At 72.1% G+C, this 99345-nt stretch carries 89 protein-coding genes, 2 tRNA genes and 2 pseudogenes (1 of these 93 running past the window's edge); 51 read left to right on the plus strand and 42 right to left on the minus strand.

Annotated features, from left to right (window positions below; genetic code table 11):
* Positions 1–735 carry the 5' portion of a LysR family transcriptional regulator gene (locus HNQ01_RS11765; protein WP_217427523.1) on the minus strand. Its footprint begins 159 nt before the window's first position, so only the first 735 of its 894 coding nucleotides appear in the window; the start codon lies at positions 733–735; the stop codon falls past the left edge of the window.
* A 232-nt stretch (positions 736–967) separates the two neighbouring features.
* On the opposite strand from HNQ01_RS11765, the gene HNQ01_RS11770 reads away from it, so the two are divergent.
* The 8 genes and pseudogenes from HNQ01_RS11770 (at position 968) to HNQ01_RS11805 (ending at position 7572) form a co-directional block, all read left to right on the plus strand.
* Positions 968–1324 (plus strand): DUF4437 domain-containing protein, encoded by a 357-nt coding sequence (locus tag HNQ01_RS11770; RefSeq protein ID WP_217427512.1) that lies wholly within the window; start codon positions 968–970, stop codon positions 1322–1324.
* A 27-nt stretch (positions 1325–1351) separates the two neighbouring features.
* The gene (locus tag HNQ01_RS11775; protein ID WP_173805627.1) at positions 1352–1993 is read left to right on the plus strand and encodes an FMN-dependent NADH-azoreductase; all 642 of its coding nucleotides are present in this window, start codon (positions 1352–1354) and stop codon (positions 1991–1993) included.
* 287 nt (positions 1994–2280) lie between these two features.
* On the plus strand, positions 2281–3957 hold the full coding sequence (gene leuA / locus HNQ01_RS11780; protein WP_173805628.1) for a 2-isopropylmalate synthase: 1677 nt from the start codon (positions 2281–2283) through the stop codon (positions 3955–3957).
* A gap of 62 nt (positions 3958–4019) precedes the next feature.
* A pseudogene (locus tag HNQ01_RS11785) lies at positions 4020–4295 on the plus strand (transposase); the annotation flags it as partial.
* Positions 4296–4637: 342 nt separating this feature from the next.
* Positions 4638–5516 (plus strand): hypothetical protein, encoded by an 879-nt coding sequence (locus tag HNQ01_RS11790; RefSeq protein WP_173805629.1) that lies wholly within the window; start codon positions 4638–4640, stop codon positions 5514–5516.
* Positions 5517–5538: 22 nt separating this feature from the next.
* Entirely contained in the window at positions 5539–6114 is a 576-nt protein-coding gene (locus HNQ01_RS11795; protein ID WP_173805630.1) for a GTP-binding protein, read from the plus strand.
* A 122-nt stretch (positions 6115–6236) separates the two neighbouring features.
* Positions 6237–6596, plus strand: a complete 360-nt coding sequence (locus tag HNQ01_RS11800) for a hypothetical protein (RefSeq protein ID WP_173805631.1) — start codon at positions 6237–6239, stop codon at positions 6594–6596.
* A gap of 49 nt (positions 6597–6645) precedes the next feature.
* Positions 6646–7572, plus strand: a complete 927-nt coding sequence (locus tag HNQ01_RS11805) for a DMT family transporter (protein ID WP_173805632.1) — start codon at positions 6646–6648, stop codon at positions 7570–7572.
* 9 nt (positions 7573–7581) lie between these two features.
* Here the strand turns inward: HNQ01_RS11805 and HNQ01_RS11810 are convergent, their stop codons facing one another.
* Entirely contained in the window at positions 7582–8529 is a 948-nt protein-coding gene (locus HNQ01_RS11810) for a DMT family transporter (protein WP_173805633.1), read from the minus strand.
* A gap of 298 nt (positions 8530–8827) precedes the next feature.
* Here HNQ01_RS11810 and HNQ01_RS11815 point away from each other — a divergent pair, with 298 nt between their 5' ends.
* The 24 genes from HNQ01_RS11815 (at position 8828) to HNQ01_RS11930 (ending at position 33486) form a co-directional block, all read left to right on the plus strand.
* Positions 8828–9547, plus strand: coding sequence for a response regulator transcription factor (locus HNQ01_RS11815; RefSeq protein ID WP_173805634.1), 720 nt, complete (start codon positions 8828–8830; stop codon positions 9545–9547).
* A 25-nt stretch (positions 9548–9572) separates the two neighbouring features.
* A complete protein-coding gene (locus HNQ01_RS11820) occupies positions 9573–11378 on the plus strand; it encodes a hybrid sensor histidine kinase/response regulator (protein ID WP_173805635.1) in 1806 nt (601 codons plus the stop codon).
* A gap of 85 nt (positions 11379–11463) precedes the next feature.
* Positions 11464–12543 (plus strand): type VI secretion system protein TssA, encoded by a 1080-nt coding sequence (gene tssA, locus HNQ01_RS11825; RefSeq protein WP_173805636.1) that lies wholly within the window; start codon positions 11464–11466, stop codon positions 12541–12543.
* A 61-nt stretch (positions 12544–12604) separates the two neighbouring features.
* Positions 12605–13111 (plus strand): type VI secretion system contractile sheath small subunit, encoded by a 507-nt coding sequence (gene tssB, locus HNQ01_RS11830; protein WP_149502765.1) that lies wholly within the window; start codon positions 12605–12607, stop codon positions 13109–13111.
* Positions 13112–13157: 46 nt separating this feature from the next.
* Entirely contained in the window at positions 13158–14657 is a 1500-nt protein-coding gene (tssC, locus tag HNQ01_RS11835; protein WP_173805637.1) for a type VI secretion system contractile sheath large subunit, read from the plus strand.
* Positions 14658–14738: 81 nt separating this feature from the next.
* Complete coding sequence (locus tag HNQ01_RS11840) at positions 14739–15215, plus strand: Hcp family type VI secretion system effector (protein WP_173805638.1); 477 nt, start codon at positions 14739–14741, stop codon at positions 15213–15215.
* A gap of 7 nt (positions 15216–15222) precedes the next feature.
* Complete coding sequence (locus HNQ01_RS11845; protein ID WP_173805639.1) at positions 15223–15696, plus strand: Hcp family type VI secretion system effector; 474 nt, start codon at positions 15223–15225, stop codon at positions 15694–15696.
* Complete coding sequence (locus HNQ01_RS11850; protein ID WP_173805640.1) at positions 15674–16609, plus strand: type VI secretion system accessory protein TagJ; 936 nt, start codon at positions 15674–15676, stop codon at positions 16607–16609. Before HNQ01_RS11845 ends, HNQ01_RS11850 begins: the two co-directional genes overlap by 23 nt.
* A complete protein-coding gene (gene tssE, locus HNQ01_RS11855; protein ID WP_173805641.1) occupies positions 16596–17144 on the plus strand; it encodes a type VI secretion system baseplate subunit TssE in 549 nt (182 codons plus the stop codon). The genes HNQ01_RS11850 and tssE overlap by 14 nt, the downstream gene beginning before the upstream one ends.
* Positions 17144–19027: a type VI secretion system baseplate subunit TssF gene (gene tssF / locus HNQ01_RS11860; RefSeq protein WP_173805642.1), complete on the plus strand. Its 1884-nt coding sequence runs from the start codon at positions 17144–17146 to the stop codon at positions 19025–19027. Before tssE ends, tssF begins: the two co-directional genes overlap by 1 nt.
* Positions 19024–20061, plus strand: a complete 1038-nt coding sequence (tssG, locus tag HNQ01_RS11865; protein ID WP_173805643.1) for a type VI secretion system baseplate subunit TssG — start codon at positions 19024–19026, stop codon at positions 20059–20061. Before tssF ends, tssG begins: the two co-directional genes overlap by 4 nt.
* Positions 20054–22744, plus strand: coding sequence for a type VI secretion system ATPase TssH (gene tssH, locus HNQ01_RS11870; protein ID WP_173805644.1), 2691 nt, complete (start codon positions 20054–20056; stop codon positions 22742–22744). The genes tssG and tssH overlap by 8 nt, the downstream gene beginning before the upstream one ends.
* A gap of 31 nt (positions 22745–22775) precedes the next feature.
* On the plus strand, positions 22776–23264 hold the full coding sequence (locus tag HNQ01_RS11875; protein ID WP_173805645.1) for a M23 family metallopeptidase: 489 nt from the start codon (positions 22776–22778) through the stop codon (positions 23262–23264).
* Positions 23261–23737 (plus strand): hypothetical protein, encoded by a 477-nt coding sequence (locus tag HNQ01_RS11880; protein ID WP_173805646.1) that lies wholly within the window; start codon positions 23261–23263, stop codon positions 23735–23737. The genes HNQ01_RS11875 and HNQ01_RS11880 overlap by 4 nt, the downstream gene beginning before the upstream one ends.
* 65 nt (positions 23738–23802) lie before the next feature.
* On the plus strand, positions 23803–26013 hold the full coding sequence (locus HNQ01_RS11885) for a type VI secretion system Vgr family protein (protein ID WP_173805647.1): 2211 nt from the start codon (positions 23803–23805) through the stop codon (positions 26011–26013).
* A gap of 9 nt (positions 26014–26022) precedes the next feature.
* A complete protein-coding gene (locus HNQ01_RS11890) occupies positions 26023–26508 on the plus strand; it encodes a DUF6484 domain-containing protein (protein ID WP_173805648.1) in 486 nt (161 codons plus the stop codon).
* Between the two features lie 25 nt (positions 26509–26533).
* Complete coding sequence (locus tag HNQ01_RS11895) at positions 26534–27640, plus strand: DUF2169 family type VI secretion system accessory protein (RefSeq protein ID WP_173805649.1); 1107 nt, start codon at positions 26534–26536, stop codon at positions 27638–27640.
* Positions 27637–28674 (plus strand): hypothetical protein, encoded by a 1038-nt coding sequence (locus tag HNQ01_RS11900; protein WP_173805650.1) that lies wholly within the window; start codon positions 27637–27639, stop codon positions 28672–28674. The genes HNQ01_RS11895 and HNQ01_RS11900 overlap by 4 nt, the downstream gene beginning before the upstream one ends.
* Positions 28674–29597, plus strand: a complete 924-nt coding sequence (locus HNQ01_RS22425) for a DUF4150 domain-containing protein (protein ID WP_286180727.1) — start codon at positions 28674–28676, stop codon at positions 29595–29597. The genes HNQ01_RS11900 and HNQ01_RS22425 overlap by 1 nt, the downstream gene beginning before the upstream one ends.
* Positions 29598–29609: 12 nt before the next feature.
* Entirely contained in the window at positions 29610–30482 is an 873-nt protein-coding gene (locus tag HNQ01_RS11910) for a WD40/YVTN/BNR-like repeat-containing protein (protein WP_173805651.1), read from the plus strand.
* A gap of 30 nt (positions 30483–30512) precedes the next feature.
* Entirely contained in the window at positions 30513–31850 is a 1338-nt protein-coding gene (locus HNQ01_RS11915; RefSeq protein WP_173805652.1) for a TIGR02270 family protein, read from the plus strand.
* Positions 31851–31881: 31 nt separating this feature from the next.
* Positions 31882–32034 carry a hypothetical protein gene (locus tag HNQ01_RS11920; protein WP_173805653.1) on the plus strand — a complete coding sequence of 51 codons (153 nt, stop codon included), beginning with the start codon at positions 31882–31884 and terminating at the stop codon, positions 32032–32034.
* 19 nt (positions 32035–32053) lie between these two features.
* Positions 32054–32920 (plus strand): polysaccharide lyase family 7 protein, encoded by an 867-nt coding sequence (locus tag HNQ01_RS11925; RefSeq protein ID WP_173805654.1) that lies wholly within the window; start codon positions 32054–32056, stop codon positions 32918–32920.
* Positions 32917–33486, plus strand: a complete 570-nt coding sequence (locus HNQ01_RS11930) for a hypothetical protein (protein ID WP_173805655.1) — start codon at positions 32917–32919, stop codon at positions 33484–33486. Before HNQ01_RS11925 ends, HNQ01_RS11930 begins: the two co-directional genes overlap by 4 nt.
* Here the strand turns inward: HNQ01_RS11930 and HNQ01_RS11935 are convergent.
* The 6 genes from HNQ01_RS11935 to HNQ01_RS11960 form a co-directional block, all read right to left on the minus strand.
* Complete coding sequence (locus tag HNQ01_RS11935; protein WP_173805656.1) at positions 33474–34499, minus strand: porin; 1026 nt, start codon at positions 34497–34499, stop codon at positions 33474–33476. The two genes, HNQ01_RS11930 and HNQ01_RS11935, sit on opposite strands and share 13 nt — an antisense overlap.
* Before the next feature lie 32 nt (positions 34500–34531).
* Entirely contained in the window at positions 34532–34846 is a 315-nt protein-coding gene (gene mrtJ / locus HNQ01_RS11940) for a JDVT-CTERM system glutamic-type intramembrane protease MrtJ (protein ID WP_173805657.1), read from the minus strand.
* A gap of 3 nt (positions 34847–34849) precedes the next feature.
* Positions 34850–37726, minus strand: a complete 2877-nt coding sequence (locus tag HNQ01_RS11945; RefSeq protein ID WP_173805658.1) for a choice-of-anchor D domain-containing protein — start codon at positions 37724–37726, stop codon at positions 34850–34852.
* A 39-nt stretch (positions 37727–37765) separates the two neighbouring features.
* Positions 37766–38995, minus strand: coding sequence for an OmpA family protein (locus HNQ01_RS11950; protein WP_173805659.1), 1230 nt, complete (start codon positions 38993–38995; stop codon positions 37766–37768).
* Positions 38996–39033: 38 nt separating this feature from the next.
* On the minus strand, positions 39034–41298 hold the full coding sequence (locus tag HNQ01_RS11955; RefSeq protein WP_173805660.1) for a hypothetical protein: 2265 nt from the start codon (positions 41296–41298) through the stop codon (positions 39034–39036).
* Between the two features lie 105 nt (positions 41299–41403).
* Positions 41404–43092 carry a serine/threonine protein kinase gene (locus tag HNQ01_RS11960; protein WP_173805661.1) on the minus strand — a complete coding sequence of 563 codons (1689 nt, stop codon included), beginning with the start codon at positions 43090–43092 and terminating at the stop codon, positions 41404–41406.
* Between the two features lie 176 nt (positions 43093–43268).
* Here HNQ01_RS11960 and HNQ01_RS11965 point away from each other — a divergent pair, with 176 nt between their 5' ends.
* From HNQ01_RS11965 to HNQ01_RS11975, 3 genes are read left to right on the plus strand one after another with little or no spacing between them, the layout of a single operon-like run.
* A complete protein-coding gene (locus HNQ01_RS11965) occupies positions 43269–44192 on the plus strand; it encodes a FecR family protein (protein WP_173805662.1) in 924 nt (307 codons plus the stop codon).
* Entirely contained in the window at positions 44189–45061 is an 873-nt protein-coding gene (locus tag HNQ01_RS11970) for a Tll0287-like domain-containing protein (RefSeq protein WP_173805663.1), read from the plus strand. The genes HNQ01_RS11965 and HNQ01_RS11970 overlap by 4 nt, the downstream gene beginning before the upstream one ends.
* Before the next feature lie 9 nt (positions 45062–45070).
* Positions 45071–46426 (plus strand): serine/threonine-protein kinase, encoded by a 1356-nt coding sequence (locus tag HNQ01_RS11975; RefSeq protein ID WP_173805664.1) that lies wholly within the window; start codon positions 45071–45073, stop codon positions 46424–46426.
* A gap of 11 nt (positions 46427–46437) precedes the next feature.
* On the opposite strand, the gene HNQ01_RS11980 is transcribed toward HNQ01_RS11975, so the two are convergent.
* Complete coding sequence (locus tag HNQ01_RS11980) at positions 46438–48411, minus strand: serine/threonine protein kinase (protein WP_173805535.1); 1974 nt, start codon at positions 48409–48411, stop codon at positions 46438–46440.
* A gap of 196 nt (positions 48412–48607) precedes the next feature.
* Here HNQ01_RS11980 and tagH point away from each other — a divergent pair, with 196 nt between their 5' ends.
* Both tagH and HNQ01_RS11990 read left to right on the plus strand, forming a co-directional pair.
* Positions 48608–50278 carry a type VI secretion system-associated FHA domain protein TagH gene (tagH, locus tag HNQ01_RS11985; RefSeq protein WP_173805665.1) on the plus strand — a complete coding sequence of 557 codons (1671 nt, stop codon included), beginning with the start codon at positions 48608–48610 and terminating at the stop codon, positions 50276–50278.
* Complete coding sequence (locus tag HNQ01_RS11990; protein ID WP_173805666.1) at positions 50275–51030, plus strand: PP2C family protein-serine/threonine phosphatase; 756 nt, start codon at positions 50275–50277, stop codon at positions 51028–51030. Before tagH ends, HNQ01_RS11990 begins: the two co-directional genes overlap by 4 nt.
* A 57-nt stretch (positions 51031–51087) precedes the next feature.
* Here HNQ01_RS11990 and tagF read toward each other — a convergent pair whose 3' ends face one another.
* Genes tagF through tssJ form a run of 5 tightly spaced genes read right to left on the minus strand, consistent with a single transcriptional unit; the run spans position 51088 to position 58637 of the window.
* Positions 51088–51702 carry a type VI secretion system-associated protein TagF gene (gene tagF / locus HNQ01_RS22195; RefSeq protein ID WP_217427514.1) on the minus strand — a complete coding sequence of 205 codons (615 nt, stop codon included), beginning with the start codon at positions 51700–51702 and terminating at the stop codon, positions 51088–51090.
* 3 nt (positions 51703–51705) lie between these two features.
* Positions 51706–55338, minus strand: a complete 3633-nt coding sequence (gene tssM / locus HNQ01_RS12000; protein ID WP_173805667.1) for a type VI secretion system membrane subunit TssM — start codon at positions 55336–55338, stop codon at positions 51706–51708.
* A 10-nt stretch (positions 55339–55348) separates the two neighbouring features.
* The gene (tssL, locus tag HNQ01_RS12005; protein WP_173805668.1) at positions 55349–56677 is read right to left on the minus strand and encodes a type VI secretion system protein TssL, long form; all 1329 of its coding nucleotides are present in this window, start codon (positions 56675–56677) and stop codon (positions 55349–55351) included.
* Positions 56678–56697: 20 nt separating this feature from the next.
* A complete protein-coding gene (gene tssK / locus HNQ01_RS12010) occupies positions 56698–58047 on the minus strand; it encodes a type VI secretion system baseplate subunit TssK (protein ID WP_173805669.1) in 1350 nt (449 codons plus the stop codon).
* A complete protein-coding gene (gene tssJ, locus HNQ01_RS12015) occupies positions 58044–58637 on the minus strand; it encodes a type VI secretion system lipoprotein TssJ (protein WP_173805670.1) in 594 nt (197 codons plus the stop codon). Before tssJ ends, tssK begins: the two co-directional genes overlap by 4 nt.
* A 129-nt stretch (positions 58638–58766) precedes the next feature.
* On the opposite strand from tssJ, the gene HNQ01_RS12020 reads away from it, so the two are divergent.
* Positions 58767–59750 (plus strand): quinone oxidoreductase family protein, encoded by a 984-nt coding sequence (locus HNQ01_RS12020; protein ID WP_173805715.1) that lies wholly within the window; start codon positions 58767–58769, stop codon positions 59748–59750.
* A 36-nt stretch (positions 59751–59786) separates the two neighbouring features.
* On the opposite strand, the gene HNQ01_RS12025 is transcribed toward HNQ01_RS12020, so the two are convergent.
* Both HNQ01_RS12025 and lspA read right to left on the minus strand, forming a co-directional pair.
* A complete protein-coding gene (locus HNQ01_RS12025) occupies positions 59787–60656 on the minus strand; it encodes a DUF2189 domain-containing protein (protein ID WP_173805671.1) in 870 nt (289 codons plus the stop codon).
* Positions 60657–60751: 95 nt separating this feature from the next.
* Complete coding sequence (gene lspA / locus HNQ01_RS12030; RefSeq protein ID WP_173805672.1) at positions 60752–61276, minus strand: signal peptidase II; 525 nt, start codon at positions 61274–61276, stop codon at positions 60752–60754.
* 458 nt (positions 61277–61734) lie between these two features.
* Here lspA and HNQ01_RS12035 point away from each other — a divergent pair, with 458 nt between their 5' ends.
* Both HNQ01_RS12035 and HNQ01_RS12040 read left to right on the plus strand, forming a co-directional pair.
* Entirely contained in the window at positions 61735–63066 is a 1332-nt protein-coding gene (locus HNQ01_RS12035; protein WP_173805673.1) for a hypothetical protein, read from the plus strand.
* Positions 63066–63749 carry a GNAT family N-acetyltransferase gene (locus HNQ01_RS12040; protein WP_173805674.1) on the plus strand — a complete coding sequence of 228 codons (684 nt, stop codon included), beginning with the start codon at positions 63066–63068 and terminating at the stop codon, positions 63747–63749. Before HNQ01_RS12035 ends, HNQ01_RS12040 begins: the two co-directional genes overlap by 1 nt.
* Positions 63750–63799: 50 nt before the next feature.
* On the opposite strand, the gene ileS is transcribed toward HNQ01_RS12040, so the two are convergent.
* The 5 genes from ileS to HNQ01_RS12065 form a co-directional block, all read right to left on the minus strand.
* Entirely contained in the window at positions 63800–66685 is a 2886-nt protein-coding gene (gene ileS, locus HNQ01_RS12045) for an isoleucine--tRNA ligase (protein ID WP_173805675.1), read from the minus strand.
* A gap of 207 nt (positions 66686–66892) precedes the next feature.
* Positions 66893–67915 (minus strand): bifunctional riboflavin kinase/FAD synthetase, encoded by a 1023-nt coding sequence (locus tag HNQ01_RS12050; protein WP_173805676.1) that lies wholly within the window; start codon positions 67913–67915, stop codon positions 66893–66895.
* A 23-nt stretch (positions 67916–67938) separates the two neighbouring features.
* Positions 67939–68667 carry a pseudouridine synthase gene (locus tag HNQ01_RS12055; protein WP_173805677.1) on the minus strand — a complete coding sequence of 243 codons (729 nt, stop codon included), beginning with the start codon at positions 68665–68667 and terminating at the stop codon, positions 67939–67941.
* A 37-nt stretch (positions 68668–68704) separates the two neighbouring features.
* Complete coding sequence (locus HNQ01_RS12060; protein ID WP_173805678.1) at positions 68705–69835, minus strand: acyl-CoA dehydrogenase family protein; 1131 nt, start codon at positions 69833–69835, stop codon at positions 68705–68707.
* 28 nt (positions 69836–69863) lie between these two features.
* The gene (locus HNQ01_RS12065) at positions 69864–71069 is read right to left on the minus strand and encodes an acyl-CoA dehydrogenase family protein (protein ID WP_173805679.1); all 1206 of its coding nucleotides are present in this window, start codon (positions 71067–71069) and stop codon (positions 69864–69866) included.
* 203 nt (positions 71070–71272) lie between these two features.
* Here HNQ01_RS12065 and HNQ01_RS12070 point away from each other — a divergent pair, with 203 nt between their 5' ends.
* Entirely contained in the window at positions 71273–71938 is a 666-nt protein-coding gene (locus tag HNQ01_RS12070) for a hypothetical protein (protein ID WP_173805680.1), read from the plus strand.
* A 33-nt stretch (positions 71939–71971) separates the two neighbouring features.
* Here the strand turns inward: HNQ01_RS12070 and HNQ01_RS12075 are convergent, their stop codons facing one another.
* Positions 71972–72460 (minus strand): YajQ family cyclic di-GMP-binding protein, encoded by a 489-nt coding sequence (locus HNQ01_RS12075; protein ID WP_173805681.1) that lies wholly within the window; start codon positions 72458–72460, stop codon positions 71972–71974.
* Positions 72461–72522: 62 nt separating this feature from the next.
* Between HNQ01_RS12075 and murB the strand changes: the two genes are divergently transcribed.
* Positions 72523–73542, plus strand: a complete 1020-nt coding sequence (murB, locus tag HNQ01_RS12080; protein ID WP_173805682.1) for a UDP-N-acetylmuramate dehydrogenase — start codon at positions 72523–72525, stop codon at positions 73540–73542.
* Positions 73543–73558: 16 nt separating this feature from the next.
* Here murB and HNQ01_RS12085 read toward each other — a convergent pair whose 3' ends face one another.
* On the minus strand, positions 73559–74182 hold the full coding sequence (locus tag HNQ01_RS12085; protein WP_173805683.1) for a septal ring lytic transglycosylase RlpA family protein: 624 nt from the start codon (positions 74180–74182) through the stop codon (positions 73559–73561).
* A gap of 456 nt (positions 74183–74638) precedes the next feature.
* Here HNQ01_RS12085 and HNQ01_RS22430 point away from each other — a divergent pair, with 456 nt between their 5' ends.
* Both HNQ01_RS22430 and HNQ01_RS22435 read left to right on the plus strand, forming a co-directional pair.
* The gene (locus HNQ01_RS22430; RefSeq protein WP_286180731.1) at positions 74639–75241 is read left to right on the plus strand and encodes a PEPxxWA-CTERM sorting domain-containing protein; all 603 of its coding nucleotides are present in this window, start codon (positions 74639–74641) and stop codon (positions 75239–75241) included.
* A 387-nt stretch (positions 75242–75628) separates the two neighbouring features.
* Complete coding sequence (locus tag HNQ01_RS22435; protein WP_286180732.1) at positions 75629–76213, plus strand: PEPxxWA-CTERM sorting domain-containing protein; 585 nt, start codon at positions 75629–75631, stop codon at positions 76211–76213.
* A gap of 82 nt (positions 76214–76295) precedes the next feature.
* Here the strand turns inward: HNQ01_RS22435 and xth are convergent, their stop codons facing one another.
* The gene (gene xth, locus HNQ01_RS12100; protein WP_173805685.1) at positions 76296–77066 is read right to left on the minus strand and encodes an exodeoxyribonuclease III; all 771 of its coding nucleotides are present in this window, start codon (positions 77064–77066) and stop codon (positions 76296–76298) included.
* Positions 77067–77149: 83 nt separating this feature from the next.
* Between xth and HNQ01_RS12105 the strand changes: the two genes are divergently transcribed.
* Positions 77150–77728, plus strand: coding sequence for an NnrU family protein (locus HNQ01_RS12105; RefSeq protein ID WP_173805686.1), 579 nt, complete (start codon positions 77150–77152; stop codon positions 77726–77728).
* A gap of 6 nt (positions 77729–77734) precedes the next feature.
* On the opposite strand, the gene HNQ01_RS12110 is transcribed toward HNQ01_RS12105, so the two are convergent.
* From HNQ01_RS12110 to HNQ01_RS12135, 6 genes are all read right to left on the minus strand, one after another.
* Positions 77735–78250, minus strand: a complete 516-nt coding sequence (locus HNQ01_RS12110; protein WP_173805687.1) for a dihydrofolate reductase — start codon at positions 78248–78250, stop codon at positions 77735–77737.
* Positions 78247–79071 (minus strand): thymidylate synthase, encoded by an 825-nt coding sequence (locus HNQ01_RS12115; protein ID WP_173805688.1) that lies wholly within the window; start codon positions 79069–79071, stop codon positions 78247–78249. Before HNQ01_RS12115 ends, HNQ01_RS12110 begins: the two co-directional genes overlap by 4 nt.
* 88 nt (positions 79072–79159) lie before the next feature.
* Positions 79160–79528, minus strand: a complete 369-nt coding sequence (locus HNQ01_RS12120) for a PilZ domain-containing protein (protein WP_173805689.1) — start codon at positions 79526–79528, stop codon at positions 79160–79162.
* Complete coding sequence (locus tag HNQ01_RS12125; protein ID WP_173805690.1) at positions 79525–81342, minus strand: ABC transporter transmembrane domain-containing protein; 1818 nt, start codon at positions 81340–81342, stop codon at positions 79525–79527. The genes HNQ01_RS12120 and HNQ01_RS12125 overlap by 4 nt, the downstream gene beginning before the upstream one ends.
* A gap of 42 nt (positions 81343–81384) precedes the next feature.
* Positions 81385–82536, minus strand: coding sequence for a lipocalin-like domain-containing protein (locus HNQ01_RS12130; RefSeq protein ID WP_353621691.1), 1152 nt, complete (start codon positions 82534–82536; stop codon positions 81385–81387).
* Complete coding sequence (locus HNQ01_RS12135) at positions 82533–85052, minus strand: FtsX-like permease family protein (RefSeq protein WP_173805691.1); 2520 nt, start codon at positions 85050–85052, stop codon at positions 82533–82535. Before HNQ01_RS12135 ends, HNQ01_RS12130 begins: the two co-directional genes overlap by 4 nt.
* An 89-nt stretch (positions 85053–85141) precedes the next feature.
* On the opposite strand from HNQ01_RS12135, the gene HNQ01_RS12140 reads away from it, so the two are divergent.
* Positions 85142–85987: a GGDEF domain-containing protein gene (locus HNQ01_RS12140; RefSeq protein WP_173805692.1), complete on the plus strand. Its 846-nt coding sequence runs from the start codon at positions 85142–85144 to the stop codon at positions 85985–85987.
* 8 nt (positions 85988–85995) lie between these two features.
* Here the strand turns inward: HNQ01_RS12140 and HNQ01_RS12145 are convergent, their stop codons facing one another.
* Genes HNQ01_RS12145 through HNQ01_RS12160 form a run of 4 tightly spaced genes read right to left on the minus strand, consistent with a single transcriptional unit; the run spans position 85996 to position 89339 of the window.
* Entirely contained in the window at positions 85996–86673 is a 678-nt protein-coding gene (locus HNQ01_RS12145; RefSeq protein ID WP_173805693.1) for an ABC transporter ATP-binding protein, read from the minus strand.
* Positions 86670–87650 carry a tRNA (adenosine(37)-N6)-dimethylallyltransferase MiaA gene (gene miaA / locus HNQ01_RS12150; protein ID WP_173805694.1) on the minus strand — a complete coding sequence of 327 codons (981 nt, stop codon included), beginning with the start codon at positions 87648–87650 and terminating at the stop codon, positions 86670–86672. Before miaA ends, HNQ01_RS12145 begins: the two co-directional genes overlap by 4 nt.
* Positions 87647–88882: a multidrug effflux MFS transporter gene (locus tag HNQ01_RS12155; RefSeq protein WP_173805695.1), complete on the minus strand. Its 1236-nt coding sequence runs from the start codon at positions 88880–88882 to the stop codon at positions 87647–87649. The genes miaA and HNQ01_RS12155 overlap by 4 nt, the downstream gene beginning before the upstream one ends.
* 16 nt (positions 88883–88898) lie before the next feature.
* Positions 88899–89339 (minus strand): DUF1841 family protein, encoded by a 441-nt coding sequence (locus HNQ01_RS12160; RefSeq protein WP_173805696.1) that lies wholly within the window; start codon positions 89337–89339, stop codon positions 88899–88901.
* Between the two features lie 58 nt (positions 89340–89397).
* Here HNQ01_RS12160 and HNQ01_RS12165 point away from each other — a divergent pair, with 58 nt between their 5' ends.
* The 4 genes from HNQ01_RS12165 (at position 89398) to HNQ01_RS12180 (ending at position 93270) form a co-directional block, all read left to right on the plus strand.
* Positions 89398–89991 carry a malonic semialdehyde reductase gene (locus HNQ01_RS12165; RefSeq protein ID WP_173805697.1) on the plus strand — a complete coding sequence of 198 codons (594 nt, stop codon included), beginning with the start codon at positions 89398–89400 and terminating at the stop codon, positions 89989–89991.
* A complete protein-coding gene (locus HNQ01_RS12170) occupies positions 89988–90731 on the plus strand; it encodes a sulfite exporter TauE/SafE family protein (RefSeq protein ID WP_353621692.1) in 744 nt (247 codons plus the stop codon). The genes HNQ01_RS12165 and HNQ01_RS12170 overlap by 4 nt, the downstream gene beginning before the upstream one ends.
* A gap of 102 nt (positions 90732–90833) precedes the next feature.
* Positions 90834–91649, plus strand: a complete 816-nt coding sequence (locus tag HNQ01_RS12175) for an enoyl-CoA hydratase/isomerase family protein (protein WP_173805698.1) — start codon at positions 90834–90836, stop codon at positions 91647–91649.
* A gap of 70 nt (positions 91650–91719) precedes the next feature.
* Complete coding sequence (locus HNQ01_RS12180) at positions 91720–93270, plus strand: malonate--CoA ligase (protein ID WP_173805699.1); 1551 nt, start codon at positions 91720–91722, stop codon at positions 93268–93270.
* A gap of 13 nt (positions 93271–93283) precedes the next feature.
* Here HNQ01_RS12180 and HNQ01_RS12185 read toward each other — a convergent pair whose 3' ends face one another.
* The 4 genes from HNQ01_RS12185 to HNQ01_RS12200 form a co-directional block, all read right to left on the minus strand.
* Complete coding sequence (locus HNQ01_RS12185) at positions 93284–94513, minus strand: lytic murein transglycosylase (RefSeq protein WP_173805700.1); 1230 nt, start codon at positions 94511–94513, stop codon at positions 93284–93286.
* Positions 94510–95535: a tRNA pseudouridine(13) synthase TruD gene (truD, locus tag HNQ01_RS12190; RefSeq protein ID WP_173805701.1), complete on the minus strand. Its 1026-nt coding sequence runs from the start codon at positions 95533–95535 to the stop codon at positions 94510–94512. Before truD ends, HNQ01_RS12185 begins: the two co-directional genes overlap by 4 nt.
* A 98-nt stretch (positions 95536–95633) precedes the next feature.
* Positions 95634–96038 (minus strand): SMU1112c/YaeR family gloxylase I-like metalloprotein, encoded by a 405-nt coding sequence (gloA2, locus tag HNQ01_RS12195; protein ID WP_173805702.1) that lies wholly within the window; start codon positions 96036–96038, stop codon positions 95634–95636.
* A gap of 33 nt (positions 96039–96071) precedes the next feature.
* Positions 96072–96764, minus strand: a complete 693-nt coding sequence (locus HNQ01_RS12200) for a type 1 glutamine amidotransferase domain-containing protein (RefSeq protein ID WP_173805703.1) — start codon at positions 96762–96764, stop codon at positions 96072–96074.
* A 114-nt stretch (positions 96765–96878) separates the two neighbouring features.
* Here HNQ01_RS12200 and HNQ01_RS12205 point away from each other — a divergent pair, with 114 nt between their 5' ends.
* Positions 96879–97808: a LysR family transcriptional regulator gene (locus HNQ01_RS12205; RefSeq protein WP_173805704.1), complete on the plus strand. Its 930-nt coding sequence runs from the start codon at positions 96879–96881 to the stop codon at positions 97806–97808.
* 112 nt (positions 97809–97920) lie between these two features.
* Here HNQ01_RS12205 and HNQ01_RS12210 read toward each other — a convergent pair.
* The 4 genes and pseudogenes from HNQ01_RS12210 to HNQ01_RS12225 all read right to left on the minus strand — a co-directional run.
* A tRNA-Pro gene (locus HNQ01_RS12210) sits at positions 97921–97997 on the minus strand.
* A 37-nt stretch (positions 97998–98034) separates the two neighbouring features.
* Positions 98035–98111, minus strand: a tRNA-Pro gene (locus HNQ01_RS12215).
* 33 nt (positions 98112–98144) lie between these two features.
* Positions 98145–99137 (minus strand): octaprenyl diphosphate synthase, encoded by a 993-nt coding sequence (gene ispB / locus HNQ01_RS12220; RefSeq protein ID WP_434801502.1) that lies wholly within the window; start codon positions 99135–99137, stop codon positions 98145–98147.
* A gap of 124 nt (positions 99138–99261) precedes the next feature.
* Positions 99262–99345, minus strand: a pseudogene (locus tag HNQ01_RS12225) (IS5/IS1182 family transposase); the annotation flags it as partial.

Here is a 99345-nt window from a genome sequence, read left to right on the forward strand (position 1 = left end):
CCCTGCACGCACGGCCGCCTCGGCCTGATACGACGCGACCTGCACCAGACCCAGGCCCGCCACGGCCGCATCCACCGCCGATTCGGGCATGGTGGTGGCAAGACGCACGCCGATCGGGAACATGGCCTCCACGCCGGCGTCGCGGCACAGCCAGGACTTGAACGGCCCCAGGCTGGTCCAGGCGATGCAGGCGTGCGCTGCCAGATCACGCGGGTGGGCCGGCGTGCCGCAGCGCCCGAGATAGTCGGGAGAGGCCAGGATCACCATGCGGATCTCGCCCAGCGTGCGCGCCACCAGGCTGCTGTCCGGCAGCGCGCTGATGCGCACGGCCACGTCGATGTGCTCGTCCAGCAGGTTGACGACGCGATCCACCAGCTGCAGCCGCAGATCGACCCGCGGGTACTCGCGCAGGAAGTCCAGTGCCACGGGCTGCAGGTGCTGGCGTCCGAAGCCGATCGGCGCCGTGATGCTCAGCTCGCCCTTGGGCACGCGGTGCTCCCCGGTGACCACGGCATCGGCCTCGCGCAGATCGTCGAGCAGGCGCTGGCAGGTGCTGAAGTAGGGCTGCGCTGCATCCGTCAGCACGACCTGGCGCGTGGTGCGCTCGAACAGGCGCACACCCAGCGCGGCTTCGAGCTCCGCCACGCGTCGGCTCACCGTGGGGGTCGGCAGGCCGAGTTCGCGCGCTGCGGCACTGAATCCACCTGCGCGGGCGACGGCCACGAAGGCCTGCATCGAATCGAGTTTGTCCACGCCTTCTCGGATTTCGCAACGGTGATGTACGCGCCGGACGGCTTATCGACCGGCGATGCGGCCGGCAGTATGCCTGCACTGCGCAGATCTTTCTTTCTTCCCCGATCTTGGAGCATCCATGAACTTCCGCACCTTTGCCCTTGCTGCTCTCGCACTGGGCGTGGCCTGTGGCGCGGCCCGAGCGCAAGGCCACCAGCCCTCGGTCAGCAAGCCCGTGACTCAACTTCAGTACGGCGGCACCGGTGTCAAGGACGCCAGCGGCAAGGAACTGCTCGCCAGCCCGGCCTATGGCGATCTCGGCAAGGGCCCGCACGGCACCTTCATCCGCATGCCGGCGGGCTTCGTCAGCCACGCGCACATCCACTCCGGCGACTACTGGGGCGTCGTCATCTCGGGCGTGGCCGCCAACGGCACGCCCGGCAGCACCGACGTGCCGCTGCCGGCCGGCTCCTACTGGTTCCAGAAGGGCGGGGAGACGCACGTGACCAAGTGCTTGTCGCCCAACGAATGCCTGTTCTTCATCAGCCAGGGCGGCAAGTTCGACTACGTCGTCGAGTCGATGGCGCACTGACCGATTCCACCGAAGGTGAATTTCCCCATGAAGACACTCCTCTACGTTCAGGGTTCGCCGCGTGGCGAACGCTCCAAGACCGCGCAGGTGGCGCAGGCCTTCCTCGACAGCTACCAGCGCACCCACCCGCAGGCCCGCATCGACGTGCTCGAACTCTGGCAGGCGCCGCTGCCGGAGTTCGATGGTGACCGTGCCGCCGCCAAGATGAGCTTCTTCGGCGACGCGGCGATGAACGACAGGCAGCGCACGGCCTGGGACGAGATCGTCGAGATCGCCGCGCGCTTCAAGGCCGCCGACGACTATCTGTTCACGGTGCCGATGTGGAACGCCGGCATTCCCTACCGGCTCAAGCTCTACATCGACCTGCTGACCCAGCCTGGCCTGCTGTTCGGCTTCGACCCGGACAAGGGTTACAGTGGTCTGCTCGGCGGCAAGCGATCCACGGCCATCTACGCCAGCGGCGTGTACGCCCCGGGGCTGCCGCGCGAGTTCGGCGCCGACTTCCATTCGAGCTACTTCGACGACTGGCTGCGCTTCATCGGCATCGAGGACCGCGTGAGCGTGCGGCTGCAGCCCAACCTGCGCACACCCGACCCCGCCGGGGTCATGGCGGCGGCGCGGGCGGCGGCGGCCCAGGCCGGTCAGCGCCGGTGCCATGGGGGAGGCTGATCCGGCTTGGCATTGACAGTCCCGCTGACCGCCCTCTACATTCAAGGAATGTCCCCGCGCCGCACGCTATCCCTGAACCTAGGTCTGACCCTGGGCCGGGATCTGCTCGTGCGCGCTGCGCCCCCGTTCGCGGGTCGCTGAAACTCCCCCTGATCCCGGCAGCCCACCCGCACTGACGTGCGGCAGGGGAGTGCTCGCGTCCCTGATCCGTGTCGGCTTCGGCATCCCGAAGCCACGGCAGGGACGTGTCGCGTCTGATCCCGACCGAATCCGACCGAGCCGATCCCATGCTGAAGAACCCGTCTTCCAAGTACCGCCCCTTTCCTGCCATCGCCTTGCCTGACCGGCAGTGGCCGTCGCGCACCATCGAGCGCGCGCCGGTGTGGCTGTCCACCGACCTGCGCGACGGCAATCAGGCGCTGTTCGAGCCGATGAATGCCGAGCGCAAGCTGCGGCTGTTCGACCTGCTGGTGCAGGTCGGCCTGAAGGAGATCGAGGTGGGCTTTCCGGCTGCCTCGCAGACCGACTTCGACATCGTGCGCCACCTGATCGAGTCCGGCCGCGTGCCTGACGACGTGACGCTGATGGTCATGACGCAGGCCCGCGAGGACCTGATCGTGCGCACCGTCGAGGCCCTGCGCGGTGCCCGCCGTGCCATCGTGCATGTCTACAACGCCACCGCGCCGTTGTGGCGCCGCACGGTGTTCCGCCTGAGCGAGGACGAGGTCATGGCGCTGGTCGAGCGGCAGGTGCGCTGCCTGCGTCGGCTCACCGACGCCTGCCCCGACACCGAGTGGGTGCTGCAGTACTCGCCCGAGACCTTCTGCATGACCGAGCTGGAGGTGTCGCTGCGCGCCTGCACCACCGCGATGCAGGCCTGGGGCGCCGGGCCGGGCCGGCCGATCATCCTGAACCTGCCGACCACGGTCGAGGTCGCGACGCCCAACGTGTTCGCCGACCAGATCGAATGGATGGACCGGCATCTGCCGCAGCGCGAGCACGTCATCTTGTCGGTGCATCCGCACAACGACCGGGGCACCGGCGTGGCCTGCGCCGAACTGGCCCTGATGGCCGGTGCACAGCGCGTCGAGGGCTGCCTGTTCGGCAACGGCGAACGCAGCGGCAACGTCGATCTGGTGACGCTGGCGCTCAACCTGTACACCCAGGGCGTCGCGCCGGGGCTGGACTTCTCCGACCTCGGCGCGGTGGCGCGCACCGTCGAGGCCTGCACCGCACTGCCGGTGCATCCACGCCATCCCTATGCCGGCGATCTGGTGCACACGGCCTTCTCCGGCTCGCACCAGGACGCCATCCGCAAGGGGCTGGCGGCACGAAGCGAAGGCGGTTTCTGGGAGGTGCCCTATCTGCCGATCGATCCGGCCGACATCGGCCGCACGTTCGACAATGTCATCCGCGTCAACAGCCAGTCCGGCAAGGGCGGCATCGCCTACCTGATGGAGCGGCATTTCGGGCTGGTGATGCCCCGGCGCATGCAGGTCGAGTTCAGTGCCGTGGTGCAGGCCCATGCCGACACCAGCGAGGCCGAGGTCGATGTCGACAGGCTCTGGACCTTGTTCGCCGCCACCTATCTGGCCCCGACCGCCGAGGGCGGGGCGCTGACCTGCCACGGCCACCGCTGCCATGCCATCAATGCAGAGGGAGCAGGAGCCGCCGTGCGCGTCGAGCTGGACCTGACGCACCGGGGCATCCGCACCACGCTGCACGGCACCGGCACCGGCCCGGTGGACGCCACCGTACAGGCCCTCGACCGCCATCTGCGCATCGACCACTTCGAGGAACGCTCCGCAAGCTCAGGCGCCGACGCCTCCGCATGGGCCATCGTCGAGATGGCCTGTCGGGACCAGCCCGGCACCCGATTTGGCGTCGGTCGGCATGCCGACATCGCCACGGCCGGCGTGCTGGCGGTACTGAGTGCAGCCGCGCGCTGGGAACAGGTCAGCTGATGAACCGGCTGCAGCCGGTGAGCGAGTTCCACGGCGTGAGCGCGCTGGAGCGGGCTTTGAAAAATCAGGTTGGCGTCGTGCTGATCGATGGCGGCTACACGGGCCGGCCGTTCGAGCGCGGCGTGCGCGAGATCCTGGGCGAGCAGGTGACGGTGGAGGTGGCCCGGCGCAGCGAACTGCACACCTTTGCGGTCATGCCCCAGCGCTGGATCGTCGAGCGCAGCTTCGCGTGGCTGGAGAAGAACCGGCGCCTGAGGAAGAACTGCGAGCGTTGGCTCAACACCAGCCTGCAGTTCGTCCATCTCGCCTTCCTGGCCTTGCTTCTCCGGAGATCGTGAACACGCTCTCAGGCCCTCTACCGCAACGCTCTTTGCCTTGACCTTCGTGCTCAACTATGCGGGCGTCAAGGAGCAGTGAACGGCCCTGGCCGCCTGGGTATCCTCTCTGGCGGCTTTTTCATTTGCGGAATGGGCCTGTTTTCTGATCGTTCCCTTGTTTGAGAGAGCGTGATCAAAGTCACGCCGAAGAGGCGTTTGACGAGCCAAGAGTCTGGCTAGACTCGTCGAGGCGTTTCCCTGAGCTGGAAGACTGGAAACGCATTATCACAATCCCGGGTGCCGTCTTCGAACAGCATTCACGCTTGTCGGGCAAGATCGACGCTCGTTCCCGATCCTGATTTCATGACGGATTTCTCGCAGTCATCCTCTCGTCCTCGCCTCTTCGTGCGCGCATGGCAGTTGCGTGATGCCGATGCGGGCGCGCTGAAGCTCTTCCTGAATCTGTTGCGTGGCCGGATGCAGGCCGAGTGGGTTTCCGGCGAGGACGGGCCGGTCGACCTGCTGGTCGCGCCAGTGGCGGCGGCGCCGCCGCCAGGTCAGGAAGCCTTGCACCTGCCGGGTCTGGTGCGGCTGTCGGTCGCTGCCGATGCCGCCGAGGCCGCTGCATCGCCACCGCCCGTGCTGTCGCGGCCGTTGCAGTTCGAGGATTTCGCCGCGTTCCTGCGGCAGATCGAGCCGGAACTGATCTCGACGCTGGAATCACGGCGCCCGGCACCTGCTGCTGCACCGACTCTTTCGCTTGAGCCTGCGTCTGCGTCTGCGTCTGCGTCTGCGCCGAAGCCGGTGGCGACACCGAGTCCTGTTTCCGAGCGCGCACCGGCCGCGACGGTCGAGCCGGCGACCGAGTCGCCGGCCGGTGCTCGCGTTGCGGCCCGTCCTCCGCTCGATTTGGCGCCCGGCGCTCGTGTGCGACTGCGACGCTGGCCCGATCCGGTCCAGTTGCAGGGGCGGCGCGGCCATCAACGGCTGGCCAGCCAGATCGCGTCCACTGCGCTCGAGCGCGACGATCTGCTGGCTCTGTCGGGCCTGCCGGCGGTCGAGGTCGATGCCTTCCTGGAGGCGATGCATCGCGCCGAACTGCTCGAGGTGCTGCCGCCGGAGCCTGCGGGTGCTGATCGGGCCGATGCTGGGACGCCTGCCGCGACGGAGGCTGCTCCGGAGCCTGTGCCAGGGAGCCTGTTCGGTCTGATCCGTCGCCGTCTGGGCATCGGCAATTCCTGAGCATGTGTCCCGGTCCAGTCTGATGCGCGACTGCAAGATCGTCTTCACGGGCACGCCTGGCGCCGGCAAGACCACGGCCATCGGCGCGATCAGCGACACGCCGCCCGTGGTCACCGACGTGCCCAACCGCGATCCCTCTCTGGCGAAGGAGCGCACCACCGTCGGCATGGACTACGGCGAGGTGGTGATCGCCGACCTGGTGCGCGTGCGTCTGTTCGGCACGCCTGGGCAGGTTCGATTCGATTTTCTCTGGCCCATCCTCGCCCACAAGGCCATGGGCCTGGTGATTCTGGTCGACAACAGCCGGCCGGATCCACTGGCCGACCTGCGGCTCTACCTCGATGCCTTTGCCGAGCAGCTCGAGCACACCGCCTGTGTCATCGGCATTGGCCGGACCGAGTCCCACGCCACGCCAAGCCTGCAGTTCTTCGTCGACGAGCTGGTGCGGCGGGGGCGGGTGTTCCCGGTGCTGCCGGTCGATGTGCGTGAGCGTGACCAGGTGCTGATGCTGCTCGACTGCGTGCTGGCGCAGGTCGAGGCCCGCAACCGCGCCGGGCTGGGGCTGCCGGGCCTGCGCCGGACCCGCCGCGGCGGATGAGCAGCGCCCGCCAGCGCAGGAGAAATTTCCATTCGAGGTCGCGGGCTGCCTCGCCGCCCATGACCGCCCGACCTGATCCTTGTCCTCAACAATTCCACACTGACCACGGAAGGAAACTCAACATGGCCAACATCAAGCAGAGCCTGGAGCAGCTGATGACCGTCGACGGCGCGATGTGCGCCGCCCTCGTCGACTCGGAGAGCGGCATGATGCTCGGATCGACCGGCTCCGGCGTCGACCTGGAAATCGCCGCCGCCGGCAACACCGAAGTGATGCGTGCCAAGCTGCGCACGATGAAGCAGCTCGGTCTGGACGATCGCATCGACGACATCCTGATCACGCTGGGCAAGCAGTACCACATCATCCGTCCGTGCTCGCGCCAAGAAGGCATGTTCTTCTACTTCGTTCTGGACAAGGGCCGCTCGAATCTGGCGCTTGCCCGCCGCAAGGCCACGGACGTCGACCGCGACCTGCAGTTCTGAGGCACGCCCTGGACGCAGGGGCCCTGCGCGGGTTCTAGAATCCGCGCCGATGAATCCTCTCTCACGGCCCGTGGCGGTGGCGCCCGTCTCCGGTCGTCCCGCCCTGTGGCCCGGTCTGGCCTTCGCGCTGATCGGGTCGATCGCCTTCTCCGGCAAGGCGATCATCGTCAAGCTGGCCTACCGTCACGGCGTCGACGCGGTGACGGTGCTGATGCTGCGCATGCTGTTCGCGCTGCCGCTGTTCCTCGCGCTGGCCTGGTGGTCGGGGCGGGGGCGGCCGGCGCTGACCCGGCGCGACTGGGGCGCGGTGCTCGGCCTGGGCTTCTCGGGCTACTACCTTGCCAGCTTCCTCGACTTTCTCGGCCTGGCCTACATCAGCGCCAGCCTCGAGCGCCTGATCCTCTATCTCAACCCGACGCTGGTGCTGCTGCTGGGCGTGCTGCTGCACGGCCGCAAGGTCAGCGCCCGGCAGCTGCTGGCGCTGGCGGTCAGCTATGGCGGCGTGATGCTGGTCTTCGGCCACGAGCTGAGCGACCTGGGTCCGAACGTCGGGCTGGGCGCGCTGCTGGTCTTCGGCAGCGCGCTGAGCTATGCGGTCTATCTGGTGCAGAGCGGCCAGGAGGTGCAGCGCCTGGGCTCGCTGCGGCTGACCGGGCTGGCGACCACCGTGGCCTGCCTGCTGTGCATCGGCCAGTTCCTTCTGCTGCGCCCGGTGGCGTCGGTGCTGACGGTGCCGGCGCCGGTGCTGTGGCTGTCGCTGCTCAACGCCACCGCCTGCACCTTCGCGCCGGTCATCCTGGTGATGATGGGCATCGAGCGGCTGGGCGCGGCGCTGGCGGCGCAGACCGGCCTGGTCGGGCCGATGAGCACCATCCTGATGGGCATCTTCATTCTAGGCGAGCCGATGACGCCCTGGATCGTCGCCGGCACGGGGCTGGTGCTGGCGGGCGTGGCGCTGCTGGCGCGCTGGCGCTGACGCTGCGCTTCAGCGCTTCGACGACACCACGATGCCGGCGACGATCAGCACGAAGGCCGCCGCGTGGTACAGGTGCGGCGCCTCGCCGAGCAGCGCGGTCGACAGCAGCGCGGCGAACAGCGGCGTCAGGTTGACGAACAGGCCGGCGGTCGTCGGCCCCACCGCGGCCACCGCCCGGCCCCACAGCCCGTAGGCCACCAGCGACGGGCCGACGACGATGTAGGCGATCGCGGCGAACACCGCCAGCGACCACTCGGGCTGGCGCGGCCAGGCCAGCGCCTCCACGCCGGCCGCGCTGCCGGCCCAGACCAGGCCGAAGAGCGTCTGCACCAGCAGGAACTCGTGCCATTCCCAGGTCCGTGGCCGGCCATCCTCGCCCGTGACGCGCGGCCGCGCCTCGCCGCGCATCGACGCGGGCGGGCGCACCAGCAGCCAGCTGTAGCCCGACCAGCTCGCGGCCGCGGCCAGCATGAAGAGATCGCCCTGGACGAAGTGGACCTGCGCCAGCGATCGCGGATCGCCCCGGCCGAGCACTACCGCCACGCCGGCGAGCGACAGCGCCGCGCCGATCATCTGGCCGCGCCGCGGCCGCTCGGCGAAGAAGATCGCGCCGATCAGCAGCATCCACAGCGGCATGCTCGCGGCGATCAGCGTGACGTTGATCGGCGTCGAGGTGGTCAGCGCCACGTACTGCAGCGCGTTGTACGCGCCCACGCCCAGCAGCCCGACCAGCGCCAGATGGCGCCAGCGCGCGGCGATGTCGGCCCGCGCCTGCGGCGTGGCGACGGCTCGCCGGCCGATCACCAGCAGCACCAGCAGCACCAGCGCCCAGCGGATCGCGTTGAGCAGCAGCGGCGGCACATGCGGCACCGTCATCCGGCCCACCACCGCGTTGCCGGCCCACAGCAGCGGCGGCAGCGTCAGCATCAGCACGAGACGGGGGGACAGGGCGGTCATGAGGCGGGGCTCCAGCGTCGGGCCCCGCATCCTAACCGTGGAATCGAACGGTCGTGCGGATTCGGTTCCACGCCGGCAGGCCGACTCCGATTCACAACGCCCCTGCCGGACTAATGTGAAAAAATGCCGTCTCGGCGGGGCGTGCAGACTCACTTTTCATCTGACTGGATGATGTCGCGGAATCATCGGTCCTGCACAGTCCGCCTGGAACGCGTGGCGCACCGGCCGAGCCTGTCTCGACCGCCGGCGCCGCGGGATGTGCATGCAGTCACTTCCAGACCACAGACAAGGATCCCGCATGAACACCATGGAACGGGTCGACACGCCGGCGCTCGGGAGGCGAGTGGCACCGGCAGGCACGGCGCAGGGCGTCCTGCCCGTCGAGCAGGCCGGGCCCCGGCTGCTGCTGATCGACGACTACGAGTTCATCCGCGTCGGCGTGCGCACGATGTGCGCCTGCCTGCACGGCCGGCCGGTCGAGTGGCACGAGGCCGGCACGCTGCAGGACGGCATCGAGATCCACCGCCGCGAGGGGCCCTTCGACGCGGTGCTGCTCGACCTCAACCTGAGCGACTGCAAGGGCCTGCAGGGCCTGCGGCTGTTCATGCAGGCGCATCCGCAGGCGCGGGTGGTGGTCTTCAGCGGCACGGTCGACGAGTTCGTCATCCGCCAGGCCCGGGCGCTGGGCGCGCAGGGCTACATCCGCAAGACCGGCTCGGCGCAGGAGCTGCAGGCGGCGCTGGCCGAGCTGCTGCCGCCGCCGGAGCGCAGCCTGGGCGTGCCGCGGCTGCCGGACCGGCTGTTTCCGCGGCTGCCGGGCTCGTCGATGTACGACCGGATCGCCGAGCTCGGGCCGCGCCACCTCGAGGTGCTCGAACTGGTGCTGTCGGGCTGCACCAACCAGGAGATCAGCAGCTCGACCGCGCTGTCGCTGGGCACGGTCAAGAACTACGTGTCCTCGCTGCTGCTGGCGCTGGACGTGCGCTCGCGCTCGCACCTGATCAGCCTGTTCCGCTGAGCGGCCGCCCGGATCGGCCGCGGTGATGGCCCGGGTCGCGCGTCTGGTCGTCGTCGGTCCCGGCGAGGGGAGCGGCGGCGACGATCCGGCGCAGCAGCGCTCCGAGCGCCGCTCGGTGCAGCGCCGGCTCGACGACGCCGCCTTTGCCGACGCCTTCGAGCGTGCTCCGGGCGTGCTGCTGGTGCTGGCGATGGCGCAGGTGGTCAGCGCGGTCTGGCTCGGGGCGCTGCAGCAGCGCGGCGCGGTGCTGCTGTGCGCGGCGCTGTCGCTGGGCTGGCTGCTGCTGTGCGCGCTGGGCCAGCGCGGGCTGCGCCTGACCACGGACGAGATGCCTCGGCGCGAGGACCTGCGCCATCGACGCCGGCGCTGGCAGCGGCTGATGATGCCGGCGCTGCTGACGCCCTCGGCGGTGCTGGTCGCCGACCTGCTCTCGGCCGGGCGGGTCGAGCTCGAGGCGGTGGTCGTGCTGGTGCTGGTGTGCCTGTATGCCGCCTCGGTCTGGGCGGCGCGGCCGGTGCTGGGCAGCGCCGCGGCGCTGGGCGCGGCCACCTGCGCGCTGGTGTGCGCGGTGCGCGGCGAGTACCGGCTGGCGCTGTCGCTGGCGGCCGCGGCGATGCTGGCGCTGTGGCTGCGTCGCCAGGTCGCGGCGGTCTGGCTGCGCGCGATGCGCGCGCGGCTCGATGCCGACGATCTCGGCGCGGCGCTGGCCCGCGAGCGCGACGCGGCGGTGCGCGCGCAGCATGACGCGCACCGCTTCGTCGCCACCGCCAGCCACGACCTGCGCCAGCCGATGCATGCGCTCGGCCTGTTCGTCTCGTCGCTGGAGCGCCGGCTGCAGGGGGCGCCGGAGGAGTTCATCGTGCGCAACATGGTCCGCTCGATCGAGGCGCTGGACCAGTCCTTCGGCGCGATGCTCGACATCTCGCGGCTCGAGGCCGGCTCGATGGAGGTCAACCTGCAGCATTTCGCGCTGCGCGACGTCTTTCGCCGGCTGCATCTGCATTTCGCCGGGCTGGCCGAGGCGGCGGGGCTGGGCCTGCGCTTCTCGCCGGGCGGCAAGTCGGTGCGCAGCGACCCGCAGCTGCTCGAGCGGGTGCTGGGCAACCTGGTGCAGAACGCGCTGCGCCACACCCGCGAGGGCGGCGTGGTGGTGGTCGCGCGCAGCACCCGCACCCACACGAACATCGAGGTCTGGGACACCGGCAGCGGCATCGCGCCCGAGGAGCTGCCGCGCATCTTCGACGAGTTCTACCAGGTCCGCGAGGGCGCGCGGCGCCGCCAGCGCGGCCTGGGCCTGGGCCTGGCGATCGTGCGCCGGCTGGTGCGGCTGATGGGGCACACGCTGACCGTGGCGTCCTGCCCGGGGCGGGGCACGATGTTCCGCATCGGCATCGCCACCGGCGATCTCGACGAGCTCGAGCGCGCCACCGCCGCAGCCGACACCGTGCCGCTGCCGGTCTTCGAGGCGCGCTCGATCCTGGTCATCGACGACGACGAGGCGATCCGCGAGGGCCTGGGCGCGGTGCTGTCGGAATGGGGCTACGAGGTGCATGCGGCCGCCGGCATCGGCGAGGCGATGCAGCTCGCGCGCGAGAGCGGCGGCGCGATCGACCTGATCCTGTCGGACCTGCATCTGGCCGACGGCGAGGACGGTCTCGACGCGGTCGAGAGCGTGCGCCGGATCTGCGGCCTGCCGGTGCCGGCGCTGGTCATCACCGGCGACACCACCGCCGACGAGATGCGCCGCGTCGGCGAGGCCGGCATGGTGCTGCTGTTCAAGCCGCTGCAGCCGCGGCGGCTGATGGCGGCGCTGCGGCAGATGACGCGCTGAGCGCCGCACGGGCTCGCCGGCTCCGGGCGGGCCGAAGTGACTTTCGGCAGATTTTTGCGGCACCGGCTCTGCCTAGACTGGCTGCATGAGTTCCATCGATGTCGATGCGCTGCTGCTCCCGCTCGAGGCCTCGGCCCCCTGCGGCGAGACCGACCTGGAGTACGACGAGGACTTCCAGGCGCTGGAGCGGGCTGCTGCGGGCCGCCCGGAGCAGCAGTACGGCGACACGCTGATCCCGGCCGAGGATCCGGACTGGGTGGCGATGCGCCAGCATGCGCTGGCCCTGTTCGGACGCGGGCGCGATCTGCGGGTGGCCGTGCGGCTGCTGCGCGCGGCGCTGCGTCTCGACGGATTGGGGGCGTTGGCGCCGGGCCTGCGCCTGGTCGCCGGGCTGCTCGAGCGGCACTGGGACAGCGTCTGGCCGCGGCCCGATCCGGACGAGCCCGACGACCATTTCATGCGCATGAACGCGCTGGCCGAGCTGGCCGACGCGTCGCTGCTGATGGCCGACATCCGCGCCGCGCGGGTGCCCGGCGACCGCACCGGGCTGACCGGCCGCCAGCTCGAGCTCGCCAGCGGCCGGGCGGCCGCGCGCGAGGGCGAGCCGGTGCCGGTGGCGGCCGCGCTGGCGCCGGCGCTGCGTGCGGCCGAGGCGGCGCAGCCGGGCCTGCTGGCCGATCTGGCGACCTTGCCGCAGCCGCTGGAGACGCTGGCGGCGGTGCTGCAGCGCCAGGCCGCCGCGCAGGCGCCGGAGCTGCGGCCGCTGCGCCAGCTGCTGCAGGCACTGGCCGCGACGGTCGCGATGGCGGGTGTCGCGCCGGGGGCGGCGATGGCGCCGCAGGCCGCCGCGACCGCGCCCGATGCGGCCGGGACCGGTGCCGGTGCGGTCGCCGCCTCGCCGGCCGCGCCGACGATGGTCGCGGTGCCGGCGCTGCCGCCGGGCACGATCACCAGCCGCGACGAGGCGCTGCGCCAGCTCGAGCGCGTCTGCGAATGGCTCGAGCGCAACGAGCCCTCGCATCCGGCGCCGCTGCTGATCCGCCGCGCCCAGCGCCTGATGGGCAAGAGCTTCTTCGAGATCGTCAAGGACCTCGCCTCCGACGGCATCGAGTCGGTCGAGCGCATCGCCGGCCTGTCCTACGAGGAGGCCACCGGCGGCGGCTGAGCGCGGCCCCGCCGCGCACGCCCTCCGGCCCTCCGTTCCTTCCCCGCCTTCCTGGAGCCCGATCGCCATGTCCACCAGCAGCCAGAAGTTCATCGCCCGCAACCGCGCGCCGCGCGTGCAGATCGAGTACGACGTCGAGCTCTATGGCGCCGAGAAGAAGATGCAGCTGCCCTTCGTGATGGGCGTGCTCGCCGACCTCTCGGGCAAGCCGGCCGAGCCGCTCGCGCCGGTGGCCGAGCGCAAGTTCGTCGACATCGACGTCGACAACTTCGATGCGCGCATGAAGGCGATGAAGCCGCGGGTCGCCTTCCAGGTGCCCAACACGCTGACCGGCGAGGGCAATCTGTCGATCGACCTGAGCTTCGAGAGCATGGACGACTTCACCCCGGGCGCGATCGCGCGCCGGGTCGACAGCCTGTCGCAGCTGCTGGCCGCGCGCCAGCAGCTCGCCAACCTGATCACCTACATGGACGGCAAGACCGGCGCCGAGGAGCTGATCGCCCGGGTCATCAAGGACCCGGCGCTGCTGCAGTCGCTGGCCGCGGCGCCGCGCCCCGCGGCGGAATGAGGCCGCGACCGCTTCGCTGATCCCGATCCACGCACAGGAGGGCCCGATGGCCGACGCACAGACCCAGACCGCCGCTCCGGCCTTTGCCGGCGTCGACTTCCAGGGCGACGACTTCGCCGCGCTGCTCGAGCGCGAGTTCCGTCCGCGCAGCGACGACCTGCGCTCCGAGGTCGAGCAGGCGGTGCAGACGCTGGCGCAGCAGGCGCTGGCGCAGACCGCGCTGGTCGGCGACGACGTCATGCGCTCGATCGGCGCGATGATCGCCGAGATCGACCGCCGGCTGAGCGCGCAGATCAACCAGATCCTGCACCACGCCGACTTCCAGAAGCTCGAGAGCGCCTGGCGCGGCCTGCACCATCTCGTCAACAACACCGAGACCGACGAGATGCTGAAGATCCGCGTCATGAACGTCTCGAAGACGGATCTGCACAGGACGCTCAAGCGCTACAAGGGCACGGCCTGGGACCAGAGCCCGATCTTCAAGCGCATCTACGAGGAGGAGTACGGCCAGCTCGGCGGCCATCCCTACGGCTGCCTGGTCGGCGACTACACCTTCGACCACTCGCCGCCCGACGTCGAGCTGCTCGGCGAGATCGCGAAGATCTCGGCCGCGGCCCACGCGCCCTTCATCACCGCGCCGGCGCCGTCGCTGCTGCAGATGGATTCCTGGCAGGAGCTGGCCAATCCGCGCGACCTGACCAAGATCTTCACGACGCCGCAGTACGCCGGCTGGCGCTCGCTGCGAGAGTCGGACGACGCGCGCTACATCGGCATGGCGATGCCGCGCTTCCTGGCCCGCCAGCCCTACGGCGCGCGCACCAATCCGGTCGACGACTTCGACTTCGAGGAGGACACCGACGGCGCCGACCACGGCAAGTACGCCTGGGCCAGCGCCGCCTACGCGATGGCGACCAACATCAACCGCTCGTTCAAGCTCTACGGCTGGTGCTCGCGCATTCGCGGCGTGGAGTCCGGCGGCGCGGTCGAGGGCCTGCCGACGCACACCTTCCCGAGCGACGACGGCGGCGTCGACATGAAGTGTCCGACCGAGATCGCCATCAGCGACCGGCGCGAGGCGGAGCTGGCCAAGAACGGCCTGATGCCGCTGGTGCACCGCAAGAACTCCGACTTCGCCGCCTTCATCGGCGCGCAGTCGCTGCAGAAGCCGGCCGAGTACGACGACCCGGACGCCACCGCCAACGCCAACCTCGCCGCGCGGCTGCCCTACCTGTTCGCGACCTGCCGCTTCGCGCACTACCTGAAGTGCATGGTCCGCGACAAGGTCGGCGCCTTCAAGGAGCGCCACGAGATGGAGCGCTGGCTCAACGACTGGATCATGAACTACGTCGACGGCGATCCGGCCAACTCCTCCGAGCACACCAAGGCCGAGAAGCCGCTGGCCGCCGCCCAGGTCGTCGTCGAGGAGATTCCGGGCAATCCCGGCTACTACACCTCCAAGTTCTTCCTGCGCCCGCACTACCAGCTCGAGGGGCTGACGGTGTCGCTGCGCCTGGTCTCCAAGCTGCCGGCGCAGAAGCAGGCCTGAGCCCGAGGCCCACCCCCAACCCGACCCGCGGGGCCCGGCCCCCGCATCCCTCCACACCCACGCAGCCAGAGGAAGCAAGTCATGTCCACCGATACCCACATCAAGTTCGACGGCGTCGAAGGCGAGGCCACCCACAAGGACCACAAGGGCCAGATCGAGGTGCTGTCGTGGAGCTGGGGCGCGGCCAATGCCAGCGCGCTGGCGGGGGGCGGCTCCGGCAAGGGCAAGGGCGAGGGCCACCCCTTCCAGTTCGTGCACCTCTACGACAAGTCCTCGCCGGTGCTGGCCAAGCACTGCGCGCAGGGCAAGCACTTCGCCAGCGTCGTGCTGACCGCGCGCAAGTCCGGCGAGGGCCAGAAGGACTACTTCAAGGTGACGATGAAGGAGGTGCTGATCAACCACATCGCGCCCTCGGGCTCGCAGGGCGGCGACATCACCGAGTCGGTCTCGATGACCTACAAGGACATCGAGTTCTCCTACAAGGCGCAGGACGACAAGGGCGGCCTGAGCGGCGAGGTCAAGTTCGGCTGGAACCTCGCGACCACCGAGACGCGCTGAGGTCGCCATGGCCGCCACGGACACCTATGTCCATCTGCAGACCCGCCGCGCCGGCAAGCTCAAGGGCGAATGCATCGCGCCCGGGCACGAGGACGACATCGCGGTGCGCGGCTGGTCCTGGGGCGTGTCGGCGCAGACCGCGATGGGCTCGGTGCAGGCCACCGCGCGGCGCTCCTACCGCGAGCTCAGCTTCGTCAAGGGCGCCGACACCGCCAGCACCGGACTGCTGAGCGCGCTGGCGACCAACGACGAGGTCAAGGAGCTGAAGCTGACGATGCGCAAGGCCGGCGAGGGCCAGCAGGACTTCCTGCGGCTGACGCTCAAGGGCGCGCGCATCACTTCGGTCGTGCTCGACACCGGCAGCGACGGCGACGTGAGCGAGAGCGTCACCGTGGCCTTCACGAAGGTCGAGCTCGAGTACCTGCCGCAGCAGCGCAGCGGCCAGCGCGGAGCCAGTCATGTCTTCACCGACGAGGTCTGAGGCCCCGGCCGCGGCCGACGACGCGGCGCGCCGGGTCGCCGCCGGCGATCTGGCCGGCGCGCTCGCGAGCCTGCAGCAGCAGGTGCGTCGCCAGCCGGCCGATGCCCGGCTGCGCATCTTCCTGTTCCAGCTGCTGGTGCTGCTGCGCCAGTGGCCGCGCGCGGCCCAGCAGCTGGTGCTGTGCGGCGAGCTCGATGCCGGTGCGCTGGCGATGGTGGCGACCTGCCGCGAGGCGCTGCAGGCCGAGCAGGTGCGCGAGGCGGTGATGAGCGGTCGCACCACGCCGCTGGTCTTCGGCGAGCCGCCGGCCTGGGTCGGCCTGCTGGCCGAGGCGCTGGCGGCCGACGGCCGTGGCGACGTGGCGGTCGCGGCCGTCCTGCGTGCCCGGGCGCTCGAGCAGGCGCCGGCCTGCAGCGGCACGCTCGACGGCCGGCCCTTCGCGTGGCTGGCCGACGCCGATTCGCGCCTGGGGCCGGTGCTGGAGGTGATGATGCGCGGCCGCTACGGCTGGCTGCCGCTGCAGGCGCTGCGCCGGATCGAGATCGACGCGCCCGAGGACCTGCGCGATCTGGTGTGGCTGCCGGCGCGGCTGACCTTCGTGTCCGGCGGCGAGACGGTCGCGCTGCTGCCGGTGCGCTACGCACCCGATGCGGATGCGGACAGCGAGGGCGAGGGCGGCGATCCGGCCGCGCTGCGCGACGCGCGGCGGCTGGCGCGTCGCACCGACTGGATCGCGCTGGCGCCGCAGCACCAGCCCGACCAGTTCCGCGGTCTGGGCCAGCGCCTGCTCTGCACCGAGGCCGAGGAGTGCGGCCTGCTGGAGGTGCGCGAGATCGTGATCGACGCGCCGGCAGGCGAGCGCGAAGGCGAGGGCGAGGGTGGGGACGAGGGCCATGGCGATGCTTCCCGCTGACGGATCCGGCCTGGAGCGGGCGGCCGACCGGCTGCAGCCGGCGCTGCTCGACCGGCTGGTCGACGACGCGCCGCAGCAGCCGCGTGACGCGGCCGACGGTCGCATCGTCGGCCCTGCGCAGCTGCGCCGCGCGGTGCTGCGCGACCTGGGCTGGCTGCTCAATGCCACCTGCCTGCTCGACGATGCGCACAGGCGCCGCTATCCGTGGCTGGCGCAGTCGGTGCTGAACTTCGGGCTGCCGCCGCTGGCCGGCCAGCTGGCCTCGCGCATCGACGTGCCGCTGATGGAGCGCACGCTGCGCCAGGTGCTGCTGAGCTTCGAGCCGCGGCTGGTCGAGGAGACGCTGACGGTGCGTGCGCTCGAGGCGGCCTCGGTGCTGGAGACGCACAACATCATCGAGTTCGAGATCCGCGGCCACCTGTGGGCGCAGCCGGTGCCGCTGGAGCTGCTGCTGCGCACCCGCATGGACCTGGAGGCCGGCCAGATCGAGGTGCGCGAGAGCACGCGCAGCGCGCTGCCGCCCGGGAGGCCCTGATGGATCCGGGCCTGCTGCGCCGCTACAACGAGGAGCTGGCCCATCTGCGCGAGGTCGGCAGCGAGTTCGCGCGGGCCTATCCGAAGATCGCCGGGCGGCTGACGATGAGCGGCCTGGAGGTCGCCGATCCGTATGTCGAGCGGCTGCTCGAGGGCTTCGCCTTCCTGGCCGCGCGGGTCCAGCTGCATGTCGATGCGGAGTACCCGCGCTTCGTGCAGCACCTGCTGGAGGTGGTGCAGCCGGGCTTCGTCGCGCCGGTGCCGAGCATGGCGATCGTGCGCATGCTGCCCGACCTGCTCGATCCGGCGCTGGCGGCCGGACCGGTGGTGCCGCGCGGCAGCGCATTGCTGAGCGAGGAGGTGCGCGGCCAGGCGACCCGCTGCGAGTTCCGCACCGCGCACGAGGTGCAGCTGTGGCCGCTGGAGATCGTCGAGGTGCGCTGCTTCAGCCATGCGGCCGACCTGCCGCTGCACCGGCTGCCGCTTGACCGGCCGGTGCGTGGCGGCCTGCGCATCCGGCTGCGCAGCCACGGCCCGGCGCTGCGCGATCTGCCGATCGAGCGCCTGAGCTTCCATGTCTGCGCGCCCGACGAGACGGCACTGCGGCTGCACGAGCGGGTCTGCGGGCCGGTGCTCGGCAGCTGGGTGGCGCCGCCGGCCGGCCAGGACCCGCGCCGCGGCTGGCGCGATGCCGGCTCGGTGCGGCCGCAGGGCTTCGACGACGACGAGGCGCTGCTGCCCGAGACGCTGCGCGGCTTCTCCGGCCACCGGCTGCTGCAGGAGTTCGCCGCGATGCCGCAGCGGCTGCTGTTCTTCGCGGTCGAGCAGCTGCGCGAGCGCCTCGCGGCGGTCGAAGGCCAGGAGGCCGAGCTGTTCATCCTGTCGGCGCGTGCCGATCCGGGGCTGGAGCCGCTGGTCGACCGCCAGGCGCTGGCGCTGGGCTGCACGCCGGTGATCAACCTGTTCCCGAAGCGGCTCGACCGCATCGCGCTGCTGCCCTCGCGCTGGGAGCATCCGGTCGTGCCGGACCGCACCCGGCCGCTGGACTTCGAGGTCCACACCCTCGACGAGGTGATCGGCCACGGCACCGGCGCGCAGTCGCAGCAGCTCTTCCTGCCGCTCTATGCGGTGCCGCACGCGCTCGAGGGGCGCCACGAGGCCTGGTACACCGTGCGCCGCGAGCCGCGCCAGCTCTCCGAGCGCCAGCGCAGCCAGGGCACGCGCAGTGCCTGGATCGGCACCGAATGCTTCCTGTCGCTGGTCGACGCGGCCCAGGCGCCGTATGCGCAGGACCTGCGCCAGCTCTCGGTGCGGGCCTGGGTCAGCAACCGCGATCTGCCGCTGCTGCTGCCCGGCGCCGGGACCGGGGGCGGCATCACCGGGCTGTGGTCGCTCGACACGCCGGGGCCGGTGCGCCGCATCGAGACGCTGCGCGGGCCGACCCGGCCGGTGCAGCGCCTGCCGCGCGGCGAGGAGGGCTGGTCGCTGGTGCGGCTGCTGGCGCTGAACCATCTGTCGCTGGCCGGCGAGGATCCGGCCCGGGCCGCGGCGACGCTGCGCGCGCTGCTGCGCCTGTTCGGCCCCGACGGCGAGGCCGGCTGGCAGCGCTGGGTCGACGGACTGCTGGGCGTGCAGGCCCGCACCGTCACCCGCCGGCTGCCGCAGGCCGGGCCGCTGACCTTCGGCAGCGGCGCGGAGGTCGTGCTCGAGGTCGACGACAGCGCCTTCCAGGGCGGCAGCGCCTTCCTGTTCGGCAGCGTGCTCGAGCGCTACCTGGCGCGCCATGCGGCGATCAACAGCTTCGTGACGACCCGGCTCCTGTCCTCGCGCCGCGGCGAGATCATGGCCTGGCCGCCGCGCTGCGGCACCGGAGCGCTGCTGTGAAGCCCGATCCCGATCCGGATCCGGCGCTGCAGCCCTGGTCGCACGACTTCTTTGCGCTGCTGCGCCGCATCCAGGCCGAGCGGTCGGATCTGCCGCCGCTGGGCACCGCGCTGCGGCCGGCGGGCGAGCCGCTGCGGCTGGGTCAGGATGTCGAGCTCGACTTCGCGCCGGCGGCGCTGTCGTCGTGGCGGATGAGCGAGCTCACCGGCGTGCCGCGGCTGGGCGTGCGCTTCTTCGGCCTGTTCGGGCCGATGGGGCCGATGCCGCTGCACCTGACCGAGTTCGTGCGCGAGCGCGAGCACCAGGCCGGCGACAGCGCGCCGGCGCGCTTCGCCGACATCTTCCATCACCGCGCGCTGCTGCTGTTCTTCCGCGCCTGGGCCCAGGCCCAGCCGACGGTGCAGCGCGACCGGCCGGGCCAGGATGTCTTCGCGCGCCAGGCGGGTGCGCTCGGCGGGCTGGCGCCGCCCGGCACGCCCTCGGGCGACAGCCTGCCCGACGATCTGCGCCGGCATCTGCTCGGGCACCTGCTGCACGGGCCGCGCCATGCCGAGGGCCTGCGCAAGATGATCGCCGCGCACTTCGGCCTGCCGGTGCGCATCGAGTCGCATGCCGGGCACTGGATGACGCTGCACCCGCAGGACCGCACCCGGCTGCGTCCGCTGGCCGGCGCCGGCTCGCGCAACCGGCTCGGCGTCGATGTCGTCGCCGGCAGCCGGGTCTGGGATCGGCAGTACCGGTTCCGCGTCCATCTGGGTCCGCTGGGCTGGGCCGACTACGAGCGCTTCCTGCCCGGCACGCCGGCGCTGCGTGCGCTGCATGACCTGGTCGCCTGCTTCGTCGGGCCGTCGCTGCGCTGGGAAATCCGTCCGGCGCTGCGCGGCGCCGAGGTGCCGCCGCTGCGGCTGACCGGGCGCGGCGGCCGGCTCGGGCTGAGCACCTGGCTGGGCCGGCGCGGCCCCCATCCGGACCGCGCCGACCTGCGCCTCTCTTCCGATCGACGCCTCTCTCCGGGAGATCCTGTCCATGTCTGAGATCAGCCGTGCCGCGCTGTTCGGCAAGCTCGACCCGCTGGCCTACAAGGCCATCGAGGGCGCGACCGTGTTCTGCAAGCTGCGCGGCAATCCGCATGTGATGCTGGAGCACTGGTTCTCGCAGCTGCTGAACCTGCCCGACAGCGACCTGCACCGCATCCTGCGCCATTTCCAGGTGGACGCCGGGCGGCTGGCCTCGGACCTGGGCAGCGCGCTCGAGCGCCTGCCGCGGGGCGCCAGCACCATTTCCGACATCGAGGAGGCGGTCGGCGACGCGGTCGAGCGCGCCTGGGTCTATGCCTCGCTGAAGTTCGGCGCCACGCAGGTGCGCACCGGCCACCTGCTGTTCGGTCTGCTCAAGACCGAGCGGCTGGCGCGGCGGCTGCAGTCGATCAGCCGGCAGTTCGACCGTGTCGACGTCAACCGCCTCGGCGCCGAGCTGGCGCAGATCGTCGCCGGCTCGCCCGAGGAGGCCGCCAGCACCATCGACACGCCCGACGCCGCCCCCGGCGAGGCCAGCGGCGCGATCGCCCCGGCGGCGATGGGAAAGCAGGAGGCGCTGAAGAAGTTCGCCGTCAGCCTGACCGACAAGGCGCGCGCCGGCGAGCTCGATCCGGTCACCGGCCGCGACGAGGAGATCCGCCAGATCGTCGACATCCTGATGCGCCGGCGCCAGAACAACCCGATCCTGACCGGCGAGGCGGGCGTGGGCAAGACCGCGGTGGTCGAGGGCTTCGCGCAGCGGCTGGTGCAGGGCGACGTGCCGCCGCAGCTGCAGGACGTGGACCTGATGGCGCTCGACATCGGCCTGCTGCAGGCCGGCGCCAGCATGAAGGGCGAGTTCGAGAGCAGGCTGCGCGCGGTGATCGACGAGGTCCAGGCCTCGCCCAAGCCGATCATCCTGTTCATCGACGAGGCGCACACGCTGATCGGCGCGGGCGGTGCGGCCGGCACGGGCGACGCGGCCAACCTGCTGAAACCGGCGCTGGCGCGCGGCAGGCTGCGCACCATCGCCGCGACCACCTGGGCCGAGTACAAGAAGCACATCGAGAAGGACCCGGCGCTGACGCGGCGCTTCCAGGTCGTGCAGGTGCCCGAGCCGGACGAGGCGAAGGCGGTCCACATGCTGCGCGGTGTGGCCACCGTGCTGGAGCACCACCACCGCGTCGTGCTGCTCGACGAGGCGATCGAGGCGGCGGTCAAGCTCTCGCACCGCTACATTCCGGCGCGCCAGCTGCCGGACAAGGCGGTCAGCCTGCTCGACACCGCCTGCGCGCGCGTCGCGGTCAGCCAGCACGCCACGCCCCCGGCGCTGGAGGACAGTCGGCGCCGGCTGGAGGCGCTGCAGGTCGAGCGGGACATCGTCGAGCGCGAGGCGGCGATCGGCATCGACGTGAGCGCCCGCCGCACCCGCCTGGCCGCGGCGATCGAGGCCGAGCAGGCGCGCCAGGCCGAGCTGGGCGAGCGCTTCGGCCAGGAGAAGGCGCTGGTCGACCGCGTGCTGGCGCTGCGGGCGCGGCTGCGCGCGCAGCCCGGCGATCCGGCCGGAGCGCCGGACGGCGCCGCCCCCGTCGCGCCGCCGACCGAGGCCGAGCGCGCCGACGCGGTCGCCGAGCTGCAGGCGCTGCAGGCCGAGCTGACGCAGCTGCAGGGCGACGCACCGCTGATCCTGCCCACCGTCGACGAGCAGGCGGTGGCCGCGGTGGTGCAGGACTGGACCGGCATTCCCGTCGGCCGCATGGTCCGCAACGAGGTGCAGGCGGTGCTGGCGCTGGCCGACACGCTCAACCGGCGCGTCATCGGCCAGAAGCACGCGCTGGACATGATCGCCCGGCGCATCCAGACCTCGCGCGCGCGGCTGGACAACCCGAACAAGCCGATCGGCGTCTTCCTGCTGGCCGGCACCTCGGGCGTCGGCAAGACCGAGACGGCGCTGGCGCTGGCCGAGGCGCTCTACGGCGGCGAGCAGAACGTCATCACCATCAACATGAGCGAGTTCCAGGAGGCGCACACCGTCTCCACGCTCAAGGGCGCGCCGCCGGGCTATGTCGGCTACGGCGAGGGCGGCGTGCTGACCGAGGCGGTGCGGCGGCGGCCGTACAGCGTCGTGCTGCTCGACGAGGTCGAGAAGGCGCATCCGGACGTGCACGAGCTGTTCTTCCAGGTCTTCGACAAGGGCTGGATGGAAGATGGGGAAGGGCGCGACATCGACTTCCGCAACACCATCATCCTGCTGACCAGCAACGTCGGCAGCGACCTGATCATGGGCCTGTGCCGCGACCCGGAGCTGACGCCCGAGCCCGAGGCGATCGCGCAGGCCCTGCGCGAGCCGCTGCTGAAGGTCTTCCCGGCGGCCCTGCTCGGGCGTCTGGTGACGATTCCCTACTACCCGCTGTCGGACGCGATGCTCGCCGAGATCGTGCGGCTGCAGCTCGGCCGCATCGCCCGCCGGGTGCGGGACAACCACGGCATTCCCTTCGAGTACGACGAATCGGTCGTCCGCCTGGTCGTCTCGCGCTGCACCGAGGCCGAGTCGGGCGGCCGTGTCATCGACGCCATCCTGACCAACACGGTGCTGCCGCGGATTTCGGTGGAGTACCTGACGCGGCTGGCGCAGGGGCAGGCGCTGGCATCGATCCGTCTGGGGGTCGATGCGGGTGATTTCATCTATCGGTTTTCCTGATCGTCATCGATCGATTTTCAAGGGGGTCCACATGGGTGCCATCTGCTGGCCGCTGGTGTCGAACGTGATTCGTCGCAACAGCAACTCTCACACGTTCGGCTGGGTCAGGAAGTACGCGGACGGAACGCCCAAGCCGCATCAGGGCTGGGATTTTTATGCCGTGCCATCCACGCCGTGCTATGCGATCTCGGACGGAAAGGTCGTCTATGCGTCAGACAATGGTGCCTTGGGGCTGATGCTGATGGTCCAGTTCGATCATGGCGGGCAGTCTCTGTACGCGGGCTACGCGCATCTGCAGCAGATTCTGGTCAAGATGGGGGACACAGTCACCATGAAGCAGAAGGTGGCCTTGACCGGAAACAGCGGCAATGCGTCTTCCATGACGGGGCTGGATCAGCATCTGCACTTCGAAATTCGCACGATGCCATTTCCGGGCAAGGGGCTGGCGGGCCGGATCAGTCCATTGCAAATCTTCGGCAAGTGTCCTCTTCTCGATCCGATCATGGAAACCATGCAATGAGAAAGCTGGGCTCGGTTGCTGTCATGGGAATGTTGATGGGGTTCTGCTGCGGAGCCAGCGCGCTGGAACTGGCGGCGGCGCCTGATTGCAAGATTCTCCAGGAGTCAGGTGTCATGGCCGACGGCCAGGGGGGGCAGCGTCACAGGCTGGTGCTCGGTGAATGCAAGACGGTGCTGCGTGCATGGCTGGTGGACACCGGGGCCGTCAGTGCGCCTTTGGGTCCGGGCAAGGTCCTGGACGTGCACGAGTTCGGAAATGTCCGGACCGGCCTCAGTCTCGACTTGTCAGCGGGAAACTGTTCGATCGGGCATCAGCCTCTCAAGCAGACCGTGCTGCTGCTCGCCACCTGGCGAGGCCGGAAAGAGATACGCAGGGGCAGCGGCATCGAGGAGGTCTGGCGAGCCGACATGAAAAGCCGCAAGCTGGTCGCGGTCGAGACGGCAAGAATGGTTTGCCGCGAAGACGAACCTTGATCACACGGACCAGATGACTTTCGTCGCTTTACGCCCCCCGCGCGCTGTTCGACGATGGACTGACCATGGCGCCGCCGATCGTCTTCCACTGCCCGCTGCCCCCCGCCGATCTGCTCTTCGAGTCGATGAGCGTCGAGGCGGGGCTGGGGCGCATCGGGGAGATGCGGCTGCATCTGCTGAGCCTGAAGCCGGATCTGGCGCCTGACGACCTGCTCGGGCAGCCGGTGCGGGTGGAGCTGGTGCTGCGCGATGGCAGCCTGCGGCACTGGAGCGGGCACTGCATCCGCTTCGGGCTGGGCAAGCCGAGCGGGCGGCACTACGGCTACGACATGACGGTGCGGCCCTGGCCCTGGTTCCTGACCCGCACCAGCGACTGCCGCATCTTCCAGGACCTCTCGGTGCCGGACATCGTCAGGCAGGTGCTGGCCGACCATGCGGTGGCGAAGACGGATTTCAGGCTCTTCCGCAGCTATGCCCCGCGGGGCTACTGCGTGCAGTACCGCGAGAGCGACTTCGACTTCATCGCCCGGCTGCTCGAACAGGAGGGCATCAGCTGGTTCTTCCAGCATGACGCCGGCGGCGCGACCCTGGTGCTGGTCGATGCGGCCGGGGCGCATGATCCGGCGCCCGGGGCCGAGCGCATCGCCTACTACGACGTGCCGGGCCAGGCGCCGCCGGACGTCGACTGCCTGTGGGACTGGAGCTTCAGCCACGGCGTGCGCACCGGGCGCATCGCGCTGACCGACTACGACTTCGAGCGCCCGTCGGCCAGCCTGCGGGTCAGCCGGGAGCGCAGCCGCAGCCACGAGCAGGCCGACCTCGAGCGCTTCGACTATCCCGGGCTCTACCGGGTGACCGGCGACGGCGAGCAGTACGCCGACAACCGCCTCGACGAGCAGCAGGCCCGCCATGCCGGCGCCCGAGGCACGACCAGCGCGCAGTCGCTGGCCGAGGGCTGCCGCTTCACGCTCGAGCGCCATCCGCGCGACGACCAGAACACCGACTACCTCGTCACCGCGATCCGCACCCGGCTGCACCTCGATGCCTACGAATCCGGCAGCACCGGCGGCACCGAGCTGAGCAGCCAGATCGAGGTCATCCCGCATGCCCAGCAGTTCCGCCCGCCGCGCCTGACCCCGAAGCCCTTCGTGCAGGGCCCGCAGACCGCGGTCGTCGTCGGCCCGGCCGGCGAGGAGATCCACACCGACAAGTACGGCCGTGTCAAGGTGCAGTTCCACTGGGACCGCTACGGCAGGAAGAACGAGAAGAGCTCGTGCTGGATCCGCGTCTCGCACCCGTGGGCGGGAAAGAACTTCGGCGCCATCCACATCCCGCGCATCGGCCAGGAGGTGGTGGTGAGCTTTCTCGAAGGCGACCCGGACCAGCCGCTGATCACCGGGCGGGTCTACAACGCCGAGCAGATGCCGCCGTGGGACCTGCCGGCGAACATGACGCAGAGCGGGATCCTGACGCGCTCATCGAAGGGCGGCGGCTACGCCAATGCCAACGCGATCCGGTTCGAGGACAAGAAAGGCGCCGAGCAGCTGTGGATCCATGCCGAGAAGAACCAGGACATCGAGGTCGAGAACGACGAGACGCACTGGGTCGGGCATGACCGCAGCAAGACCATCGACCACGACGAGACGGTGCTGGTGAAGAACGACCGCACCGAGACGGTGGGGCGGCACGAGACGATCGCGATCGGGGTCAACCGGACCGAGACGGTCGGCTCGAACGAGACCATCACGATCGGCGCGAACCGGACCGAGACCGTCGGGGCTAACGAGACGATCACCATCGGCGCCAGCCGCACGATCACGGTGGCCGCCAGCGAGACGGCGACGGTGGCGCTGCAGCGCACTCACACCGTCGGCATCAACGAGACGATCGCCATCGGCGCGGCACAGGAGATCGCCATCGGCGCGATGCAGGTGGTGGCGGTCGGCGCCAGCCAGTCGACCTCGGTGGGCGGCAGCCAGAGCACGTCCGTCAGCGCGAACCGCAGCGTCGAGGTGGGCGGCAATCAGAGCACCGCGGTCGGCAAGGGCCGCAGCGCCCAGGTCGGCAACGACGATGCGGTCAAGGTGGGCAAGAACTTCGTTCTTGATGCGGGCGACTCGATCACGCTGAAGACCGGCAGCGCCAGCATCACGATGAAGAAGGACGGGACGATCGTTCTCAAGGGCAAGGACATCACGATCGATGGCTCGGGCAAGGTCAATGTCAAGGCCAGCGGGGACATCGTGATGAAGGGATCGAAGATCCTGCAGAACTGAGGGACGCTCATGAGTGCAGTGGATACAGCGGAGATCGACGCGGTCCAGGAGGCGGCCTCACCCCCCCTACAGGGCGTGTGGGTGGGCGAATTGCTGGCGGTGGCACCTGATGAGGACATGACGGCGCTGGTGCTGATGCCCGCGGTGCGGTCCGGGGCGGTTCTCCGTGCACGCAGCACGGTGGATCTGCATGGCGCGCACATCGGGCATCAGGTCGTGGTGATGTTCGAGCAGGGCGATGCGGACCGACCCATCGTCATGGGTGTGATCAGAGGCCGGCCGGGCTGGCCATTGCCGACCCCGCCCGCTCAGGTCGAGGTGGATGCCGACGGTGACCGGATGGTGGTGCAGGCGCGCGAGCAACTGGTGCTGCGCTGCGGGAAGGCGAGCATCACCTTGACCAAGGCAGGCAAGGTGCTGATCCAGGGCGCCTACGTGTCCAGTCGGTCCAGCGGCGTGAACCGGATCAAGGGCGGCTCGGTGCAGCTCAACTGAATTCACCGACAAGGCCGCTTCGCCCATGGAACTGATCAATTCCACTCGCATGCTGGCCGGCTACAACCTGGGGCTGGCGCCGAGCGGGCGGGAGTCGCTGGTGGTGGTGATCAAGGGCACCTTCGTGCTGCCGAAGCCGGACGAGGCGGTGCGGCTGCACGATCAGCAACTGCCGCTGGTGATGGCCGACACGTTCACGGGGGCGCCGGGTCTGTCCGCGCCAGTCCATGAGGTCGATTTCGCTCCATGCAAGCCGGCCTGCGATGTTCTGCTTGTCGGCAGCGCCCACGCACCGCAAGGCCGCCCGACCCATCGCACTGACGTGATCCTGCGCGTCGGGCCGATGCTCAAGCGCTTCGATGTCGTCGGCGACCGCGTCTGGCAGGCGGGGCTCACCGGCATCCGCGTGTCCGACCCGCAGGCGTTCGTGCGACAGCCGATCTCGTATGACGTGGCGTTCGGTGGCGTCGATCAGGCGTCCGAGGATCCGGCGGATCACGATGCCTACATGGCCAATCCGGTCGGTCGCGGCTTTCACCGGCACCTGAAGACCGACTGGGTCGATGGCCGGCCGCTGCCGAACACGGAGGTCATCGGGCAACCGGTCCAGTGGCCGACCGACGCCTATGCGCCGATGGCGTTCGGACCGCTCGGGCGGGGCTGGTCGTCGCGGTCGGTGTTTGCCGGCACCTATGACCAGCACTGGCTGGACCACGAGTTTCCTTTCCTGCCGCATGACTTCGACGAGCGCTATTTCCAGGCTGCGCCGCTCGATCAGCAGATTCCCCACAGCCGCACGCCGATGGAGGTCGCGATGCGCCACCTGACGCCCGACGGCCTGCGCCATTTCGTGCTGCCGCACTTCGACGCGCCGGTGCATGTGTTCCCGAAGAAAGGCGAGCGGGAGGACTACCTCGCCACGCTCGACACCCTCGTGTTCGAGCCGGACCAGGAGCGTTTCACGATGACATGGCGAGTCAACCGGCCGCTCAAGCGCAACCTGTTCGAGGTCGCGCAGGTGCTGGTGGGCAAGAAGGGCCGCGAGTGGTGGCAGCAGCGCGAGCAGGTGGCGTTCCCGATCCCGGTCGTGATGGTGCCGATGCCACGCGAGCCCGAGGAGACCACGGGATGAGCGCTCCTTCGCATGGGCAGCCCCTGGCGATCGGCCGCACCGGGCTGGTCACGTCGGTCGGGCTGAGTGCGCCGGCTGCGTGTGCCGCCATCCGCGCCAAGCTGACCAACCCGAGCGAGACACGCTTCATCGACTCGCATGGCGAGTGGATCATGGCGCACCAGGTGCCGCTCGACGCGCCGTGGCGGGGCCGTACCAAGCTGGTGAAGATGGCGGCGCTGGCGGTGGACGAGGTGCTGGTGGAGGTGCCGCGGGTGGCGTGGGCGGGCCTGCCGCTGCTGCTGTGCGTGGCCGAGGCGGACCGGCCGGGGCGGCTGGACGGGCTGGATGACCTGCTGTTCACCGAGTTGCAGGCCGAACTGGACACGCGCTTTCACCCGGCGTCGGTGGTGGTCGCACACGGGCGGGTGGCGGTGGCGGTGGCGCTGCTCAAGGCGCGGGCGCTGATCTGGCAGGGCGGTTTCGAGCAGGTGCTGATTGCCGCGACCGACAGCCTGCTGACCTGGCCGACGCTCAGCCATTACGAGCGCGAAGACCGGCTGCTCACGCCGACCAACTCGAACGGGTTCATGCCGGGCGAGGGAGCGGGGGCCTTGCTGGTGCGGCGACCGGCCGAGGGGGACGAACTGATCGTGTCCGGCCTGGGTTTCGGCGTCGAGAAGGCGCACCTCACCTCGGACGAACCGCTGCGTGCCGAGGGCCTGTCGACGGCGATCAAGGCGGCGCTGGCCGAGGCGGGCGTGGCGATGCACGACATGGATTTCCGCATCACTGATCTGTCCGGCGAGCAGTTCTATTTCAAGGAGGCGGCGCTGGCCCTGTCGCGCACGCTGCGCCAGCGCAAGGAGGAATTTGACCTCTGGCACCCGGCGGAATGCACGGGCGAGCCGGGCGCGGTGGCGGGGGTGTCGATCCTGGCGCTGGCGGACGCGGCCTGCCGCAAGCGCTACACCAAAGGCCCGGCGATCGTCGCGCACATGGGCAACGATGCGGGCCAGCGGGCGGCGCTGACCTTGCACTGGCGGGGGCGCTGATGGCCAATCAGGTGTTTGCCAATGGAATGGAGGTGTCCTGCAAGGCGGCCGATGGCAAGTCGATCTGCGCGTTTCCGGATGTGTGCTTCACGCCGCCGCAGACGCCCGCGACGCCGCCGGGAGTGCCGATCCCGTATCCGAACACCGGACTGGCCTCGGACACGAGCGACGGCTCGACCACGGTGAAGATCTCCGGGCAGGAGGTGATGCTCAAGAACAAGAGTTATTTCAAAAAGAGCACGGGGGATGAGGCGGGGTGCGCGCCGATGAAGGGGGTGGTGACGCACAAGATCACGGGGAAGGTTTACTTCACGGCATGGTCGATGGATGTGAAGGTGGAGGGGGAGAATGTCGTCCGGCACCTAGACCTGACCACCCATAACCACGGGTCCACGGCCAATGAAGGCATTCCATTTCCGCATCTCGACCAGATGTTTGTCGGCGGGTCTTCGTGCCAGAGCATCTTTGCCGCCGAGCACATCAATGTTCATCGGCATGGCAGCAAGAATTGCCCGGATGGCTACGAATCCGATCATATTCTGCAAAATGCCTGCTTCGAGAACAGCCGAGGCGGCGGTGGCATAACTTCCTGCCCAAAATACAAGGTGAATGACGCTCCGTGCATCTGCCTGAAAGGGGCCAGCACGGATGCCGGGACGCAACATTACAAAAAGACGCAGGCCCAGGTTTCCATGCAAAGAAAATGGAAAGGCAGCAAGAGCGTTTCCTACCAGGCCGTGCGGGACGCCAACCTGAAAGCTGTTGCGGATTCCCGATCAACTCAGCCAAGCGACGCGGCCAAATCGTGTTTGAAAATGGTGGTAGACCATTATTTCAAGGAATATTTGGAGCTGGCGGATGGGGATCCTGTGCGTGTTCCACGCAGCGGGAAATTCCGGCGCCCGCCGGGCATGGCTAGGTGAATGGAGCAGCGTATGGCAAGTCAGGACGAGAACGATGCTGGCCAAGATGGCTGGACGTGGACCGCAGCGCCGGCGATCCCGCTGGAGGATGGTGGTCTGCTGGTCAAACTGCTGGCGTACGACGGGGAGTTTCCTGTGTCCTATGTTTACGAGCATAGCGGTGTGCATGGCGAACCCGTCCTGCTGTACGACGTGGATACGTGGCTGTCCGACCTGTGGCTGGCACCTGATGGAACCCTTTTGGCCGCCGGTGAAGCGGGGCAATTGCATGTCCGTACCGGGACGCGGTGGCGGGTGCTCCAGTCGCCGACCGAAGGAATGCTGACGGGGGTCTGGGCGGATGAGAATTCCGTGTGCTACATCGCGTCGGAGGAGGGGTTGATGCGTTATCAGCGGGGCCAGTTTGCCCTTTTGGCATCGGGACCCGACCTGTTCGTGGAAGCCGTGCGGGGGACGGTGGACGGCCATCGACTATATGCGATCGGGCGGGCCGGCCTGTTCCTGTACACCCACGGGGGAAATTGGGTCCGGGACCATTTGCCGACGAATGTCAATTTGAATGGAGTCTGCGTGGCCGCTGACGGCACGGTCCATGTCGTTGGTGACGCAGGGGTCGTGCTGTCGGGAGGGCCGGGGCAGTGGACGATTCTGGATTCTGATCTGGAGGACTGCCTAGACGTGGTCGATTTCCAGGGCGCGGTTTACGTTGGCACCAGCCAGGGGGTGTTCAAGATGCTCGATGAGGCCTTGGTGCCCGTGCTGCCGGGGGTTGCCGCCTTGCGGTTGCGGGTGTGTTCCGGCTATCTATGCGTGTCCGGGGGGCTTTCTTTTCACCGATTCGACGGCGTGGCCTGGGACAGTCGCCATTACATCGTCGGTTCCTGACGCCTTCGGATGCCCGCGCGGATCGCCACCATGCCCGTGCCCGCGACCATGGACGTTGCCGGTCGGCCAGCCATCCTTCCGGTGCTCTGGTCGACCATAGAGGAGGCGTGCTGGCTGTTGCAGGCCCGCTGGGCGGCGACGCGAGCGCCGCATACCAGGCTGCGGCATGTTCGGCGCATCGACGAGCGCCTGATGGCGCATCTGGAAGTCCTGGCGGTGGCCAAGACGACGCCTGCAGGCGCTGCCGGCGTCCGGCAGGCGCTGCAATCGGACCCCGGGCCCACGGCCGGTGCGATCTTCACCGGTGCCATTCAATGCTTGGAGGCCCAGGACCGGCCGGGCTTGAACGGTTTGTTTGCGGTGGCGGCGCTGCAGGATGTGTCGGACGAGGCTGAACGCGGCCTCATCGGCGCCTTTGGCTGGGTGGCTCCCCCAGCCCTCCAGGGCACGATCCGTGTTTTGCTGGCCTCCACCGAGCCGTTGCAGCGCTGCGTGGCCCTGGCGGCCTGTGCCATGCACCGCGTCGACCCGGGTCCTGCGCTGGACGCGGCCTGCACCGCCGAGGACGATGCCCTGCGTGCCCGTGCGTTCCGCGTGGCAGGGGAGGTGGGACGGGTGGAGTTGTTGCCGCTGCTGCAGGCGGCCGTCAGCCGAGACGGCGAGCCCGCCACGCTACGCTTCTGGGCGGCCCGCTCCGCGGTGCTGCTGGGCGGGCGGGATCCGGCGCTCGCCTGGTTGGCCACACTGGCCGAAGGCGCTGCACCTTTCAGCGACGCCGCCGCCGAACTGTCCCTGAAAGCCCTCGACCTCCCCACCGCCCACCACCACCTGCGCCACTGCGCCGCCCTGACCAAAGCCGACACCCCCGCGGCAGCCCAGGCCCGACGCCGCCTCATCCGCCGCTGCGGCATCACCGGCGATCCTCACCTCATCCCCTGGCTGATCGCCCAGATGACCGACCTGCGCCTGACCCGTCTGGCGGGCGAGGCGTTCTCGATGATCACGGGCGCCGACCTCGCCTGGCTGGACCTCGACCGCAAGCCACCCGCCGGCATCGACTTCGGTCCCAACGACGACCCCGAGGACGACAACGTCGCGATGGACGAGGACGACGGTCTGCCCTGGCCCGACCCCGACAAGGTCCAGGCGTGGTGGCAGGCGCAGCAGCACCGGTTCCCCGCCGGCCAGCGCTTCTTCGTCGGCGCGCCGCCCAGCCCCGCCCACGCGCTGAAAGTCCTGCGCGACGGCTACCAGCGCCAGCGCATCGCCGCGGCCCAGTGGGCCTGCCTGCTCACCCCCGGCACCAAGCTGTTCCCGACTGCCGCCCCCGCGTGGCGCCAGCAGCGCTGGCTGGCGGAGATGGGTTGACACCGTGTGGCATGTCCCGTCGGCCCCCACCGTGCTGTCCGGCGTCGCCGTGCTGCTGTTGCTGCTCGTGGTGGTGGACAGCCTGCGCCATCGGCGGCTGACGCTCGCCGCACGCATCCGCCTGATGGTTGCGCTGATCTTCGCGGCCGTCGTGCTGTGGCTGCACCGGTCGGGCGCGGGTTGAACGGGAGGAGGGGATCACCATGCACCGTCGACACCTGCTGCTGGGCCTGGCCAGCGCCACCTGCCTGCCCGCTTGCGGCGGTGGAGGGGGCGATGGCACGGATGCCGCGTCCTCGCTCCCGCCGCCGGCCGAGCTGCTCGACCTCGATCACGTCACGCTGACCCTGCCGGTCAAGGCGGACGGCACGACCGGCGGTCTCCCAGCGCGCACGCTGAAGACGGTCGAACTGCTGCCGTCCGCTGGCGCCCCGCGCGGGCATGAGTCGGACTGGTTCCGGTCGGTCTGGGTCGACGGTACCGGCGCCCGTGGCGAGGCAGCCGTCATGCTCTGGTGCCCGGTCACTGGCGCCTTGTCGAGCGCCACGTCCGACAGCCCGCGCACCGAGTTCCGCCATCAGGTGCGCAGCGGCGCGAACGATGGCTGGACGATCGGTGCCGGCTCGCCCGTGACGATGACGATCGACATCCTGCCGACGCAGATGCCGCCGCTGCGTGGCACGGTGATCGTCGCGCAGATCCACGGCTGGCAGATGAGCGACGCCCGTGGCGCGGTGGTCAGCGCGCCGCCGCTGCTGCTCGTCGTCGTCGAGCCGGGCCCGACCCGGGGCTGGCAGCTGCGCGCCAAGCTGCGGCGCAGCGCCGACGACAGCGTCAGCGGGTACGACAGCCTGGTGCTGCAGACCTTCGCGACGCCGGGCGAGGCCTGGCTGACGCTGCAGGTGGCGGTCGCCGACATGCGGGTGCACATCAACGGCCGGTCGATGCCGATCGATCCGAGCTGGCGGGACATCGGGGCCTACTACAAGGCCGGCGTCTACCTCGACGAGACCGGCACGGACCCGGCGCAGGGCGGCCGTCTGCTGATGCGCCGACTGGTGTTCCGATGAGGGTGCGCCGGGCATCGGCCGTGGCCGGAGGGATGCTGCTGGCGGCGGCGACCGTCGCGTCGGCCGGCCTGCCGCACGCCTGCCGACCGCCGGCCGAGGTGGCGCAGCGGCTGCAGCAGGCCCGCGAGGTCTTCGACCCGGCTGCACCGCAGGCGGCCGTCGCGCTGTGGGATGCGGCGCTGGCCCAGGCGGCCGAGCCGCCGGCGCCGTCATGCCGGGTGGTCGAGACCGCGTGGCAGATCGGCGACTTCCTCAAGCTGCACGCGCGCACCTCGTCCGATCTGGCGCTCGACTACCTGAACCGCGGCATCGCGGCGCATCGTCCCGCGGCCGGCACCGAGGACCTGCCGCTGGCCAAGCTGCTGAAGACCGCGGGCCACTTCTTCGCCCGACGGGGCGACCGCGAGCGCGCCTGTCGCAGTCTGGCGGGCGCCGCCCGCGTGCTCGGCCGGCTGCCCGAGGCCGAGGTGAGCGTGCTGAGCGGCCAGATCCGGGACGAGCGTTCCCAGAACCGCTGCCCGGGCGACGGGGTGTCGCCGTGGGCCGATCCCGATCAGAACCGGTAACGCACCCCCACCGCCACCGACCGCCCGACCGTCTGCCCCCACACCCGGTCGTCCATGCCGACGACGTACAGATCCAGCGTCGAGTCCCATTCGTAGAGGTAGGCCAGGCTCCAGGTCTGCTGGCGCCGGTCGACCGCGTCGCCGAGCGCCCGTGACCGCGCGACCTGCAGCTGCACCTTGCCCGGCCCGAGCGGCGCCGACAGGCCGAGCGAGGCGATCCGGCTGGTGAGCTGCAGCCCGGTGTCGCGCACGAGCGTGTACTGCCCGAACACCTGCGCCCAGCCGGCGTTGTAGCTCAGCCCGAGCTGGCTGGCCTGCTCGCGGATCGCGTCGGCGAATTCGGGGTCGAGGCGCACGCGCTGCCACGAGGCCGAGACGGCCAGCAGGCCGCGGGCGTAGATCGCGTTCAGTGCCGACAGCCGGCCCGGGGCGTCGCGGTCGCCGTCGGCGGCCATCGCCGACAGCGTGACGTCGCCGAACTTCGGTGCGGTGTAGCCGATGGCGCGGTCCCAGTAGAAGTCGCCCTGCACGCCGATCAGGTTGCCGGCGGCGAACAGGTGGCGCACCGCCGGCGAGAAGCCGACCGAGTTGCCCAGCGCGTTGAAGCGGGCGGTCGTGTTGAACAGCAGCGTCTGCAGCCGCCCGGCGCGCACCTGGCCCCAGTCGCGGTGCGCCAGCGACACGAAGGCGTTGCGCGACAGCAGCGGATCGTTGTCGTTGCGGCCGGTGCGCAGGTCCTGGAAGCGGTAGAAGGTCTCCAGCGTGACTCCTGCCGTCACGCCGTTCTCGAAGCCGTAGCTGCCGGTGGCGCCGATGAAGGAGGCGGTCAGCGAGTTGCTGTTCAGGCGGTACTGGCGGTACAGGCCGGCCGGCTCGAAGCGGCCGTACGACAGGTCGGCGACACCGTAGATCGAATGATCGACCTGCGCGTGCGCCGCGGTGGCGCCGCACAGGGCCAGGGCGCCGGTCAGCACGATCCGGGTCATCGTCAGGCGGGCGAGGGGGCTCGGCATGGTGGACAGGTCTCCGGATCGTCGAGGGAGGCTCAGGCGGGCGGCCGGGCCGCCAGCCACAGCGCGTTCATGGCCGCATGCAGCGCGATGCAGGGGCCCAGGTGCCGCCAGCGCTGGTAGGCCCGACCGATGAGCCACGCCGGCAGCAGCGTCAGCCACGCCCAGACGCTGTCGGGCGCGCGCAGCGCGTGCGCCAGCGCGAAGCTCGCCGCCACGCCGAGGTTGATCGACGCCGCCGGCCAGCGGGTGCGGGTCAGCAGTGCCTCCTGCAGCCCGGCGCGCCAGACGATCTCCTCCAGCACCGGCGCGATCACCAGCAGGAGCAGCGGTGCCCATCCGGCGGTCATGGCTCATGACGCACGCTGCGTCGGCGGACGACGCCGCCGGCCGCGACGGCCCAGGATCAGCGCGGCCAGGGCCGCCAGCACGAGCAGCGTCGGATCGAGGGTCTCGTCGCCGGACACCCGGGCGATGCTGCAGCCGCCACCGCCGCCGCCCACCACGTCGGGGGCGGATTCGCCGCGTCCGGCCAGCGGTACCGACCGGACGCTGACGGCCAGGTCGGGGCCGGGGCTGCTGGTGACCTGCAGCGTGCCGCCCGTGTTGCCCGCCGCGGTCGGCACGAAGCGCACGGCGATGCGGCAGTCGGTGCCGGCCGCCAGCGTGAAGGGCGGCGCCGGGCAGGTGCGTCCCTCGACGACGAAGGCGCCGTCGACCGCCCAGCCGATCACCTGCACGGCGCTCTGCGCGTCGGCGCGCAGGACGATCTCGCCCGGTGGCGAGGCGGCGCCGACCCGCGCTGTGCCGAGGTCGAGGCGCTCGGGCGTGACCGCCAGCGTCGAGCCGCCGACCGGGCCGAGGCCGGTGCCGGTCAGCGCCAGCGGGGCCAGCGCGGTGCCGCTGGAGACGACCTGCAGGCGGGCGCCGTGCGTGCCCGGCGAGCCGGGGCTGAAGGCCAGCGTGATCGAGCAGGTCCGATCCGGCTCCAGCAGCGCGCCGGCGACGCAGGCGTCGGCCGCGCCGCCCTGGACCGGGAACATCGCCGCTTCCAGCCCGATGGTGTTGATCAGCGTGAGCCGGATCGCGCCCGGGCCGAGGTTGCGCAGGCTGACGGTGTGCCTGGTCGTGCCGGCGGCGCCGATCGCCTGGGTGCCGAAGTCGTGCACCTCGGTGCCGCCGACCCAGGTGACGACCGGCACGACGGCCGCGCTGCCGTGTCCGGTCACGGACAGCCTCGAGGGCGAGCCGGCGGCGCTGTGCGCGATGCTCAGCGTGGCGCGGTAGTCGGTGTCGGCGGCCAGCGGCGTGAAGCGCAGCGCCAGGTCGCAGGTCTGGCCGATGGCGAGCGTCGTGCCGGCGGCACAGCTCGGCGTGCTGTCCAGGCTGAAGCCGCTGCCGCTCAGGGTCACGCCGGTGAGCTGCAGGCTGGCGGTGCCGCTGTTGCGCAGCCGGACCGTGCGGGTGCCGTACAGGCCGTTGACGGTCTGGCTGCCGACGTCGAGCGGGTTGGCGGCGTCGATCGTCAGCACGCCGACTGGCTGCGGCAGGCCCAGGCCGGTCAGCGTCAGCACCGACGGGTTCGGCGCCGCACCGTCATGGGCGATCGAGAGCGTGGCGCTGCGGATGCCGGTGGCGCCGGGGCTGAACTGCAGCGTCACGGTGCAGGTGGCGCCGACCGCCAGCGTGTTGCCGGCCGCGCAGGTGCCGGCGCGCAGGAAGTCGCCCGGGTGCGGGCCGCCCAGGCTCAGCGCGTTCAGCGTCAGCGGCTTCGAGCCGGTGTTGTGTGCCGTGACGGTGACCGTGCCTGATGGGGTCGCGCCGAGCACGGTGTCGGGGAAAGAGGGCTGCGCGGCGTCGAGCGAGAGCTGGCCGATGTCGGCGGTGCCGTCGAGGGTGATGGACAGCGGGCTGCCGCCGACCGCGCTGTCGTGGGCGATCGCCAGCGTGGCCTGGCGGTTGCCGCTCGCGGTCGGCGTGTAGTCCAGCGTCAGCGTGCAGCTCAGGCCCGGGTCCACGCGCGAGCCGGGCGTGCAGCCCGCGCCGGCGGCGATGCGGTAGTCGTCCTTTGCGGTGCCGGTGAAAGTGGGTGCGCCGAGCACGATCGCGGTGCTGCCGCGGTTGCTCAGGGCCGTGGACACGGGGCCGGCGGCGCTCGGGGTCAACCGCGTCGGCGAGGCCGTCAGCGGCCACGCCGCCGTGCCCGACAGGCCCAGGCTGGTGCTGACGGTGCCGCCGGTGCCGGTGATGGTGACCGGGATGCTGGCGGGCAGGGGTGTGGAGATCGCGGCAGCGGTGGGCTGCCAGCGCAGGCTGACGGTGCAGACGCCGCTGTCGGCGGCGATGACCCGGCCGGCGCATCCGGGGCTGTCTTCGGTGACGCCGGCGGGCAGGGTCAGCGCGTAGGTCCTGGCGTCCGGATAGGTGCTGCTGATCTGGACGGTCCGCACGACCGAGGCGCCGCCGATCACCGCCTCGCCGAAGGCCAGGGCCTGCGGCGACAGCGTGACCGTCGGCCGGTAGGCGGTGGCGTCGACCGTGATCGTGCGGCCGCCGGCGGAGGCGGACGGCTGCACGTCGCTGCCGGCGTAGGTCGGCGTGACGGTGAGGGTGCTGGTGAGCGTGGCGCTGGTCTGCGGCGCCACCACATCGGCCGGCTGGGGCTGGAAGACGACGTCGAGGTCGAGGCGGCAGGTGCCGGGCGTCAGGCTGGATGAGGCCGCGGGCACGGTCAGGGCCGTGCAGGTGCTGCTCGATTTCCGGGTGACGCTGAAGCGCGGGTTGCTGCTGCTGAGGGCCAGCGTCAGCTCGGCGCCCCGGTAGTTGCTCAGCGTGAAGGAGGTCGAGGCCGTGCGTGTGGCGCCGGTGGCTGTGGTGCCGGGGAACGTCAGCGTGGCCGCGGCGGGCACGGCGAGGGCGTCGCGCAGGTTCAGCAGATAGGCTGCGACGGCATCCCGATCCTGTGCCGTCAGCGTGTCGGCGACCGACTTCATCATCGAACAGCTGGCGTTCAGCCGTGTCTGCAGGTTCGATGCATTGCCGACGAAGTCTTCGGACAGACCGACGGCATAGCCCGAGCAGTCGTTCGGGGTCGTGGCCTGGACCGTCGGCGGGTTGGTGTGGCATCCAGCGCATTTCGGGGCCGCCAGTCCGAAGTTCTGCGCCTGGCTGGCGCCGGTGGCGGCCAGCAGCAGCGCCAGCCCGGCTGCTCTCGGGACGAACGTCGACATCATGTGCTTCTCCCTGTTCCGGCCAGAGGAAAGTCCGCCCTACACGCAGTCCACCACCCGGAACTCCACCCGCCGGTCCAGCGCATCGCGCAGATCGTCCGTGCCGAGCCCGACCAGCGCCTCGCGCGAGCCCACGCCGGCGGCGCTCAGCCGGGCGCCGAGCGCGCGGTTGCTGCGCTCCAGCAGCTTCTGCACCGCCTCGGCGCGCTGGCGCGACAGCGTTTCGTTGGCGCGGGCGCTGCCGGTGCGGCTGGTGTGGCCGACGATGCGCACGCAGGCGTCGGCGCGGCCGGTCTCGCGCGCCAGCGTGTCGAGCCAGAGCTGGTACTGCTGCGGCAGGTCGCCGATCGGGCTGAAGCTCGTGCGTCCGGGCTGGAACAGGATCTTGATCGGCAGGCGCTTCGTGTCGAGTCCGGTCGCGATGATGCGTTCGAAGGCGCTGCGTGCGGCCTGCGGGTCGCCGAGCTTCCAGCTCGTCAGGTACAGCCCGTTGAGCACGCGCAGATCGCCCGGATCGGCCATCGTGTCGGCCTCGCGGTAGAGCTGGTGGGCCTCCTGCATGCGCCCGGCGCCGTAGGCCAGGATCGCCTCGTTGACCACCGCGGCGCCGGGCAGCCGGCTCAGGTAGTCCGGGTCGGCCGGGTCGCCGACGCGCGTGTTGACCTGGCACGAGTTGATGTAGCCGAGCGTCGTGCGGTCCTTGTGCCAGGTCGGGCTGTCGGCGTAGAACTTCAGCGGCTCCGGGTTGACCGAGTCGACCGTGCTGCGGTCGAGCTGCTTGGCCACCACCCGGCCGGTGCGCAGGTCGATCAGCGTCAGCCAGACGCGGAAGGCGTCGGGCACGGTGTCGACGGCGCGCTCGACGTTGACCGGCGTGAGCGTGCCGATCAGCAGCAGCGGCTTGTCGGCCAGCGCCTGCCGGGTCAGCGGGCGGGGTTTCCACTGCGGCGTCTGGCGTCGCAGCAGGGCTTCGAGCTGCTCGCCCATGCGTACCGTGCTGGCGGTCTGCGCGCCGGTGTTGGCGTCGATCAGCGGATCGATCACCAGCGTGCGGGCCTCGGCGCCGAGCTGATCGCGTGCCTGCAGCAGCAGTTGTTCGCCGGCCCGCGCGATCGCGTCCTCGAAGCGGATCGGGTCCGGCGCGACCAGATCCTTCGGGCGGGTCGGGGACGCGGAGGCGGACGGCTGCGCCTCGGCCGGCGGCAGCGACAGCATCGACGACAGCAGCACCAGGGCGGCGGCGTACAGGCAGGCGGGCAGGAGCTTCATGACGGCGGCCTTGCGAGGACAGGGCGGAAAACGAGGGGTCAGCGCGTGTCGAACACCGGATCGGGCGCCGGTTTCGTGATGTCGCAGCCGAACACCTGCTCGCTGATGCGGCCGAGCCCGGCATCGGCGCCGAGCCGCTCGGTCACGCGGTCCAGCGTGACCAGGGCGTTGGGCATCGAGCGGTTGACGGCCAGGTCGGCGCCGCCGCCGCACAGGTGGCTGCGGTAGCCGGACGGGATCGAGCGGTCCCAGTCGAAGCGGCCGCTGGCGCTGGCGAAGGCGACGTGGCAGGTGCGGCACGACGCGCCGATCACCTCGCGGTAGAGGCGGTCTGCGCCGGGCACGCTGCGGGCGTGGGCGATCCAGGCCGGGGGCACGTAGGCCTTGTCCTGCGCCGTCGATCCGTCTGCGTACCAGCCGTCGATCAGCCGGCTGACGGGGGTGTCGGCGCTGCCTTCGGTGGCCTGGACGAGGCGGTTGAGCGCGTGCAGCGCCACCTGCTGGTCGGCCTCGCGCAGGCCCGGGGCGCTGCTGAAGCGGTAGTTGCCGGCATCGAACGGCAGGAAGCGCGACCCGAGCATCGGCGAGGCGCCCCGTGCGGTCGGGAAGCGCCCGGCGTGCGTCGCTCCACCGTGGCAGGCGACGCAGACCCCCGGCATGTACTTCTCGCCGCGGCCGTCGAGGTTGACCGACAGCAGCAGCCTGCCGTCGGGTCCGAACGTGACGAACTTCGTGAACGGCCGGCCGCCGTTGGCGCCGGGCGTGGCGGTCCACTCCATGCCGACGCAGGCCACCTGCTTCAGCCCCTGGCGCGCCTGGTCGATCGTGCTGTCGACTTCGGCCTGGCCGAAGCCGTCCGGGCCGGGGTGATTGCAGACCAGGAAGGCGATCTGGTCGGCGCTGCGCCGCACGGCCGACATGCGCCGCACCAGGTTCAGGTCCATGCGGTTGATGTAGTCGGCGCTGGCCTTGTCGGCGGCAGCGATGCCGTCGTCGTAGGGCGGCAGGCGGTGATGGCGCTGCCAGTCGGCCATCGTCACGGGCTGCGCCGGCGTGCCCTGGGCATCGCAATCCGACACCAGGCCGAGCGCGCGGTAATAGGCGCAGGCGCTCTGCGGCGTGTCCAGCCCCTTGTAGGCGAGGAACCGGTCGGCGCCGGGCAGGCCGTCCGAGAGGCTGCCCGACGGGGCCGTGACCGGGCGGCCCCGCACGTTGCCGTCCGGCCCGTTCGCGAGCATGCGGGTGATGCGCGGTGGCGTGTTGGCCAGGCGGAGCGGGGGCATCTCCACCGGCGTCTCCGCCAGGTAGGGGCCGGACGCCAGCAGGTCGACGGTCTGCCGCAGACCTTCGCAGTTCACCTCCAGCCGGTAGCTGCCCTGTGCGGCCACGGCGGCCTCCAGCAGATAGTCTCCGTACCGGTTGGCCGGGATCGCCGCCGTGGCGGCGGTGCCGTCGGTCTGCAGCAGCCGCAGCGTGGCGACGCGGGTCAGGCCGGTGCCCGGATCCTGGCGGCCGCAGGCCGAGCCGTCGGCCAGTTCGACGTGACCGTACAGGCGCAGGTTGATTCCGGCGCCGGGGCTCACGGGAACCGTGGCCGGCGCAGCGCTCGGGACGTAGGCCGGCATGCAGACCGGCCAGGCGCTGCGCGCCAGTGCCGCATCGCGCGTGCAGTGCAGGCGGTACGCGCCCGAAGTCGGCACGGGCAGCCGTGGCAGCACGAGTTCCCCCGATCCGTCGCTGCGGCCGCTGAAGAGGGTCTGGTCCGTGTCGTCGCGCACCTCGACCAGCACGTCGGGCAGGGCGAGCGTGCGCTCGCCCGTGGTCGTGCCGTCGCGGCTGGTGAAGATCCATCTGCCTGCCGCCTGCAGGCGCAGCCGTCCGCCGAGCTGGCCATCGTCGGTGACGGCCGGGGGCGCGTGCAGGGGCTGGGCGGTCGTGGCGGGTGTCGCTGCGGGGTCGAGCGCATCGGACGACACCGCATATTGCGCCTGGGCATGTCCCCCGCGTCCGTCGGACACCGTGACGTAGGCGAAATGCAGTCCGGGGCCGCCGGGCAGGGTCCAGGTCGTGCTCGAGGCATCGCGGTCGTCGATGCGGCCGGCGGTGACGCGCCACTGGTAGTGCAGCGTGTCGCCGTCGGCATCCCGGGCCGCGACCGACAGCGTGGTCTTGTCCGGGCCGCTGTCCTGTGCCGTGGCGCTGGAGCCGCCGCCGCAGCCGGGCAGGGCCAGCGCGACCAGCAGTGCCAGCGTGGCACCGCCCGTACGTTCGGCGCCGGGGTGAGGGGTGCTGCAAGTGCTCATGCCGGATGCCCTTCTGTCAGTCGGCCTGCCGGCCCGATTCTGTCCACGCGGCGAAGGTCTGAAGCATGACTTTGGTCATGGCTGAGGAGGCTGCCGAGGCGGGGGTCAGCGGCATTCCCGCCGCATGAAGCTGCGCTCGGCGTCGGTCACCGGGTCGCCCAGAGCCGATTTCTGCAGCAGGTCGTTGCACTTGAGCTGGGTGACGTAGTCCGGTGCCGGCGGCTGGGCCCGGATGACCTTGGGCGGTCGGCCGTCCGGACTCCAGACCGAGCGGTCGGAGACCTCCGGCGGCGACAGCGTCGGGCTCTCGTCCGAGGGCGCCTTGCGCGCCGGGGCCGGGGTGTTGCCGGCCGACCGCGGCGGAGCGGGAGGCGAGGGCGGCGGCGTCTTGCGCTCCGGGGTCCGGGCGACCGCCGGCGCCGAGGCCGGGGAGACGGTCACCGGATCGGCCTGCGCGGACGCGGCGGAGCCGGGCAGGGATGCGGCAGGGGCCGCGGGGGCGGTGGCGACGGGCGGCGGTGGCGCCGCGGGGGCGGGCTGCGGCTCCGGGGCCGAGGCGGTCGTGACCGGTGCCGGCTCAGCCGCCGGCGTCGGTGCGTGTGCAGGACGCCCGAGCCGGTAGGCCAGTCCGGCCGCGCCGACCAGCAGCACGGCCGCGGCGGCCATCCAGAGGCCGGAGGATCGGGCCGCCGCCGGCCTCGGCAGCGCAGCGGGGGGCGACCCGGCCGGAGGCGTCGCGCGCAGGGGTGGGGGCGGCGGCTGCGGTGGCGGTGGCGGCGAGCGCACCGGGGCGGCGGGCGGCGCTGCCGAGGGGGCGGGCCCGACCGCGGGCGCCGCCAGCAGCGCGCGCAGTTCGGCCACGCTCTGCGGCCGGTGCTGCGGCAGCACCGCCAGGCAGGCGTCGATCGCCTCGAGGAAGGCCGGGCCGCACAGGCCGGCCGCGCTGCGCACCAGCGGCTGGTACTTGTCGGTCACCACGCGGGTGACCGACTGCGGCGGCGTGCGCCCGGTCAGCGCGAAATGCACGACCGAGGCCAGCGCGTACAGGTCGGTCCACGGCCCCTGCTTGACGCCGGGCATGTCGCCGTACTGCTCGATCGGCGCATAGCCGGTCTTCAGGATGACCGTCAGCGCCTGCGTCATGTCGCCGATGACCCGCCGCGCCGCGCCGAGGTCGAGAATGACCGGGCGGCCGTCCTCGAGGATCATGATGTTGTCGGGCGCGATGTCGCGGTGGCAGGTGTCGGCGCGGTGCATGGTCTCGAGCGCGTCGAGCAGCGGCACCAGCAGCGCGCGCAGCCAGAGCTCGTCGGGCGGCCCGGGCAGCGCCTTGAGCACCTCGCCCAGCGTGCGGCCGACGTAGCAGGGCATCACCATGTAGGCGGTGCCGTTGCCCTCCCAGAAGCGGTGGACCTTGATCAGCGAGGGGTGATCGAAGCTGGCCAGCAGCCGCGCCTCGTTGATGAAGCTGCGCAGGCCCGCCTCGAAGGTCTCGGCGTGGCGGCGCGAGCGCACCGAGACCGTCATCGCCTGCGTGCGCGCGGCCAGCGACGAGGGCATGTATTCCTTGATCGCGACCCGCCGGTGCAGCGAATGGTCCTGAGCGAGGTAGACGATGCCGAAGCCGCCCTCGCCGATGACCGACAGCAGCTCGAACTCCTCCAGCCGGGTGCCGGCGGGCAGCGCGTTGCCGAACTCGTCGTCGGCGAGTTCGCCGGGCGGTGGCGGACCGGCCGGTGCAGGGCCCAGCCGGGTCCGGTCCGGATCGTCGGCGGTGGCGGACGGTTCTGGCATCGAGGCTTCCTGGCGGGAGGGCGGGCAGGCCCGGACGGGCGACGCGAGGATTGTCCCGGGCGCAGGCGCGGCCGTCGAATGACCAAAGTCCTGTGCGCGTCCCGGGGCGGGACGCATGACTTTCGGCGCTTGCCGCTCCCCCGGGCGGCATGTCCTGATCGGGCCGGAGGCGAGCGATGAGGAACTTGCGGAGCCGGATCATGCTGCTCGGGCTGGCGCTGATCGGCGGCGTGGCGCGTGCGGCCGCGCCGCCCTCGGTCGGCCTGGTGACGGTTGCCGAGGGCGAGCCGCGCCTGATCCGCGCCGAGGCGGTGCTGCGGCTGGTGCCGGGCATGCGCCTGCAGGCGGCCGATCTGGTCCACCTGCCCGAGGCGCCGGCCGCGCTGGTGCGCATCGAGCAGGCCGACGGCTCGGTGCTGGAGCTCGGACCGGGCGCACGGCTGTGGAGCGCGCCGCGCCTGGCCGGGGGCGCCGACTGGTATGTGCTGTCGGGCTGGTTCAAGTTCGCCACGCGGCAGGCGCGCGCGACGCTGATGACGCCGCTGCTGGCCTGGCGGCCGGCCGCCGCGGTCACGATCGCGCGGCTGGAGCCGCAGGGGCCGGCGCTGTCGCTGTTCGTCGAGAGCGGCATGCCGCAGTGGCAGCCGCGCCAGCCGGCGCTGCGCCTGCCCGAGGTGCCGGTGCACGCGGGTGACCACCTGGTGCTGCGGCCGGGCGCCAGCGGCCGCCCGGTGGCGCGGCCGCGGCCGCCGGCCGAGTGGCTTGCGGCGCTGCCGGCGGCCTTCCGCGACACGCTGCCGCCGCTGGCCGGGCGCTTCGCCGGCGAGGTCCCGCCCGGCGCGGTGCTCGGCGAGCCGGACTACGCGCTGCTGGCGCCCTGGCTGCAGGGCGAGCCGCTGCTGCGGCGCGCCGGCGTCGAGCGCTGGCGCGCGCTGGCGGCGCGCCGGGAGTTCCGGGCCGCGCTGCGCGCGCATCTGGCCGAGCATCCGGAGTGGGCGCCGGTGCTCGATCCGCCCGCCGCGCCGCGCCGCGCGTCGCCGGGCGCGGCCGTCGACGCGCCGTCCTCGTCGGGCGCCCATTCACCGGGAGTGCGTCCGTGAAGCTGCTGTGGAAGTTCAATCTCGTCTTCCTGCTGGTGTTCGCGCTCGGGCTGGGCGCCAGCGCCTGGGTGACGCGCCAGCTGCTGCAGGCCCAGGCCCGCGAGGAGGTGATCGAGCGGGCGCGCCTGCTGATGGAGAAGGCGCTGGCGGTGCGCGCCTACACGACCGGCCAGATCACGCCGCTGCTGGAGACGCAGATGAAGTACAGCTTCCTGCCGCAGTCGGTGCCGGCCTTCGCCGCGACCGAGGTGGTGGCGGCGCTGCGCGGCCGCTATCCGGACTATGTCTACAAGGAGGCGGTGCTCAATCCGACCAATCCGCGCGACCGGGCGGTCGAGTGGGAGGTCGACGTGGTCACCCAGTTCCGCAGCGACCTGCAGCGCAGGGAGTTCGTCGGCGAGCGCGACACGCCGACCGGCCGGTCGCTCTACATCGCCCGGCCGATCCGGATCTCGAATGCGGCCTGTCTGCGCTGCCACAGCACCGTCGAGGCCGCGCCGCGGCCGATGATCGAGCGCTACGGGCCGGCCAACGGCTTCGGCTGGAGCCACGACGAGGTGGTCGGCGCGCAGATCGTCTCGGTGCCGATGGCCGTGCCGCTGCAGCGGGCCGAGGCGGCCTTCGGGGTCTTCGTGGGCTCGCTGGCGGCGGTGTTCGGCGCGGTCGTGCTGGTGCTGAACCTGATGCTGTGGAAACTGGTGGTGCAGCCGGTCGGGCGGCTGTCGGCGCTGGCCGACCGGGTCAGCCTCGGCGAGATGGAGGCGCCGGCCTTCGAGCGCGCCGGCCGCGACGAGATCGCGGTGCTGGCGGCCTCGTTCGGGCGCATGCGCCGCAGCCTGGTCGAGGCGATGCGTCTGCTGGAGAGCTGAGGGCCGGACATGCCGCATTCCGTGCCCGCGCTGCCGGCCCGCCTGGGCAAGTACCGCGTCACCGGCCTGCTCGGCCAGGGCGCGATGGGCATCGTCTACCGCGCCGAGGATCCCGACATCCTGCGTCCGGTGGCGATCAAGACGATGCACTGCGCGGGCCGCGCGGGCGATGCCGAGCGCGAGTCGGCGCTGCAGCGCTTCCGCAACGAGGCGCAGGCGGCCGGGCGGCTGCACCACCCCGGCATCGTCGCGGTGCACGAGTACGGCGTCGACGGCGACACCGCCTACATCGCGATGGAGCTGGTCGACGGCCATCCGCTGTCGGGCGGGCTGGGCGCCGGCGCCTTGCCGCCGGCCGATGTCGTCGGCCTGATGCTGCAGCTGCTCGACGCGCTGGCCCACGCGCATGCGCACGGCGTCTGGCACCGCGACATCAAGCCGTCGAACCTGATGCTGACCCGCGACGGCCGGCTGAAGGTCACCGACTTCGGCATCGCGCGCATCGACGAGCGGGGCCTGACGCGCGAGGCCTCGCTCATCGGCACGCCGCACTGCATGGCGCCGGAGCAGTTCCTGGGCGGCCCGATCGACCATCGCGTCGACCTGTGGGCGGCCGGCGTGCTGATGTACCAGCTGCTGGCCGGGAGGCAGCCGTTCTCCGGTCGGCCCGACGTGGTGATGTACCAGGTGCTGCACCAGACACCGGCGCCGCCGTCGCAGGCCGAGGGCAGCGGCAGTCCGGTGCTGTTCGACGCGCTGGTGATGCAGGCGCTGTCGCGCCGGCCCGAGGCCCGGCCGGCCGACGCGACGGCCTTCCGCGAGGCGCTGCTGGCGCTGGCCGGCGTGCCGGCCCGCGGCGTCCCGGCCGGCACCCTGTCCGACGAGACGGTCGTGCGGCTGCTGCCGGTGGCCGGTGGCGGGCCGCTGCCGGGCTGGGACGAAGGCAGCCTGCGCGAGCTCGAGACGCGGCTGCTGCCCGAGCTCGGGCCGGTCGCGCGGGTGCTGGTGCGCCGCGCGGCCCGGGAGTGCACCGACCTGCCGACGCTGCACGGCCGGCTGGCCGGCCATCTCGAGGACGAGGGGGCGCGGCGGCGTTTCCTGGCGGCGGGTTTGAGCGTCGGCGCGTCGCGCGCGTCGGCGGCCAGTGCGGTGCTGTCCGGGGATTCGGGCGTCTGGCCCGATGCCGAGCGGGTGCGCCGCGCCGGCCGGCTGCTGCTGCCGCATCTCGGGCCGATCGCGCCGGTGCTGGCGCAGCGCGAGGCCGCGCGGGCCGCCTCGGCCTCGGTCTGGCTGCAGGCGCTGCTGGCGCGCATCGACGATCCGCAGGTGCGCGCCGCGCTCGAGCGCGGCCTCGGTCCCTTCTGATTCCCGTCCGTTCAGCCGTCCCGGTGCAGCCTGCGGAACTCTTCTTCCTCGGCCTTGCGCCGGCGCTCGACGCAGGTCGGATGCCGTGCGGACTCCGGCTTGCGGCACTGGGCGTCGATGCACATCGCGTGTGCGATCAGGATGCGTCCTGCACAAGCTGTTTCGGGGGACTCGGGTGCGGTCTCGGCCGGTGCTGTCGCGGAGGCGGGAGCCGGTCCGGCGGGCCGGGAGGCCGTGCCCGCGCCCCCGGCTGCATGCTGGGAGGCCGCCTGGGCCTCGGTGGCCGCACGAGCCGCGGCTGCGGACGCGCGAGCGGCCGCAAGTGCAGCCCGGTCGGGTCTCGATGCCGCCAGGCCTGGCGCCGAGGCCGCGCCGGGGAGCGCCGTCGCCTGCGGCGCCGGCAGGACCTTCGGCCCGGCCGCGGGCGGCTCGCTCGGCAGCGGCATCGATGCAGCGGCGGTGTCGCGGGCGACGGGCGGTTCACGCTCCTCGGTGATGATCGGCGGCGGCGTGCGCGGCGCGTCGGCCTGCGATGCCACCGCCACGGGTGGCGTGGCGCTGGCCGCGGCCTGGGCCGGTTCGGGGGCGGGGCCGCCCCGGCGTCCGAGCAGCAGCGCGGCCGCGCCGACCAGCAGCAGCACCGCCGCCGCGGCCGCCAGCCAGGGGCCGCGCTGCGAGGCGGAGGTGGCGGGCGCCGGTGCGCGGGCCTCCGCCGGAGGCGGGGCCGACATTGCGGGGGCGGCTGCGGTCGGGGGGCGCGGGGCGGTGCCGGGGGCCGTCGCCGGGTCCGGCAGCACGATCTTCATGTCGCGGCCGGTGCGCGGCTCGGTGCCGCCGCCGCGCATCGACGGCGTGGTGGCGCGGGGCACCATGCCGGCGACCTCCGGCGTGGCCGGAGGCAGGCCGGTCACCGGCGCGGGTGCGGAGGTGGGTGCGGAGGCGGCATGACGCGTGACCGGGTGCTGGGTCACGCGCCGCGGCAGGCCGCCGGTCGGCTCGGTGACGACGACGGTGCGGTCCGGGTCGATGTCCTGCGCATTGGCGGTGCCCGCCAGCGTCGCGTCCGGATCGAAGCCGGGCATGACCGAGGGCAGCAGGCCGAGCAGGCGCATCAGCGCCTCGACGCTCTGCGGCCGCCCGTCCGGGCGCACCGCCAGCGTCTGCTGCCAGGCGTTCAGGAAGGCGTCGCTGTAGCGCAGGCCACGCTCGGCCTGCAGCCGTGCGCCGATCTCGGGCAGCGGCACCATCTCGTCCTGCAGCGTGCGCGCGGCCGCCGGCGGCGGCGGCCTGCCGGTCAGGCTCGCATGCACGACCGCGCCGAGCGCATAGAGGTCGGTCCACGGCCCCTGGCGCAGGTTCGGCATCTCGGCGTACTGCTCGATCGGCGCGTAGTTCGGCTTCAGGATCGCGGTGAGCGTCTGCGTGCGGTCGCTGATGACCTGGCGCGCGGCGCCGAAGTCCAGCAGCACCGGCCGGCCGTTGCGCAGCAGCAGGATGTTGTCCGGCGAGACGTCGCGGTGGTAGATGTGCTGCGCATGCAGCGTCTCGAGGGCGCCCAGCAGCGGCACCAGCACGCCCATCAGCCAGACCTCGCCGGGCGGCGCCGGCATCTGGCGCAGCGTCTGCGCCAGCGTCTGGCCCTGGTAGAGCGGCATCACCATGTAGGCGGTGCCGTTGCCTTCCCAGTAGCGGAAGACCTTGACCAGCGCCGGATGGTCGAAGCGCGCGAGCATCTTCGCCTCGAGCATGAAGCTGCGCAGCCCGGCACCGAAGGTCTCGCCATGCGTGCGCCCGCGTGGCTGCACCGAGCCGTCGCTGCCGCGCGAGGCCAGCAGCCCTGGCATGTATTCCTTGATCGCGACCTCGCGCTCGAGGTCGTGGTCGAAGGCGCGGTAGACGATGCCGAACCCGCCGACGCCGACCAGGCCGCGGATCTCGAATTCGCCCAGCCGGGTCCCGATGCTCAGTGTGCCTTCTTCGTCCACGCCGTCCGCCGCCAGGTTGTCGCCATCCCTGCCAGCGTAGCGGGGCAGGCGGGCGCCGTCTTGTGACTTTGGTCGATCCGGGCCGGCGCGACGGCGCCGACCGTGTCCGGGCGCATGACTTTCGTTGCTTGCCCGGTGCGCCGTGCCGAGCCGACACTGGCCCGGTCCGGTCACCGAGGATCCCGAGGAGGTTTCGATGCAGCTGCTGATCCGTGCCGTGAGCCTGGCCGGCCAGCCCCTGACGCAGGCGGTCACCGGCCTGTTCGACACGCAGGGCGGCACGCTCGGCCGTGCCGAGACCTGCACGCTGATGCTGCCGGACCCGGAGCGGCACATCTCGCGCCTGCAGGCCGAGGTCAGCTGCGGCGAGCGGGGCTTCAGCATCCGCAACGTCAGCCATGCCAATCCGATCATGCACAACGGCCGGCCGGTGCCCTCGGGCCGCAGCGCCGCGCTGGCCGACGGCGACGAGCTGCAGGTCGGCAGCTATCTGCTGGCCGTCAGCCTGCCGGAGCCGGCGCCGGCGCCTGGCGCCGCCCCGGCCGCGATGCCCGCTGCGCCCGAGCCGGGCGAGTTCACCCGGATGATCTCGGTGATCGGCGCCGCACCGGCGTCCGTGCCGGTCGCGTCCGGGGCGTCCGCCCCCGTGGCCGCCCCCGCGCCATCGCCGGTGCCCTCGCCTGCGGCGTTTCCGCCGGCACCGTCCGGGAGTGACCTGACGGATCCGTTCGCGTTCTTCGGCGGCGGGCCGGCCTCCACGCCGGCCCGCATGCGGGCACCCTCGCCGGATCCTGTTCCCGGCCCCGCCAGGCTGGGCACGGGGGGGGGCGATCCCTTCGGCGATCTGTGGGGGGCGCCGTCGGCGCATGCGCCGCTGCCCCCGTCGATGCCGGTGCCGGCGTCGGTGCCGGACGGTGCGCTGCCCTCGGCCTTCGGCGACCTGTTCGGCCCGGACGGCGGCGCCAGCGGCAGCGACGACGTGCTGTCGGACTTTTTCGGCGCCAAGGCGCCGCGCTCGCGTCCGCCGGCCGGCGACCAGGCGCTGCAGGACTTCCTGAATCCCCCGGCCGCTCCGGCGCCGGCGTCGCGCCCGCCGCTTGCCGACCGCACGCCCGAGATCCATGCGCCGATGGTGCTGCCGGTGCCGCCGGCGCCCGTCGCCCCGCCGGTCACCCCGCTGGTCACCCCGCCGCCGGCGCGGGCGGTGCCTGCCGCGGCCACGGGCTCCGAGGCGCTGTGGGCGGCCTTCTGCGAGGGCGCGGGCATCGCGGCCGAGCGGGCGCCGCCGGGCGGGCTGACGCCGGCGCTGATGCACGACATCGGCCAGATGCTGCACCACGCGATCGCCGGCACGCTGCAGCTGATCGCCGCGCGGGCCGCGACCAAGACGGAGCTGCATGCGCAGGTGACGATGATCCAGCCGCGGCACAACAACCCGCTGAAGTTCTCGCCCGACGCGCGTGTCGCGCTCGAGCAGCTGCTGCAGCCGCCGCTTCGCGGCTTCCTGGCCGGACCGCCGGCGGTCGAGCAGGCGATGGACGATCTGGTCGGCCATGCGGTGGGCACGATGGCGGGCATGCGCGCGGCGCTCGACGGCGTGCTCGACCGCTTTGCGCCCGAGCCGCTGGAGGCGCGGCTCAGCGGCCGCTCGGTGATCGACAGCCTGCTGCCGATGCACCGGCGCGCACGGCTGTGGGAGCTCTACCTGCAGCATTTCCAGGCGGTGCGCGAGGAGTCGCGCGAGGATGTCCAGGCGCTGTTCGGCAAGGCCTTCCTGCAGGCCTACGAGGAACAGCTCGACCGGCTCGACGCCGAACGGCGGGGTGGCGGCGGCGAGACCGCGGCCGACCCGGGGAGCGCACGATGATCGACATCGACCTGGCGACCTGCCTGGAGGCCGGCCGCCGCGACCACAACGAGGACGATCTGCGCAGCGGCCATGCGGGTCTGCTGAGCTGGGCGGTGCTGTCCGACGGCGCCGGCGGCCACCGCCGCGGCGACGAGGCCTCGCGCGAGGTGGTCGCCACGATCGACGAGCGGCTCGCGCAGGCCAGCCAGGGCGGGCATCTGCAGGCGGCGGCGCTGGCCGAGGCGGTGGAGTGCGCGCACGGCCGCCTGTCCGACGCGCAGGCCGGCAGCGCCGGGCGCCAGCGCATGCATGCGACCGTCGTGGCGCTGTGGATCGACCGCGGGCGCGGCGAGGCGCTGTGGGCGCATGTCGGCGACAGCCGCCTCTACCGGGTGCGCGACGGCCGCGCCGAGGCGCTGACCCGCGACGACAGCGTGGTGCAGCAGATGGTCGATGCCGGTTTCCTGACGCCGCAGGCCGCGCGCCACCATCCGCGCAAGAACCAGCTGCTGAGCGCGCTCGGCGGCGCCGAGCCGGTCGAGGTCCATGTCACCGCGCAGGCGCAGCCGCTGCACGACGGCGATGCCTTCCTGCTGTGCAGCGACGGCTGGTGGGACACGCTCGAGGCCGAGGCGATCGCGCGCTCCTGCCAGGCCAGCGCCGACGCCGCGCGCTGGCTCGCCGCGATGCGCGACGACATCGCCGCGCAGGCCCTGGCGACGCAGGACAACTTCTCGGCGGTGGCGCTGCGGCTGCACCGGCGCCGCTGAGGCGGGAGCAGGTGCTGGAGGGCGGCCGGGGCTTCGGCCGCTCGGCCGTCCCGTGGCTCAGTCGCGGCCGTCCAGCAGCGCGTCGAAGTCCGCGTCCTGCGGCAGGCCGGCGACCGGTGCGGCCAGCGGCGCCTGCGCGTCTGGCCGCAGGGCCTCGTCCGGGCTCCACCACAGGCCGTGGCCGGCGGGCACGGCGCGCTCGACCAGCCGTCGCGGCAGGGCGGCGGCCGTCGCGGCAGCCGGACGTGGCGGCAGCGCCTGCAGCGCCGCCTCGAGCCGCTCGACGCTGGCACCGGGGCGCAGGCAGTCGCGGCCCGCCTCGGCCAGCGCGTCCAGCCAGCGCTGCAGCCCGGCCGGATCGTCCGGCGGGCCGGCGCTCCAGCCCGCGGCCAGCAGCAGCGGGAAATAGCGTCCGACCCGGTCGACGCTGGGCATCAGCACGCCGCTCCACCATTGCGGATCGACCACGCCGGGCGACCAGAGGAAATGCCACAGCGGCGCGCCTAGGTAGAGCTCGAGCCAGCGCTCGCCCAGCCGCGCGCGGCTCGAGGCCAGGCCGGCGCTGAGCCAGGCGTCGCAGCGCGCCAGCATCGGCGGCGGCAGCCGGCGCGAGCCGAAGTCGCCCAGCGCCGGCAGCTTGCCGAACCAGCCGCAGTCCGGTGCGCCGGGCATCGCTCAGAGTTCGGTCGGACAGCTGAAGGCGCGCAGCGCCGGCAGCCGCAGCGGGTTCTGCACGCTGCTGGAGATGAGCTCGAACACCGCCTTGCGGCCCTCGATGTCGAAGGTGGCGGTCATGCGCTCCGGGCCGCTGCCGGGCGTGATCTGCGCCCGGTCCATCAGCCGCAGCAGCGCCCACGGGCCTTCGGTGCTCAGGCCCGCGCTGCCGCCGGCCGGTGCCGGGCTGATGCTCAGCCGGATCTGCGCGCCGCCGCGCGGGCTCGGCCACTGCAGCCGCGTCAGCGTCGCCGGGCCGTGGGCGTAGCTCAGCGTCTGTCCGCCGGCGTCGATCTGGAACTGCAGGATGGCCGGATCCATCGACACCGGCCGGAAGTCGACGCTGACGACCGGCGTGGCGCCGCCGCGGAAGAAGGCGTCGCGGATCTCGGCCGCATGCTGGAAGGACAGCAGCGCCGCCGAGTTCAGGCCCATGCGCGCGCCCTCGACCGCGCGGAAGGACCAGGGCCGGGTGGTGGTGTCGACATAGGGCGCGAGGTTCTTCTGCACGAACTGGTCCATCTGCCCGCCCGGCGCGAACAGCCGGCTGAAGTCGTCGAGCGTGACGTCGCGGCTGCTGGCGCGGTCGAAGGGATAGCGGCCGCCGATGGCCTGGCGGCAGAAGTCGCCGATCTCGGCGCGGATCGCGCTGCCCAGGCCCTCGCGGGTCGCGCCGAGCGCGGCGCTGGTGCCGCTGGCGACCAGGCGCTCGACCATCGCGCCCAGCGGCGGCGGCAGCTGGCCGGCGCTGGCGCGTGCGCGCGCCGGCGTCGGCGAGGGCGGCGGCGGCGTGCGCGACTGCGTCGCCGCCTGGGTGGCCTGCAGGAAGACCGCGATCTCGTCGAGCAGCCGCACCGCGTCGTCCAGCGGCACCGGTCCCTTGGCGTCGGCGGTGCCGACCAGCTCGTGCAGGCGCACGAAGCGGTCGTCGACCAGGCTTTTCTCGAGCGGCTCGCGGCCGGGCTGCAGCGCCTCGACCGCCCGGCCGGCGGCGCCGTCGCCGAGGATGGGTGCCAGCACCCGGTCCTTGAGCCCGCGCGCGGCCTCGCGCACCGCGCTCTCGGCGCCGGGGGCTGCCGGGCGTGCCAGCGTGGTCTCGTCGGCGGCCGCGCGCAGCAGCCGGCGCAGCGGCGCGCTCGGTCCCGGCAGCGCCAGCGTCTGCGCGACCTCGATGGCCTGCGCCAGCGTCTCGGTCGGGCGCAGCCTCAGGTCGGCGAGGTAGTCGCTCCACAGCCGGGCGTAGTCGTTCAGGTAGAGGCGGCGCACCTCGTCGGCGAGCCGGGCCTGGCCCTGCGGATCGGCCGCGGCGACGCTGCGCGACTCGGCGGCCAGGCCCAGCACCCAGGACTCCTCGGCCGCCAGCTCGGTGGCCAGCAGCGGCACCAGCCGGTCGAAGGCCTGGTGGCCGGCGCGGGTGTAGAGCGCCGGCAGGCCCTCGTTGAGCGGCCGGCCGCTGCCGCGCACCAGGATGCGGGTGACCTCGGGGCCGCCGGCGGCGGTCGCGGTGAAGGCGCCGAGCTCGGCCGGCAGCAGCCCCGGCAGGCGCAGCCGGCTGTAGACGCGCTGCGCCAGCGGGATCTGGCGCAGCCGCTCGCGCGCCGCCTCGACCAGGGCGCGGTCGAGCGGCCGCGACGGCGTGCTGGCGCCGCGCGCCAGCAGCGCGTCGAGGTGATGCTCGAGCGCGGCGCGCTGCGTCGCGTCCAGCCGGCCGGCCAGGCTCTCGTCCCAGTCGGCGCGCAGGTAGACGGCCAGCCACTTCGCGTCGAAGTGCTTCGGGTCGTGCAGCATCAGGTAGGTCTTGAGCACGTCGTACTGCGCCTCCGGCCGGGCCGCGCCGGCTCCGGCGGCCAGGCGCTGCTCCAGGCCGAGCGCCAGCCGCGGCAGCAGGCCCTCGGTCTGCATGCGCTCGAGCGCCTGCGCGGAGGCGTCCTGCAGCTTGTCGCCCTGGTACAGGCCGAAGTGGCGCCCGGGGCTGTCGTCGACCTCGGCGATGCGGCGCGTGGCCTCCAGCAGCGGCAGCAGCGCGGCGGCATCGGGCTGCTGGCGCGCCGGCGTGGTGCGCAGCTCGGCCTCGAGCGCGGCGGCGCGGGCGTCGACCGCGGCGAGGTCGTCGCGGTTGAGCGCATGGCTGCGCAGCCACAGGCCGGCGGCCAGCAGCGCCACCAGCGCCAGCGCCGCATAGGCGCCCGTCGCCATCAGATGACGGCGCTTCTCCCATTTCAGCCGGGTGCCGCCCAGCGCGCTCTCGGCGAAGACCACCTCGCGCAGCAGCCGCTCGAGAAAGAAGCTGCGGCCGCTGGCGGCCAGCGGCGGCAGCGCCGCGCGCTCGAGGCCGAGCTGCCGCGCCATGCCGCCGAGCATGCGGTCCAGCGGCGTGCCTTCCTGCGTGCCGCTGATGAAGTAGACGCCGCGCAGCATCGGGTCGGCCTCGAAGGGCGAGGGCGCGAACACCTCCTCGACGAACTCGCGCAGCACCTCGCGCAGCGCGTCGAACTGCTGCGGGAAGGCGTAGATGCGCGCGCGCAGCGCCGGATCGCGCTCGGCCTGCAGCCGCTCGATCAGGCCGTCGGTGAGGCGCTGCCCGAGCCGGTCGAACTCCGTCGTCAGGCCGGAGGCGTCGCTGTGCAGCCGGGCATCGAGCGGGAAGGTGAAGCCCCAGGGCGCGGCGCGCTGCTCGCGGTCGAGCGTCGCGAAATAGTCGGTGAAGCCGGCGAGCAGGTCGCACTTGGTCACCAGCAGGTACAGCGGCATGCGCACGCCGAGCTGCTCGTGCAGCTCCTGGATGCGCGCGCGCACCGCGGCGGCCTCGCGGGCCCGCTCGGCCGCGCCGCGGGTGAGCAGGTCGGCGACCGAGACGGTCACCAGCACGCCGTTGAGCGGCTGGCGCGGCCGGCCGTCGCGCAGCAGCGCCAGGAAGCCGTTCCAGGCGCTGCGGTCGGTCTCGCGGTCGCTGTCCTGGGTGGTGTAGCGGCCCGCGGTGTCGATCAGCACCGCCTCGTCGGTGAACCACCAGTCGCAGTGTCGGGTGCCGCCGATGCCGGCGATGCCGCGCTGGCCTTCCTGGCCGAAGCGGCCGGCCAGCGGGAAGCGCAGGCCGGCATTGAGCAGCGCGGTGGTCTTGCCCGAGCCGGGCGCACCGATGAACACATACCAGGGCAGCTGGTAGAGATGGCGCTGCGACAGCCGGTCCGAGAGCGCGTCGAGCGCGCCGCGGGCACGGCCGGGCGAGTCCGCGCGGGTGTCGAAGCGCATGCCGCGCAGCGTCTGCAGCGCCTGCTCGAAGCGCTCGCGCAGCAGCCCGAGCTCGGCGCTCTCGCCGCTGCCGGCGGCCGTGCCGGCGCCGGGCGCGGCGGCCAGGCCCTCGATCATGCGGGTGTTGGCCCGGCGCGCCTGCCAGAGCGACGCCAGCTGCACCGCCAGCCAGCCGCCGGCCAGCAGCGCGATCAGCGCGATGCGCACGCCCGCATCGGCCAGCGGCACCCGGCCGGCCACGGCCACCAGCGGGCCGACCCACCAGATCAGCAGCGCCAGCGCCAGCAGGCCCAGCGCGGCCAGCAGCCAGGGGTGCAGGATCCAGGACAGCAGCTTCTTCATCATCAGGCTCTCAGCTTCCGGCGCCGGGTCGCAGCTCGATCTCGACGCGGCGGTTGCGGGCCCGGCCCGCCGGGCTGTCGTTGGCCGCGACCGGCGCGCTGTCGCCGGCGCCGCGCGCCTGCAGCCGGGCGGCCGGCACGCCGGCGGCCGCCAGCAGCTCGCGCACCGTCGCGGCCCGGGCCTCCGACAGATGCCAGTTCGACGGGAACTGCAGCGAGCGGCTCTGCACGCTGTCGGTGTGGCCGGTCACGGTGATGCGACCGGCCTGGCTGCGCAGCACCTCGGCGACGCGCCGCACCATGGCCTCGCGGTCGGCGTCGAGCCGGGCGCTGCCGCTGTCGAACAGGCCCTCGCCATGCAGCACGATCACGCTGCGGTCGGCCTCGTCGCGCACCGTCAGCCGGCCGGAGGCGGCCTCGGCCTGCAGCAGCGGTGCCAGCCGGGGCGCGGCCGCAGGCGGCGAGGCCGCGGGTGCGGCCACCGGCGCGCCCGGCAGCGGGGGCGCCCGCAGCGCGGCGATGCGGGCGAAGACCGGATCGGAGGCGCTGCCCAGCGACAGCAGCAGCCCGAGATAGAGGCCGAGCAGGCCCAGCGCGGTCAGCGCGCCGGTGACCCACAGCGGCAGCCAGCCCAGCAGCGGACGGCGCGCCTGCGGCGTGACCTGCCAGTGCTCGGCCAGCGCCGCCGCATGGTCGCCGCGCACGCCGCGCAGGATCTGCGCGAGCCGGTCGCGCACCGCCTCGAGCTGCGCCGCGCCGCCCTCGACCGCCCGGTAGCGGCCCTCGAAGCCCAGCGTCAGCGCCGCCAGGATCAGCTCGAGCAGGTCGCGGTTGGTCGCCGGATCCTCGGCCAGGCGGGCCATCAGCTGGAAGACGCGGTCGCCGCCGAAACCCTCGTTGTGGAAGGTCACCAGCAGGTTGCTGCGGCTCCAGGTGCCGCCGCTGCCCCAGGGCGTGCCGGCGGCGGCCTCGTCGAGCAGGGTGCACAGGATGTAGCGCGCGGCCAGCACCCGCTCCTGCGGCAGGCCCTGGGCGCGGGCGCGCTGCTCGAAGTCGCGGATCGACTGCGCGACCTGGTCCTTCAGCGCCTGCGGATCGGCGACGCGCACGGTCGCGCGCAGCTGCGGCGCCAGGCACAGCAGCGGATTGGCCAGCGCGACCAGCGGATTGAGGCCGGTCTGCGGCAGCGGCAGGTCGGCGGCGACCTCGGGCCGGGCGCCGGCGGGCGCCGCGGCCGCGCTGCCGTCGGCCCGGGCGCGCCGGCCCGGCGTCGGCATCATGAAGGTGCGCTCGCCGGTCGAGCCGAAGGGATCGTCGGGCGGCGGCGGCGGGATGCTCATGCGGTCTCCAGACGGTCGGTTCACTGCGGCGCCCGGATGGCCCACAGCTCCATCGCCAGGCCGGGAAACTCGCCGCCGATGAAGAAGGCCAGGTGGCCGCTGCGGCCGAAGGCCTGCCAGAGCTCGCCGCCGCGCTCGAGCTCGAAGTAGTGGAAGCCGGCGTGCAGCGGCAGCTCGCGCGGCACCACCGGCAGGCTGCTCAGGTGCAGGCCGGTCAGGTTGCCGTTGACCACCTCGCGCATGCGCTCGGGCGGGCCGACCTTGAGCTGCGCCGGCACGCGCAGGCGCAGCTGCTCGGCCGGCAGCTGCGCCTGCACCGCCAGCACCAGCGCGGCCTGGCGCGCCAGCTCGCTGGTCGGCACCACTGCGGTGTGCCAGCCCTTGCCGCGGTCGGTCAGCGCGATCTGCACCGCCATGCGCTCGGGCTCGAAGGACAGCATCGCGTGCAGCGCCTCCCACACCGGCGTGAAGCAGCCCTGCAGGTTCTCGTGGTCGTAGACCGGGAATTCCGGCGGCCGGCGCGACGCGCTGGCGAAGGTCGCCAGCTCGCCGGCCAGCGCCAGCGCCAGATCGAACAGCGTGCGTGGATGTACCGAGGGCGCGCGCGCCAGCTCGTGCCAGCGCGGCTCGTGGCGGTTGAGCATCTGCAGCATCAGGAAGGCCGAGATCTCCGCGACCCCGTGGCCGAGCTGGCCCATGTCGCGCGCCAGGGACTGCGCACGCTCGCGCAGCAGCGCGTGAACGCGGCGCACGTCGGCGGGCAGCGGCGCGCTGGCGTCGAGTCGCCACGCGCCGGGAATGTGGTCGCGGTCGAGCCGCACCGTGCCGTCGCTGCCGCGCTCGAGCACGCGCACCGCCGCGATCGAGGCCAGGCCGCCGCCGAGCTCGCGCTCGCGCAGCAGCCGCAGGCGCAGCTGGCCGGTCTGGATCTCCTCCGGATCGGCCGAGCCGTCGCAGCTGTCGCGCAGCCGCTCGGTGCGCGCCTCGTAGCGCGCCATGCCGCGTGCCGAGCCGGTCGTGATGCCCAGGTCGATCTCGTCGGGCCCGTCGGCGCTGGCGCGGGCCAGCGCCAGGTGGATGCGCTCGCTCTTGAGCTCGGCGGGAATCTCGAGCGGCTCGGGCGGCGCGTCGTGCTGCGGGATCGCGAAGGGCGTGCCGTCGGGCAGCACGCCGTGCGCCCGCTCGATGCCGACGCGCCCCTGGGCCAGCAGGCCCTCGTCGATCACCAGCTCGCCGAAGCCCCAGCCATGCTCGCCGGCGGCGCGCACCCGCGCATCGAGCAGCCGTTCCTGGTAGCGCGATTCCTGCTGGAAGTGGTGCGGCAGCAGGAACATGCCCTGCGACCAGACGACCTTGCTGCGCCAGCTCATCGCGGCACCCCGTCGGCCGCGGCCGCATCGGCCAGCGCCAGCGAGCGGGCGCCGGCACGCAGTCGCAGGCGGTTGGGCCGGTTCGGCTGCAGCGGCACCAGCAGGCGCCAGCGGGCGTGCTCCAGATCGCGGTAGGCGGCCAGCACGCCCAGGTGGCGCGCACCGGCTGCGGCCTGGCGCTGCAGGCTGCGCAGGCTGGCCGGCGGCAGGATCCACTCCTCGCGGCCGAGCAGGTCGGCGCCGAGCACCTCGCGCTCGCGCTCGAACAGCGCCATGAAGTCCGCGGCCTCGAACTGAGCCGGTCCGGCCAGCTCGTACAGGCGCAGCAGCAGCGGCGAGCTGCGGCCGCGCGCGTCCGGATTGAGCTCGGCATCGGTGCTGACCTGCAGGTCCAGCCGGGTCGGGTCCGGACTCATCAGCCGGGCCAGCAGCGGCTGGGCCGGCTCGGCCGTCGCCGGCGCCGCCGCCGCAGGAGGCCGGCCCGCGCAGCCGGCCAGCGGGCCGAGCAGCAGCGATCCCAGGATGATCAGGCCGGTGCGGCGCCGCGGCTCGCCGGCGCCGCCGGCGCGCTCGGCGCAGGCATTCGACATGCAGACGAGGATAGCCGCGCACCCGTCGCGGTCACCATGACTAAGGTAACCCCGCGAGCGCGCGACTCCGGTAGGCTCGCGCGCGATTGCCCTTCATGGTCCAGGAGACAGGAGAACCCGATGCCCGCGATGACCCGCGCCCTGCAGATCCGCCAGTTCGGCGGCCCCGAAGCGATGCAGCTCGTCGAGCTGGAGGTCGGCGAGCCCGGCCCCGGCGAGGTGCGCATCCGCCACCATGCCGTCGGCGTGAACTTCATCGACATCTACCAGCGCACCGGCCTGTATGCCAACCCGCTGCCGCTGACGCTGGGCATGGAAGGCGCCGGCGTGGTCGAGGCGGTCGGCGCCGGCGTGACCCATCTGCAGCCCGGCGACCGCGTCGCCTACGCCAGCCAGCCGCCGGGCAGCTACTGCGAGCTGCGGGTGATGCCGGCGCGCTCGGTGGTGGTGCTGCCCGACGGCATCGACTTCGAGACGGGCGCGGCGATGATGCTCAAGGGCCTGACGGTGCAGTACCTGCTGCGGCGCACCCAGCCGCAGGGCGGACTGCAGCCGGGCGACTTCGTGCTGTGGCATGCGGCGGCCGGCGGCGTCGGCCTGATCGCCTGCCAGTGGGCGCGCGCGCTGGGCCTGAGGCTGATCGGCTCTGCCGGCGGCGCCGAGAAATGCCGCCTGGCGCTCGAGCATGGCGCCGAGTTCGCCATCGACTACCGCAGCGAGGACTTCGTCGCCCGGGTGCGCGAGATCACCGGCGGGCGCGGCGTGCGTGCGGTCTACGACTCGATCGGCCAGGACACCTTCGAGGGCTCGCTCGACTGCCTGGAGCCCTTCGGCCTGATGGCCAGCTTCGGCAATGCCTCCGGGCCGGTGCCGCCGGTGAACCTCGGCGTGCTGGCGGCCAAGGGCTCGCTGCACCTGACGCGCCCGACGCTGTTCACCCATCTGGCCACCCGCGAGAACACGCAGGCGATGGCCGACGAGCTGTTCGAGCGCGTCGGCGCCGGTGACATCAGCATTCCGGTGTCGCGGCGCTACGCGCTGGCCGACGCGGCCCGGGCGCACGCCGACCTGGCCTCGCGCACCACCACCGGCTGCCTGGTGCTGCTGCCTTGAGGCGGGACGGCGGCGGGCCGTCCGAGGTCCGAGCCGTCAGTCGCGCGTCTCGCCGTCCGGGTCGCGCTCCTCGTCGATGACCGCATCCCGGTAGGCGTGCCAGCTGGCATGGCCCAGCACCGGGCCGACCAGCACCAGGCCGAGAAAGCCCGGCAGCATCGCCAGCACCGTCAGCGCGGTGAGCAGCGCGCCCCAGAAGATCATCACCCCGGGCTGGGTCAGCACCAGGCGCATGCTGGTCAGGCCGGCGGTGATCGCGTCGACCTGGCGGTCGAGCATCATCGGGATGCTGATGACGCTGACCGCGAAGATCAGTCCGGCGAAGACCGCGCCGACGCCGAGGTAGGTGACGATGAAGCCGATGTTCTCCGGGTCGAGCAGTGCCATCAGCGAGCCGCGCAGGTCTGGCATGCCGTCGAAGCTGACCGCGAAGACCACCATCGCCGCGCGTCCCCAGAGCATTTCCAGCACCAGCAGCACGAAGCCGAAGATGGCCATCTGGCCGAGGTGGCTCTCCCAGGCGATCAGCGAGTCGCCGAAGTCGGGGCGCCCGCCGCGCTCGAGCTTCATCGACACGTCGTACAGCCCCATGCACAGGAAGGGCCCCATCAGCAGGAAGCCGGCCGACAGCGCCAGCATGTAGGCCGGCGCGTTCTCGTAGACCTTCAGCAGGCCCCAGCCCATCGCGACGAAGCACAGGCCGTAGAACAGGCCGATCGAGGGATGGCGGCGGAAGTCGGCCGCGCCGCGGGCGAGCCAGCGCAGCGGGGCGCCGAAGCCCAGCGTGCGCAGCCGGATCGGCGCCTCGGCCGTCGTGTCGAGCGGCGGTGCGGCCGTGGCGGGGGCGCTGGCGCCCCGGGCTGCATCCGCGGCGCCGGCGTCGGCGGACGTGTTGATCGGGATCATGGCGAATCTCCATCCAGGATGTCCTGCGGCGACGATAGCCGCCGCGCCCGACCCTGGACAGATCGGGGAATCCCGATCCGGCACAGCGCGCCACATCAGCTGCGGCGCACCCTCACCAGCTCGTCGAGCACCAGACCGACCGCGCCGGCCGTGATCGCGCAGTCGGCCAGGTTGAAGGACGGGAAATAGCCACCCGGGAACAGCGGCGCGAGGGCGGCCCAGTGGAACTGCAGGAAGTCGATCACATGGCCGTGCCAGGCGCGGTCGACGACATTGCCGATCGCGCCGCCGAGCAGCATCGCCACGCTGAACGCGAACAGGCGCTGGCCGGCATGGTTCCTGAGCATCCAGATGAACAGCGCCGAGGCGGCGAAGCCCAGCCCGATGAAGAACCAGCGCTGCCAGCCCGCGGCATGCGCCAGGAAGCTGAAGGCCGCGCCGGTGTTGTGCACCCGCACCAGGTTGAAGAAGCCGGTGACGACCTGCCCGTCGCCGAGCTGGAAGCGCTGCACGATCAGCAGCTTGGTGATCTGGTCGAGCACGATCACCAGCAGCGCCAGCGCCAGCCAGGGCAGCAGACGGGGCGAGGAGGCGGAGGAAGGACGTTTCTTCGAGGGCATCGGCAGAGGATGGATCGGCAACGGGGAGGGCAGGCCGGGGCGGGGCTCCGGGAACGCGCGACTTTAGCGTGCGTGCACGCCGGCGCGCCGACTTGCGGCTTGTCTGCGGCTTGTCACTTGAACAGAACGGCGTGGACGTGATAATTCCGCCCGCCGAACAGGCTGTGGTACCGCGGTGTCAACCGCCGGAGCATTCCGGTGATGAATGTCGTGACTCAGTTCTCGGAGAAATCCGCTTTTCGGCCTGGGCTTGACCCTCGATCTTGCCAGTACCAGATGGCGATGAGACAAGTGCGGGCCGACATCGGTGGCTCATCGGCTGAACAGCGTGGCCTGTCCCTCTCTTTTTCGGGCAGCGCGCTGCGGCCGATGGCCTCAGGGGGTGGCAGGGGCGCGCCATGCAGGGCCGCCTCCGGCCACGGCACTCGCAGACCAACAGACCAGAAGTGACCGGCACCATGCTCGAACCGATCAAGTCCGCCCTCAGGAAGGCGTACTTCTCGAAGCGATTCAATCCGATCGCGGTGAAGACCTACTCGCGGCTGCGGCCGCCGCCCTACATGCGTCCGCGCATGGAGTTCGACTACGACGTCTGGAACGGCATCTGCGCCTTCCATTCCGACGACGGCCGCCAGATCGGCGAGAACAACACCAATCCCGAGATCTACCGCGAGATCGTCGAGACCGAGAGCAAGCCCTGCAAGTTCGAGGGCTCGCGCTACGGTCTGCCGATCAACCTGACGGCGCTGCGCAACGTGATGGCGTCCTGGGACGACGCGCTGCAGCTGGTCACCACGGTGCGCGCGAACTACATCGCGCGCCGCGGCCTCGACCACTCGCGCTTCAACCTGATGGAAGGCTATGTGCTGTCCAAGATGGGCGCGGCCTACGTGTCCTATCTGGTGCGTCGCCGCGGCAGCACCTATGCCGCGACGCCGCCGCTGGAGACGGTGTTCTTCACGCTGGGCGTCGGTCCCTTCATGGTGGTGCGCGCGCTGATGGAGAAGGGCGACCTCACGCCGCTCGATCCGGAACCGATGAGCGGCGAGCGCCTGTACGAGCTGGCCGACACCTCCGGCTCGCTGCTGTCGGGCATCAGCGGCCACGGCTGCGCGGGCAGCAAGAAGCTGATCACCCAGTTCCTCGACGCGACGATGAACGGCACCTACACCAAGGAGCTGAACTCGACCGAGGTGACGCGCATGCTGTCGGCGATCGACGACTGGGACCGCTTCTACGCCTATGTCTACGCGACCTCGAAGCTGGAGCTGCTGGTCAAGCTGGCGCAGTGCCTGAGCGCGCAGACGCTGCTGACGCTGCAGGCCGACCAGGCCGGCGCGATGGCGCCGGCCGAGGCCGAGCTGCTCGCGCGCACGCTGGCCGGCTGCTACCACCGCGCCCGGACCGAGCTCGACGACCGCACCGTGCTGGCGAACCTGCTGAAGGTGGTGCTGGCGCTGCTGGCCGAGTTCGACGACCACGAGACGCAGGCCGTGCTGACGAAGGCCGGCCTGCTCGGCCCCGACGGCCAGGCGCGCCTGGGCGAGATCTCCGGCCCCGAGGGCCGCGCCGCGGCTGCGCGCCGGCTGCGCCGCATCACCTCGGTGCTGCAGCCGCGCTGCCAGCAGGAGCTCGACCTGACGAACGAGTCGATCGACCGCTTCCAGGGCACCAAGGTCAGCGAGGACGACCTGCAGGTGCGCAGCTGCGGCGTGGCCGTGCGGGCGCTGCTGCAGTCGCTCGAGACCGAGCAGGGCCTCGACGGCCGCGCGGCCGGAGCGGCGGCCTGATGCCGGCCCGGCCGGAGCCGATGCGCATCGAGCTGCCGGGCGTCGGCCCGGTGCAGGTGCGCGCGCTCGATCCGGAGGTCGACGCGGTCACGCTGCATGACTGGCTCAGCCGCGACTACGCGCGCTTCTGGGGCATGCAGGGCAAGACGCTGGAGGAGGTGCGCGACAAGTACCGCGGCCTGCTGGCCGAGGGCCGCGAGGAGATGGCGATCGCGCTCGACGAGCGCAGCGGCCGCCCGCTGTTCGTCTTCATGGCCTACGACCCGCGGCATGACCTGCTGCAGCGCTTCTACGCGGTGAAGCCCGGCGATCGCGGCTTCCATGTGCTGATGGGGCCGCCGGGCCAGGATCCGGTGCCGGCGCTGACCTTTCACGCCTTCCGCACGATCGCCCGCTGGATCTTCCGCGACCCGACGGTGAGCCGGCTGGTCGGCGAGCCTGACATCCGCAACCGCAAGGTGCTGGCGCGGCTGGTGCAGACCGGCTTCGAGTTCGGCTCGGTGGTGCACCTGCCGCACAAGACCGCGCTGATGATCTACATGAGCCGCGAGCGCCACCAGGCGCTGCAGGACGGCATGCCGCCGCCCAACGGCCCGGTGCCCCTGTCGGACCGCGCGGTGAAGCTGCACATGCTGGCCGGCCGCATCGGTCGCAAGCTCGGGATCTACGAGCGCAACTGGTGAGGCCGTGAGGTCGTGAGACGCCGAGGCCCGGGGTGCCGGGCCTCGCCGCCTCAGGCGCAGTGGCGCGTCTCGCCCTCGCCGTGCAGGTTGCTGTCGCAGCGGCCGCAGATCGTCGGATGCGCCGGGTTGGCGCCGACGTCGTCGCGGTAGTGCCAGCAGCGCTCGCACTTGGGTGCCGTGCTCGGCGTGACGGTGACCGTCAGCGCGTCGCCGGCCGCCAGCGTCACCGCCGAGGTGATCAGCACGAACTTCAGGTCCTCGCCCAGCGAGGCCAGCACCTCGAAGTCGGCCTGCGGCGCAGTGATCGCCACGGTCGCCTGCAGCGAGGCGCCGACCGCGCCGGCCGTGCGCACCGCCTCGATCTCCTTGTTGACCGTCTCGCGCACCGCGCGCACGGCCGCCCACTTCGCCAGCAGCTCCGCGTCCGGCGTGCCCAGATCGGCATAGGTCTCGAAGAAGATCGAGCCCTGCGAGGCGGCGCCGGCGAACTGCGCCCACGCCTCCTCGGCGGTGAAGCTCAGGAACGGCGCCATCCAGCGCAGCATCGCGTTCGTGATCTTCCACAGCGCGGTCTGCGCCGAGCGGCGCGCCAGCGACTTCGGCGCCGTCGTGTACAGGCGGTCCTTCAGCACGTCCAGATAGAAGGCGCCGAGGTCCTCCGAGCAGTAGACCTGCAGCTTCGAGACCACCGGGTGGAACTCGTAGACCGCGTAGTGCTTCAGGATCTCGGCCTGCAGCTCGGCGGCGCGCGCCAGCGCGTAGCGGTCGATCTCCAGCAGCTCGGCGTCCGCCACCAGATCGGTCGCGGGGTCGAAGTCGCTGGTGTTGGCCAGCAGGAAACGCACCGTGTTGCGGATGCGGCGGTAGGCATCGACCACGCGGGCCAGGATCTTGTCGTCGATGTTCAGGTCGCCCGAGTAGTCGGTCGAGGCCACCCACAGCCGCACGATCTCGGCGCCGAGCTTGGTGGTGATGGTCTGCGGCTCGACGGTGTTGCCGAGCGACTTGCTCATCTTGCGGCCCTGGCCGTCGGTGGCGAAGCCGTGGGTCAGCAGGCCGCGGTAGGGCGCACGGTCATAGAGCGCGCAGCCCAGCAGCAGCGACGAGTGGAACCAGCCGCGGTGCTGGTCGTGGCCTTCCAGGTAGAGGTCGGCCTCGGGGCCCTGGTCGTGGAAGGGCGCGCGGCTGTAGTTCTTGGCGTGGCTGCCGCGCAGCACATGCTGGAAGGTCGAGCCGGAGTCGAACCACACCTCCAGGATGTCGGTGCTCTTGGTGTAGTGCGGCGCGTCCTCGGCGCCGAGGATCTCCTCGGTCGTGACGCGGCTCCAGGCCTCGATGCCGCCCTTCTCGACGATCTCGGCGGCCTGGTCGAGGATCTCCATCGTGCGCGGATGCAGCTCGCCGGTGTTGACGTTCAGGAAGAAGGGCACCGGCACGCCCCAGGAGCGCTGGCGCGAGATGCACCAGTCCGGGCGGTTGGCGATCATGTCGCGCAGGCGGGCGCGGCCGTTCTCGGGATAGAACTGCGTCTGGTCGATCGCGTCGAGCGCGAGCTGGCGCAGCGTCTTCGGAGCCTTGTCCTTCGTGAACACGCCCTCGCCCTCGTCCATGCGCACGAACCACTGGGCGGCGGCGCGGTAGATCACCGGCGTCTTGTGGCGCCAGCAGTGCGGATAGCTGTGCGTGATGGCCTGCGTGGCCATCAGGCGGTCGCTCTGGCCGAGCACCTCGATGACGCGCTCGCAGGCCTTCCAGATGTGCTGGCCGCCGAAGAAGGGCAGCTCGTCGGCATAGACGCCGTTGCCCTGCACCGGGTTGAGGATGTCGTCGTACTTCAGGCCATGCGCGACGCAGGAGTTGAAGTCGTCCACGCCGTAGGCCGGCGCCGAGTGCACGATGCCGGTGCCGTCGCCGGCGGTGACGTAGTCGGCCAGGTACAGCGGCGACTTGCGCTTGTAGCTGTACTTGCCGCCTTCTTCGGCGCTGACGGTGTCGAACAGCGGATGGCGGAAGACCAGGCCCTTGAGCGCCTCACCCTTGGTCGTGGCGATGACGGTGCCGTCGAGCTTGTAGCGCTCCAGACACTTGGCCACCAGCTCCTCGGCCAGCAGCAGGATGCCGCGCGGCGTGTCGACCAGCGCGTAGCTCAGCTCCGGATGCGCATTGAGCGCCTGGTTGGCGGGGATGGTCCAGGCGGTGGTGGTCCAGATGACCGCGAAGGCCTTCTTGGCCCCGTCGCCCGGCAGGCCGCTCAGGCCGAAGGCCGCGGCCAGCGCGCCGGCGTCATCGGCCTCGAAGGCCACGTCCAGCGTGTCGCTCTTCTTGTCGGCGTACTCGATCTCGAACTCGGCCAGCGAGCTGCCGCAGTCGAAGCACCAGTAGACGGGCTTGAGGCCGCGGTAGACGAAGCCGCGCTCGATCACGCGCTTGAAGGCGCGGATCTCGCCGGCCTCGTTGGCGAAGTCCATCGTGCGGTACGGGCGCTCCCAGTCGCCGAGCACGCCCAGGCGCTTGAAGTCCTCGCGCTGCTGCCCGATCTGCTCGGTGGCGTAGGCGCGGCTCCTGGCCTGCATGTCGTCGCGCGAGAGCTTGCGTCCGTGCAGCTTCTCGATCGCGTTCTCGATCGGCAGGCCGTGGCAGTCCCAGCCGGGGATGTACTGCGCGTCCATGCCCTGAAGCTGGCGCGACTTGACGATCATGTCCTTCAGGACCTTGTTCAGCGCGTGGCCGATGTGCAGCTTGCCGTTGGCGTAGGGCGGGCCGTCGTGCAGCACGAACAGCGGCGCGCCCCGGCGCGCCTCGCGCAGGCGCAGGTACAGGCCCTCGTCGTTCCAGGCCTTGACCCAGGCGGGCTCGCGCTTGGGCAGGTCGCCGCGCATCGGGAAGGGCGTGTCGGCCAGGTTGAGGGTGGCGCGGTAGTCGGTGGTCTCGGTCATGGTGCGGTTCGATCGTTGTTCTTCACGCGCCCGTCATGGCCTCGGCCCGGTCGTGCCGTCGTTCCCGCGAAGGCGGGAATCCACGAAGGAGGCGGGGGCGGGAGGGCAGGGCGCAGACAGGGAGTGGGTTCCCGCCTTCGCGGGAACGACGAGGGTGGGGCGTGCGTGGCGAGGCCGGCGGGCGCTCGCGGCGGCGCGGGGCCGCCGTCAAATTCGGTCGCGCGTGGTCTGGCGGCGCTCGGCGGCGTGGCCGTCGAACCACAGGCGCGCGTTCACCACGTCCTGGCGGATCGCGGCGGTCAGGGCGTCGAGGCCGTCGTAGCGGGCCTCGTCGCGCAGCTTGTGCAGAAGTTCCACCCGGACAAGTTTACCGTAGCCCCCCTCGCGGCCCAGCTCGGCCGGCCAGTCGAGCACATGCGTCTCGAGCAGGATGCGCCCGGCGTCCTCGACGGTCGGGCGCACGCCCAGGCTGGCCACGCCGTCGAGCGGCTGCGCCGTCAGGCCATGCACCCGCACGACATAGATGCCGGCGGCGGCCGAGCGGCGGTGCGCGAAGCGCAGGTTCAGCGTGCGAAAGCCGTCGTCGGCGCCGGCCGCCGAGGCCCCGAGCCCGCGGCCGAGCTTGCGCCCGTGCGTCACATGGCCGCTGATGCTGTAGGGGCGGCCCAGCAGCGCGGCGGTGGCCTCCATGTCGCCGCGCGCCAGCGCCTCGCGCACGGCCGAGCTCGACACCCGCAGCCCGTGCACCTCGTAGCTCATCATGCGCGCGACGTCGAAGCCGAACTCGCCGCCGGCCCGGTCGAGCATCGCGTAGTCGCCGGCGCGGCGCGCGCCGAAGCGGAAGTCGTCGCCGACCAGCACGTAGCGCGCGCCCAGGCCGTGCAGCAGCACCTCGTCGATGAAGGCCTCGGGCGGCTGGCTGGCCAGGCGCTCGTCGAAGCGCATCAGCACCACCTGGTCGACGCCGCAGCGCTCGAGCTCCTGCAGCTTGTCGCGCAGCGTGGCGATGCGCGCCGGCGCCTTCTCCGGCTGGCCGGACTGCGCGGCGAAGAAGTCGCGCGGATGCGGCTCGAAGGTCATCACGCAGCTGGGCAGGTGGCGGTGGCGCGCCTCGCTCTGCAGCAGCGCCAGCATCGCCTGGTGGCCGCGATGCACGCCGTCGAAATTGCCGATCGTCAGCGCGCAGGACGGCGCCAGACCGGGGTGATGGATGCCACGGAAGACTCGCATGGGAGGCGATTATCCGGTGCGGCTCAGATGTCGGCCGGATCGACCCAGCACCACTGGCCCGGCGCCAGCCCGTCGGGAATCGTCAGCCGGCCGAAGCGGCTGCGGTGCAGCGCCTCGACGTGGTTGCCCACCGCCGCGATCATGCGCTTGACCTGGTGGTACTTGCCCTCGGTCAGCATCATGCGCAGCGTGAGCTCGCCGGTGATCTCGCACTCCTCCGAGCGCACCGGCACCGGGTCGTCGTTGAGCACCACGCCGGCGCGCAGCTTCGCCAGCTGCTCCTCGGTCACCGGGCGCGCGCAGCTCACCTCGTAGACCTTGTCGACATGCTTCTTCGGGTGGGTCAGGCGATGGATCAGCGCGCCGTCGTCGGTCAGCAGCAAGAGGCCGGTGGTGTCCTGGTCGAGGCGGCCGACCGGCTGCAGGTCGCCGCCGCTGCGCCAGCGCAGGGGCGGCGGCAGCAGCGTCATCACGCTGGGCCAGTGCTTGGGCTTCTGCGAGCACTCGTAGCCGGCGGGCTTGTGCAGCAGGATCAGCGCCTTCTCGTGCCAGGGCCAGTCGCGGCCCTCGACGGTCAGCACCAGGCCGTCGGTCTCGACCGGCTCGTCCGGGTCCTCGATCACCCGGCCGGCGAGCGCGACCAGACCGTTGAGCACCAGGCCGTCGCAGTCGCGACGGGTGCCGAAGCCCTGCGAGAAGAGCGCCTGCGAGACCGAGAGGGCCGCGGCGCGGCGGGAGGATTTCTTTGCCATGAGGCCGCCAGTGTAGGCGGCCCGCCGCGCGCCGGCCTCAGGCGAAGACCCCGGCGGTGTCCTGCATGCGCGCGCCGACCTCGCCGAGGTGGTGCAGCGTGTCGCCCCACTGCAGCTCCATGCAGGTCAGGCGCTTGAAGGCGTGCGCGCCGACATAGTCGTCGGTCACGCCGATGCCGCCGTGCATCTGCACGCACTGCTGGCCGACGAAGCGCATCGAGCGGCCGAGCTGCACCTTGGCCTGCGCGACGGCGCGCCGGCGCACTTCGGGCGCGTCCGCCAGGCGCAGCGTGGCCAGGTAGCTCATCGAGCGCGCCAGCTCCAGCTCCATCTTGCAGTCGGCCAGCCGGTGGCGCAGCGCCTGGAAGCTGGCGATCGGCACGCCGAACTGGCGCCGCGTCTTCAGGTAGTCGGCGGTCAGCGCGACCAGGAAGTCCATCAGCCCGACCGCCTCGGCGCACAGCGCGGCGATCGCCACGTCGGCCGCGTGCTCGAGCGCGGGCAGCGCGTCGGCCCCGGCCGCGCTCAGGCGCTGCGCCGGCGTGTCCTGCCAGGTCAGCTCGGCCGCGCGCGTGCCGTCGTGCAGCAGGTGGCCGCGTGCCGTCACGCCGGGCGCGTCGCGCTCGACCAGCGCCAGCACCAGCCGGCCGTCGTCGTCGCGGGCGCTGACGACGAGGGCCTCGGCGCGGTCGCCGACCGGCACCAGGCTCTTGCGGCCGCTCAGGCGCCAGCCGCCGTCCGCGGCCGCCAGCCTCGTCTCGACCCGGTCGAGCCGGTAGCGCGCGCCGCTTTCCTGGTGCGCGAGCACGACCCGCGCGTCGCCCGCGGCGATGCGCGGCAGCCAGGCCGCCTGCAGCGCCTCGGGCGCGCCCGACAGCAGCACCGGCGCCACCAGCGCCGCCGCCGCATACGGCGCGCCGACCCGGCCGCGGCCGAGCTCCTCCATCACCACCATCGCCTCGACCGGGCCGAAGCCCAGCCCGCCGTGCGCCTCCGGCACCGCCAGCGCGGTCAGGCCCAGCCCGGCCAGCTCGGCCCAGACCGCCGCGCTGTCGCCGCCCTCGTCGCGCACGATCGCGCGGTGGCGCTCGAAGCCGTGCGCCCGCGCGGCCCAGCGCCGCACCGCCTCGCGCAGCTGCTCCTGCTCGTCGCTGAAATCGAAGTCCATCGCCGTCTCCTTGTCCTGTGCCCAGCCCTCAGCCCAGCAGCGTCTGCGCGACGATGTTGCGCTGCACCTCGTTGCTGCCGCCGTAGATGGTGGTCTTGCGGTAGTTCAGGTAGGTCGAGGTCAGCGGGATGCAGTGCGCGTGCGCGGCGCCGCCCGGCCAGACGCCGCCCAGCGCCGCATCGCCCTGCCAGCCGGCCTCCATCGCCTCGAAGAGGAAAGGCAGGCTGTAGGGGCCGCCGGCGAGCATCATCAGCTCGGTGTAGCGCTGCTGGATCTCGCTGCCGCGGATCTTCAGCAGCCCGGCCACGTCCAGCGACTTCTTCCCCCCGCGCTCGGCCGACAGCACCCGCAGCACCATCATCTCCAGCGCGACGATGTCGACCTCCAGCAGCGCGATCTGGTCGCGAAAGCGCACGTCGTCCCACAGGCCTTCGGCACGGGCGATGCGCTTGAGGCGCTCGAGCTCGCGCTTGGCGCGGTTGACGTCGGCGATGTTGGTGCGCTCGTGCGCGAGCAGGTACTTGGCGCAGGTCCAGCCCTGGTTCTCCTCGCCGACGAGCTGGTCGGCCGGCACCTCGACATCGTCGAACCAGACCTCGTTGACCTCGTGCTCGCCGTCGAGCGTGAGGATGGGCCGCACCGTCACGCCGGGCGACTTCATGTCGATCAGCAGGAAGCTGATGCCGGTCTGCGGCTTGCCCTCCAGGGAGGTGCGCACCAGGCAGAAGATCCAGTCGCCGTGCTGGGCCAGCGTGGTCCAGGTCTTCTGGCCGTTGACGATGTAGCGGTCGCCGACGCGCTCGGCGCGGGTCTTCAGGCTGGCCAGGTCCGAGCCCGAGCCCGGCTCCGAGTAGCCCTGGCTCCACCAGACCTCGCCGCTGGCGATGCCGGGCAGGAAGCGGCGCTGCTGCTCGGGCGTGCCGAAGGCCATGATGACCGGCGCCACCATCACCGGTCCGAAGGGCACGACCCGCGGCGCGCCGGCCAGCGCGCATTCCTCCTCGAACAGGTGGCGCTGCACCGCGTTCCAGCCGGGCCCGCCGAATTCCTTCGGCCAGCCCCAGCCCAGCCAGCCCTTCGCGCCCAGGATGCGTGCCCAGCGCTGCAGGTCCTCGCGCGACAGCCTCAGCGCGCCGTGCACCTTGGCGGCGAGGTCGGCGGGCAGGTTCTGTGCGACCCAGTCGCGCACCTCGGCGCGGAAGGCGATGTCCTCGTCGGTGAAGGCCAGCTGCATCGGCGTGCTCCTTGCGTCCTTGGCGAATCCGGTGCGGGCGCCTGGCGGGCCCGGCTGCGGCGCAGTGTAGGAAGCGCGTCCGCGCCGCTCTTGTCGCTGCCGGGACAGACCCGGGTTGATCCGGATCCGGGGGCCGGCGGGGGCGCTTTTCAAGTTCGCCGGCCCGAAGCCGATGCCACGGCCGGGTACCACGCGAGCCGACCATGAAAAAGACCCTGACCTTTGTCCATCCCGAACGCCGCCGGCGCACCACCGTCCATGTCGGACCCGACCTGGTGCTGGTGCTCGGCGGCCTGGCCGCGGCGGTGGCCGAGCTGGGCGTGCAGCTCGATCCGGAGCTGCCGCGGCTGGGCTGGACGGTGCTGGTGCCGGCCATCGCGCTGGCGCATGCGCGCCAGTGGCGTCACCTGCGCACCTGGCCGGTGCTGGCCTCGCTGCTGCTGGCGCTGATGTCCTCGGGCATGTCGATGCTGGTCACCGGCTGGGTGCTCGACCGCTGGGTCGCGCGCCGCTACCGCGATGCCCGCTGGAAGGTGCGCGACACCGAGGGCGAGCTCGGCGAGTACTCGTCGCGCTTCCTGGCGGTCGACGAGCTGGGCTTTCGCGAGAGCGACATGATCGGCGGCGTGGTGCGCCGGCATCTGCGCGAAGGCCTGGAGGGCGTGGTGGTCGATGCGCCGCCGCGGCCCGCCGCGCCGGGGGCGGGCGAGCGCGACCGCGAGCGGCGCGGCCAGCGCCGGCGCCGTCACGGCGGGGGCGCCGGCCTGGCCGCGACCGACGTGGAGGCCACCGCGCCTTCGCTGCCCCAGCTGCTGGCCCGACCGGTCGGACCGGCCGAGCGCGCCGCCGAGACGGACACGCCGCGCTGAACGCGGTCCCGGGCGGTGCGGCGGCCGCGCGCCTCAGTCGCGGAAGTTGTTGAAGCTCAGCGGCGCCTCGGTGACGGTCTTCTTCAGCAGCGCCATCGCGGCCTGCAGGTCGTCGCGCTTGGCGCCGCTGACGCGCACCGTGTCGCCCTGGATGCTGGCCTGGACCTTCATCTTGCTGTCCTTGATGGCCTTCTGGATCTTCTTGGCCAGATCGCTCTCGATGCCGGCCTTCACGGTCACCTTCTGCTTGAGCTTGTCGTGGCTCATCTTCTCGGGCGTGGCCGTCAGGTCGAGGAAGCGGATGTCGACGCCCCGCTTGGCCATCTTGCCCAGCACGATGTCGGTGACGTTCTTCAGCTGAAGGTCGTTGTCGGCGAAGAGCGTGATCTCCTTGTCCTTCAGCTCGACCTTGGCATCGCTGCCCTTGAAGTCGAAGCGGGTGCCGATTTCCTTGTTCGACTGGTCGACGGCGTTGCGCACCTCGACGAGATCGGGTTCGAGGACGGTGTCGAAGCTGGGCATGGCGGGTTCTCTTTCTGGACGACGGGCGTCGAAGGGGTTCGGAAACAGGGGAAAATTCTGCCATGCGCATCGAAACCGCCGTCAACCTGCGGGCCTGGAACACCTTCGGCCTGCCCGCCATCGCCCAGACGCTGATCCACATCGACGAGGAGGCCGACGTGCGCCGCGTGGTCGACCATCCCGTCCACGGCCGGGCGCCGAAGTTCGTGCTGGGCGGCGGCAGCAACATCGTGCTGGCGCGCGATGTCTCCGCGGTGGTGCTGAAGGTGGCCATCGGCGGCATCCGGCTGCTGGAGACCCGCGACGACGCCTTCATCGTCGAGGCGGGTGCGGGCGTGCCCTGGCATGAACTGGTTGCCTGGACCATCGACCAGGGCCTGCCGGGGCTGGAGAACCTGGCGCTGATTCCCGGCACGGTGGGGGCGGCGCCAGTGCAGAACATCGGCGCCTACGGGCTGGAGCTGCAGGACCGCTTCGAGTCGCTCGACGGCGTCGACCTGGTCACCGGCCGGGGCTTCACGCTCGACGGGCGGCTGTGCCGCTTCGGCTACCGCGACAGCGTCTTCAAGCACGAGCTGGCGGGGAAAAGCGTCATCACCCGGGTGCGCCTGCGCCTGCCGCGGCCGTGGCGCCCCGAGCTGGGCTATCTCGACCTGCAGCGCCGCATCGAGGAGACCGGCGTCACCGCGCCCGACGCGCGCCAGATCTTCGACTGGGTCTGCCAGATCCGCCGCGCCAAGCTGCCCGACCCGGCGGTGATCGGCAACGCCGGCAGCTTCTTCAAGAACCCGGTGGTCACGCCCGAGCAGTGCCGCGACATCATCGCGCGCGATCCGCATGTGGTGCACTACCCGATGGACGACGGCAGCTTCAAGCTCGCCGCCGGCTGGCTGATCGACGCCTGCGGCTGGAAGGGCAAGACGGTGGGCGGCGCGGGCGTCTACGAGAAGCAGGCGCTGGTGCTGGTCAACCGCGGCGACGCCCGCGGCGCCGAGGTGATCACGCTGGCGCGCGCGATCCAGGAAAGCGTCTACGGCCGCTTCGGCATCCGCCTGGAGCCCGAGCCGGTGGTGGTGGGCTGAACGCCGGGCGGGCGCGTCAGCGCTGCCAGCGGCCGCTGCGGATGTCGTCGTGCGTCAGCCGCTCCACCTCGACCGGCCCGACGCTGCCGGCCACGCCCAGCCGCACCGCAGCGCTCAGGGACAGGTCGATGATGCGGCCCGGGTGGAAGGGGCCGCGGTCGTTGACCCGCACGATCACCTCGCGGCCGTTGATCGGGTTGCGCACCCGCGCGTAGCTGGGCAGCGGCATCGTCGGGTGCGCGGCGGTCATCGCGTACATGTCGTAGATCTCGCCGCTGGCGGTGGGCGCGCCGTGGAACTTGGTGCCGTACCAGGAGGCCAGGCCGCTTTCGCGCAGCGGCTCGTCGGCGGTCATCGGGACATATTGCTGGCCCATCACCTCGTAGGGCTTGTTCGGCCCGCCGCGGCGGATCGGCTCGACCCGGGGCTGTGCGTCGGGCACCTGGTTCAGGTCGAAGGGCCAGCTCGCCGGCGCGCCGTCGCGCTGGCCCGGATCGACCCGGCGCGGGCGCTGTCCGCCCTTCGGGGCCGTCGAGCAGCCCGCCACCAGCAGCGCGGCCGCGATCGCGGCGATCAGGAAGGCCGCCGTCCGGGGACGCGGCAGGGTCGGAACGTCGGGGCGGGCAGGGACGGTCGGCATCGGATCCTCGGGGCCGGGCAGGGGTGGACGGCGAGCCCGATTGGTAGCACTGCGCCGTCCGCGGCATCGACCGGAAAAGCGGGGGGATCGGGCCCGCTGGCGCATCGCGGCCGCCCCCGCCTGCAGCGGCTTCCCCGGCCGACCCCTGATCCAGGGGATTCCCGTCGCGCGGGCGGTCCTCGCAGACCCGGGTCGATCTTTCCGGACGTGTCTAGTTCACGATGAAAATGGGGCCGTGAAGTAGCGCCGCGGCATATGCACAGCCATTATCGCGGGATTGTCCCGCGTTCGGGGGGTCAAGTCCGAATTGGCCATCTTTTCCATTCCGGGTCCGGCTAATCTGTCGACGTGGACAGGACGACAGCCCCCTCGGATGCCGGTCCGCACCGGCGGCTCCCTGGATCCGGGAGTGACAGTCCGGTCCATCACATCTCTTCATACCGGGAGTTTCCTATCATGCGCAAGACCCTGATCGCCCTGGCCGCCTCGCTGCTGGCTGCCACCGCCGCCCACGCCGCCACCAACCTGGTCGCCAACGGCACCTTCGACAACCCCGACCTGGCCACCGGCTCCTTCGAGCAGGTCAGCGTGCTGAACTTCAACGACCTGCAGTGGGGCCACTACTCCGGCGGCACCGGCGTGACCAAGCTGGTCGACGTCGGCGGCGAGCAGTTCGCCCAGATCGCCACCGGCGACATCATGTACGCCGGCTTCACCGCCGCCACTTCGGGCACCTACAACATCAGCTTCGACTACAACGGCAGCGGCCTCTGGGGCCTGTCCAGCGCCAGCTGGGCGCAGTCGGTCATCGGCTACTCGTTCGTGACCCCGCAGGCCGGCTGGACCACCCAGACCGCGACCGCCTCGCTGGTCGCCGGCGAGTCGTACAAGATCTACTTCGGCGGCATGGTCACCCCGCCGGCCTTCTACCCGACGCTGAACATCGACAACGTGTCGGTCGCCGCCGCGGTGCCGGAACCCGAGACCTACGCGATGATGCTGGCCGGCCTGGGCGCGATCGGCCTGATGAGCCGCCGCCGCATGCACAAGCAGGGCTGATCCTCGGCGCATCCCGGGCGGCCGATCCGGCCGCCCTCCCGAACCCCTCCGGACCCCCGTCCGGGGGGGTTTGCTTTTCACGGCATCTGTCGATGAAGAGCCGGAAACTGGTCGGAGATATTTTTCGGAAAATATTCCATAAAAACTCATCCCGCAAATGCGGTGCGCCGTCAGTGAATATCCAGGCCCCTTGTTCAAGGGTCGCTGCCGATTCGAGGGGGAGAAATGGCGATCCTGCCGGGCTAATCTTCGTCTGCGGTCCGGGACAGGGCCCTAGACTGCAACAGGTTCCTCCTCGGCGATCGATCGGGGTTTCCTTCGTCCATCAATCCACCCTTGACGGGAGTATTTCTCATGCGCAAGTCCATTCTTTCCGCTGCCGTTGCCATGCTGATGGCAGGCGCCGCCGTCGGCGCCCAGGCCCAGTCGCTGGTCAGCAACGGCGACTTCGAGCTGTCGAACGTGGCCACCGGCGCCGCCGAGACCTTCGCCAACATCTCGGCCACCCAGGGCTGGGGCAATCTGCAGTGGGGCTCGTACTCCAACAGCTCGGCGATCGTCGACACCGCCGGCAACCAGGCGGCCCGCGTCTCGCTGGGTGACGTGATCTGGACGGCCTTCCAGGCCCCGACGGCCGGCGCCTACACGCTGAGCTTCGACACCGTCGGCGACGGCTTCTACGCGGTCTACGACGCGAGCACCAGCTCGATGGTGAGCGGCAGCTTCCTGCAGAACAGCTCGCTGGCCAGCGTGTCCACCAGCGTCTCGCTGAACAGCACCGACATCTACCGCATCTACTTCGGCGCCATGGTGCTGCCGCCGTCGTTCAACAGCACGCTGACCATCGACAACGTCGCGGTCACCGCCGCGGTGCCGGAACCCGAGACCTACGCGATGATGCTCGCCGGCCTGGGCGCGATCGGCCTGATGAGCCGCCGCCGCCTGAATGGCAACGGCAAGCGCGCCGCCTGATCCACGGCCGCTCCTGCGCACGCGGTCCGCGTGCGTCTTTCCCTGGTATGAATTGACAGGCGCCTGCGCAGGGCGCCTTTTTTCATTCCAGGTCGACCCAGACGGGTGCGTGGTCGCTGGGCCGCTCGTTGCGGCGCGGGCCGCGGTCGATGGCGCAGGCGGTGGCGCGCCCGGCCAGCGGCGCGCTCAGCAGGATGTGGTCGATGCGCAGGCCCTGGTTGCGGCGGAAGGCGAGGTTGCGGTAGTCCCACCAGCTCCAGCTGCGCTCGGGCTGCTCGAAGCGCCGGAAGGCGTCGTCCAGGCCCAGGCCGACCAGCGCGCGGAAGGCGGCGCGCTCCTCGTCGGTGCAGTGGATCTGGCCGGCCCAGGCGACCGGGTCGTGCACGTCGCGGTCCTCCGGCGCGATGTTGAAGTCCCCCATCAGCGCCAGCGCCGGGTGCGCGGCCAGCTCCTGCGCCAGCCAGCGCTGCAGCGCCGCGAGCCAGTCCAGCTTGTAGGCGAACTTCTCCGAGTCCGGCGCCTGGCCGTTGGGGAAGTAGGCGCCGACGATGCGGGTGCCGGCCACCGTCGCGGCAATGACGCGCGCCTGCGGGTCGTCGAAGCCGGGAATGTTGCGCACCACGTCGCCGATCTCCAGCGGCTCGCGCGCCAGCAGCGCCACGCCGTTGTAGGTCTTCTGGCCGAACCAGGCGCAGGCATAGCCGGCGGCGCGCAGTGCGTCGGCCGGAAACCTGTCGTCGGTCAGCTTGGTTTCCTGCAGCACGACGACGTCGGGCGTGGTCGCGGCGAGCCAGTCGAGCAGCTGGGGCAGCCGCACCGACAGCGAATTGACATTCCAGGTGGCGAGTCTCATGCCGGCATGATGCCGCAGCCGGTGTGGCCTGGCCGCGGCTTTGTCAGATACTTCACGCCAGGCTGACGAGGAGACACGAGGACATGGCGGTGCTGATCGCGGGCTTGCTGCTGTTCCTGGGCATGCATTCGACCCGGGTGCTGGCCGAGGGCTGGCGCGCCGACCGGATCGACCGGCACGGTGTGCTGGCCTGGCGGGTGGCGCATTCGCTGCTGTCGCTGCTCGGGCTCGGGCTGCTGGCCTGGGGCTACACGCTGGCGCGGCTCGATCCGCTGCCGCTGTGGCGGCCGCCGGCGGCCATGCGCCACATCACCGCGCTGCTGATGCTGCCGGCCTTCGTGCTGCTGGCCTCGACCTGGGTGCCGGGATCGCGGCTGAAGGCGGCGGTGCGCCATCCGATGCTTCTCGGCGTCAAGACCTGGGCGCTGGCGCACCTGCTGGCCAACGGCACGCTGGCGGACCTGATGCTGTTCGGCGGTTTCCTGGCCTGGGCGGTGGCCGCCTTCCGCGCGGCGCGTCGGCGCGACCGCGCGCTGGGCGATCCGCCGCTGCCGCTGCATTCGGGGCGCGACGTGATCACCTCGCTGGCGGGCATCTTCGCGTGGATCGTCTTCGCGCTGTGGCTGCACGGGCCGCTGATCGGCGTGCGCCCCTTCGGCTGAGCCGGCTCAGCCGCGCTGGCGCCGCCAGGTGACGAAGTCGAAGGCCGGGCCGCCCGGCTGCGGCGCGCCGGCCTGGCGCGCCACCTCGACGAAGCCGGCGTCGCGCCATTCCGGAAAGAAGGTGTCGCCGTCGAGCTCGGCGTCGATCTCGGTGAGCACCAGCTCGTCGGCCTGCGCCAGCGCCTGCGCGTAGAGCTGGCCGCCGCCGATGACGAAGACCTTCGGCGTCTCGGCCAGCATCGCCAGCGCCTCGTCCAGGCCGTGCGCGACCTCGGCGCCGGCGTCGCTCCAGCCGCTCTGGCGCGTCACGACGACATTGCGCCGGCCGGGCAGCGGCCGGAAGCGCGCCGGCAGCGATTCCCAGGTGCGCCGGCCCATGACGACCGGGCAGCCCATCGTGGCGGTGCGGAAGTGGCGCGCGTCGGCCGGATCGTGCCAGACCAGCTCGTTGCCGCGGCCGATGACGCGGTTGCGCGTGACCGCGGCGATCAGCGCGACGATCGGACGGGCCGGGCCGCTCATACCGCCACCGGCGCCTTGATCGCCGGGTGGTGGCGGTAGTCGACGATCTCGAAGTCGGCCAGTTCGTAGTCGAGGATCGACGCCGGGCGGCGCGCCAGCCTGAGCGTGGGGAATGACATCGGCTCGCGCGAGAGCTGCTCGGCCACCTGCGCGACGTGGTTGCTGTAGATGTGGCAGTCGCCGCCGGTCCAGATGAAGTCGCCCACCTCCAGGTCGCACTGCTGCGCCACCATGTGCGTCAGCAGCGCGTAGCTGGCGATGTTGAAGGGCACGCCCAGGAACAGGTCGGCCGAGCGCTGGTAGAGCTGGCAGCTCAGGCGGCCCTCGGCGACGTAGAACTGGAACAGCGCGTGGCAGGGCATCAGCGCCATGCGGTCGAGATCGGCGACGTTCCAGGCGCTGACCAGGATGCGGCGCGAGTCCGGATTGCTGCGCAGCTGCTCGACGACCTGGGCGATCTGGTCGATGTGGCGGCCGTCCGGCGTCGGCCACGAGCGCCACTGCACGCCGTAGACGGGGCCGAGGTCGCCGCTGTCGTCGGCCCATTCGTCCCAGATGGTGCAGCCGCGTTCCTGCAGCCACTTGACGTTCGAGTCGCCGCGCAGGAACCACAGCAGCTCCAGCGCCACCGAGCGGAAATGCACCTTCTTCGTCGTGATCAGCGGGAAGCCCTCGCGCAGGTCGAAGCGCATCTGGTGGCCGAAGACGCTCAGGGTGCCGGTGCCGGTGCGGTCGGACTTGGGCGTGCCGTGCTGCTGCACATGGCGCAGGAAGTCCTCGTACGGAGTGCGGACAGGGCGGGAATCGGTGGGCGGGCTCATCGGCGGCAGGGGCAGGACAGCGGACAGGGAAAGGCCCGCGATTCTGTCATGCGCCGGCCCGGTCGGCCGGCCCGCGCTCCGGCCGCCTTCAGTCCTGGAAGCTCAGGCGCCGGATCCAGGCCTGCAGCAGGTCGCGCGCCGCCGGCTGCAGGTTGACCCATTTGCCGCCGACGCGGAAGTCGTGGTTGTTCAGCACCACATAGGCCATGTGGACCTGCACCGGCACGCCCATCACCCGAGCCAGGTTGTCCGGGTCAGGCACGCCCATCACCACGTTCATGACCGTGTTGCCTTGAACGGGCACATCGCTGAGCATGCCCACGCCGCTCTGCGAGATGTCCTGCACCCGCACCTCGATCACCTGCCCGTCGGGCAGGGTCATCCGGGCGCGCCAGTTGACCTGGTAGCGCGGCTCCTTGCGGTCGTCGATCGATCCTCGCTGGGTGGGTGTCGTCATGTGGTGGCGCTGGATTGGAATTGCATGGCCGCCAGCCGGGCATAGAGTCCTCCGCGCAGGACCAGTTCGGCGTGGCTTCCCTGTTCGACAATCATGCCATTGTCCAGCACGACGATCCGGTCGGCGCGCTGGACGGTCGCGAGCCGGTGCGCGATGACCAGCGTCGTGCGGTTCTTCATGGCGGCTTCCAGCGCGGTCTGCACCAGACGCTCGCTTTCGGCGTCGAGCGCGCTGGTGGCCTCGTCGAGCAGCAGCAGCGGCGCGTCGGCCAGGATGGCGCGCGCGATGCTGATGCGCTGGCGCTGGCCGCCCGACAGCCGCACGCCGCGCTCGCCGAGGAAGGTGCGGTAGCCCTCCGGGAGCGCGCGGATGAAGCCGTCGGCCTGCGCGGCGCGCGCGGCGGCGAAGACCGCCTCGTCGCTGGCGTCGGGGCGGCCGTAGCGGATGTTCTCCATCGCGTCGGCCGAGAAGATCGTGCTGTCCTGCGGCACCAGGCCGATGCGCGCGCGCAGCTCGGCCAGCGCCAGGTCGCGCACGTCGACGCCGTCGATCTCGACCGCGCCGGACTCGACGTCGTGGAAGCGCAGCAGCAGCTGCAGCAGCGTGCTCTTGCCCGCGCCGCTCGGCCCCACCAGCGCGACCGTCTCGCCGGGGCGCAGCTCGAGGTCGATGCCGGCCAGCGCCGCGTGGCCCGGGCGCGAGGGATAGCGGAAGACGACCTGGCGCAGCCGCACCGCCGCGCCGCCGGCCGCGGGCGGCAGCCGCCGCGGCGCCGGCGGGTCCTGCACCGCCGAGCGTTCGGCCAGCAGCTCCATCAGCCGCTCGGTGGCGCCGGCGGCGCGCAGCAGCTCGCCCCAGACCTCCGACAGCACCGCGACGCTGCCCACCAGGATGGCGACATAGACCACGGTGCTGCCGAGGTGGCCGGCCGAGATCTCGCCGCGCATCACCGCGCCGGTGCCCTGCTGCAGGCCCCACAGCACCGCGGCGAAGGTCGCGGTGATGGTGAAGCCCATCAGCACCGCGCGCATGCGCGAGCGCCGGCAGGCGGTCCGGAAGGCCTCCTCGGCGGCGTCGCGGTAGCGGCGCGCCTCGCGCTCCTCCTGGCCATGGGCCTGCACGACCGGAATCGCCGCGAGCACCTCGGCGGCGATCGCGCTGGTGTCGGCGACGCGGTCCTGGCTGGCACGACCGAGCCGGCGCACCCGCCGCCCGGCCAGCAGCACCGGCAGCAGCACCAGCGCCAGCACCGCGAACACCGGCAGCATGATGCGCGGGTTCGTCGCGATCAGCATCACCAGCGCGCCCAGCCCGGTGACCGCGTTGCGCAGCCCCAGCGACAGGCTCGAGCCCACCACCGTCTGCACCAGCGTGGTGTCGGTGGTCAGCCGCGAGAGCACCTCGCCGCCGCGGGTGGTCTCGAAGAAGGCCGGGCTCTGGCGGATCACATGCGCGTAGACCGCCTCGCGCAGGTCGGCGGTGACGCGCTCGCCGATCCAGCTGACCATGTGGAAGCGCGCCGCCGAGAACACGCCCAGCGCGGCGCCGACGGCGAACAGCGCCAGGAAATGTCCGCGCAGCGCCATGATGCGCTGGCCCGGATCGGCCGCGAGCAGGCCGCGGTCGACCAGCGCGCCCAGCGCCACCGGCAGCAGCAGCGTGCTGAGCGCGGCCAGAACGAGAAAGAGCCCGGCCAGCGCGATCTGCCGCCGGTAGGGCGCGAAGAAGGGACGCAGACCGGCCAGCGGCCGGGTCGAGCGGGCGGGACGGCTGGCCGGGGGGGCGGCAGGCGGTTCAGGGGCGGTCGGGCTCATCGGGGCGGAAGAAGGGCGCCGGGAGGGGCGAAAGGGGGAGGTTCACAGCGCCAGACGGCCGGCGTAGCCGGTCATCTCCAGGTAGCCCAGGCCGGTGCGGGTGCCGGCGGCGTTCCGCAGCTCGCTCAGGCCTTCCCAGTAGACGGTGCCGGTGCTGCCGCGGCTGTCGAGCTCCTGCGCGTCGAGCAGCGAGCGCACCGTCCAGCGCCCGGCGGGCGTCTCGACCTGCCACTCGACCGGATAGCGCGCGCCGGTGGCCGCGCTGGTCCAGGTCCGCAGCGGGCTGAAGCGGACCTCGTCGGGCGCAAAGGCCCGCGCACGCGTCTCGCCGGCCGCCCGCCAGGAGCCGCCGGCCCACAGCGCGCTGCCGTCGGCACGGCGCAGCCGGAAGGCGGTCAGCGCGCCGCCGTCGTCCAGGTTCATGCCGATCCAGTCCCAGCCGACCGCCTCGGGGTGGAGCAGCGTCTCGCTCCATTCGTGGTCGAGCCAGCCGCGTCCGGCCAGCGCCCGCGCCGGCCCCGGGCCGTCGGGCTGCCAGCGCGCCTCGACCGCGAGCTGCGGCTGGCTGTAGTAGTGGCTGGCCTGGGACGGATCCGGTCCCTTGCGCGAGAAGCCGTCCTGGCCCTGCGCCAGCAGCGGCTGCGTCGTGTGCAGCACCAGCTCCAGCGTGCCGCCGAGCGCGCTGGAGCCGACGCGGGCGCGGTAGCGGCTGCGTGCGCTGCCGTCGGCGGCGACGTCGGCCGCCTCGCGCAGGATCTGCCAGTCGCCGATCCAGGCCCGGGTGTCGCCCGTCCGGCTGCCGGCGCGGCCGAAGCCCTCGCGGGCGAGGCGCTGGTCATGGCGCTGGCGCCGCTCGCCCAGGTCGCTCAGCGCGGCGTGCGCAAAGATCAGCTGCCGCGCGGCGAAGGCGCTGTCGATGTCCTCGCCCAGTCCGGTGCGCGAGCGGAAGAAGGTCACCTGGAAGCCGTGCGTCGGCTCGCGCGGACGGGCCGGATCGGCCAGCCAGCCGGTGGCGTACCACCATTCGGTGCGGGTGTCGGGATGGGCGCCGAAGTCGGTCGGGAAGACCAGCGCGCGCGGGCGCACGCCCGTGGCGGCCGTCGCCGCGACGGCCGGCAGCGGCGCGGCCAGCGCGGCGGCGCGCAGCAGCGCGCGGCGTGAAAGCGGCAGTCGTGGCCGCGGGATCGATGTCACCAGTCCTCCTTGACGGCCAGCGCCATCTCGCGCGACGCGGCGGCCCGGCCGGCGATCCACGCCGTCAGCGTGCCGGCGACCAGCACCGCCACCGCCAGCGCGGCCAGCCGGCCCCAGGGCAGGGCCATGTCCATCGTCCAGTGGAAGCTCTGCGGATTGACCACGTGCACCAGCACCACGCTGACCGCCAGCCCGAGCGCCAGCCCGAGCAGCGCGCCGAAGCCGGTCCACACCGCGCCCTCGGCGCAGACCAGCGCCAGCACCTGGCGGCGGTCCATGCCCAGGTGCTGCAGCGCGCCGAACTCGCGCCGGCGCGCCAGCACCTGCGACGAGAAGCTCGCCGCGATGCCGAACAGGCCGATGACGATCGCCACCGCCTGCAGCCAGTAGGTCACCGCGAAGCTGCGGTCGAAGATCGCCAGCGAGGTGGCGCGGATCTCGGCCGGCGTGGCGATCTCGAGCAGCGCCGCGTCGGCCGTCAGCGCGCGCAGGCCGCGGCGCACCGCGTCGAGATCGGCGCCGGGCGCCAGCCACAGCGCCAGGTCGTTGATGCGCTCGTCGCCGCTCAGGCGCTGCCAGGCCGCGCGGTCGATCGCCAGCGAACCCTGCTGGCGGGCGTAGTCGCGCCAGACGCCGCGCACCCGCATCTCGACGCGGCGGCCGTCGGGCAGCGGCAGCGCGACCCGGCGGCCCGGGCTCAGGCCGTAGAGCGCGACCGCGCCCTCGCTGGCCCACAGCTCCGGCAGGCCGTCGCTGCCCGCCTCGACCGGCTCGCCCACCAGCGGCAGCGTGCGCCGCGCGTCGCCCAGCTCGCGTGCGATCAGCGCCAGCGGCGCGCGCGCCGGGTCCAGCTCGATCGGCACCACCCGCTGCGCCTGCACCCGCGCCACGCCGGGCAGCGCGGCGGCCGCGCGCAGGAAGGCCGGCTCGAGGTAGGCGCCGTCGGCCTGGGCCGCGGTCGCGGCGGTGCGGGCATAGAGATCGGCCGGCAGCACCTCCTCGAGCCAGCCGGTCACCGAGTCGCGGAAGCTCGCCACCATCACCGTCAGCGCCACCGACAGCGCCAGGCTGGCGACCACGCCGGCGACGGTGATCGCGGCGCTGTCGCGCTGGTCGCGGGCTCGCTCGACCGCCAGCAGCAGCACCGGCTGGCGCGGCCCGGCACGCCGGCCCAGCACCGCGCCCACCAGCAGCGGCACCGTCGCGATGCCGCCCACCAGCAGCAGCGCCACTGCCGCGTAGGCGCCCAGCGGCAACTCGCGCCAGGGCGGCGCGAAGGCCAGCGCCACGCCCAGCACCAGCAGCAGCGGCCCCAGCCAGGGCCGGCGCGGGCTCAGGTCCTCGCCGCCCAGGCCCTTGAGGCTCTGCGCCGGCGCCAGCCGCGCCGCCCGCTGCGCCGGCTGCCAGCCGCCGGCCAGCGCCGCCAGCAGGCCCAGGCCGCCGTAGACCCACGCCGCCGTGTCCGACCACTGCAGCGCCGGCGCGCTGCCGCCGAGCAGGCCGCTGCCCAGATCGCCGCCGAGCACCCGCAGCGCCAGCAGCGCCAGGCCGGTGCCCAGCGCCAGGCCGGCCGCCGCCCCCGCCAGGCCCAGCAGCGCCGACTCCAGCAGCACCAGCGCCAGCCGCTCGCGCCCGGTCATGCCCAGCACGCCCAGCAGCGCCAGCTGCGGCACCCGCTTGGCCACCGCCTGCGACTGCACCGAGAACACCAGGAAGGCGCCGGTGAACAGCGCCACCAGCGCCAGCACCGTCAGGTTGACCCGGTAGGCCTGCGACAGGTTGGAGACGCGCTGCGCCGCCTCGTCCGGCGCGGCCGCGCGCACGCCCGGCCCGAGCACGGCCAGCAGGCCGGCGCGGTCCGCCCCGGGCGCCAGGCGCAGGTCGATGCGGCTGATGCGCCCGGGCCGGCCGAAGAAGGCCTGCGCGCCGGCGATGTCGATCACCGCCAGCGGCGCCGCCTCGGCCGCGACCGTGCCGCCGACCGTCAGCGCGACGATGCGGTTGCCCGACTGCAGCCGCAGCCGCCCGCCCGCCGGCACGCCCAGCAGCTGCTGCGCGGCCGGGTTCAGGAAGACCTGCCGCGGATCGAGGCCGGCCAGACGCAGGTCCGCGCCGCGGGCCGGATCCGGCCGCGGCAGCAGCGCCGGCGCCAGCGTCGCGGCCACCAGCAGGTCCTGGCCGATCAGCTTCAGCGCGCGCTTGCGCCCGCTCGCGTCGATCGCCACGGTGTCGATCTCGATCACCGGGCTGGCCTGGGCCACCGCCGCCAGCGCGGCGACCCGCGTGTACAGCGCCTCGTCGAGGTCGCGGCCGCCGGCCGCACGCAGCTCCAGGTCGGGCTGGCCGTTGACGGTGCGCACCGCCTGGCCGAACTCGGCCAGCGCCGAGGCGTTGATCAGGTGCACCGCGAAGGCCAGCGCCACGCCCAGCGCCACCGCCAGCAGCGCCACGGCGATGCGTCCCGGGTGGTGGCGGGCCTCCTGCGCCGCCAGCGTCAGAAGGTGGCGTGCACGCATGAGGTCTGCATCATTGCAACGGTGCGGTACCGTTTGTGTGCAAATTTGAGCGCACAATGAACGCCGGTTTCCGCCATCCGTTCCAGAACATGAACGATCAGCCGTCCGACCCTGCCTCCCGTCCCGCGCCGGCGCCCTCCGAGGCCTTCGCGGAGATGGCCGCCCTGCCGCCCGGGCTGGCGAGGCTGGCGGTCTGGGTCGAGTCGGTCGGTCTGCGCCAGGCCACGGTGCTGATGGTCGGAGCGAGCGTGGCCGCCTCGGTGCTGCTCGACGTGCTGTGGCATGTGCTGGCCGGCTGGACGCTGTCGACGCGCTCGCTGCTGCTGGCGGCGCTGCTGCCGGTGCCGATCGCCGGTCTGGGGGCCGGCGTGATGCTGCGGCTGGTGCTCGCGCTCGAGCTGGCGCTGCGCCGGGTCGAGGACATGGCGCTGACCGACGCGCTGACCGGCGTGCGCAACCGGCGCTGGTTCATGGAGCAGGCCGCGCTGGAGTTCGAGCGCGCGACCCGCCACGGCCGGCCGCTGGCGATGGTGCTGATCGACGTCGACCATTTCAAGCGCGTCAACGACGACCACGGCCACCAGGCCGGCGACCGGCTGCTGGTCGAGATCGCGCAGACCTGCGCGATGACGCTGCGCCGCACCGACCTGCTGGCGCGCTTCGGCGGCGAGGAGTTCATCGTGCTGCTGCCCGAGACCGGCCAGCGCGAGGCGATCCGGCTGGCCGAGCGCATGCGCCAGGCGGTGCAGGCCGGGCTGCGCGATCCGCAGCATCCGCTGCAGGTGCCGGTGACCATCAGCCTCGGGGTGGTGGCGATGAGCGCGGCCACGCCGACGCTGGACGCGCTGATCCGCGCCGCCGACCAGGCGCTGTACGACGCCAAGCGCGCCGGCCGCGACCGGGTGCACACGCTGCCGCTGTCGCTGGGCGTCTGAGCGCCGGTTCATCGCAGCGCCTCGATGCCGTCGGCGCGCAGCCGCAGCGTGCGGTCGGCCTGCGCGGCGGCGCTCTCCGAGTGGGTGACGATCAGGCAGCCGGCGCGGTGGCGCCGTGCCTGGCCGACCAGCAGGTCGAGCACCCGCTGCGCGGTGCGCGGGTCGAGGTTGCCGGTGGGCTCGTCGGCGAGGATCAGCGCCGGGCGGTGCACCAGCGCGCGCGCGATCGCCACGCGCTGGAGCTGGCCGCCGGAGAGCTCGCGCGGGCGCCGCGGGCCCAGCCCGGCCAGATCGACCTCGGCGAGCAGCTCGGCCACGCGGGCGTCGATGCGCGCTTTCTCGCGCCAGCCCAGCAGCAGCAGCGGCAGCGCGACGTTGTCGGCCACGCTCAGGTGCGGCAGTACATGGAAGGCCTGGAAGACGAAGCCCAGCGCCTCGCGGCGCAGCAGCGCGGCGGCGTGATCGTCGAGCGACTGCACCTCGCGGCCGGCGATCTCGACCAGGCCGCGGTCGGCGCGGTCCAGCCCGGCGATGCAGTTCAGCAGCGTGGACTTGCCCACGCCGGAGTCGCCCACCAGCGCCACCACCTCGCCGGGCGCCATCTCCAGGCTGACCGCCTCGAAGACCGGCGTGTCGCGGTAGGCCTTGCCCAGGTCCTGCAGGCGCAGCAGCGGTGCCGGCGTCATCGCGCATGCGCCTCCAGCAGCGGCAGGCCGCGCGCCAGCACCGCGCCGACCGGGTCGGGCCCGTCGGCGGCGATGACTTCGCGCTGCGGCATGCCGCGCAGCCAGGTGAGCTGGCGCTTGGCGAGCTGACGCGTCGCGGCGATGCCGCGCTCGGCCAGCTCGTCGGCCGGCCACAGGCCGTCGAGCGCTTCCCAGGCCTGGCGGTAGCCGACGCAGCGCATCGACGGCAGGCCGGGGTCGAGGTCGCCGCGCGCGCGCAGCCGCTCGACTTCCGCAATGAAGCCCTCGGCCAGCATCGCCTCGAAGCGCTGCGCGATGCGCGCGTGCAGCCAGGCGCGGTCCTGCGGCTCCAGCGACAGCAGCCGGAACTCGTCGGGCCGGGCGGCCTCGGCCACCCGCGCGCGGTCGAAGCGGCCGGTGTGCCAGGCCGACAGCGGCTGGCCGCTCAGGCGCCAGACCTCCAGCGCGCGCTGGATGCGCTGCGCGTCGTTCGGGGCCAGCCGCGCGGCGGTGACCGGGTCGATGCGCGCCAGCTCCGCGTGCATCGCCGGCCAGCCGATCTGCGCAGCCTGCGCATCGAGCTCGGCGCGCAGCACGGCGTTGGCCGGCGGCAGCGTGTCCAGGCCGTCGAACAGCGCCTTCAGATAGAGCATCGTGCCGCCGGCGAGCACCGGCTCGGCGCCGCGTGCGCGGATCTCGCCGATCAGCCGGCGCGTGTCGGCGACGAACTCGGCGGCCGAGTAGGCGGCGGTCGGCTCGATCAGGTCGATCAGATGGTGCGGCGCCTCGGCCCGCTCGGCCGGCGTGGGCTTGGCGGTGCCGATGTCCATGCCGCGGTAGACCAGCGCCGAGTCGACACTGATGATCTCCACCGGCGGCAGGCCGCGCGCCCGCGCCGCGCGCGCCAGCGCCAGCGCCGCGCCGGTCTTGCCCGAGGCGGTGGGGCCGGCGACCACCAGCACCGGGGCGGCGCTCATGCGTGCTTCTCCGCCGGCAGGCCGTGGCGCTGCACCGCGGTCCAGCCGATCAGCGCCACCGCCACCGAGGCCGCGCCCACGCCGCAGGCCAGCGGCCGGGTCGTGCCGTCCATCGCGCCCCCGAGCCACTGGCCGAGCAGGAAGGCGGTGGCCGCCAGGATGAAGCCCGACAGCGCCGAGGCCATGCCGGCCTGCTGCGGGAAGGGGCCGACCACGCCGGCCTGCCCGCAGGGCTGGTGCGTGCCGTGGCCGAAGGCATAGGCCAGCTGCGGCAGCAGCACCGCCCAGACCGTCTGCACGCCGGCCAGCGCCAGCGCGGCCATCGACAGGCCGCCGGCCAGCGTCACCAGCGCGGCGCGGCGCACCGCGCCGGTCGGGCCGTGGCGCACCAGCCAGCGCCGGCACACCACCGTGCCGGCCAGATAGGCCACCGAGCTGGTGCACAGCGCCAGGCCGTACTGGGTCGCGCTCAGGCCCAGCACCTGCATGTAGACGAAGGACGAGCCCGACAGGAAGAGGAACAGGCCGCCGTAGGTCGCCGCGGTCAGCCCGGACCAGCCGAGAAAGGTCGGATGACGCAGGATGCGCGCCCAGCCCTGCAGCAGCGGACCCGGCTGCAGCGCGCGTGGATTGCGCTCGCGGATCGTCTCGGGCAGGCGCAGCGCGACGAAGAGCAGCGCGCCCAGCACGATCAGCGCGATGGTCACGAAGCTGGCGCGCCAGCCGAACCAGCCGGTCACCAGACCGCCCAGCAGCGGGCTGGACAGCGCGATCAGGCCCAGGCCCGACATGCCCAGCGACATGATGCGCATGCCCTCGCTGGGCTGGTAGAGGTCGCGCACCATCGCGCGGGCCACCACCACCGCGCCCGACATCGCCGCGCCCTGCACGATGCGGGTGAGGATCAGCGCCTGGATGTCGGCCGCGGTGGCCGCCGCCAGGCTGGACAGCAGATAGGCCGACAGCGACACCAGCAGCACCCGCCGGCGGCCGAAGCGGTCGGCCACCGGCCCCCAGACCAGCTGGCCGAAGCCGAAGGCCAGCAGCAGCGCGGCCATGGTCTGCTGGGTGGCGGCCATCGAGGCGCCCAGCTCGGCCTTGATGCCGGGCAGCGCCGGCAGGTAGAGATCGGTCGACACCGGCTGCAGGCCCAGCAGCAGCGCCAGCGCGATGGCGATGACCAGGTCGGCCGGGCGGGCCACGGCGGTGGCGGCGGGGGCGGTGGCGCTCATGGGGCGATCTGCCGCTTCAGCCGCGGTCGGCGGTGGCGCGGCGGCGCACGCCGTCGAGGTAGGCGTGCGGGTCGGGCGGCTGGCCGCTGCGCTGCGAGGCCCAGATCATCTCGCCCAGGCACTCCATCACCTCGTGCTGCGCCGCGTGCAGGTCGCCGCGCTTCGCCGCCAGCAGCTCGACCGCCTGGCGGATGCCGCGCGGCTGGTCGATCGAGACCTGCTCGCTGATGCTCAGGTGCATCGACAGGTGCAGGAAGGGATTGGTGCGGCCGTCCTCGACCTGGTAGACGGCGGCCAGCGCGGCGGGCAGGTCGGCCAGATCGGCATGGTATTCGGGGTGGAGCTCGATCCACTGCGACGCGAGGGTCTCGATCGGCGAGAGCGGCCCGCCGGCGCGCGACTTGCGCCAGGCCTCGCAGAAGAATGTCCGGACGTCGTTCTGGCTGGGGGCAAACATCCGACAATTGTGGCCTTTTTCCACTGTCGCTGCCGGCTGCGGGCCGGACGGCCCCGCCATGACGACCTCTCCGGAAACGACCCCGCTCACCCCCGCTCAGCTCTTCTCGGCGGCGCGCACCCACAACGCCTGGCAGGACCGCCCGGTCGCGCCCGAGCTGCTGCGCGAGCTGCACGAGCGCCTGAAATGGGCGCCGACGGCGATGAACTGCGGCCCGCTGCGGGTGCGCTTCATCGTCTCGGCCGAGGCGCGTGCTGCGCTGCTGCCGCTGATGGCCGAGGGCAACCGTGCCAAGACCGCCACCGCGCCGGTGGTGGCGGTGCTGGGCGCCGACCTCGACTTTCCCGCGACGATGGGCCGGCTGGCGCCGCATGTGCCGGCCGCCGCCTTCGAGGGCCAGCCGGCCAAGGTCGAGCACATGGCGCGCTTCAACGCCACGCTGCAGACCGGCTACTTCATCCTGGCGGCGCGCTCGCTGGGCCTGGACTGCGGCCCGATGGCCGGCTTCGACGCCGCCGGCGTGGACGCCGCCTTCTGGGGCGGCACCGCGGTGAAGACGCTGCTGGTGTGCAACCTCGGCCACGGCGATCCCGCCGGCCTGCGCCCGCGCGCCGCGCGCCTGGACTTCGACGACGCCTGCCGCATCCTGTGATCACCGATCCGGCGTTCTACGCCGTCGCGGTGCCGGCCGCGCTGCTGGTGGGCATCTCCAAGTCCGGCTTCGCCTCCGGGATCGGCGCGCTGGCCACGCCGCTGCTGGCGATGAGCGTGACCGTGCCGCAGGCTGCCGCGCTGGTGCTGCCGCTGCTGTGCCTGTCCGACGTCATGGGCCTGGTGACGCTGCGCCGCCATGCGGACTGGACGGTGCTGCGCCAGCTGCTGCCCGCCGGCCTGATCGGCATCGTGCTGGGCTGGATCGGCTTCGGCGTGCTGTCGCCGCACCTGGTGGGCGGGCTGACCGGCCTGGTGACGCTGATCTTCCTGGCCTGGAACCTGAAGTTCCCGCCGCAGGCCGATGCCGCGCCGCCCGGCGCGGCGGCCAGCGGCGCGCTGGCGCTGACCTCCGGCTTCACCAGCTTCATCGCGCACAGCGGCGGCCCGCCGATCGTGATGGCGCTGCTGCCGCGCCACATGGCGCCGCTGGCCTATGCCGGCACCTCGGCGGTGTTCTTCGCCGCGATCAACGCCGCCAAGTGGGTGCCCTACGGCCTGCTGGGCCTGCTCGACTGGGGGCAGCTCGCCACCTCGGCGGCGCTGATGCCGGTGGCTGCCGCCGGCGTGCTGCTCGGCATCCAGGCGACGAAGCATGTCTCGCCGCGCTGGTTCTACCGCCTGGTGCAGTGGGGCATGTTCCTGACCGGGGTCAAGCTGCTGTGGGATGCGCTGAAGTGAGCCGGGCGCCGCTCAAGCCTGCGGTCAGCGAGCCGGCCTAGCATCGTCGCCCCCGATGCCTGTGCATCCGTCCTTTCAGGACTTCTCTGGAGATCGTCCCGCATGAATGCCCCGGCCCTGGTCCCGGCCCCGTCCGCCGTCCGCCTCGAACCCCACGCCACGCTGTCCGGCGTGGCGGTGCTCACGCTGTCCAACCCGGGCAAGCTCAATGCCGTCAGCGTCGCGATGTGGCGCGAGCTGCGCCAGATCTTCGACGGCCTGGACGCGCGCGAGCCGGACCTGCGCTGCGTGATCGTGCGCGGCGAGGGCGGCACCTTCGTCTCCGGCGGCGACATCGAGGAGTTTCCGGCCTTCCGCTTCGAGCCGGACACGGTGCGCGACTTCCACGAGAACATCGTCGCGCCGGCGCTCGACGCGATGTACCGCTGCGACATCCCGCTGGTGGCGCAGATCGAGCGCGCCTGCGTCGGCGGCGGGCTGGAGATCGCCTGCCAGTGCGACATCCGCATCGCCGGACGCTCGAGCCGCTTCGGCGCGCCGATCGCCCGGCTGGGCTTCCCGATGGCGATCGACGAGCTCGCCGGCGTGGCGCGGGTGGCCGGGCTGGCCACCGCCGCCGAGATCCTGCTGGAGGCGCGGCTGCTCGAGGCCGAGGTCGCGCTGCAGCGCGGCCTGGTGCAGCGGGTCGTGCCCGACGAGGAGGTCGCGCAGGAGGCCGAGGCCACCGCGCGGCGCATCGCCGCCGGCGCGCCGCGCGCCGCGCGCCTGAACAAGCAGGCGCTGCGTCTGGTCGCGCCGCAGTTCGCGTTCTCCGAGGCCCAGCGCCAGCAGCTCGCCGCCTACGCCAGCGGTCCCGATCACCGCGAAGGCATCACCGCCTTCATCGAGAAGCGCGCCCCGAAGTTCACCGGCGCCTGATTCGCCGGCGCCCGAGTCCGTCCAGCCCTTCCGTCATCCCCGCGCAGGCGGGGATCCACGCCCGCCGCCCATGAGCCCCGCCGCCAACTCCAACCTCTTCGCCGCCCTGCGCGCCGCCTTTCCCGCCGACCTCGACGCGATCGCGATCGAGACCGACAGCGGGCTGGACTACTCCTGGCGCGACCTCGACCGCGCCACCGCGATGCTGGCCAACCTGCTGCAGTCGCTGGAGATCCCGGCCGGCAGCCGGGTGGCGGCGCACACCGAGAAGTCGGTCGAGGCGCTGATGCTGTATCTGGCGACGCTGCGCGCGGGGCTGGTCTACCTGCCGCTGAACACCGCCTACCAGGCCGCCGAGCTGGACTATTTTCTGGGCAACGCCGAGCCGGCGGTGGTGGTCTGCGCCGGCAAAAACTTCCCGTGGATCAGCCAGCTCGCCTTCCAGAAGGGCGTGGCGCATGTCTTCACGCTGAACGACGACCGCACCGGCACGCTGCTCGACCGCGCCGCGCATTTCCCCGACACGCACGAGATCGCGCCGAAGGCGGCCGGCGATCTGGCCGCGATCCTCTACACCTCCGGCACCACCGGCCGCAGCAAGGGCGCGATGCTGAGCCACGGCAATCTGCTGTCGAACGCGCAGGTGCTGAAGGACTTCTGGGACTGGCGCGAAGGCGACGTGCTGATCCACGCGCTGCCGATCTTCCACGTCCACGGCCTGTTCGTCGCCAGCCACGGCGCGCTGCTGAACGGCTCGAAGATGCTGTGGCTGGCGAAGTTCGACCCCAAGGCGGTGGTCGAGCGCCTGCCGCGCGCCACCGTCTTCATGGGCGTGCCGACGCTCTACGTGCGGCTGCTGCAGGAGGCCGGGCTGACGCGCGAGGCCTGTGCGCAGATGCGCCTCTTCATTTCCGGCTCGGCGCCGCTGCTGATCGAGACCTTCCGCGATTGGCAGGCGCGCACCGGCCACACCATCCTGGAGCGCTACGGCATGAGCGAGACGATCATGCTGACGTCGAACCCCTGCCGCGCCGCCGACGGCGAGCCGGAACCGCGTCGCCTGGGGGGCACGGTCGGGCCGGCGCTGCCGGGCGTGGGCGTGCGCGTCGTCGATGACCAGGGCGCGGCGCTGCCCGTGGACGAGATCGGCAACGTGCAGGTGCGCGGGCCGAACGTCTTCGGCGGCTACTGGCGCATGCCGGAGAAGACGGCCGAGGAGTTCACCGCGGACGGCTGGTTCCGGACCGGCGACGTCGGCCGCTTCGACGCGCAGGGCTACCTGACCATCGTCGGCCGCAGCAAGGACCTGATCATCACCGGCGGCTACAACGTCTACCCGGCCGAGATCGAGGGCTGGCTGAACGACATGCCCGGTGTGGCCGAGTCGGCGGTGGTCGGCGTGCCGCACCCGGACTTCGGCGAGGGCGTGATCGCGCTGATCGTGCCCAAGGCGGGCGCCGTGCTCGACGCCGATGCGCTGGTGGCGCGGCTCAAGGCGCAGATCGCCGGCTACAAGGTGCCCAAGCGCGCCTTCGTGGTGACGGAGCTGCCGCGCAACGCGATGGGCAAGGTGCAGAAGAACCTGCTGCGCGATGCCCACCGCGCGCTGTTCACCGGCTGATTCACCGGCTGATTCACCGGCCGGGGGCGCCGGCGCGCAGGGCCCGCAGCAGCTTCTGGCCGGCGCGGCCGTCCGGATCGCTCTCGCCGAACAGGCGGCGGCGCTCGGCGCGGATCGCCGCACGGCTGCGCTCGCCGAGCTGGCCGTCGATCGCGCCGATGTCGTGGCCGCGCCCGGCCAGCAGCTGCTGCAGCTCGCGGCGCTCGGCGCGCGACAGGCCGGCGTCGTCGGTCGGCCACGGCGTCACGAAGGGCCCGCCGCCGCGCAGCCGGTCGGCCAGATGCGCGATCGCCAGCCCGTAGCTCTCGGCGGCGTTGTAGCTGTAGATCGCGTCGAAGTTCTTCGTCACGAGGAAGGCCGGGCCGCGTGCGCCGGCCGGCGTCATCAGGCCGGCGGGCGCATCGAGCTCGGGCAGCGGCGAGCCGTCGGCGCGGCGCAGGCCCAGGTCGCGCCAGCGCGCCATCGGCTGACGCACCTTGCGGCCCTGGCCCTCGGTGGAGAAGCCGGCCGGCAGCCGCACCTCGAAGCCCCAGGGCAGGCCGTCCTTCCAGCCGGCGCGGGTCAGGAAGTTCGCGGTCGAGGCCAGCGCGTCGGGCACGCTGTCGATCAGATCGCGGCGGCCGTCGCCGTCGAAGTCGACCGCCAGGCGCTCGTAGGTGGTCGGCATGAACTGGGTGTGGCCGAAGGCGCCGGCCCAGGAGCCGACCAGCCGCTCCGGCGCGACATCGCCGGCCTGCAGGATGCGCAGCGCCGCGAACAGCTCGCCGCGGAAGAAGGTCTGGCGCCGGCCCTGGCACGACAGCGTGCCCAGCGCCTGCACCAGCGGGTACTTGCCGAAGGTCTGGCCGAAGTTGCTCTCGACGCCCCAGACGGCGACCACGGTGGCCGGATCGACGCCGTGGCGCCGCGCCACCTGCGCCAGCACCGCGCCGTGCTGGCGCAGCATCGCCTGACCCTGCTCGATGCGCTCGTCGTCGACCAGCGCGGCCAGGTAGTCCCAGATCGGCGTGCGGAACTCGGGCTGCTGGTCGAGCTTGTCCAGCACGTCGGGCAGGGCAGCCAGCCCGGCGGTGTGGCGCCGCCAGGTCTCGGGCGTGACGCCGGCGGCGCGGGCGGCCGGCTGCAGCTCGGCGAAGCAGGTCTGCAGCGCGGCCTCGGGCGCGGCGTTCGGTGGCGTCTGGGCCGCCGCAGCCAGCGGCAGCAGCAGCACGGGCAGGGCGAGCAGGCGGGCGGCGGCGGTCATGGTGCTTCGGCTTCGGGCTCGTTCTCGGCGTGCCGCTCGGGCTCGGAGGTGTGCAGGATCTCGTCGAGCACGGAGGTGGCGTAGTTGCCGGCGGGCAGGCTGAAGCTCAGCACCAGCTGGTCGGCCTGCGGCCATTCCCAGGCCATGTCGGCCGGCAGCGCCACCAGGGCACGGCGCTCCTGGTCCAGCCCAGCGAATTCCATGCCGCTGCACAGCGTGGCGTGACGCTCGGCCACGCCGTTCTCCAGCACCTGCGCCTCGTCCGTGGTGCTCACGCGGCCACGGCCCCACAGCGGCCCGGTCGGGCGGCCGGCCTCGTCCATGACGTCGCCGGGCAGCGTCCGGCCCCACAGGCCCTGCGCGATGCGCTGCGCCAGCACCTCGTTGAAGACGAAGGAGCGCACCGCCGACAGGTAGATGCCCTTCTTCTTCGGGTTGCGCACGCGGATTTCGCGCGCCAGCATCGCGCGGCCCTGCTCGACGTTGCCGCCGTCGAAGCCGAAGCGCTGCGCGCCGAAGTAGTTGGGCACGCCCTGCGCGGCCACCGCCTTCAGGTTGGCCTCGATGGCCTCGCGCTCGCCCTGCACGTCGCGCAGAGTGATGCGGAAGCGGTTGCCCTGCAGATCGCCGGGGCGCAGCTTCTTCACATGGCGGCTCTGGGCCAGCACCTTGAATTCCGGGTGCTGGAGCTGGGTCAGGTCGGGCGTCTCGCCGGCCTTGCCGGTCGGCAGGTAGATGCTGAACCACTGGCGGGTGATCGCGTGGCGGTCCTTCAGGCCGGCGTAGCCGACGTCGCGCTCGGTCACGCCCGCGGCCGCGGCCAGCTGCTGCGCGACGAAGGCGGTGTTGGCGCCGTTCTTCTCGACGTCCAGCCAGAGGTGTTCGCCCGTGCCGCCCGGCAGCTGCAGCGGCAGCTCGGTGACGATGAAGTCCTCGTTGAGGGCTTTCAGCGTGGCGCGGGCGCCGCTGGCCGGATAGGCGTGGGGCCACGAGGGCAGGGTCGTGCAGGGAGCGTGGGTCATGGGCAGTCTGGCGGCTCCAGCTGTCGACCAAGGGCAGGCTGCCCGGCCGATCAGGGGCCATGCATGCGCCGATTCTGCCTGCATGGCCGGCGCGACCCTCACGCCCGGGAGGCGTCCGCTTCGTAGAGCTCGAGCGGCAGCCCGTCCGGATCGGCGAAGAAGGTGAAGCGGCGGCCGGTGTATTCATCGACGCGCACCGGCTCGACCTCGACCCCCTGCGACTCCAGCCAGGCCTTGGCCTGCGCCACGTCGTCGACGGCCAGCGCCAGGTGCCGCAGGCCCTGCGCCTCGGGGCGCGACGGGCGCGGCGGCGGGGACGGGAACGAGAACAGCTCGATCTGGCCGCCATCGGGCAGCGCCAGGTCGAGCTTGTGCGACTGGCGCTGCGCGCGGTAGTGCTCGGCGACCACGCGCAGGCCCAGCAGGTTCACGTAGAAGGCCTTCGATCGCTCGTAGTCCGAGCAGATGAGGGCGACATGGTGGATGCGACGCAGCTGGAGCATGGCGTTCGGTCGGTTCGGTCAGGTCAGGTCAGATCAGCGCGCGGCCAGGGCCGCCAGCAGCGACTGTGCCACCAGGTGCGACGACTGCGGGTTCTGCCCCGTGATCAGCTGACCGTCGCGGAGGGCGAACGGCTGCCAGTTGCCCGTGCCCTCGAAGCGGCCGCCCAGCTCGCGCAGGCGCGTCTCCAGCAGGAAGGGCACGACCTTTTCCAGGCCGACAGCCGTTTCCTCGGCGTCGGTGAACGAGTTGACGCGCAGGTCCTTCACGATGGAGTGCCCGTCGGGACGCCTGGCCGTGACGAGGCCGGCCGCGCCGTGGCAGACCGAGGCGATCAGCTTCCTGGCCGCGAAGGCGCGCTCGACGGCCCGCGTCACGCCCGCGTCGACCGGCAGGTCCCACATCGTGCCGTGGCCGCCGGGGAAGAACACGGCGTCGAACGCGGCGCCGTCGAACTCCGACGCCTTCGGCGTCGCGGCGATGCGCGCCTGCAGGAGGGTGTCGGCCAGGAAGCGCTCGACCACCGGGTCGTTCTGGCCGACGGGCTTGACGCTGCCCGGGTCGATGGGCGCGGGGCCGCCGGCCGGCGAGGCCAGCGTCACCTCGACGCCGGCGTCCGCCAGCGCGTAGTAGGGCACCGCCAGCTCCTCGGCCCACAGGCCGGTGGGCTGGCCGGTGTCGCCCATGCGGGCGTTGGAGGTGACGATCATCAGGATGCGCGAGGTCATGGAGTGTCCTTGGGGTGGGCCGCGCCACCGTGGCGCGATGGAGTCGACTCTATTGATTCGCCTGAATCTCATAAACTGGACTCGAGGAACTTCATTCATTACTGGCTTGAACAAATGGCGCGCACTTTCGACCCCGTGCAGCTGGGCAGCATCGAGCTGTTCTGCAAGGCAGCAGAACTCGGCAGCTTCACCGGCGCCGCCGAGGCGCTGGGCCTGACGCCGGCCTCGGTGAGCCGCTCCATCGGGCGGCTGGAGGCGCGCCTCGGCGTGCGTCTGTTCAACCGCACCACGCGCAGCGTGCGGCTCACGGCCGGCGGCGAGCTGTATCACGCGCAGTGCCAGCAGGCGCTGGAGCAGATCGCCGAGGCCGAGCGCGCGCTGACCGGCCAGCAGGCCGAGCCCCGGGGGCTGGTGCGGGTGAGCGTGGGCACCGTGTACGGTCACCACCGCGTGGTGCCGATGCTGCCGGGCTTCATGGCCGCCTATCCGGGCGTGGAGGTCGAGCTCAACGTCTCGAACCGCAACGTCGACTTCGTCGAGGACGGCTACGACCTGGCCATCCGCCTGGGCGAGCCGCGCGATTCACGCCTGGTGGCACGCAAGCTGGAGGACGCCAGCGTCGGCATCTTCGGCTCGCCGGCCTACCTGCGCCGACGCGGCCAGCCCGGCACGCTGGACGAGCTGCGCCAGCACGAGCTGATCCAGTTCGTGGTGCCCAGCACCGGCCGGCCGATGCCGTGGATCCTGCGCACGCCCGAGGGCGAGGACGTCGACTTCGGTTTCAGGAGCCGCCAGCGCGTGCACGAGGACGTGCTGGCCGGCGTCGGCTGGGCCGCGGCGGGCGGCGGTCTGTTCCAGATCTACCACTTCGTCGTGCGCGAGGCGGTGAAGACCGGCCAGCTCGTCGAGGTGATGCAGGGCCACGGCGGCCGGTCCCGGCCCTTCCATGTGCTCCATCCGCAGAACCGGCATCTGTCGGCGCGGGTGCGGGCGTTCGTGGATTACCTGGCGGAGGCGGCCGCGCCGTCGGCGCGCGAGGGCTGAGGGCCCCTGCGCAGCCCGAGGGGCGGCGCGGGCAGAGGAATCGACCCTCCGGAAACGACGAAGCCCCAGCAAGTGGGGCTTTCATGCGTCCTTGTCGTGCAAGGGGGAATCCTGGTCGGGGTGAGAGGATTCGAACCTCCGGCCTCTACGTCCCGAACGTAGCGCTCTACCAGGCTAAGCTACACCCCGAAATCGGCATCTGGCTGACAGGCGACACTGAAGAAGCTGGTCGGGGTGAGAGGATTCGAACCTCCGGCCTCTACGTCCCGAACGTAGCGCTCTACCAGGCTAAGCTACACCCCGTGGTGCTCTTCAGTCGTGAACTTGTCTGATTGCTCAGGAAGTTCTGTCAACCGCCAAGACTGTCAATCTTAGCAGCGCATCCTTGAATTGGGAAGGGGGGAGCGCAGAAATATGTTCGCGGGCGCGCTCGGCCTCGGCATGGGCGGCCTCGCGGGTCACGTCCAGCGCGCCGGTGCGCCGCACCACCGCGATGATCTCCTCGAGCCGCTCGACCTCGCCGTGCTCGATGGCGTGGCGGATCAGCTCGCGCTCCTCGGGCGTGCCGCGGCTCATCGCCGCCAGCAGCGGCAGCGTGGGCTTGCCCTCGCGCAGGTCGTCGCCGACGTTCTTGCCCAGCGCGGCGGTCGTGCCCTCGTAGTCGAGCAGGTCGTCGGCGATCTGGAAGGCGGTGCCCAGCGCCTGGCCGTAGGCGGCGCAGGCGGCCTCGAGCGCGGCATCGCTGCCCGAGAGCACCGCGCCGATGCGGGCGCTGGCCTCGAAGAGCTTGGCGGTCTTGTAGCGGATGACGCGCAGGTAGTCCTCGACCGAGATGTCGGGGTCGTGCATGTTCATCAGCTGCAGCACCTCGCCCTCGGCGATGACGTTGGTCGCGTCGGCGAGCACTTCCAGCACGCGCATGCGCTCGACCGAGACCATCATCTGGAAGGCGCGCGAATACAGGAAGTCGCCCACCAGCACGCTGGCGGCATTGCCGAACAGCGCGTTGGCGGTCTGGCGGCCGCGCCGCAGCGAGGACTCGTCGACGACGTCGTCATGCAGCAGCGTGGCGGTGTGGATGAACTCGACGGTGGCGGCCATCTCGAAGCGCTCCGGGCCTTCGAAGCCGAGCGCGCGCGAGAACAGCAGCACCAGCATCGGGCGCAGGCGCTTGCCGCCGGCGCTGACGATGTAGTGCGAGATCTGGTTGATCAGCACCACCTCGGAGGCGAGGCGGCGGTGGATCACGGCGTCAACCTGCGCCATCTCGCCAGCCATCAGCTCGGTGATGGCGGCCTGGGGGGTCGGGGTAGCGGTGGCGAGGCTCACGAGGGAGGACGTCTCAAAGTCGGGAGGGCACAATCCGTGGATTATAGGAAGCCCGCGGCCCCCGCCGGCCGGTGACGGTATCGCCGGACAGCCCGGCGACGCTGTCGCGTCGGTCAGAGCGTGTTCACGATCTCCTGAGGAGCAAGGCCAGAAAGGCGAGATGGACGAACTGCAGGCTGGTGTTGAGCCAGCGCTCGCAGTTCTTCCA

Source organism: Sphaerotilus uruguayifluvii, from assembly GCF_013294065.1.
Taxonomy (GTDB): Bacteria; Pseudomonadota; Gammaproteobacteria; order Burkholderiales; family Burkholderiaceae_C; genus Sphaerotilus; species Sphaerotilus uruguayifluvii.

Excerpts from the sequence above, each read along its gene's own strand:
- HNQ01_RS11790 (WP_173805629.1), top strand. The coding sequence starts at position 4,638 with ATGACGGATTTCTCGCAGTCATCCTCTCGTCCTCGCCTCTTCGTGCGC.
- HNQ01_RS12110 (WP_173805687.1), bottom strand. The coding sequence starts at position 78,250 with ATGAGCGGCCCGGCCCGTCCGATCGTCGCGCTGATCGCCGCGGTCACG.
- tagF (WP_217427514.1), bottom strand. The coding sequence starts at position 51,702 with ATGCCCGGCGCACCGGACTGCGGCTGGTTCGGCAAGCTGCCGGCGCTG.
- HNQ01_RS12050 (WP_173805676.1), bottom strand. The coding sequence starts at position 67,915 with ATGCGAGTCTTCCGTGGCATCCATCACCCCGGTCTGGCGCCGTCCTGC.
- HNQ01_RS12060 (WP_173805678.1), bottom strand. The coding sequence starts at position 69,835 with ATGGACTTCGATTTCAGCGACGAGCAGGAGCAGCTGCGCGAGGCGGTG.
- HNQ01_RS12040 (WP_173805674.1), top strand. The coding sequence starts at position 63,066 with ATGCCGGCCCGGCCGGAGCCGATGCGCATCGAGCTGCCGGGCGTCGGC.
- HNQ01_RS11935 (WP_173805656.1), bottom strand. The coding sequence starts at position 34,499 with ATGCCGAGCCCCCTCGCCCGCCTGACGATGACCCGGATCGTGCTGACC.
- HNQ01_RS11925 (WP_173805654.1), top strand. The coding sequence starts at position 32,054 with ATGCACCGTCGACACCTGCTGCTGGGCCTGGCCAGCGCCACCTGCCTG.
- HNQ01_RS11965 (WP_173805662.1), top strand. The coding sequence starts at position 43,269 with ATGAGGAACTTGCGGAGCCGGATCATGCTGCTCGGGCTGGCGCTGATC.
- HNQ01_RS11885 (WP_173805647.1), top strand. The coding sequence starts at position 23,803 with ATGGCGCCGCCGATCGTCTTCCACTGCCCGCTGCCCCCCGCCGATCTG.
- HNQ01_RS11810 (WP_173805633.1), bottom strand. The coding sequence starts at position 8,529 with ATGACCGCCCTGTCCCCCCGTCTCGTGCTGATGCTGACGCTGCCGCCG.
- gloA2 (WP_173805702.1), bottom strand. The coding sequence starts at position 96,038 with ATGCTCCAGCTGCGTCGCATCCACCATGTCGCCCTCATCTGCTCGGAC.
- HNQ01_RS11975 (WP_173805664.1), top strand. The coding sequence starts at position 45,071 with ATGCCGCATTCCGTGCCCGCGCTGCCGGCCCGCCTGGGCAAGTACCGC.
- HNQ01_RS12125 (WP_173805690.1), bottom strand. The coding sequence starts at position 81,342 with ATGAGCCCGACCGCCCCTGAACCGCCTGCCGCCCCCCCGGCCAGCCGT.
- tssK (WP_173805669.1), bottom strand. The coding sequence starts at position 58,047 with ATGAGCTGGCGCAGCAAGGTCGTCTGGTCGCAGGGCATGTTCCTGCTG.
- mrtJ (WP_173805657.1), bottom strand. The coding sequence starts at position 34,846 with ATGACCGCCGGATGGGCACCGCTGCTCCTGCTGGTGATCGCGCCGGTG.
- tssJ (WP_173805670.1), bottom strand. The coding sequence starts at position 58,637 with ATGTCGAATGCCTGCGCCGAGCGCGCCGGCGGCGCCGGCGAGCCGCGG.
- HNQ01_RS11945 (WP_173805658.1), bottom strand. The coding sequence starts at position 37,726 with ATGTCGACGTTCGTCCCGAGAGCAGCCGGGCTGGCGCTGCTGCTGGCC.
- miaA (WP_173805694.1), bottom strand. The coding sequence starts at position 87,650 with ATGAGCGCCGCCCCGGTGCTGGTGGTCGCCGGCCCCACCGCCTCGGGC.
- HNQ01_RS11890 (WP_173805648.1), top strand. The coding sequence starts at position 26,023 with ATGAGTGCAGTGGATACAGCGGAGATCGACGCGGTCCAGGAGGCGGCC.
- tssM (WP_173805667.1), bottom strand. The coding sequence starts at position 55,338 with ATGAAGAAGCTGCTGTCCTGGATCCTGCACCCCTGGCTGCTGGCCGCG.
- tssH (WP_173805644.1), top strand. The coding sequence starts at position 20,054 with ATGTCTGAGATCAGCCGTGCCGCGCTGTTCGGCAAGCTCGACCCGCTG.
- xth (WP_173805685.1), bottom strand. The coding sequence starts at position 77,066 with ATGAGACTCGCCACCTGGAATGTCAATTCGCTGTCGGTGCGGCTGCCC.
- HNQ01_RS11805 (WP_173805632.1), top strand. The coding sequence starts at position 6,646 with ATGAATCCTCTCTCACGGCCCGTGGCGGTGGCGCCCGTCTCCGGTCGT.
- HNQ01_RS11795 (WP_173805630.1), top strand. The coding sequence starts at position 5,539 with ATGCGCGACTGCAAGATCGTCTTCACGGGCACGCCTGGCGCCGGCAAG.
- ileS (WP_173805675.1), bottom strand. The coding sequence starts at position 66,685 with ATGACCGAGACCACCGACTACCGCGCCACCCTCAACCTGGCCGACACG.
- tssE (WP_173805641.1), top strand. The coding sequence starts at position 16,596 with ATGCTTCCCGCTGACGGATCCGGCCTGGAGCGGGCGGCCGACCGGCTG.
- HNQ01_RS11895 (WP_173805649.1), top strand. The coding sequence starts at position 26,534 with ATGGAACTGATCAATTCCACTCGCATGCTGGCCGGCTACAACCTGGGG.
- HNQ01_RS12075 (WP_173805681.1), bottom strand. The coding sequence starts at position 72,460 with ATGCCCAGCTTCGACACCGTCCTCGAACCCGATCTCGTCGAGGTGCGC.
- HNQ01_RS11850 (WP_173805640.1), top strand. The coding sequence starts at position 15,674 with ATGTCTTCACCGACGAGGTCTGAGGCCCCGGCCGCGGCCGACGACGCG.
- HNQ01_RS12025 (WP_173805671.1), bottom strand. The coding sequence starts at position 60,656 with ATGATCCCGATCAACACGTCCGCCGACGCCGGCGCCGCGGATGCAGCC.
- HNQ01_RS11930 (WP_173805655.1), top strand. The coding sequence starts at position 32,917 with ATGAGGGTGCGCCGGGCATCGGCCGTGGCCGGAGGGATGCTGCTGGCG.
- leuA (WP_173805628.1), top strand. The coding sequence starts at position 2,281 with ATGCTGAAGAACCCGTCTTCCAAGTACCGCCCCTTTCCTGCCATCGCC.
- tagH (WP_173805665.1), top strand. The coding sequence starts at position 48,608 with ATGCAGCTGCTGATCCGTGCCGTGAGCCTGGCCGGCCAGCCCCTGACG.
- HNQ01_RS12105 (WP_173805686.1), top strand. The coding sequence starts at position 77,150 with ATGGCGGTGCTGATCGCGGGCTTGCTGCTGTTCCTGGGCATGCATTCG.
- HNQ01_RS12135 (WP_173805691.1), bottom strand. The coding sequence starts at position 85,052 with ATGCGTGCACGCCACCTTCTGACGCTGGCGGCGCAGGAGGCCCGCCAC.
- HNQ01_RS12205 (WP_173805704.1), top strand. The coding sequence starts at position 96,879 with ATGGCGCGCACTTTCGACCCCGTGCAGCTGGGCAGCATCGAGCTGTTC.
- HNQ01_RS11990 (WP_173805666.1), top strand. The coding sequence starts at position 50,275 with ATGATCGACATCGACCTGGCGACCTGCCTGGAGGCCGGCCGCCGCGAC.
- HNQ01_RS12120 (WP_173805689.1), bottom strand. The coding sequence starts at position 79,528 with ATGACGACACCCACCCAGCGAGGATCGATCGACGACCGCAAGGAGCCG.
- HNQ01_RS22435 (WP_286180732.1), top strand. The coding sequence starts at position 75,629 with ATGCTGATGGCAGGCGCCGCCGTCGGCGCCCAGGCCCAGTCGCTGGTC.
- HNQ01_RS11910 (WP_173805651.1), top strand. The coding sequence starts at position 29,610 with ATGGCAAGTCAGGACGAGAACGATGCTGGCCAAGATGGCTGGACGTGG.
- HNQ01_RS11955 (WP_173805660.1), bottom strand. The coding sequence starts at position 41,298 with ATGAGCACTTGCAGCACCCCTCACCCCGGCGCCGAACGTACGGGCGGT.
- HNQ01_RS22430 (WP_286180731.1), top strand. The coding sequence starts at position 74,639 with ATGCGCAAGACCCTGATCGCCCTGGCCGCCTCGCTGCTGGCTGCCACC.
- tssA (WP_173805636.1), top strand. The coding sequence starts at position 11,464 with ATGAGTTCCATCGATGTCGATGCGCTGCTGCTCCCGCTCGAGGCCTCG.
- HNQ01_RS11840 (WP_173805638.1), top strand. The coding sequence starts at position 14,739 with ATGTCCACCGATACCCACATCAAGTTCGACGGCGTCGAAGGCGAGGCC.
- HNQ01_RS11820 (WP_173805635.1), top strand. The coding sequence starts at position 9,573 with ATGGCCCGGGTCGCGCGTCTGGTCGTCGTCGGTCCCGGCGAGGGGAGC.
- HNQ01_RS11815 (WP_173805634.1), top strand. The coding sequence starts at position 8,828 with ATGAACACCATGGAACGGGTCGACACGCCGGCGCTCGGGAGGCGAGTG.
- HNQ01_RS11875 (WP_173805645.1), top strand. The coding sequence starts at position 22,776 with ATGGGTGCCATCTGCTGGCCGCTGGTGTCGAACGTGATTCGTCGCAAC.
- HNQ01_RS11960 (WP_173805661.1), bottom strand. The coding sequence starts at position 43,092 with ATGCCAGAACCGTCCGCCACCGCCGACGATCCGGACCGGACCCGGCTG.
- HNQ01_RS12175 (WP_173805698.1), top strand. The coding sequence starts at position 90,834 with ATGAATGCCCCGGCCCTGGTCCCGGCCCCGTCCGCCGTCCGCCTCGAA.
- HNQ01_RS12055 (WP_173805677.1), bottom strand. The coding sequence starts at position 68,667 with ATGGCAAAGAAATCCTCCCGCCGCGCCGCGGCCCTCTCGGTCTCGCAG.
- murB (WP_173805682.1), top strand. The coding sequence starts at position 72,523 with ATGCGCATCGAAACCGCCGTCAACCTGCGGGCCTGGAACACCTTCGGC.
- HNQ01_RS11845 (WP_173805639.1), top strand. The coding sequence starts at position 15,223 with ATGGCCGCCACGGACACCTATGTCCATCTGCAGACCCGCCGCGCCGGC.
- HNQ01_RS12200 (WP_173805703.1), bottom strand. The coding sequence starts at position 96,764 with ATGACCTCGCGCATCCTGATGATCGTCACCTCCAACGCCCGCATGGGC.
- HNQ01_RS12145 (WP_173805693.1), bottom strand. The coding sequence starts at position 86,673 with ATGACGCCGGCACCGCTGCTGCGCCTGCAGGACCTGGGCAAGGCCTAC.
- HNQ01_RS12070 (WP_173805680.1), top strand. The coding sequence starts at position 71,273 with ATGAAAAAGACCCTGACCTTTGTCCATCCCGAACGCCGCCGGCGCACC.
- HNQ01_RS12065 (WP_173805679.1), bottom strand. The coding sequence starts at position 71,069 with ATGCAGCTGGCCTTCACCGACGAGGACATCGCCTTCCGCGCCGAGGTG.
- HNQ01_RS11775 (WP_173805627.1), top strand. The coding sequence starts at position 1,352 with ATGAAGACACTCCTCTACGTTCAGGGTTCGCCGCGTGGCGAACGCTCC.
- HNQ01_RS11880 (WP_173805646.1), top strand. The coding sequence starts at position 23,261 with ATGAGAAAGCTGGGCTCGGTTGCTGTCATGGGAATGTTGATGGGGTTC.
- HNQ01_RS12155 (WP_173805695.1), bottom strand. The coding sequence starts at position 88,882 with ATGAGCGCCACCGCCCCCGCCGCCACCGCCGTGGCCCGCCCGGCCGAC.
- HNQ01_RS12180 (WP_173805699.1), top strand. The coding sequence starts at position 91,720 with ATGAGCCCCGCCGCCAACTCCAACCTCTTCGCCGCCCTGCGCGCCGCC.
- HNQ01_RS11915 (WP_173805652.1), top strand. The coding sequence starts at position 30,513 with ATGCCCGTGCCCGCGACCATGGACGTTGCCGGTCGGCCAGCCATCCTT.
- lspA (WP_173805672.1), bottom strand. The coding sequence starts at position 61,276 with ATGCCCTCGAAGAAACGTCCTTCCTCCGCCTCCTCGCCCCGTCTGCTG.
- HNQ01_RS22425 (WP_286180727.1), top strand. The coding sequence starts at position 28,674 with ATGGCCAATCAGGTGTTTGCCAATGGAATGGAGGTGTCCTGCAAGGCG.
- HNQ01_RS12185 (WP_173805700.1), bottom strand. The coding sequence starts at position 94,513 with ATGACCGCCGCCGCCCGCCTGCTCGCCCTGCCCGTGCTGCTGCTGCCG.
- HNQ01_RS12035 (WP_173805673.1), top strand. The coding sequence starts at position 61,735 with ATGCTCGAACCGATCAAGTCCGCCCTCAGGAAGGCGTACTTCTCGAAG.
- HNQ01_RS11800 (WP_173805631.1), top strand. The coding sequence starts at position 6,237 with ATGGCCAACATCAAGCAGAGCCTGGAGCAGCTGATGACCGTCGACGGC.
- HNQ01_RS11950 (WP_173805659.1), bottom strand. The coding sequence starts at position 38,995 with ATGAAGCTCCTGCCCGCCTGCCTGTACGCCGCCGCCCTGGTGCTGCTG.
- HNQ01_RS12020 (WP_173805715.1), top strand. The coding sequence starts at position 58,767 with ATGACCCGCGCCCTGCAGATCCGCCAGTTCGGCGGCCCCGAAGCGATG.
- tssL (WP_173805668.1), bottom strand. The coding sequence starts at position 56,677 with ATGAGCATCCCGCCGCCGCCGCCCGACGATCCCTTCGGCTCGACCGGC.
- HNQ01_RS12085 (WP_173805683.1), bottom strand. The coding sequence starts at position 74,182 with ATGCCGACCGTCCCTGCCCGCCCCGACGTTCCGACCCTGCCGCGTCCC.
- HNQ01_RS12165 (WP_173805697.1), top strand. The coding sequence starts at position 89,398 with ATGACGACCTCTCCGGAAACGACCCCGCTCACCCCCGCTCAGCTCTTC.
- truD (WP_173805701.1), bottom strand. The coding sequence starts at position 95,535 with ATGACCCACGCTCCCTGCACGACCCTGCCCTCGTGGCCCCACGCCTAT.
- HNQ01_RS12160 (WP_173805696.1), bottom strand. The coding sequence starts at position 89,339 with ATGTTTGCCCCCAGCCAGAACGACGTCCGGACATTCTTCTGCGAGGCC.
- HNQ01_RS12140 (WP_173805692.1), top strand. The coding sequence starts at position 85,142 with ATGAACGATCAGCCGTCCGACCCTGCCTCCCGTCCCGCGCCGGCGCCC.
- tssF (WP_173805642.1), top strand. The coding sequence starts at position 17,144 with ATGGATCCGGGCCTGCTGCGCCGCTACAACGAGGAGCTGGCCCATCTG.
- HNQ01_RS11900 (WP_173805650.1), top strand. The coding sequence starts at position 27,637 with ATGAGCGCTCCTTCGCATGGGCAGCCCCTGGCGATCGGCCGCACCGGG.
- HNQ01_RS12115 (WP_173805688.1), bottom strand. The coding sequence starts at position 79,071 with ATGAGCCCGCCCACCGATTCCCGCCCTGTCCGCACTCCGTACGAGGAC.
- tssC (WP_173805637.1), top strand. The coding sequence starts at position 13,158 with ATGGCCGACGCACAGACCCAGACCGCCGCTCCGGCCTTTGCCGGCGTC.